General features: G+C 51.2%; 69 protein-coding genes, 1 pseudogene, 1 CRISPR repeat array and 1 other annotated feature. Of the genes and pseudogenes, 62 read left to right on the forward strand and 8 right to left on the reverse strand.

The features are described 5' to 3' along the window. Positions 1–211: 211 nt before the first annotated feature. Positions 212–442 (forward strand) — a binding site (T-box leader). A 178-nt stretch (positions 443–620) separates the two neighbouring features. From EKM83_RS08720 to trxA, 29 genes are all read left to right on the forward strand, one after another. After that, positions 621–1,262 carry an amino acid ABC transporter permease gene (locus EKM83_RS08720; RefSeq protein WP_125576516.1) on the forward strand — a complete coding sequence of 214 codons (642 nt, stop codon included), beginning with the start codon at positions 621–623 and terminating at the stop codon, positions 1,260–1,262. Between the two features lie 18 nt (positions 1,263–1,280). Beyond that, positions 1,281–1,916 (forward strand): amino acid ABC transporter ATP-binding protein, encoded by a 636-nt coding sequence (locus tag EKM83_RS08725; protein ID WP_125576518.1) that lies wholly within the window; start codon positions 1,281–1,283, stop codon positions 1,914–1,916. Positions 1,917–1,928: 12 nt separating this feature from the next. Continuing rightward, positions 1,929–2,777, forward strand: a complete 849-nt coding sequence (locus EKM83_RS08730) for an amino acid ABC transporter substrate-binding protein (protein WP_125576520.1) — start codon at positions 1,929–1,931, stop codon at positions 2,775–2,777. A gap of 857 nt (positions 2,778–3,634) precedes the next feature. Continuing rightward, positions 3,635–4,915, forward strand: a complete 1,281-nt coding sequence (yfmF, locus tag EKM83_RS08735) for an EF-P 5-aminopentanol modification-associated protein YfmF (protein WP_125576522.1) — start codon at positions 3,635–3,637, stop codon at positions 4,913–4,915. Then, a complete protein-coding gene (gene yfmH / locus EKM83_RS08740; protein ID WP_125576524.1) occupies positions 4,905–6,194 on the forward strand; it encodes an EF-P 5-aminopentanol modification-associated protein YfmH in 1,290 nt (429 codons plus the stop codon). Before yfmF ends, yfmH begins: the two co-directional genes overlap by 11 nt. A gap of 112 nt (positions 6,195–6,306) precedes the next feature. Further along, positions 6,307–7,245 carry a helix-turn-helix domain-containing protein gene (locus EKM83_RS08745; RefSeq protein WP_125576527.1) on the forward strand — a complete coding sequence of 313 codons (939 nt, stop codon included), beginning with the start codon at positions 6,307–6,309 and terminating at the stop codon, positions 7,243–7,245. A 70-nt stretch (positions 7,246–7,315) separates the two neighbouring features. Next, positions 7,316–7,903: a CDP-diacylglycerol--glycerol-3-phosphate 3-phosphatidyltransferase gene (gene pgsA, locus EKM83_RS08750; RefSeq protein WP_125576529.1), complete on the forward strand. Its 588-nt coding sequence runs from the start codon at positions 7,316–7,318 to the stop codon at positions 7,901–7,903. Positions 7,904–7,987: 84 nt separating this feature from the next. Beyond that, positions 7,988–8,319: a CRISPR direct-repeat array (repeat unit 27 nt; unit sequence TATTCCCCACAGGTGTGGGGGTGATCC). Positions 8,320–8,588: 269 nt separating this feature from the next. Further along, positions 8,589–9,839 (forward strand): competence/damage-inducible protein A, encoded by a 1,251-nt coding sequence (locus EKM83_RS08755; RefSeq protein WP_125576531.1) that lies wholly within the window; start codon positions 8,589–8,591, stop codon positions 9,837–9,839. Between the two features lie 90 nt (positions 9,840–9,929). After that, positions 9,930–11,063: a recombinase RecA gene (recA, locus tag EKM83_RS08760; RefSeq protein ID WP_125576533.1), complete on the forward strand. Its 1,134-nt coding sequence runs from the start codon at positions 9,930–9,932 to the stop codon at positions 11,061–11,063. 259 nt (positions 11,064–11,322) lie between these two features. Continuing rightward, entirely contained in the window at positions 11,323–12,882 is a 1,560-nt protein-coding gene (gene rny, locus EKM83_RS08765) for a ribonuclease Y (protein ID WP_125576535.1), read from the forward strand. A 275-nt stretch (positions 12,883–13,157) separates the two neighbouring features. Beyond that, positions 13,158–13,952 (forward strand): TIGR00282 family metallophosphoesterase, encoded by a 795-nt coding sequence (locus tag EKM83_RS08770; RefSeq protein ID WP_125576537.1) that lies wholly within the window; start codon positions 13,158–13,160, stop codon positions 13,950–13,952. A gap of 28 nt (positions 13,953–13,980) precedes the next feature. Then, positions 13,981–16,668, forward strand: coding sequence for a DNA mismatch repair protein MutS (mutS, locus tag EKM83_RS08775; protein WP_125576539.1), 2,688 nt, complete (start codon positions 13,981–13,983; stop codon positions 16,666–16,668). Positions 16,669–17,220: 552 nt separating this feature from the next. After that, on the forward strand, positions 17,221–19,230 hold the full coding sequence (mutL, locus tag EKM83_RS08780) for a DNA mismatch repair endonuclease MutL (protein ID WP_125576541.1): 2,010 nt from the start codon (positions 17,221–17,223) through the stop codon (positions 19,228–19,230). Positions 19,231–19,310: 80 nt separating this feature from the next. Beyond that, a complete protein-coding gene (gene ruvA, locus EKM83_RS08785; RefSeq protein WP_125576543.1) occupies positions 19,311–19,916 on the forward strand; it encodes a Holliday junction branch migration protein RuvA in 606 nt (201 codons plus the stop codon). Between the two features lie 19 nt (positions 19,917–19,935). Beyond that, complete coding sequence (ruvB, locus tag EKM83_RS08790) at positions 19,936–20,958, forward strand: Holliday junction branch migration DNA helicase RuvB (RefSeq protein WP_125576545.1); 1,023 nt, start codon at positions 19,936–19,938, stop codon at positions 20,956–20,958. Between the two features lie 15 nt (positions 20,959–20,973). Continuing rightward, positions 20,974–22,008 carry a tRNA preQ1(34) S-adenosylmethionine ribosyltransferase-isomerase QueA gene (queA, locus tag EKM83_RS08795; protein WP_125576547.1) on the forward strand — a complete coding sequence of 345 codons (1,035 nt, stop codon included), beginning with the start codon at positions 20,974–20,976 and terminating at the stop codon, positions 22,006–22,008. Between the two features lie 293 nt (positions 22,009–22,301). Further along, positions 22,302–23,447 carry a tRNA guanosine(34) transglycosylase Tgt gene (gene tgt, locus EKM83_RS08800; RefSeq protein ID WP_125576548.1) on the forward strand — a complete coding sequence of 382 codons (1,146 nt, stop codon included), beginning with the start codon at positions 22,302–22,304 and terminating at the stop codon, positions 23,445–23,447. A 71-nt stretch (positions 23,448–23,518) separates the two neighbouring features. Next, entirely contained in the window at positions 23,519–23,968 is a 450-nt protein-coding gene (yajC, locus tag EKM83_RS08805) for a preprotein translocase subunit YajC (RefSeq protein ID WP_125576550.1), read from the forward strand. Positions 23,969–24,506: 538 nt separating this feature from the next. After that, on the forward strand, positions 24,507–25,619 hold the full coding sequence (gene dinB / locus EKM83_RS08810) for a DNA polymerase IV (protein ID WP_382337648.1): 1,113 nt from the start codon (positions 24,507–24,509) through the stop codon (positions 25,617–25,619). Between the two features lie 122 nt (positions 25,620–25,741). Further along, the gene (locus EKM83_RS08815; RefSeq protein ID WP_125576556.1) at positions 25,742–26,707 is read left to right on the forward strand and encodes a DHH family phosphoesterase; all 966 of its coding nucleotides are present in this window, start codon (positions 25,742–25,744) and stop codon (positions 26,705–26,707) included. Further along, the gene (locus tag EKM83_RS08820) at positions 26,704–28,062 is read left to right on the forward strand and encodes a DEAD/DEAH box helicase (protein ID WP_125576558.1); all 1,359 of its coding nucleotides are present in this window, start codon (positions 26,704–26,706) and stop codon (positions 28,060–28,062) included. Before EKM83_RS08815 ends, EKM83_RS08820 begins: the two co-directional genes overlap by 4 nt. Before the next feature lie 708 nt (positions 28,063–28,770). Then, on the forward strand, positions 28,771–31,410 hold the full coding sequence (gene alaS / locus EKM83_RS08825) for an alanine--tRNA ligase (RefSeq protein WP_125576560.1): 2,640 nt from the start codon (positions 28,771–28,773) through the stop codon (positions 31,408–31,410). 265 nt (positions 31,411–31,675) lie between these two features. Continuing rightward, a complete protein-coding gene (locus tag EKM83_RS08830) occupies positions 31,676–31,948 on the forward strand; it encodes an IreB family regulatory phosphoprotein (RefSeq protein ID WP_020088343.1) in 273 nt (90 codons plus the stop codon). After that, positions 31,945–32,382, forward strand: coding sequence for a Holliday junction resolvase RuvX (gene ruvX / locus EKM83_RS08835; protein WP_125576562.1), 438 nt, complete (start codon positions 31,945–31,947; stop codon positions 32,380–32,382). The genes EKM83_RS08830 and ruvX overlap by 4 nt, the downstream gene beginning before the upstream one ends. 8 nt (positions 32,383–32,390) lie before the next feature. Next, positions 32,391–32,702 (forward strand): DUF1292 domain-containing protein, encoded by a 312-nt coding sequence (locus tag EKM83_RS08840; protein WP_125576564.1) that lies wholly within the window; start codon positions 32,391–32,393, stop codon positions 32,700–32,702. A gap of 456 nt (positions 32,703–33,158) precedes the next feature. Further along, positions 33,159–33,425: a cell division protein ZapA gene (locus tag EKM83_RS08845; RefSeq protein WP_125576566.1), complete on the forward strand. Its 267-nt coding sequence runs from the start codon at positions 33,159–33,161 to the stop codon at positions 33,423–33,425. Position 33,426: 1 nt separating this feature from the next. Next, complete coding sequence (locus EKM83_RS08850; protein WP_125576568.1) at positions 33,427–33,966, forward strand: CvpA family protein; 540 nt, start codon at positions 33,427–33,429, stop codon at positions 33,964–33,966. A 21-nt stretch (positions 33,967–33,987) separates the two neighbouring features. Beyond that, a complete protein-coding gene (locus EKM83_RS08855; RefSeq protein WP_125576570.1) occupies positions 33,988–36,351 on the forward strand; it encodes an endonuclease MutS2 in 2,364 nt (787 codons plus the stop codon). A gap of 337 nt (positions 36,352–36,688) precedes the next feature. Then, on the forward strand, positions 36,689–37,006 hold the full coding sequence (gene trxA, locus EKM83_RS08860) for a thioredoxin (protein WP_125576572.1): 318 nt from the start codon (positions 36,689–36,691) through the stop codon (positions 37,004–37,006). Positions 37,007–37,086: 80 nt separating this feature from the next. Here trxA and EKM83_RS08865 read toward each other — a convergent pair whose 3' ends face one another. Then, positions 37,087–37,596: a DUF2507 domain-containing protein gene (locus EKM83_RS08865; RefSeq protein WP_125576574.1), complete on the reverse strand. Its 510-nt coding sequence runs from the start codon at positions 37,594–37,596 to the stop codon at positions 37,087–37,089. A gap of 191 nt (positions 37,597–37,787) precedes the next feature. Between EKM83_RS08865 and murI the strand changes: the two genes are divergently transcribed. Genes murI through EKM83_RS13345 form a run of 5 tightly spaced genes read left to right on the forward strand, consistent with a single transcriptional unit; the run spans position 37,788 to position 40,445 of the window. Next, positions 37,788–38,618 carry a glutamate racemase gene (gene murI, locus EKM83_RS08870; protein WP_125576576.1) on the forward strand — a complete coding sequence of 277 codons (831 nt, stop codon included), beginning with the start codon at positions 37,788–37,790 and terminating at the stop codon, positions 38,616–38,618. Between the two features lie 3 nt (positions 38,619–38,621). Then, entirely contained in the window at positions 38,622–39,224 is a 603-nt protein-coding gene (locus EKM83_RS08875) for an XTP/dITP diphosphatase (protein WP_125576578.1), read from the forward strand. Then, positions 39,224–39,751 (forward strand): YfcE family phosphodiesterase, encoded by a 528-nt coding sequence (locus EKM83_RS08880; protein WP_125576580.1) that lies wholly within the window; start codon positions 39,224–39,226, stop codon positions 39,749–39,751. The genes EKM83_RS08875 and EKM83_RS08880 overlap by 1 nt, the downstream gene beginning before the upstream one ends. Positions 39,752–39,759: 8 nt before the next feature. Further along, positions 39,760–40,251 (forward strand): cyclic-di-AMP-binding protein CbpB, encoded by a 492-nt coding sequence (gene cbpB, locus EKM83_RS08885; RefSeq protein ID WP_125576582.1) that lies wholly within the window; start codon positions 39,760–39,762, stop codon positions 40,249–40,251. A 35-nt stretch (positions 40,252–40,286) separates the two neighbouring features. Beyond that, the gene (locus EKM83_RS13345) at positions 40,287–40,445 is read left to right on the forward strand and encodes a hypothetical protein (protein ID WP_164505636.1); all 159 of its coding nucleotides are present in this window, start codon (positions 40,287–40,289) and stop codon (positions 40,443–40,445) included. A 421-nt stretch (positions 40,446–40,866) separates the two neighbouring features. Here the strand turns inward: EKM83_RS13345 and EKM83_RS08890 are convergent, their stop codons facing one another. Then, the gene (locus tag EKM83_RS08890; protein WP_125576584.1) at positions 40,867–41,736 is read right to left on the reverse strand and encodes a mechanosensitive ion channel family protein; all 870 of its coding nucleotides are present in this window, start codon (positions 41,734–41,736) and stop codon (positions 40,867–40,869) included. A 167-nt stretch (positions 41,737–41,903) separates the two neighbouring features. Here EKM83_RS08890 and EKM83_RS08895 point away from each other — a divergent pair, with 167 nt between their 5' ends. Together EKM83_RS08895 and EKM83_RS08900 are read left to right on the forward strand one after the other, a co-directional pair. Beyond that, on the forward strand, positions 41,904–42,308 hold the full coding sequence (locus EKM83_RS08895) for a DUF948 domain-containing protein (RefSeq protein ID WP_125576586.1): 405 nt from the start codon (positions 41,904–41,906) through the stop codon (positions 42,306–42,308). A gap of 26 nt (positions 42,309–42,334) precedes the next feature. After that, positions 42,335–42,760, forward strand: a complete 426-nt coding sequence (locus tag EKM83_RS08900; RefSeq protein WP_125576588.1) for a hypothetical protein — start codon at positions 42,335–42,337, stop codon at positions 42,758–42,760. 235 nt (positions 42,761–42,995) lie between these two features. Here the strand turns inward: EKM83_RS08900 and EKM83_RS08905 are convergent, their stop codons facing one another. Beyond that, a complete protein-coding gene (locus EKM83_RS08905) occupies positions 42,996–44,093 on the reverse strand; it encodes an aminopeptidase P family protein (RefSeq protein ID WP_125576590.1) in 1,098 nt (365 codons plus the stop codon). Between the two features lie 355 nt (positions 44,094–44,448). Here EKM83_RS08905 and ccpA point away from each other — a divergent pair, with 355 nt between their 5' ends. The 5 genes from ccpA to EKM83_RS08930 all read left to right on the forward strand — a co-directional run bounded on the left by ccpA (position 44,449) and on the right by EKM83_RS08930 (position 53,067). Beyond that, complete coding sequence (gene ccpA, locus EKM83_RS08910; RefSeq protein ID WP_125576592.1) at positions 44,449–45,450, forward strand: catabolite control protein A; 1,002 nt, start codon at positions 44,449–44,451, stop codon at positions 45,448–45,450. 178 nt (positions 45,451–45,628) lie between these two features. Continuing rightward, positions 45,629–46,462, forward strand: a complete 834-nt coding sequence (locus EKM83_RS08915; protein ID WP_125576594.1) for a hypothetical protein — start codon at positions 45,629–45,631, stop codon at positions 46,460–46,462. Between the two features lie 585 nt (positions 46,463–47,047). Continuing rightward, positions 47,048–50,455, forward strand: a complete 3,408-nt coding sequence (locus tag EKM83_RS08920) for a MucBP domain-containing protein (protein ID WP_125576596.1) — start codon at positions 47,048–47,050, stop codon at positions 50,453–50,455. Beyond that, entirely contained in the window at positions 50,448–51,827 is a 1,380-nt protein-coding gene (locus tag EKM83_RS08925) for a hypothetical protein (RefSeq protein ID WP_125576598.1), read from the forward strand. The genes EKM83_RS08920 and EKM83_RS08925 overlap by 8 nt, the downstream gene beginning before the upstream one ends. Before the next feature lie 13 nt (positions 51,828–51,840). Continuing rightward, complete coding sequence (locus tag EKM83_RS08930; protein ID WP_125576600.1) at positions 51,841–53,067, forward strand: hypothetical protein; 1,227 nt, start codon at positions 51,841–51,843, stop codon at positions 53,065–53,067. 151 nt (positions 53,068–53,218) lie between these two features. Here EKM83_RS08930 and EKM83_RS08935 read toward each other — a convergent pair. Continuing rightward, a pseudogene (locus EKM83_RS08935) lies at positions 53,219–54,217 on the reverse strand (IS30 family transposase); the annotation flags it as partial. A gap of 420 nt (positions 54,218–54,637) precedes the next feature. Here EKM83_RS08935 and EKM83_RS08940 point away from each other — a divergent pair. The 3 genes from EKM83_RS08940 (at position 54,638) to EKM83_RS08950 (ending at position 61,714) form a co-directional block, all read left to right on the forward strand. Continuing rightward, a complete protein-coding gene (locus tag EKM83_RS08940) occupies positions 54,638–55,753 on the forward strand; it encodes a hypothetical protein (protein ID WP_125576602.1) in 1,116 nt (371 codons plus the stop codon). A 56-nt stretch (positions 55,754–55,809) separates the two neighbouring features. Then, positions 55,810–57,042, forward strand: a complete 1,233-nt coding sequence (locus EKM83_RS08945) for a hypothetical protein (protein WP_125576604.1) — start codon at positions 55,810–55,812, stop codon at positions 57,040–57,042. A gap of 649 nt (positions 57,043–57,691) precedes the next feature. Next, positions 57,692–61,714, forward strand: a complete 4,023-nt coding sequence (locus EKM83_RS08950; RefSeq protein ID WP_125576606.1) for a leucine-rich repeat protein — start codon at positions 57,692–57,694, stop codon at positions 61,712–61,714. An 86-nt stretch (positions 61,715–61,800) separates the two neighbouring features. Here the strand turns inward: EKM83_RS08950 and EKM83_RS08955 are convergent, their stop codons facing one another. Both EKM83_RS08955 and EKM83_RS08960 read right to left on the reverse strand, forming a co-directional pair. Further along, positions 61,801–62,541: an amino acid ABC transporter ATP-binding protein gene (locus EKM83_RS08955; RefSeq protein ID WP_125576608.1), complete on the reverse strand. Its 741-nt coding sequence runs from the start codon at positions 62,539–62,541 to the stop codon at positions 61,801–61,803. Further along, on the reverse strand, positions 62,534–64,012 hold the full coding sequence (locus tag EKM83_RS08960) for an ABC transporter substrate-binding protein/permease (RefSeq protein WP_125576610.1): 1,479 nt from the start codon (positions 64,010–64,012) through the stop codon (positions 62,534–62,536). The genes EKM83_RS08955 and EKM83_RS08960 overlap by 8 nt, the downstream gene beginning before the upstream one ends. Positions 64,013–64,295: 283 nt before the next feature. On the opposite strand from EKM83_RS08960, the gene EKM83_RS08965 reads away from it, so the two are divergent. The 16 genes from EKM83_RS08965 (at position 64,296) to EKM83_RS09040 (ending at position 78,664) form a co-directional block, all read left to right on the forward strand. After that, on the forward strand, positions 64,296–65,036 hold the full coding sequence (locus EKM83_RS08965) for a YebC/PmpR family DNA-binding transcriptional regulator (protein WP_125576612.1): 741 nt from the start codon (positions 64,296–64,298) through the stop codon (positions 65,034–65,036). A gap of 111 nt (positions 65,037–65,147) precedes the next feature. Next, positions 65,148–66,107: a competence type IV pilus ATPase ComGA gene (gene comGA, locus EKM83_RS08970; protein WP_125576614.1), complete on the forward strand. Its 960-nt coding sequence runs from the start codon at positions 65,148–65,150 to the stop codon at positions 66,105–66,107. Further along, a complete protein-coding gene (locus EKM83_RS08975) occupies positions 66,046–67,098 on the forward strand; it encodes a type II secretion system F family protein (RefSeq protein ID WP_225418650.1) in 1,053 nt (350 codons plus the stop codon). The genes comGA and EKM83_RS08975 overlap by 62 nt, the downstream gene beginning before the upstream one ends. Next, the gene (comGC, locus tag EKM83_RS08980) at positions 67,091–67,402 is read left to right on the forward strand and encodes a competence type IV pilus major pilin ComGC (protein ID WP_125576615.1); all 312 of its coding nucleotides are present in this window, start codon (positions 67,091–67,093) and stop codon (positions 67,400–67,402) included. Before EKM83_RS08975 ends, comGC begins: the two co-directional genes overlap by 8 nt. Further along, positions 67,392–67,829 carry a pilus assembly FimT family protein gene (locus EKM83_RS08985; protein WP_125576617.1) on the forward strand — a complete coding sequence of 146 codons (438 nt, stop codon included), beginning with the start codon at positions 67,392–67,394 and terminating at the stop codon, positions 67,827–67,829. Before comGC ends, EKM83_RS08985 begins: the two co-directional genes overlap by 11 nt. Beyond that, positions 67,807–68,013 (forward strand): hypothetical protein, encoded by a 207-nt coding sequence (locus EKM83_RS08990; RefSeq protein ID WP_125576619.1) that lies wholly within the window; start codon positions 67,807–67,809, stop codon positions 68,011–68,013. The genes EKM83_RS08985 and EKM83_RS08990 overlap by 23 nt, the downstream gene beginning before the upstream one ends. Then, positions 68,010–68,438, forward strand: a complete 429-nt coding sequence (locus EKM83_RS08995; RefSeq protein WP_125576621.1) for a prepilin-type N-terminal cleavage/methylation domain-containing protein — start codon at positions 68,010–68,012, stop codon at positions 68,436–68,438. Before EKM83_RS08990 ends, EKM83_RS08995 begins: the two co-directional genes overlap by 4 nt. 289 nt (positions 68,439–68,727) lie before the next feature. Continuing rightward, complete coding sequence (locus EKM83_RS09000; RefSeq protein WP_125576622.1) at positions 68,728–69,750, forward strand: class I SAM-dependent methyltransferase; 1,023 nt, start codon at positions 68,728–68,730, stop codon at positions 69,748–69,750. A gap of 15 nt (positions 69,751–69,765) precedes the next feature. Beyond that, a complete protein-coding gene (locus tag EKM83_RS09005) occupies positions 69,766–70,956 on the forward strand; it encodes an acetate/propionate family kinase (protein ID WP_125576624.1) in 1,191 nt (396 codons plus the stop codon). Between the two features lie 360 nt (positions 70,957–71,316). Beyond that, complete coding sequence (locus tag EKM83_RS09010) at positions 71,317–72,729, forward strand: amino acid permease (RefSeq protein WP_125576626.1); 1,413 nt, start codon at positions 71,317–71,319, stop codon at positions 72,727–72,729. Positions 72,730–73,470: 741 nt separating this feature from the next. Then, a complete protein-coding gene (locus EKM83_RS09015; RefSeq protein ID WP_125576628.1) occupies positions 73,471–74,319 on the forward strand; it encodes an aldo/keto reductase in 849 nt (282 codons plus the stop codon). Between the two features lie 14 nt (positions 74,320–74,333). Beyond that, positions 74,334–74,942: a metallophosphoesterase family protein gene (locus EKM83_RS09020; protein WP_125576630.1), complete on the forward strand. Its 609-nt coding sequence runs from the start codon at positions 74,334–74,336 to the stop codon at positions 74,940–74,942. Between the two features lie 211 nt (positions 74,943–75,153). Beyond that, positions 75,154–76,533, forward strand: a complete 1,380-nt coding sequence (locus EKM83_RS09025; RefSeq protein ID WP_125576632.1) for a bifunctional metallophosphatase/5'-nucleotidase — start codon at positions 75,154–75,156, stop codon at positions 76,531–76,533. 9 nt (positions 76,534–76,542) lie between these two features. Then, positions 76,543–77,235 (forward strand): YutD family protein, encoded by a 693-nt coding sequence (locus tag EKM83_RS09030; RefSeq protein ID WP_125576634.1) that lies wholly within the window; start codon positions 76,543–76,545, stop codon positions 77,233–77,235. Positions 77,236–77,247: 12 nt separating this feature from the next. Next, a complete protein-coding gene (locus EKM83_RS09035) occupies positions 77,248–78,042 on the forward strand; it encodes a TIGR01457 family HAD-type hydrolase (RefSeq protein ID WP_125576636.1) in 795 nt (264 codons plus the stop codon). Further along, a complete protein-coding gene (locus EKM83_RS09040) occupies positions 78,035–78,664 on the forward strand; it encodes a TIGR01906 family membrane protein (RefSeq protein WP_125576638.1) in 630 nt (209 codons plus the stop codon). The genes EKM83_RS09035 and EKM83_RS09040 overlap by 8 nt, the downstream gene beginning before the upstream one ends. Positions 78,665–78,730: 66 nt before the next feature. On the opposite strand, the gene EKM83_RS09045 is transcribed toward EKM83_RS09040, so the two are convergent. Both EKM83_RS09045 and EKM83_RS09050 read right to left on the reverse strand, forming a co-directional pair. Then, positions 78,731–79,396, reverse strand: coding sequence for a VTT domain-containing protein (locus EKM83_RS09045; protein WP_125576640.1), 666 nt, complete (start codon positions 79,394–79,396; stop codon positions 78,731–78,733). Positions 79,397–79,528: 132 nt separating this feature from the next. Then, positions 79,529–80,038, reverse strand: coding sequence for a phosphatidylglycerophosphatase A family protein (locus tag EKM83_RS09050; RefSeq protein ID WP_125576642.1), 510 nt, complete (start codon positions 80,036–80,038; stop codon positions 79,529–79,531). 128 nt (positions 80,039–80,166) lie between these two features. On the opposite strand from EKM83_RS09050, the gene EKM83_RS09055 reads away from it, so the two are divergent. Continuing rightward, a complete protein-coding gene (locus EKM83_RS09055) occupies positions 80,167–80,760 on the forward strand; it encodes a peptidylprolyl isomerase (RefSeq protein WP_125576644.1) in 594 nt (197 codons plus the stop codon). A 50-nt stretch (positions 80,761–80,810) separates the two neighbouring features. Continuing rightward, positions 80,811–81,200 carry a CvfD/Ygs/GSP13 family RNA-binding post-transcriptional regulator gene (locus tag EKM83_RS09060; protein ID WP_125576646.1) on the forward strand — a complete coding sequence of 130 codons (390 nt, stop codon included), beginning with the start codon at positions 80,811–80,813 and terminating at the stop codon, positions 81,198–81,200. Positions 81,201–81,649 lie beyond the last annotated feature (449 nt).

The following is an 81,649-nucleotide window of genomic DNA, read 5'->3' on the forward strand; positions in this document are numbered from 1 at the left end:
GTAATCAAGCGAGTCAGCTACGGATTCGGTTGTTTTAGTAGCTTTAGATTAAGGATTCATCTAGTATTCGGAATTAAAAAGGCTGCCTAATCATAATACGATTAGGCAACCTCAGACAGCCGATTACCAACAACAGTTGACAAAGAGCCCAGATTTTTTGCTTTCAGGGCTTGACACGCTTCCTGAAAAAAAGTAATATACTGTCAATGAATGAAAAACGTTGAACGGAAGAGTAGAGTTGTTCAGGTTCTCCAGAAAGCCCCGCGGATGGAAACGGGCGGACTGAACGATTCGAACCACATCTGTGAGTTGGTCGTCTGAAATGAGTAAGATGATCCGGGAAAAGCCCCGTTATCCGCTGGAGTTGCTAGCAACTCGCTGAGGTTTTCGTAGTGATATGAAAACAAACATGAGGTGGAACCACGATGTGATCGTCCTCTTAGGTCTGCGGACCTAGGAGGGCGATTTTTTTGATCCCGCCGCATCAGCGTGACGCTAGGAACTCACTGAGTCGGCGTGGCGTGAGCGCGTCGAAAATCTGAGGTGGCACAGCGTTGAGACGCCCTCTTGAGAAGTTATTTCTCAAGAGGGCTTTTTTATTTGGCGAAGGAGGAATCATTATGAATTACGTGACGCAAATTTTACCATCATTACTTTCCGGGACGGGGATGACCTTATCCATCTTCTTCTGGACCATCATTATCGCAATCCCATTAGGTATCCTGGTGGGGCTGGGGATGACGACTCGCTTCAAGCCGTTGACCTGGCTCATCAACATCTACGTCTGGTTGATGCGGGGCACGCCACTGTTATTGCAATTAATTTTCGTTTTCTATGGGCTACCCATCATCGGGGTTGTGTTCCAACGGTACGATGCGGCGCTGTTCGCGTTTATCTTAAATTACACGGCGTACTTCGCCGAAATCTTCCGGGGCGGCCTGCAAGCCATTCCGGCGGGGCAATACGAAAGCGCACGGGTGCTACGGTTGACTAACTGGCAAACGTTACGCAAAATCGTGATTCCCCAAGTGGTCAAAATTGTTTTACCGTCCATCGGTAACGAAGTCATTAACCTGGTAAAGGATTCCTCCCTGGTTTATGTCATTGGGTTAGGCGACTTACTGCGGGCCGGCAACGTAGCCATGGCGCGCGACGTGACGCTGGTACCAATGTTGTTAGTCGGTGTCATCTACTTACTGTTAACGGCGGTTTGCACGTTGGTTTTGAAGCGACTCGAACGTCACTACAGTTTCTGGCGTTAAAGAAAGGATGGTCAAAACATGTTAGAACTTAAAGGCATTACGAAAAAATTTGGTGGGAAGACCATCCTCGACGACGTTAACTTGACTGTAGAAGATGGCAAGATTCTGACGATTGTCGGGCCTTCCGGAGCTGGGAAGACGACACTGTTACGGTGTATCAGTGGGCTTGCCAGTGTCGACAGCGGGCAATTCTTGTTGGACGGTCAGCCGTTTGACCCCGCGACCAATCGGGACAACGATGCGGTCATCGGTGTGGTCTTTCAGGACTACCAGCTGTTCCCGAACCTGACCGTGCGGCAAAACGTCACGTTAGCGCCAACCATGGTGCTGAAGCAATCCACTCAAGACGCCAACGCTGAGGCTGACCGGCTATTGAAGCAATTGGACTTAGGCAGTAAGGCCGACCTGTTCCCGTACGAATTATCTGGTGGGCAAAAGCAACGGGTCGCCATCGTGCGGGCCTTGGCGATGCACCCCAAGTTGTTGTGCTACGATGAACCGACGTCGGCGTTGGATCCGGATCTACGTAAGGAAGTTGAGCAGATCATTTTGAAGCTGCGTGACGAGGGCATCACCCAAATCGTGGTGACCCACGACATGCCATTTGCTGAAGCGATTGCGGACCAAATGCTACGCGTGGAACCCAAGAACTAGGGAGGTCATTTGATGAGAAAGTATTTACGATTCTGGGCCTTACTGGCGGCTATCGTGGGGCTGGGTGGTCTCTTAGCGGGCTGCAACAACGTCACGCAGCGGGCCAATCAAGATGACACTTGGTCCAGCGTGGTGAAAAAGAAAAAAGCGGTCGTGGGCCTCGACGACAGTTTCGTGCCGATGGGCTTTCGGCAAAAGAGTGGCAAACTGGTCGGCTATGACATCGACCTCGCCCGGGCTGTGTTTAAGCTGTACGGCGTCAAAGTTGATTTTCAATCCATCGACTGGAGCATGAACGTTACGGAGCTACACAACGGGACGATTGATTTGATTTGGAACGGCTTTTCCATTACGCCGCAACGGCAAAAACAGGTCGCCTTCTCCGATACGTATCTGAATAACGACCAAGCCTTGGTCACGTTAAAGAAGAACCACATCACCTCGTATCAAGACATGACGGGTAAGGTCTTGGGCGCCCAAACCGGGTCGTCGGGGGCCAACGACATTGAAGCACACCCCAAGTTGCTGAAGGACCGCATCAAAAATCACGAGGCCGTGACGTATGATTCCTTTACCAATGCGTTCATCGACCTGAATGTGGGGCGGATTCAGGGACTATTGATCGATAGCACCTATGCCAATTACTACATCAAACACCAGGCCCACCCGGAAGATTACCGGGTCACGGTCGGCAGCTTCCCTAAGGAAAAATTCGCCGTAGGGATGCGCAAAGGGGATGTCACCATGCGGCACAAGATCAACGCGGGCCTGAAGCGGTTGGCGGCCAATGGCACCCTGGAAAAGATCAACCAGAAATGGTTCGGTAGCAACGTGGATACGCCACTGTTGCCAAAGCAGTAAAATTTGATTAGATGGGTGATTGCTGGCGGTCTTTGTCAGAGATGAACCCAGTCACAATCGTTAGGTTGAATAACTATTAGCGGCCATCCATTTGGTTTTGAATGTGGGTGGCCGCTTTTTACTGTCCACTGCAGGTTGAAAGTAGCATTTACGTGGTAGTTCCCGGAATGACAGTATCCTGTTCACTAAAATTAGTGAAACCAGGGCCTGCGTCAGCCAGGGTGATAATTGTCAGCAACACTGTGTTAGTTAAAGGCGGACTGTCAAATCAGCTGTCACCTGGGGCTGAACCAATTGTTGCTGGTACGCACTGCTGTAGCCGTGAGTCCGCCAAATATGGGTTCAGCCGTGGGAGTTGCCTTAGCGGCACGGTTCATGCCGCTTAGACAACTGGCGTCTTTAAGACGTGGGTTTCCGGCTCAAAGCGAGGCCGAGACCGTCCCTCAGGCTCGGTCCGGTCCGCCCACCGCGTTCCAACCCATAGTTGGCGGACGGTAGGCGGCCAGTTCTCACTATGAAGCTGCAAACGACAAATTTTTACGTCATGAACCGCGTAGTGAAAATGTTTCCACCTGATTTTCAATCTTCTACCTTGAGCTGTCCGCGAGAGTTGAAGGTTTTCTTAAGAAGCTGGTGTAAGGGGTAAGGAATTGCCGCTGGATTTCGTTGGTATTAGTAAGAGGAGTGGTTGTCAGTAATCACCACCGCAGCTAAGAGCTTGCTGGCGAACGACAGGCAACCAGTAGCAACAGTGTTTTGGCAAAATCAGACAATTTCAGCGCGGCTGCTTGTATTTCTGGCGCGCTTCCCTTAAAATTAGACACCGATTAGTATTTTGCTAGAGGAGGCAATTGCGCGTGCATTTTCGCATACGAGACGGGGTAACGCTCGACCTGTTACCCACTAAACAATTTAAAACAATTGGCATTAAGGTGGACTTTGTAGCGCCACTGACGGCCACGGCGATCACCGCGCGAGCACTGTTAGCGCAGGTATTAGAGACCAGTACGGCGGCGTATCCGACCCAAACGGCTTTGGCGCGACAATTATCACGCTTATACGGCGCTAGTTTTGGCATCAGCGTGGTGAAATTAGGGACCAAGCACGTGATTCGGTTAACGTGTTCGGTGGTTGATGAACAGTATTTGGATCAATTTGCTGATCAGACGCCGCTGTTTGAACAGGGGATGGCGCTCCTCAAGGCCGTCTTGTTCGAGCCACTGTTGCCAAATGGGCAATTTGACCCGGCCACCTTTACCCAACAACGCCAGAACCTCTTGACGGCAATCAAATCATTAGATGATGACAAACAATATTTAGCTAACCGGCGACTTCAGGAATTGTTGTTCACTGGTCAGCCAGCCCAGGCCATGAGCGCCTTGGGTGACACTACGACCTTGGGTGAATTGACGGCGACCGATATTTTAGGGACTTACCATGACATGTTGGCCAACGATGCGATTCACGTTGCCGTGGTGGGCGATGTCACGGCTGACCGGGTGCAAGCAGCCCTTGAATCATGGCCGTTGACGGACCGGCAGTTGACAGACGACTCCCCGTATTATCGTTGGGAAAAGCGCGCCGACGTGCAGGCCGGTGATGACGTGGCGCCCGTGGTACAAGCCAAGTTGAATTTGGCTTATCAACTGCCAATTTACCGTGACGACGCGGACTTCATGGCGGCAGTGGTCTTTAATGCGGCCTTTGGTGGCACACCACTGTCCTTGTTGTTCACCAACGTGCGTGAGAAGGCCAGTCTAGCCTATTACGCTAGCAGCAGTTACAATCCCTTCACCGGGACGCTGGGCGTTCAAAGTGGGATTCAAGCGGAAAATCAGGAGCGCGTCGTCGCCATTATTGGAGAACAACTCGCCGCGATGCAACGTGGGGAGCTGTCGCCAGAACTCTTAGCCGAGGTCAAGGCCAGTCTCTTAAATGCACGCTTGGCCGGGCTGGACAGTCCCCAACGTAAATTGGTCAGTCTGCTCAACAGTGAATTGACTCATTTGACGGAACCGCTCAAGACGTGGCAGGAAAAATTAGCGGCGGTCACCGTCGCTGACGTGCAACGCGTGGCCCAACAAGTCACGTTGCAGGCCACCTATTGCTTACACGGGGGTGCGCAACATGCTAACTAAACAAACGTATACACGGTTGGGTGAGACCGTCTTTCAAACGACTTTGGCTAACGGTTTGAAGGTTATCTTGGTCCCCAAAGCCGGTTTTCACAAGACTTTTGCCGTGATGACCACCAACTACGGGTCGACCGACAACGAATTCGTGCCGCGGGGCCAAAGTCAAGCGGTGCGGTTCCCCGATGGGATTGCCCACTTCTTGGAACACAAGTTATTTGAAAAGGAAGACCACGACGCCTTTGACCTGTTTGGCCAATACGGCGCCAGTGCCAATGCCTTTACTAGCTTCACGCAGACCAGCTACTTGTTTGCGACGACGAGCCACCTGCACGAAAACCTGGACATCTTACTAGATTTCGTTCAGCAACCGTATTTCACGGCAGCAACGGTCAACAAGGAAAAGGGCATCATCGGCCAAGAAATTGAAATGTACGACGATGACCCCGGCTGGCAGAGCTACTTTGGCATGATTGGCCAACTTTATCCGCGTGAGCCGTTGCACATCGACATCGCCGGGACCGTGGATTCTATTGATAAAATTACCGCCGATGACCTGTATGCGGCGTACAACACGTTCTATCATCCCAGCAATATGAATTTAATTGTGGTGGGGCAGCTAGATCCCGAAGAAACGTTGGCGTGGATCACGGCAAACCAAGACCAGAAGACGTTTGGACCTAGCCAGCCGATCGAACGAATCGCTTCGCCGCAGACGCCGGCCACAGAGATTGCGCCCACGACGACGCGGCACCTGACCGTCAACCGGCCTAAGGTCAGCATTGGCCTGCGCGGGTATGATGAAGTCCCAGCAGGTCAGGCGGGATTGGCCTACAACGTTGCGGTATCACTGGCCTTTGATTTACTGTTCAACGATACCAGTGACAACTACCTACGTTTGTACGATGCAAACGTCATCGACGACAGTTTCGGCTATGATTTCCAAATTCAACGGGGCGCACATTTTGCCCAATTGGCCGGCGACACCGATCATCCAGAATCTTTTGTTAGTGAACTAACTGCGATCCTGACCGATGCGCCCGCTCAACTATTGGCGGCTCAGGCACAATTTGAATTGGTCAAACGCGAAGCCATCGGGCGGACGATTGGCGCCATCAATTCGGTCGAAGCCATCGCCAATCAGTATGACGGACCGCTATTTGGCGGGGCCACCATCTTTGATGAACTGACCGTTCTTGAGGGGATGACCTTCGCCGACGTTCAAGCGGCCATGGCGCAATTTCAGGCAGCCAGCCGGCAGACCGTTTATACGATTTTGCCGTAACGGAGGTTAAGAAACCGTTAAATCCTGAATTCTGGGTGTTGTGGCTGAAAATGCGGCGATGCCTATGCTATACTGCTTATAGAGAAATTTTGAACAGGTGGAGAATTAAATCATGAGTGATAACAGCAAAATTACATTGGGAAAAACGCTGCGTGATGCGCGTATCGCGAAGGGGTTCACGCTGGACGACCTGCAACAGACGACGAAGATTCAAAAACGTTATCTGATTGCCATCGAAGACCAAAACTTCGATGAGTTGCCTGGAGACTTTTACGTGCGAGCATTTATCAAGCAGTACGCCGACATGGTCGACTTAGATGGGGCGGAGCTGTTAAAGCAATTTGACAGTGCTTTGCCGAGTACGCAGACGCAAGAATACGTCGATAAGGTCAATGAGAACAATCCGGAGACCCGGTCGCAACAGCGGCAAGTCGACGAGCGCTACGTTAAATTACGGCGGATGATTCCGGTCGTTGGGATCGTTATCGTTGTGCTGGTCATTTTGGTTGGTATCTGGGTCGCTGCGTCACACAACGGCGGCGGTACCACGAAGGATAACGTTGACAGCAGTTCGGTCAGCGTTTCCGGTAGCAGTTCGAACAAGACGAAGAGCAGCAGTAGCAGTAAGTCATCTTCCTCGAAGAAATCTTCTTCTAAGAAGGCCACTAAGACACCTAGCTTCAAGCAATTGAGCTCGACGACTTCTGGGTCCACTTGGGAAATGAAGAATGCTTCTTCTAAGCCAAAGATGAGCTTGTCAGCAACTGGAAGTGCTTGGATGTCCGTTACGGTCAGCGGTTCCACTGTTTGGCAAGGGACCTTGTCGTCTTCAACTTCACATTCTTTGACGATTCCAAGTTCAGCAACGAGTGTGACCTTGAAGTTTGGGAATGCCCCAGCTACCAAGGTTAAGGTTGACGGCAAGAGCTTTGACTTTACGTCCGCAACCAGTACGAGCAACGCCACGAGTTCCAGTTCAACGACTGGTACCACGACGAGCTCTAGCACCACGACTTCACAAGTACAAACTGTGACGTTGGAATTTAAGTAAGACTCAAGGCGGGTCGGTCCGTGGCGACCGGCGCGCTTTTTCTTTGAGAAATTTTAAGGAGGAACTTTCCGTGAACCTGCCAAATCGTTTAACAATTGTTCGTATCATCTTGATTCCTATTTTCATCCTCTTACTGGTCTTGCCATTAGACTGGGGCCAAGTGACCTGGCTCGGGACCGCGATTCCCGTCGCCCAAGTCTGGGGGGCCGTCGTGTTTGCGGCAGCGTCCATCACCGACTTCTTAGATGGCCAAATTGCCCGGCGCAATCATCTGGTCACCAATTTCGGTAAATTCGCTGACCCGCTGGCGGATAAAATGATTGTCATGACGGCGTTCATCATTCTGGTGTCAATGGGGGCTGTGCCAGCTTGGGCGGTCGCCATCATCGTGTGCCGGGAGCTGGCCGTGACCGGCTTACGGTTGATTGTCGTGGAAACTGGGGGCAAGGTCTTAGCCGCTGCCTGGCCAGGGAAAATCAAGACAACGACCCAAATGGTGGGAATCATCTTGCTATTATTGAATAACATTGGCTTTGGTGCCATCAACGTGCCAATGGCATTGATTTTCTTCTACATCTGCCTGTTCTTCACGATCTACTCCGGAATCGACTACTTCGTCCAAAATCGCCAAGTGTTTGCGGAATCTTCAGCGGAGTAACTGCGGTAAGCTGGCGAAGGCAAGTTAAAGGAAATTCGGGATTGCGTGAAATTGAAATGCCGGTTTGACGGGATTTGTTTAGTGTATTCCCCACAGGTGTGGGGGTGATCCTCCACGTTGGCGGTCTTGAATTGCTGCGTGTAAATATTCCCCACAGGTGTGGGGGTGATCCTACGTCACCATATTCTATTACCGGAAGTGCTGAGTATTCCCCACAGGTGTGGGGGTGATCCCTCGATCTACAATGATATCGGTTTTGAGCATCTGTATTCCCCACAGGTGTGGGGGTGATCCTATCACATCAGAGAAAATCAATGGTCAGCGAGTGTATTCCCCACAGGTGTGGGGGTGATCCCCGCGTACTGCGGATTAAGGAGAGATAGATATGGTATTCCCCACAGGTGTGGGGGTGATCCCTATCTAGTTTGTTTGCCGGAGTTAGCAGAACAGTGTTCCCCACAGCTATGGGCAGTTAAAGAGGTAGCAGTCAAATCCGACGGCTATCTTTTTTTGTGAAATCAACCGATTCGCGAGGTAAGATTAGCCGTGCTGACGAAATTTGTGGTACGATTTCAGTACAAGTGTTTTTCACTGACGACAGGTTTTTGAAAAATAAATCGAGAAAAATAAAAAAATCCGCGAGTTTTTACGGAGTTAACTTTAAGTCACCTCAGGAGGGGTCAGCATGCAAGCGGAAATTATTGCGGTCGGAACGGAAATTTTATTGGGGCAAATCGTGGATACCAATTCGGCGTTTATTGCCCAAGAGCTCGCCCAAGCGGGAATTGAAGTGTACTACCATTCATTGGTGGGCGACAATGCTGACCGCCTGACTGCGGTGGTGAACCAAGCCCGTTCGCGCAGTGATCTGGTGATTATCAGTGGCGGTTTGGGACCGACCAAGGATGACCTGACCAAGCAGACGGTCGCACATTTGCTGGGGGTCAAGCTGGTAGAAGATGAGCCGGCCATGGCGAAGATTCGCCAACACTTCTCCACGGCGGACCGACCAATGACGCCTAATAACCGGTTACAGGCGCTTTACCCGGAAGGCAGCCAACCACTCAAGAATCGGACTGGAATGGCTGTAGGGGCCTTTTATCAGGATCCTAATGCGGCTGACATCATGTTATTGCCAGGACCACCTAGCGAAGCGGAACCGATGTTTGCGGAGCAAGGGGTGCCGTTGTTAAAGGCGACCTACCACCGGAGCGAATTTCTGGAGTCGCGCGTCTTGCGGTTCTTTGGCATTGGCGAAGGCAAATTGGTAACGGAACTGGCTGATTTGATTGACCAGCAGACCAACCCGACGATTGCGCCCTACGCTAAGGTCAATGAGGTCACGCTCAGACTGACGGCGCGGGCCCATGAAGAGGCTACGGCGGTCAAGTTGCTGGATAAAATGACAGCGACGATTCAAGACCGGGTGGGTGACTACCTGTACGGTTTCGGCGATGACAATAGTTTGGCAGCCGTGGTCGTCAATGAAATGATCGACCGACAACTGACGATTACCGGCGCCGAAAGCCTGACCGCTGGGAAATTCCAGAGCACGCTGGGGGATGTTCCGGGCGTCTCCGCAATCTTCCCTGGCGGCTTCGTGACCTATGCCAATGCGGCCAAGCACACCTTGTTGGGCATCCCACAAGAGATCATTGACCGAGATGGCGTTGTGAGTGCTGCGACGGCCCAACAAATGGCGGAACGGTCGCGGGCGTTGCTGGACACGGACTTCTCTTTGAGCTTCACTGGCGTGGCGGGGCCAGATAGCCTGGAAGGGCATCCCGCCGGCACCGTTTGGCTAGGCTTAGCGCAACGCGGTCACGAACCCCGGGCACGGTTAGTTCACCTGACCGGTACCCGAGCAGCAATTCGCGAGCGGTCGGTCATGACCGGTTTGGACTGGTTACGGCGTGTGTTGAACGGAACAAAATAAGGGGGAACTTTTGTTCTATTTTTACTTGCATTTTGCGAACAAAACCCGTATAGTGTTACTTGAATATTGATGCACCAAAGGAGGATTTGGATGGCTGACGAACGACAAGCGGCGTTGGACAAAGCGCTGAAGAAGATTGAAAAGGATTTTGGTAAAGGGTCGATTATGCGTCTGGGTGACAACAGTAATTTGGACGTAGAAACCGTTCCATCTGGCTCGTTGGCTCTTGATGTGGCCTTAGGTGTCGGTGGCTACCCTCGTGGTCGAATCGTAGAAATTTACGGTCCAGAATCATCTGGGAAAACGACTGTGGCGCTTCACGCGGTAGCAGAAGTGCAAAAGCGTGGCGGAACAGCTGCTTATATCGATGCTGAAAACGCCTTGGACCCAGCTTACGCTACGGCGCTGGGCGTGGACATCGATCAGTTATTACTTTCCCAACCAGACACTGGCGAACAAGGTCTGCAAATTGCGGATGCCTTGATCTCTAGTGGTGCCGTGGACATCGTGGTTGTCGACTCTGTCGCTGCCTTAGTTCCGCGTGCAGAAATCGAAGGGGAAATGGGTGACGCCCACGTTGGGTTGCAAGCCCGGTTGATGTCTCAAGCTTTACGGAAATTGTCTGGGACCATCAACAAAACCAAGACGATTGCCTTGTTCATTAACCAGATTCGGGAAAAAGTTGGGGTCATGTTTGGGAACCCTGAAACCACGCCTGGTGGCCGGGCCCTGAAGTTCTACGCGACGGTCCGGCTTGAAGTCCGGCGGGCCGAACAGATCAAGGACGGGACCGATGTTATCGGGAATCGGACGCGGATCAAGGTCGTCAAGAACAAGGTGGCTGCGCCATTCAAGCGGGCCGAAGTCGATATCATGTACGGTAAGGGGATTTCTCAAACCGGTGAATTGCTCGACATGGCCGTTGAAAAGGATATCGTTGATAAGAGTGGGTCCTGGTACTCCTACGGGGATGACCGCATTGGTCAAGGCCGTGAGAATGCGAAGGGCTACTTGGCAGACCATCCAGACGTGATGGCCGAGGTCAATCAACGGGTCCGGGCAGCTTACGGTGTTGGTGAAGGCGACGATGCCGCTGACGATGGAAAGAAAGAGTCCACCGACAAAGCTGGCAAGAAGACTGATGCTAAGACCGATACCCCCAAAGGCAAAACCAAGCCTGAACAAAGCGAATTAATTCCGGACAACAAGTCTGGTCATAAATAAGCGTGAACACCAACTGGCCTCGTTGCCGGCTGGTGTTTTTTTGTTTTGGCAGGAGGAGTGCGCAGTCCCGCGGTCGAGCAGTTGGCGAAACTTTTTATAAAATTACGAATAAATCCGGCCAGACCCACCAGTTTCCAGCGAGTTTAGTTGACAGCGTTCATGGCAACCATTAAAATTGAGTTTGTGTCAGTTATCAAATCAACATCTTAAAAAAGTCTGATTTTAAATTAGTCATTTTTGATGATGCGGAGGTGGAATCATGAGTGTTCCAAGTATAATCCTCGCAATCATCGCTATCGTTGTTGGTGTTGTGGGCGGGTATTATTTGCGTAAATCTGTCCATGAAAAAAAGCTAGATGCGGCTAAGTACACTGCTGAAGGTGTGCTGGCTGAAGCTAAGAAGCAAGCTGAGACTGCGACCAAGGAATCCTTATTGGAGGCCAAGGAAGACAGTCATAAGTACCGTGCAGAGGTCGAAACCGAGCTGAAAGAACGTCGTGCCGAAGTTCAGAAGCAAGAAGACCGCTTGATTCAACGGGAAGAAACGTTAGACCGGAAAGACAATTCCTTAGAAAAACGTGAAAACTCTTTGAATCGTCGGGACAAGAAGCTGAGTGCTGAAGAGCAGAATTTAGCCAAAAAGCAGCAACAAGCAGACTCACTGATTGAAAAACGCCAGGCTGCGGTGGAAGCCGTAGCTGCTTTATCCCAGGAAGATGCACGGGGCCTGATTATTTCTGAAGCCAAGACGGCTTTGGCAGGCGAACGTGCCAAAATGATTAAAGAAAGCGAAGAGACGGCTCGCAAGACGGCCCAGGCAAATGCCAAGGACCTGATTGTCTCCGCCATCCAACGGAGTGCCGCTGATATGGTCACCGAAACCACGATTTCCGTGGTCACGTTACCTAACGACGACATGAAAGGCCGCATCATCGGTCGCGAAGGGCGGAATATTCGGACGTTAGAGACTTTGACCGGGATTGACCTGATCATTGATGATACGCCGGAAGCCGTCGTCTTGAGTGGCTTTGACCCGTTACGGCGAGAAGTTGCCAAGATTGCCTTAGAGAAGTTGATTCAAGACGGTCGGATTCACCCGGCCCGGATTGAAGAAATGGTCGCCAAAGCCAAGAAAGAACTGGACGAACACGTCCGGGAGCTTGGCGAGCAAGCTACCTTTGACCTCGGGATTCATTCCATGCATCCCGAATTGATCAAATTGGTTGGGCGCTTGAACTTCCGTATTTCTCATGGGCAAAACGCGTTGGCCCATTCAATCGAAGTTGCCAAGATCACTGGGGTCTTAGCGGCTGAACTAGGTGAGGATGTTACGTTAGCAAAACGTGCAGGATTGTTACATGATATTGGCCGCGCTGCTGAGCATGAAGATGATAGTTCTTACATCACGACGGGCATGGAACTGGCGAAGAAATACCGGGAAAGTGCTGTGGTGGTTAACGCTATCGCTGCTCAAGCAGATCAAACGGCTCCGCAATCCGTTATTGCGGAACTGGTCGGGACCGCTGATGTTATTTCAGCGACGCGACCAGGCGCACGCTCCGATTCTCTGGAAAGCTACATCCACCGGTTGGACAAGCTGGAAACCATCGCCAATTCATTTGACGGCGTGGATCACAGTTTTGCCATTCAGGCGGGTCGAGAGGTTCGAGTCATTGTGCGGCCTGAGAAGATTTCCGACACGGATGCCGTTGTCTTGGCACGTGACATTAAGAAACAAATTGAAGGCGACTTGGATTATCCAGGTCACGTCAAAGTTTCCGTTATCCGGGAAGTCCGGTCAGTTGAATATGCGAAATAAGTCAGAGAAGCTAGGCCATTGTGGTCCTAGCTTTTTTACGTCTGGTTGAGGATGGCAAAACGGTCTTGCGAGGCGATGAGACCAGCTTTGTCCGCGAACAGCGCCCCAACCCATCGCAGGCAATCAGCGTGAACAATCTCAGCGGAAGGCTCTGATTTAGCGTGGGCGAATTTGACCGGCGCAGAATCAGGCGAAGCATGGTAAAATAGAGTTTATTTAATGAACTGGTCAACAGACCAGGTGGGCCGAAAAACGGTCTAGATAGGGGAACGAAGATGCGAATTCTGTTTGTTGGTGACGTTGTGGGTAACATTGGTGTGGACATGATCCACGAGTATTTGCCACAGCTCAAGCGTGACTTGAAACCGCAAGTCACCATCGTTAACGGGGAGAACTCAACCCCGGTTGGTCGCGGTATCAGCCAAAGTATTTATAAGCAATTATTAAAGGACGGCGCCGACGTGGTCACCATGGGGAACCATACCTGGGACAACGCGGAACTGTATGATTTCATTGGCGGGGCCAATCGCTTAGTGCGACCGGCCAACTTCCCGGGGGATACGCCGGGACAAGGCTGGACCAAAGTCAAGGTCAATCAACAGGTTTTGGCGGTAGTCAACCTGCAAGGGCGGGTCTTCATGAATCCCATGGACGACCCTTTTGCTAAGATGCAAGCCCTCTTGCCCGAACTGGACACGGACTTTGTCTTCGTTGACTTTCACGCGGAAACGACCAGTGAAAAACGGGCCTTTGCCATGCGTTTTGCCGGCCAACTCTCCGCAGTCGTCGGCACCCACACCCACGTGCAGACCAGTGACGCGCAAGTCTTGAAGGGCGGCACTGCCTTTATGACGGAAGCCGGCATGACCGGTCCCGCCGACAGTGTGCTGGGAATGCAAGCCGACAGCGTGATCGAACGCTTTGAAAATCAGCGACCGACGCGTTATACCGTTCAAGCGGCCGGCCCCGGCTTGTTATCTGGTGCCGTGATTGACATCAACGACAAGACTGGGCACGCTTCGAGCATCAAGCCCATCTTGATCAGCCCACAACACCCGTACCAGAGCTAGGAAAAAACGGAAGGATGAACCATTTTTCATGACGAAAACAAAGATGACGCCCATGATGGTGCAGTACCAAAAAATCAAAGACCAGTACCCCGATGCCTTCTTGTTCTATCGGTTGGGCGACTTCTATGAAATGTTTAATGAAGACGCGGTCAAAGGCTCACAACTGCTTGAGTTGACGTTGACCACGCGTAGTCACAGCGCCAAGAACCCGATTCCGATGTGTGGGGTACCGCACAAGGCCGTCCAAAACTATATTGATATTTTAGTCGACCAAGGCTATAAGGTCGCCATTTGTGAACAGATGGAAGACCCCAAGTTGGCCAAGGGCATGGTCAAACGCGAAGTGATCCAACTGGTCACCCCAGGGACGCAGACCGATACCGGAGCCGCGGGTGCCAAGCGTAACAACTATTTAACAGCGCTGACCATGAGCACCAAGTCACACTACGGGTTGGCCTACACCGACCTGTCGACCGGGGAACTCAAGGCCGCCGAAATCACGGGGGATGACCCCGTGATGAACGAACTGATGAGCCTGCAGACCAAGGAAGTGGTGGTCGACACCACGATTGACGACGACTTGAAGGCCCGGATGAAGCAACTGGGCTTGATGATTTCTAATCAAGCGGACGTCCAGGCCAGTGCCGAGGTCAGCTACGTTGAACAAGACCTCACGAGCGACCTCTTGCAACAGGTCGTGGGGGTCTTGGTGACCTACGTTACGGTGACGCAAAAGCGTAGTCTGGCGCATCTCCAGCGCGCAGTGGCTTACCAGCCCAAGGCGTTTTTGAAGATGGACCATTCCTCACAAAGTAACTTGGAAATCACCCAAAACTTACGGACCAAAAAGAAATCGGGGACACTCCTGTGGTTGCTGGACCAAACCAAGACGGCCATGGGCGGCCGGTTACTCAAACAGTGGCTGGATCGGCCTTTGATCGACCGACACCAAATTGAAACGCGTCAAGCCAAGGTCGGGGCCTTACTCGACCACTATTTCGAACGCAACAATTTGCAAGAAGAACTGGTCAAGGTGTACGACTTGGAACGCCTTGCCGGCCGTGTGGCGTTTGGTAGCGTTAATGGCCGTGATTTGATTCAACTGCAAACGTCATTGGAACAGGTCCCGCAGATTCAGCACACCATCGAAGAACTGGGCGAACCCGTTTTTGATGACACGCTGGCCGGACTGGACCCCGTGGACGACGTGGCTGACGCGATTCGCGAAGCCATTGTGCCAGAGCCGCCCATCTCCGTTTCCGACGGTGGGGTGATTCGCGACGGATTCAATGCCCAACTGGACGAATACCGTGACGCCATGCGCAACGGGAAGACCTGGCTGGCCGAAATGGAAGCCCACGAACGCGCAGTCACGGGCATCAACAATTTAAAAATCGGCTACAACCACGTCTTTGGCTACTACATTGAAGTCACCAAGGTCAACTTGGATAAGCTACCAGCCGACCGGTACGAACGGAAACAAACACTAGCCAACGCCGAACGGTTCTCCACGCCTGAGCTCAAGGAAAAGGAACGCTTGATCTTGGAGGCCGAGGAAAAATCGGTCGCGTTAGAGTATAAGTTATTCGTCGACCTGCGCGAACAGGTCAAGGCGGCGATTACACGGCTGCAGAAGCTGGCGGCGACGATTGCGGCGTTAGACGTGCTCCAAAGCTTCGCGGTAGTCAGCGAAGACTATCATTTTGTCAAGCCAACGTTGGTCAGTGGCCATGCCTTGAAAATCGTGCAGGGCCGTCACCCCGTCGTGGAAAAGGTCTTGGGTCGGCAGTCATACGTGCCTAACGACGTCACGATGGATACCGACACCAATATCTTACTGATCACCGGGCCGAACATGTCCGGAAAGAGTACCTACATGCGGCAACTGGCCTTGACCGTCATCATGGCGCAGATGGGCTGCTTTGTGCCAGCCGAATCGGCGTCAATGCCCGTGTTTGACCAGATCTTCACGCGGATTGGGGCGGCCGATGACCTGATTTCAGGTCAAAGTACCTTCATGGTCGAAATGCAAGAGGCCAATCGCGCCTTGAGTCAGGCCACCGCCAACAGTTTGATTTTATTTGATGAAATCGGCCGGGGGACGGCCACCTATGATGGGATGGCGTTAGCCCAAGCCATCATTGAGTTCGTCCACAACCGGGTGCACGCCAAGACGCTGTTTTCGACTCACTATCACGAGCTGACGGCCTTGGACCAATCCTTAAAACAATTGCGCAACGTCCACGTGGGCGCTGTGGAACGCGATGGCGACCTGGTCTTCTTGCACCAAATGCAACCGGGACCGGCCGACAAGTCCTACGGGATTCACGTGGCCAAGTTAGCGGGGATGCCGACCAAGCTGTTAGACCGTGCTGAGGTCATCTTAGAACAATTGGAGCAAACGGCCGAAGACCAACCTGCCGTGGCACCGGAAGCGGCCCAGACAGCACCACAGGCCCCAGAACGACCGGCTGAAGCCGAGGTTGCGGCATCATCAGCCGCGCCAGCCCCAGTTCAGTCGGCGGCACCAACCGAAGAAGCGGCTGCGGCCGTTGCGACGGATCAACAGTTGTCCTTGTTCACGGATGAGCCAGAACTGAATCCAGCCCAAGCCAAGGTGCTCAGCCAGATCAGCGACTTGAACCTCATGGGCATGACCCCCATGGCCGTCATGAACCAGGTCTACCAATGGCAACAAAAGCTGGCGAAAAAGTAGGTTATCGATAAAGGTGGCGGTTAATTTGCCGCCTGCGGCTGCCAGGGTTCCGCCTGCTATGGGGAACGGCTCCAGCCTGAGAAACGGGCTTCCGCCTCGCTTCAAAGCCTCGCCCAACCCGCGAGTCTCTGAAGTCGTCCCACGCTGTAGGCTGAGACAAAACCTCAGCCAACACCGTCGACACAGCTGGCTACACCCTGGCGACCTCCGGCTAGATTGTCTGCCAATGGTTACGTGGCAATAAACCGATTTCAACTATGCTGTCGGTGGCTAACTCAGTCGTTGCTGACTATTACTATCGTAGCCGAGAGTTCGCCAAATATGGGCTCAGCCGTGGGAGTTCCCTTGGCGGTACGGTTCATGCCGCTTAGGGAACTGGCGTCTTTGAGACGCGGGCCACCGGCTCAAAGCGAGGCCGAGACCGCTTCTCAGGCTCGGTCCGGTCCGCCCACCGCGTTCCAGTCCCATATTTGGCGAACGGTAGGCGGACATTTTGGCCAATTTTGAACTAACAACACAAGTTTAAGCAGAAAAAGAGAGGAAGGGTCGTTGATGACCAAGATTCATGAACTAGCGTCGGTCTTAGCCGACCAAATTGCCGCGGGTGAAGTGGTTGAACGGCCCGCATCCGTGGTCAAGGAACTGGTTGAAAACGCCGTGGATGCCCACAGTACGCAGATCGACATCACGGTGGAAGAGGCTGGTTTAAAGCTGATTACGGTCGTCGATGACGGCGATGGCATCGCGGATGAAGATACCGAGATGGCTTTCAAACGTCATGCGACCAGTAAGATTACCGACCGCCGCGACCTGTTTCGCATCAAGTCGCTGGGGTTTCGGGGTGAAGCGTTGCCAAGTATCGCTTCCGTGGCGGACGTCACGTTGACGACTTCGACCGGTGGCGTGGGGACCTTGATCCACAATGTCGGTGGGATAATCCAAGAGCACACCGCCGCGGCCGCTCGTAAAGGGACCACGGTGACGGTGCGTGATTTATTCGGCAACGTGCCCGCCCGGCTGAAATACCTGAAGTCACCGGCAACCGAACTGGCCCGGATTACGGACATTGTGAACCGCTTGGCGTTGAGTTACCCGAACGTTGCGTTTTCACTGGTCCACAACGGTCGTGAATTGACCCGGACGACGGGACGCGGGGACTTACAACAGGTGATTGCCGGCATCTACGGTGTGCAGAGTGCCCGCAAGATGGTGGCCATCAACGGTAAGAACCCGGACTTTCAGGTCAAGGGGTATGTCAGCTTACCTGAATTGACGCGGGCCAGTCGCCAGTACATTTCGCTACTGCTAAACGGACGCTACATTCATAATTTTCAGCTGAGCAAGGCCCTGATTGCGGGGTATGGCTCCAAGCTGATGGTGGGGCGTTACCCGTTGGCCGTGCTGGATATCACCATGGACCCGTTGCTGGTCGACGTTAACGTACACCCGACCAAGCAAGAGGTCCGCATTAGCCAGGAACCCGAATTGACCCAGCTGATTCAAGACACGGTCTTCAAACGGCTCTCGCAAGAAAATTTGATTCCCGACGTGTTCGACGAAATCCCGCAAAAGAAGCGCGAGGCCCGGACGACAGACCAACTGACCATGGCCCTAAACGATGTGTCGGCTAAATACGACATGTCGGCGCACCACACGCAACCAGCGCCGCAGCCGACTGAAAGTGCGGCGCCCACACCAGCGCCGGCGCAAACAACGCCGACACCAGCTGCGGGTCCTCAGCCCCTGCAAACGCCAGAAGAGGTTCCGGTCGAGCCAGTGGTCATTCACGACAAACACGACTTTGGGTTACCCGCCGCGCAGGCGTTTGATGCCAAATACCAAGCAGAACAGGTGGCCGCACCACTCGGCCGCGCAGTGACCTCTGCCGCGACGCCGACGCCCACGCTGGCAAGTGCCCCGTTGACCGCACCAACGCCACCTGCACAACGGTTTCCTCAGTTGCGGTATCTGGGTCAGGTCCACGGCACGTATCTGTTGGCCGAGGCCGATGACGGTTTGTATTTGATCGACCAACATGCCGCTCAAGAACGGGTGAACTATGAGTTTTACCGTCAAGCCATCGGTGAGGTCAGCGACGATGAACAGAAATTATTGGTGCCCATCGTGCTGGATTACCCGACGACCGACGTCTTGGAGTTGACCAACCATTTGGCAACATTGGCGAGCGTTGGTATTCATTTGGAATCCTTTGGACCGAACAGCTTCATCGTCCACGAACATCCGACCTGGTTCAAGGCCGGCCAGGAGACGGACACGATTAAAGAAATGATCGACTGGGTGCTAAAGGACGGCAAAATCAGCGTGGCGGCCTTCCGCGAAAAGACGGCCATCATGATGAGTTGTAAACGCGCCATCAAGGCCAATCACCATTTGGACGACCAGCAGGCCCGCGCGTTGCTGAAAAAGCTGGCGACGGCCGAAAACCCGTTTAACTGTCCCCACGGGCGACCGGTGCTGGTCCATTTCACCGATCAGGACTTGGAGAAGTTGTTCAAACGCATCCAAGATCCACACCACTCGGGCGACGACTGGGGCGAGTAGCAACAAACTGCCCACACAACCGGCAAATGTGGTACAATTTAAAAAGCAAACATATGTTTTCTTAAAGGAGATTAATGGGCATGTATGAATACCTTCACGGCACGATTGCGGCGGTCTATCCAGACCACGTGGTCGTGGACGTTAACGGCGTCGGCTACTTGGTCAACACGGCCAATCCGTACCGTTACGCTGCGGGGACTAAAGCAGTGACGATTTACGTTTATCAGGCAGTGAGCGACACGGCACAGACGCTGTATGGTTTCGCAGATTTTGCGGAAAAGCAGCTCTTTTTGAAGCTGATCAACGTAAACGGCATTGGTCCCAAGAGTGCGCTGGCAATTCTGGCCAATCCCGACCATCAAGGACTCATGCTGGCCATCAAGACCAACGACGTGAGCTTCTTGACGAAGTTTCCGGGGATTGGTAAGAAGACGGCGGGGCAGATTGTCTTGGACCTGCAAAACAAGTTGGATGACCTGGCACCGGCCGACGATGGGACACTGTTTACGCCCGAAGTCGCCACGGGTGACGGGCAGAATCCAGAACTAGACGATGCCGTGGCGGCATTGACCGCGCTGGGATACAAAGCCGCGGCGGTCAAGAAGATCACGCCCAAGTTACGGCAATTTGCCGGCAAAGATACCAATGATTATTTAAGCGAAGGCTTACGTTTACTGACGGAATAAGACGAAAGGAGGCTGACCCATGGCTGATGATGACCGCATCATTTCTCCGGAACCCGCGGATGAAAATGAAGATTCAATTGAAAAATCCCTGCGTCCGCAGACCCTGGCCCAGTACATTGGTCAGGATCCCATCAAACACGAATTATCCGTGTACATTCAGGCGGCTAAACAACGCGAAGAGTCGTTGGACCACGTACTTTTGTACGGACCACCTGGCTTAGGGAAGACGACGTTAGCGATGGTGATTGCCAACGAAATGGGTGTCCACATCCGCACGACTAGTGGCCCGGCGATTGAAAAGCCCGGGGACCTGGTGGCATTGTTAAATGAGCTGCAGCCCGGCGATATTTTGTTCATTGATGAAATTCACCGCTTGCCGAAGATTGTGGAAGAAATGCTGTATTCAGCAATGGAAGACTTTTACATCGACATCGTGGTTGGCCAGGGGCCCACTGCCCATCCCGTGCATTTTCCGTTGCCGCCATTCACGTTGATTGGGGCGACGACGCGGGCTGGCCTGTTATCCTCGCCGCTGCGTGATCGGTTTGGCATCGTGGAACATATGGCCTATTACCAGACCCGCGACCTCCAAGAAATCGTCACGCGGTCAGCGGACATCTTTAACACCCAGATTGCCACTGAGGGCGCGCACGAGATTGCGTTGCGTTCCCGGGGGACGCCGCGAATCGCCAACCGGTTATTGAAACGGATTCGTGATTTCGCGGAAGTATCGCCCAACCACAGTGCCATCGACCTCGCCATCGTCGACCACGCGCTCACGTTATTGCGGGTGGATTCGGCGGGGCTGGATGCCACGGACATCAAGTTGTTGGAAACCATGATTGATTTTTACGACGGTGGGCCGGTCGGGCTAAACACCTTGGCCGCCAACGTCGGTGAGGAAACAGAAACGGTCGCGGCTATGTACGAACCGTACTTGTTGCAGCGCGGGTATTTGAAACGCACCGCGCGCGGACGGGTCGTCACCGCCGCCGGTTATGAGCACTTGGGGCGGACCATGCCCCATCAGGACAACGCGTAAAGGAGCTGAACCACCTTGGGATACACCTTAGATGATTTTGATTACGACTTACCTCATGAACTGATTGCGCAGACCCCCATCAAGCAACGGGACACCTCGCGCCTATTGGTGTTGGACCATACGGCGGGGACCCTAGCGGATAAGCATTTCTACGATATCCTCGACGAACTACACGCGGGGGATGCCCTGGTCATGAACAATTCGCGGGTCATGCCGGCACGGTTGTACGGGGTCAAACCGGAAACGGGCGGCCACGTGGAAGTGTTGTTGCTCCACAATGTGGAAGGCGACGTCTGGGAGACCTTGATGAAGCCGGCTAAACGGTTACGCGTCGGCCAACAAGTGGTCTTTGGCGATGGCCAATTGACCGCCACGGTGACTGAAGAGCGCGACGACGGCATTCGGCTGATCGAATTTCACTATGATGGCATCTTCATGGAAATCCTGGAGCGCTTGGGCGAAACGCCTTTGCCCCCATACATCAAGGAAAAACTCGACGATCCGGACCGTTACCAAACAGTCTATGCCAAGGAAAACGGCTCTGCTGCGGCACCGACGGCCGGTTTGCACTGGACGGAGGACTTGCTGGCTAAGGTAGCTGCCAAGGGCGTCAAACTGGTCTACGTGACTTTACACGTGGGACTGGGGACTTTCCGGCCGGTCGAAGAGGCCAACATCGAAGACCACACTATGCACAGCGAGTTCTATCGGTTAGATGCCGATGCCGCGGCCACACTCAACGAAGTGCGGGCTAACGGCGGTCGCATCATCGCAACGGGGACCACGTCGATTCGGACTTTGGAAACCATCGGGACGAAATTCCATGGTGATATCCAAGCCGATTCTGGTTGGACGGACATCTTCATCAAGCCCGGCTATCAGTGGCAGGTGGTCGATGTGTTCATCACCAATTTCCACTTGCCTAAGTCGACGTTGGTCATGTTGGTCGCTGCCTTTACTGGGCGTGACCAGATTTTGCACGCTTACCACCATGCCATCGCGGAGAAGTACCGCTTCTTCAGCTTCGGCGACGCCATGTTTATCAAGTAGTGCGGGCTTAGTCCGTCGTGGTCAACGTGGTAGTAGCTGGCGCCTTGCCGTTCGCCCAATCTGGGCTGGAACGCTGGGGGAGGACGCCCCAAGCCAAAGAGCGGTCTTGGGCCTTGCTTTGAGCCGGTAAGCTCACTGTCTCAAAGCGAGGGCGAGACCGTCCTTTGGCTCGACCGGTCCGCCCACCGCGCTCCAGTCCCATATTTGACGAACGGTAGGCGACCAGCGAATCTCAAATTGCCCGCGACAGAACAATAAGCCAGAAAAGATTTAGAATTAACGGAGGATGATCCATGGAACCCGCGATTAAGTATCGCCTGATTAAAACTGAAAAACACACCGGTGCACGACTGGGAGAGTTGATTACCCCTCATGGCACGTTTAAGACGCCGATGTTTATGCCGGTCGGGACCCAGGCCGCCATGAAAGGAGCCATTAGCCCCGAGGACCTGGACGAGATGGGCTCACAGGTCATTTTGGCCAACACCTATCACCTGTGGCTCCAGCCTGGTCCAGACCTGGTCCAAGAAGCCGGTGGCTTACACAAATTCATGAACTGGGACAAAGGGATTTTGACCGATTCCGGTGGCTTCCAGGTCTTCTCACTGGCTAAGCACCGGAAGTTGACCGAAGAAGGCGTCCATTTCAGAAATGAAATCAACGGGGATCGCCTCTTCTTGTCACCAGAAAAGGCCATTGATATTGAGAATAAATTAGGTCCCGACATCATGATGAGTTTGGACGAATGCCCACCATTCTTTGAAAGTTATGACTACGTGAAGCATTCCGTTGAACGGACCAGTCGTTGGGCCGAACGGGGGTTGAAAGCCCACGCCAATCCCGATACGCAGGGCCTCTTCGGGATCGTTCAAGGTGCTGGCTTTGAGGATTTGCGGCGGCAATCTGCCAAAGACCTGGTCAGCTTAGACTTCCCTGGGTATTCGATCGGTGGCTTGTCCGTCGGGGAATCCAAGGAAGAAATGAACCGCATCTTAGCGTTTACGACACCACTGTTGCCGGAAAATAAGCCGCGTTACTTGATGGGCGTGGGGACCGCGGATTCCTTGATTGACGGCGTGATGCGGGGGGTCGACATGTTTGACTGTGTCTTGCCAACGCGAATTGCGCGTAAGGGAACCTGCATGACCAGTCACGGTCGTTTGGTGGTCAAAAATGCTGCGTACGCGCACGACTTCGGCCCCATCGACGACGAGTGTGATTGCTACGTTTGCCGGCATTATACCCGGGCCTATTTGCGGCACTTGTTCAAGGCAGACGAGGATTTCGGTCGGCGGCTGACCAGTTATCACAACCTGTACTTCTTACATCACCTGATGAAACGCGTCCGCCAGGCTATCTTGGATGACAATTTATTAGACTTGCGCGCAGAAGTGTTTGAAAAGTACGGCTACAATGCCGAACATCCGAAGAATTTCTAGAAATAATTGGACGGATTCCTTGGATTCTGGTAAAGTTGTCCAATAGATAGACCATAAAGGGGTGAACAAATGTGTTAGGAAACTTAACGATTGCTGCCGGTGCTGGTGGCGGTTACTCAACGTTGATTATCTTAGTTGTGTTCTTAGCGTTGATGTACTTCTTGATGTTGCGGCCACAACAAAAGCAACAAAAGAAGCACCGTGACATGATGAGCCAACTTAAAAAGGGTGATCACGTCATCACGATTGGCCGGTTACACGGTGTGATCGATGAAATCAACCAAGCGGACCAAACGGCAACTTTGGACTGTGACGGTATCTACTTAGTCTTTGACCTGCGGGCCATTGCGCAAGTAACGTCACAAGCACCACAAGCTGTGACGGCCCCAGCCGCTGAAGAAAAGACCAGTGAGACTGCTAGTGACGACAAGCCTGCTGACAGTGCCGCTGATGATTCAGCTAGCGACGCCAAAGCAACGGACGATGCTAGCGAGTCAACTGATGATGACTCAGCTAAATAGTGCGAAAAGTACGGTCTCTCGGAGGCCGTTTTTTTTCGCGCTAAAAGGAGAATTTGGATTTTCAGAATTTGAGGTTGGGTAAACCAGTTGCCTGCACCAGTCAGGGCTAAGCCTTTACTGATACTAACGAAATGGCCAGCAAAAAAGTTACCCCTTGAGCGTAAAATTAATCAAAAAATTGATGAAAAGCCTGTCATAACGGTGTTCAGGGAAACGGCAGCCAGTTATTTTTTGAAGATTAGCCAACCATTTATGATTGAAGACAAACGTTTGTTTGGGTATAATTTAATTATTAATGAACCTAGTCACGAGTCGCCATTGTAAGTAAGCTATGGATAATCAAAGGAAGCTAGTATGCAACCACCTTGACTGCGGTTGCGGCGGACTACGCAAATCTGATTTGATAGCGTTATTGTAGCCGAGAGTGGAGCGAAAGATGAGCCCAGCCGTCCGCCACCGCGTTCCGGCTCATCTTTCGCGCAACGGCAAGGCGGTCAGTGTCCACTAGGTAAAACTTCAAGGAAAGGGGGTGGCCCGCGTGGTACCGGAGAAGTATACGCAACGCAAAATCATTCACGTCGACATGGACGCCTTCTACGCTTCCATCGAAGAGCGCGACCACCCCGAATTCAAGGGTCACGCGCTGATCATCGCCCGTGACCCACGCACGACTGGTGGCCGAGGAGTGGTGACCACCGCCAATTACGTGGCCAGAAAACTGGGCGTGCACTCAGCGATGAATGCCAATGAGGCCTTTAAGCTGGCCCCCAAGGCCACGTTTAAGACACCGGACTTTCCGCATTACCGCGAGATCTCTGATCAGATTCACGCGATTTTTCACGAGTACACGGACAAGATTGAGACCGTGGCCTTTGATGAAGCCTATCTGGACGTGACCGAAAACAAGAAGCACCTGCACTCCGCGGTTCAGGTCGCCCACGAGATTCAAGTGGAGATTTTTGACAAGACGCATTTGACCTGCTCGACCGGTATTTCCTACAGCAAGTTTCTGGCCAAGGAGGCCTCGGACTTTCGCAAGCCGGTGGGGGTGAGCGTGATTCTCCCCGAGGACGCCCACGACTTTTTAATGGCACTGCCCATTGAGCGCTACCGCGGCGTTGGTAAGAAGACGGTGCCCAAGATGCACGAGCTGGGAATCCTGACCGGCGCCGATTTGTACCAACGGTCGCAACTGGAATTGATTCACGACTTTGGCAAATTCGGGTACGTGCTCTACCAGCGGGTGCGCGGCATTGACGAGCGGCCGGTCGAGTACCAACGGGAACGCAAGTCGATCGGTAAGGAGCGGACTTACGGCCCGCCACTGGCCACGACAGGTGAAGTTGAAAGTCAACTCCAGCGGCTAGCGGAAATGGTTGCGGCGACCGTTAAACAAAAGCAACGTCACGGCAAAACACTGGTCTTGAAACTACGGGACAGCCAGTTTAACACGATTACCAAACGGGTGACGCAAACGGATTTTATCGATAACGACCCCGCGGTGTATTACGACCTGGCATTAGACCTGTATCACAGCGTGGCCAGCGACGACGAGCAAGTGCGCCTCCTAGGAATCACGCTGACCGGATTAGCCGCGCAAACGTTTGAAAACGTGCGGTTACCCTTGTTTGATGGGGATAAACCGGACTGAGTTGGCGAGAAATCGGTTGGCCGCCGCAGACTTTCTTTGAAATCAGGCGCCAAAACTTGTATACTGAAACGCGGTATCGACGCGTCTTGGTCGAAAAAATCGGATAGAAAACGGGTGAAACTATGGCTATTGAAGCTGCCATTTTAGAAGAAATCAAGAAATATCAAACGATTATGATTCACCGTCACCAACGGCCAGATCCTGACTGTATTGGGGCACAACTGGCCTTGCGGGACATTTTACGGGCGAGTTTCCCTGACAAGAAGATCTTCGCTGTGGGCAAACACTATCCTGGCTTTGATTGGATGGGGCAGGCCGACCAAGATGTGCCTGACGACGCGTATCACGGGGCGTTAGTAATCGTTGTGGACACGGCTAACCAACCACGGATCGATGATGAACGTTGGTCAACGGGTGCGGCGGTCATTAAGATCGACCACCATCCCAATGACGATGCCTTTGGCGACATCCAATGGGTCTTGGACCAAGCGTCCAGCACCTCAGAAATCATGTACGATTGGTACGCCGCTAACCAAGCGGAATTGACCTTGCCTGATGATGCGGCCCGGCTACTGTATGCCGGCATCATTGGTGACACGGGACGGTTCATGTACCCGGCCACTTCCGCCAACACGTTTGCCGTTGCCAGCAAGCTGTTGACTTACAACTTCTCGATGACCGATGTCAACCAGGCAGAAGATGAAATCTCTCCGGCCATGGCGCGGTTATCCGCTTACGTTTACCAGAACTTAGAAATTTTGCCAAGTGGGGCGGCTTACTTGAAGCTGACCGACGAAATCGTGGAGTCCTTTGGTTTATCGGCTAAGGATTCGACGTCCGCCGTCGTACCGCTACCCGGAAAGATCACCACGGTGGTCGCTTGGGCCATTTTTGTGGAATCCAAGGACAAGACGTTCCGGATTCGGCTGCGTTCCAAGGGCCCATCCATCAACGAACTAGCAAAGAACCACGGTGGGGGCGGACACGCCCTGGCCAGTGGCGCCACGGCCCACGATCAGGCAGAAATTGACCAGGTTGTCCACGAGCTCGATGAGTTGGTGGCTAACACTAAAGGAGAAAATGAATGACCGCAGATTTTAATGAATTCAAGCTACAGCCGTACATCATGACGGCGTTGCACAAGATTGGCTTCACCAAGCCGACCAAGGTCCAAGAAAAGTTGATCCCCGTGATTGCGGCGGGTAAAGACGTTGTGGGCCAATCACAAACCGGGAGCGGGAAGACGCACACGTTCCTGTTGCCAATTTTTAATCAATTGACCTCAGATAACCAGGTTCAAGCCGTAATCACCACGCCTAGCCGGGAACTGGCTTATCAGATTCACACGGCCGCTGAACAGCTGGCGGCAGAAGCCCCATTTGAAATTCGCATTGGCAATTACGTCGGCGGGACCGACAAGAAGCGCCAGGTGGACAAGCTCCATCACTACCAACCACAACTGGTCATCGGGACGCCCGGGCGGGTCATGGATTTGATTCAGTCCGACGCCTTAGACGTGCACACCGCGCGCCAATTTGTCGTCGATGAAGCCGATATGACCTTGGACCTCGGGTTCTTGGATCAAGTGGACCGGATTGCTGGTCGGATGCCGAAGGACTTACAAATGATGGTCTTCTCCGCGACGATTCCGCAACGGTTGAACCCATTTTTACAAAAGTACATGAACCATCCGGTCAAAGAAGAGATTCCGACCGACACGATTATTTCTGATACCATCGACAACTGGTTGATCTCGACTAAGGGGCAAAACCGGAATCAGTTGATCTACCAGCTGATTACGATGGGTGAACCTTATTTGGTCTTGATCTTTGCCAACACCAAGACCCGAGTTGAACAGATCCATGACTTCTTGCAGGCCCAGGGCATGAAGGTCGCCATGATTCACGGAGGCATCAAGCCGCGGGAACGGAAGCGGGTCATGCGTGAAGTGAAGAACCTACAATACCAATTCGTCGTGGCAACTGATTTAGCTGCCCGGGGGATTGATATCGAAGGGGTCTCCCACGTCATCAACGACGATATCCCAGAAGACCTGGACTTCTTTGTCCACCGGGTCGGCCGGACGGGTCGGCAAGGGATGCACGGGACGGCCATCACGCTGTACTCACCAGATGAGGAAGCCAAGGTCGCTGAGATCGAAGCTATGGGCATCAAGTTCCAACCCAAGCGCATCAGTAACAACGAAATCGTGGATTCTTACGACCGCAACCGCCGGACGAAGCGGAACAAGAGTACGGAAAAGCTGGATCCGGGTTTGATTGGCTACGTCAAGAAAAAGAAGAAGAAAATCAAGCCAGGTTACAAGCACCAAATCAAGCAAGAAATTCACCGCAGAAAAGACCAAGAACGCCGAATCGCCCAACGTCAAAGCGCAAGAAACGAACGCAAGCGGCGCAAGCGCGAATCGGACCGGTACCAGTAAAGAGTGTGGAGCGAACCGCTTAGACTCTGAGCATTAGAGGAATAAGGCATTTCTGTTCGGCAAAGCCGAGCAGGGATGCCTTATTTTTCTAAGCGCAGGAGTCTGGTTCGCGGAGCACGTTTCGGAAGCCGCCAGGACCAGGATAGTATGGCGTAAATATCTCAAACGAACCGAGCCAATCCAATTGCCCAAGCCCCCCAATGCGAGCAGGGATACCTTATTTTTCTAAGCGCAGGAGTCTGGTTCGCGGAGCACGTTTCGGAAGTGAGTTTAACTAGCCGCCAACAGTACCTCGGCTCGGTCTTGCCAGGCTTCAAAGTAAACCGAAAGCCCGTCTTTCAGGCTGGAGGGGTCCACCATAGCAGATGGCCCCCCTGTCAGTCGCAAGCACTGTTTTCCAAAAAAGACCAGATACTGATAAAAACCGGGCAACCCTAATTGACAAGGAGCCGCGCCACCCCTATAATTTCAAGTGGACATTTAAATATCATTACGAGGATATACCCCGAATCGGTGACTTTCAGAAACGTTTTGGTAGCTGTGAAAAACGACTCATGGATTCGGTGGCGCTCCCTCAGTTTCATCGCGACTCAGCGTTATGAGTTTAAGAGGTTAACGATTAAAACATCGTTGCAAGTAGAGTGGTACCGCGCTTCGGCGTCTCTACGGGCAACGGTGTTTTTGACATTTTGGGAGGTTATTTAAGAGATGAAAGAGCTTACAAGTAGTCAAATTCGTCAAATGTACCTCGACTTTTTCAAGTCGAAGGGGCACACGATTGAACCAAGTGCATCCCTGGTCCCTAAGGATGATCCGTCATTACTGTGGATCAACTCCGGGGTTGCCACGATGAAGAAATATTTCTCCGGCCAAGTTGTGCCAGAGAATCCGCGGTTAACAAGTTCACAGAAGAGTATTCGGACCAACGATATCGAAAACGTGGGGAAGACCGCACGGCACCACACGCTGTTTGAAATGCTGGGGAACTTTTCTGTGGGGGATTACTTCAAGAAAGAAGCCATCACGTGGGCTTGGGAATTATTGACGTCGCCTGACTGGTTTGGCTGGGATCCAGACAAACTGTACATGACCGTCTACCCCAAGGACACGGATGCCAAAGCAGACTGGGAAGCTGCTGGTGTGGCGCCTGATCACATCATCCCGGTAGAAGACAACTTCTGGGATATTGGTGAAGGTCCTTCTGGTCCCGATTCCGAAATTTTCTACGACCGTGGGGAAGCCTTCAATAACTTAGCTGCCGACGACCCAGAAAATTATCCTGGTGGCGAAAATGAACGTTACCTGGAAGTTTGGAACATCGTGTTCTCCCAGTTCAACCATGAGCCGGACGGTAGCTACAAGCCACTGCCACGGAAAAACATTGATACGGGGATGGGCCTTGAACGGGTCGTTTCCATCTTCCAAAATGCCCGGACGAACTTTGAAACCGACTTGTTCTTGCCAATCATTGAAAAAACGGCAGAACTCAGCGACGGCAAGAAGTACGGGGCTAACGCCGAAGACGACGTGTCCTTTAAGGTGATTGCCGACCACGCGCGGGCGATTACGTTTGCGATTGGTGACGGGGCCTTACCTGGAAACGAAGGCCGCGGTTACGTTATCCGGCGCTTGATCCGGCGGGCCATCGTCAATGGCCAAAAGCTGGGCATCCAAGGGGCCTTCTTGGACCAATTGGTGCCAGTCGTGGGTAAGATTATGCAATCCTACTACCCAGACGTCTTACAGCAAGCCGATTATATTGCCAAGGTCGTTCGTTCCGAAGAAGACCGGTTTGGCGAAACGCTGGATGGTGGGCTGACGTTATTGAACAGCTTGATTGCTGACTTGAAGAAGCAAGGCGGCAGTCAAATCGCTGGTCCAGACGCCTTCAAGTTGTACGATACGTATGGCTTCCCAGTTGAACTGACTGAAGAATATGCCGATGACCAAAACATCACGGTCGACGTCGACGGTTTCAAAGCCGAAATGCAAAAGCAAAAGGACCGGGCCCGGAACGCACGGGGGAAGCAAACAGCCATGGGCTTACAGCATGACCTGTTGATCAACGTCAAGACGCCTAGCAAGTACGTGGGTTACACCCAACTGGCAACGACCAGCAAGCTGACGGAATTGGTCGTTGATGATCAATTGGCTGATGAAGCCACGTCTGGTACGGTCGAAGCCATGTTTGACACCACGCCGTTCTACGCTGAAATGGGTGGCCAGGTCGCTGACAAAGGGGATATCCTGGATGAAGCCGGTCACGTGGTTGCTCACGTGGCAGACGTCCAACACGCTCCCAACGGCCAAAACCTGCATACGTTAACGGTCGTGGCCCCGTTGAAGAAGGGCGCCACTTACCAACTGAAGGTCGACACGGTCTTCCACAGCAAGGTCGAAAAGAACCATACGGCGACCCACTTGCTGGACAAGGCGTTGCGTGAAGTCTTTGGCGAACACACCCAACAAGCCGGCTCATTAGTTGAAGGCGACTACTTGCGGTTTGACTTCACCCACTTTGGTCAAGTCGACCCCGCTGATTTGGCCAAGGCCGAAGCTATCGTCAACGAGAAAATCTTCGCGGAACTTCCCGTCACGACGGTGGAAACGGATATCGAATCCGCTAAGAAGATGGGCGCCATTGCCTTATTTAGCGAAAAGTACGGCAAGGTCGTCCGCGTCGTGAGTGCTGGCGATTTCGTCACCGAATTCTGTGGAGGGAACCACGTCAAGAACACCAATGAGATTGGCTTGTTCAAGATTACCTCTGAATCCGGGGTCGGTGCCGGTGTTCGGCGGATCGAAGCCGTCACGTCTGCGGCCGCTTACAAGTACCTGCATGACCATGATGAAATCTTAAGCGCCGTAGCTGGCGATTTAAAGGTCACTCAGGTCAATGAAGTTGAACAGAAGGTCCAAGCCTTACAAGTCCAAGTCAAGAGCTTAGAACAGAAGCAAGCCACCTTAGAAGGCAAATTAGCGAGCCAACAAGCCAGCGCTGTCTTTGACAACGTGACGACTGCTGGTAGCTATAAGCTGATCAGCGGGACCGTGCAAGTCTCCAAGATGGATCAGCTACGGGCTTTAGCGGACACTTGGCGTGACCAAGCCCTCTCTGATGTGTTAGTATTAGGAGCTGAGGTCAACGGTAAGGCTAACCTGATCGTCGCGGTTAGTGCCGACAAGCAAAAGCAAGTCAAGGCGGGCGATTTGATCAAGGCCATTTCACCGAAAATCAACGGTGGTGGTGGCGGTCGGCCAAACCTGGCTCAAGCCGGTGGGAAGAACCCAGCGGGCTTGCCAGATGCGATGGCCGCTGCGGCAGAATGGTTATCGGCCCAAAACTAGGGTGTTGATCGTGTAACGAGTTACTTGCAACTGCGAGCAGTTCTGTTACACTGGTAATATATTTAACTGGGTTAACCTGGTGAGGACAGTTGTCCCATCAGCAATTGAAACTAAAGAATGGCTTAGTGGAGGGGAGCAGCTCAATTGGGCGGCTCCCTTCGTACCAGTCGTATTACGAATAGATTACATTGTGCTAGTCCGTTGTAGTTTGACCGGTAATCGAGTAAAATTGAGGCTAAGTGAGGAAGTGCGGGGGTGTTTTATAGTGAGTTCATTAGACAAAACGATGTATTTTGACTTTGGCGCTAACCAACCAAAGGACGTCCACGATACACTGGTAACGGTTTATCAGGCACTAGAGGAAAAGGGTTACAACCCAATTAATCAGATTGTCGGTTACCTCCTATCGGGCGATCCTGCATACATTCCGCGGATCAATGATGCCCGGAACTTGATTCGTAAACACGAGCGTGACGAGATCATTGAAGAACTCGTGCGGGTTTACTTGAATCAGAATGGACCGGTGAAGCCTTCATGAAATTAATGGGGTTAGACGTCGGGTCCCGGACCGTGGGCATTGCGATTAGCGACGCCCTCGGGTGGACGGCACAAGGTATCGAGATCATTCCAATCAAAGAAGAAGAACAAATCTTTGGTTTGGACCGGGTCGCGGAACTGGTGCAGACCCATGAAGTCCAAGGCTTTGTGGTCGGGTTACCCAAGAACATGAACAATTCGTTAGGACCACGGGCGGCAGCGTCCAAGCACTACGGTGAAATGCTAACGGAGAAGTTCGGCTTGCCCGTCGACTTTGAAGACGAGCGGTTGACAACCGTTGAGGCGGAGCGTATGTTAGTGGAACAAGCGGATACGTCTCGTCGTAAACGTAAAAAAGTTATTGACAAATTAGCTGCCGGGCTGATTCTCCAGAACTATCTGGACCGCCACGGCAAGCTGACTAAAGAAAAGTGAGGTTTCCCATGAACGAAGACCAAGAACAAATCACATTAGTTGACGAAAATGGTAATGAAGAACTGTACGATGTCCTGTTTACCTTTGAATCTGACGATTTTGGTAAGTCATACATCTTGATTTACCCATCCGGCAAGAGCGATGACGAGGAAGTTGATATCCAAGCCTACGCCTTACCAGAAGACGATGATCCAGCTAACCCATCTGGTGGCGACTTACAATTAATTGAGTCCGACGAAGAATGGGACATGGTTGAATCCGTACTGAACACCTTCTTAGCTGACGGGACGATCGATCCTAACGCCGGCAAAAAAGACTAGTCAGTTTCAACGCGGGGACGGAAGAAATTCCGTCCTTTTTGCTACGACAAAATTTTGGTGGTACAACCTGGTTCTTTCTGATGATATTAGCGTGTGTCTGTTTTTCACTAGCGGCTGTGACATGGACCATTCCAGATGCCTGCGGCTACCAGGGTCAATCAAACAGACGGTTTCGACGCCTCATTTTGAACAACCATTCACGTCTTGAAGTGGCCTCATAGACGACATGTACGTCAACAGAAAACAGGTTTGTCCCCTGACAGCCGCAGGCATCTGGTTTGCGTAATATCGCTGCTAACAGCAAACAGTAAGACAGTAACTAGGACCAACGTACTGGCAAAAAGCAAGTTTCAGGCGGAACTGACAATCTTACTAGCAATTTAAGCGGCAAAACGTGCGGCCGCCTACCATTTAATGGTAAAATAAGGCGTTGTGCCAAACAGGGGGAATTTTAAAATGACTGAAGAAACACACCGCTTTAAAGCCGTTATCGCGGGTAAGAGTTACACGATCGTCGGCCAAGCAACGGATGAACACATGCGTGCAGTGACCGAGGTGTTGAACCAACAGTTCTCACAACTCAAGGAACTGTCACCCAATATCAGCAAGGAAGACGCCGCCATCCTCATGGCATTCAACGCCGTTTCGGACCAATTGAAGATGGCCGCGGCCAATGACCACGACGCTGATACCCAACCGGATTCGACGGAAACGGGGGAATAGTTTGGTTTTAAGCTTAATTATTCTGGCCGTTTTGATTTTTGGCTTTCGGCGGGGATATCGTCGCGGGCTGGTCTTGCAGATTTTAAACACGATTGGCTACATCGTCGTGTGGATTGCCGCGCGCATCGGGGCCAAGCCGTTAGCGAGTGGGATTGGCCAATTTGTCGGCAACCTTTCGCTCAATAGCTCCGTCAGTGCCGTCACGGCTGGTGAGAGCAGTAGCTTTTTTCTAAACGGGTTGGCGTTTTCGGCAATCCTCACGGTGGGCTTTTTCATCGTGCACCGGCTCGCTTACAGCCTGAACAAGGTCACCTGGCTGCCAGTGATCCATCAAGTGAATTCGCTGGCTGGGGGCCTGATCAATCTGGCCATCCGTTATGTGGTTATTTTTTTAACATTAAATTTATTGATTCTGGTCCCCATTTCGGGATTTCAGAGCAGTTATCAAGCGTCACCAGTGGCTCAGTGGATCGTGAAGCAAACGCCGATTCTGTCCAAACGAGTCTTTAGCTGGTGGCTAACGGAACACGCATCGAACTAAGCAATTCGGGAGGAGACTCGAATGAATTCAAAAACTTTAAATATTATGGAGTACGACCGCATCAAGCAGGCCTTGCGCGGCTATTTGGTCTCCGCAGCTGGTCAGCATGAACTGGCCAATTTAGCGCCCACGGCCGATGCCAAGCAACTCCAAATCTGGTTGGATGAAACCAGAGATGGCGCGGATATTTACCGCCTAGAAAGCGGGATTCCACTGCCTAAGTTGGACGATATTCGGCCACATTTACACCGGTTGGCCATGGAGGCCGCCTTAAACGGGCTTGAGCTGGCGCAAATCAGTCGCGTGCTGTGGACCACGGGTTCCGTCGCTAAATTTTTCCGCGACCTGGCCGAAAAAGAAGTCGCACTGCGGCGATTAGACCGCGAAGTCAAGGAACTGGTGACCTTACCCGACGTGACGCGCCGGTTGCGGGTCTCACTGGAAGGCGACGGCCGGTTAACGGATGAAGCCTCACCCGCCTTGAAACAGATTCGCCAGCACATCACCCAAACGGAAGCCGCTATTCGGACGTCGATGGATCAATACACACGGGGCAAGGATGCCAAATACCTGAGTGAGACCATCGTCACGATTCGCGATGACCGCTACGTGATTCCGGTCCGCGCCGAATACAAGCAACGCTTCGGCGGCATTGTCCACGACCAAAGCGCCAGTGGGCAAACGCTGTTCATTGAACCGCAAGCTGTCGTTGGGTTGAACAACCGCTTGCGGCAAAATCAAATCGACGAACGCCATGAAGAACAACGCATTTTGGCAGAGCTGACGGCATTGTTGGCACCGTATCAAGATGAGATTCTGCGGAACTCAGAAATTCTGGGGCATTTTGACTTCATCAACGCCAAGGCCAAGTACGCCCACGCGTTGAAAGCTACGGAACCGAAACTGTCATTAGATGACCAGGTCAATCTCCGCCAAGCACGGCACCCGTTGATCGACCAGAAGAAGGTCGTCGCCAACGATATTACGATTGGCAAGGATTATAAAGCCATCATCGTGACCGGGCCGAACACCGGTGGGAAAACCATTACCTTGAAGACGTTGGCCTTGGTTCAACTGATGGGGCAATCCGGTCTGTTCATTCCTGCCAATGAAAACAGTGTGATTGGTGTCTTCCACGATATCTTTGCGGATATTGGGGATGAACAATCCATTGAACAGAGCCTGAGTACCTTCTCCGGGCACATGGAAAATATCGTGGCTATTTTAAAGCAAGCGGATGAACACAGTTTGATCGTGGTCGATGAACTGGGTGCCGGGACCGATCCCCAAGAAGGGGCGGCACTGGCCATTGCCATTTTGGATGAAATCGGCACGCTGGGCAGTTATGTCATGGCGTCGACCCACTATCCGGAATTAAAGGCTTACGGCTACAATCGACCGGATACCATTAACGCCAGCATGGAGTTCAACGGTGAGACCTTACAGCCGACCTATCACCTGTTGATTGGGATCCCTGGGCGAAGTAATGCGTTAGACATTGCGGCGCGGCTAGGGATGCCATCGCAGGTCGTGGATGCGGCGCGTGGGTTGACCGATCAAGACAGTCAAGACTTGAATGCCATGATTTCTGATTTGACCGAGCAGAAACGCCGGGTCGATCAGGATGCCGAAAACTTGCGGACGCAGCTGGCTGAAGCCGACGAGGTTCACGACCAGTTGCAAAAGCAATTTGACGCTTACCAACATCAAAAGGATCAATTGATGTTGGATGCCAAACGAGAAGCCAACCGCCTGGTCGATGAGTCGCGCAAGCGGGCCAACCAAATCATCTCTGACCTGCGGAAGAAGCAGTTAGCGGCCGGCAAGAGTGTTGTTAAGGAAGACGAGTTGATTGCGGCACAAGGCGCTTTGAACGCCTTACAACAGGATACCAAGTTGAAGAAAAACCGGGTACTGCGCCGGGAGAAGGCCAAGTTGGACTTCCACAAGGGCGACAGCGTGTTGGTCAAGTCCTATGGTCAAATCGGGGTCTTGATGCAGCAGTTGGATGACAGTCATTGGGAAGTGCAATTGGGTATCTTGAAGATGAAGATTGCCAACAACGACTTGGAAAAGGCCAAGGACCCAGCCAAGTCAGCCAAGCAACCGCGAGCCAGTGTTAAGCGTAGCGGCTCCAGTGGGATGTCACCGACCCTCGACTTGCGGGGCCACCGCTACGAAGAGGCCATGGCTGAGGTGGATCGCTACATTGATTCTGCCTTACTAGCCGGTTACCCGTCCGTGACGATTATCCACGGGAAAGGGACGGGGGCCTTGCGTAAAGGCGTTACGGAATACCTGAAGCGCAACAACCGAATCAAGAGCTTCGGCTTCTCGCCAGCCAATGCCGGTGGGGATGGCTCAACGGTGGTGCGGTTTAAGTAACTAAAAGTTGAAAGATGAAAATCAGCCTATCGCCGTTAATGCTCGCCAGTTAACTGCCTATTGCCACACTCTTTTTCAGCGGTCCATATTTGGCGGGCTCTCGGCTACAAAAGTGCGTACCAGTAACAAGCGGCCTAGCCCCAGGTAGCGGCTGTTTTGGCAACTAGTCTTTGGCTGACGCAGGCCCTGGTTTCACTAGTTCTGGTGCACGTTTCGGCTATGAGGCCAGAGACGTGATCTTCAGGTACTAATAAATTGTAAGCAATTTAGTTGTGATTTTAGAATATTCTGTTAGACTTAGAAATATAGTTGATAATTTGAGAGGGAGGCAATATGTATGGCAGTAGTAGAAACAACTGATAAGACCTTTGAACAAGATACGTCAAAGGGCGTCACTCTGACTGATTTTTGGGCAACTTGGTGTGGTCCTTGCCGGATGCAATCACCAGTCGTTGAACAACTCTCTGATGAGATGGACAACGTCACCTTCAACAAGATGGACGTTGACGCTAACCCGAACACGCCCCAATCCTTTGGCATCATGAGCATCCCTACCTTGTTAGTCAAGAAGGATGGCCAAGTGGTCGACTCCATCGTGGGTTACCACTCCAAAGACCAATTGAAAAAGATCTTAGACCAATACGTTGAAGCCTAACGAAACGTCAAAAAACGGTTGTCACATTTTTTGTGACAGCCGTTTTTTTAATTTTAGGGCTATGAAAATAATGTTATCAACTATTCAACGTCCGGCGTATCCGGGCGGACGATAGTCAAAGGTTCTGGCGCGTCGTAGTCGGGGATGACATCATCGGGATCCGTGTAAACGTCAAAGGTGACAGTGGTTGCCTGGAGTTTGCGGGGGGAATCCACCAGTTCAGCTTCGGCTTCGACGCCGAGTTGTTGGGCCATCATTTCGGCCAAGAAACCGGCCTCTAGGGTAAAGTCATCTTCACCGGCAACTTGTTTGCGTAGCTTAACGGGCGTGCCGCTTAACTGCCAGCGCGTCATTTGGGCGGTCTGCTTGACCAGGGTCAGCGTGCCAAAGCCGGCTTGGGCAAAGAAGGCAGCGGCATCTTTGGGGTTGCCCAAAGGAAAACGCCGGGCCAGCGATTTGCCAGCCCAGTAGCTGATTGCGCCTTGGTCGTCACCCAGTAATTCGGGGAGTAAGGCTTCACGAATCAACATTTGCGGGAAATTAGCGGCTCCGTCGGCATCGGCCATGACGGTTTGATATAAGTTTTTCACGATGGTTGGCTCCTTCATTCCGTTTCAGTTCTGTGACCATTATACCGTAGTTCCTTGACAAATATGACAATCTGATAAATTTTAGGCATTTTTTATGACGAACCTGCCATATTGACTAGCATGAAACTTGAAACCGGTTCATAAAAAGGCGATAATGGAGATTCAAGAACATCGAGAAGGAGCGTTGATTCATGCAAACAGATCCGATTGGCCTTATGGATTCAGGAGTCGGCGGTTTAACGGTTTTAAAGGAAGTTCAGCGGGTCTTGCCTGCTGAAAATACGGTATTTTTGGGCGACCAGGCCCGCTTGCCGTATGGTCCCCGGTCGGCAGAAGAAGTCACGACCTTTACCCGGCAGATTGCCACTTACTTACGGCAACATGCCAACATGAAATTATTTATCATCGCTTGTAATACGGCAACGGCAGCGGCCCTGAGCCAAATGCAAGCGGAGTTGCCAGTGCCAGTGGTGGGCGTCATTGCACCTGGCGCAGAAATGGCGGTGCAGACCACGAAGAACCATCAAATCGGGGTCATTGCTACCGAAGGGACCGTGAATAGCGGTCAGTATCAGCGCGATATTTCAGCGGCTGACGTTAACAGTCAGGTCATCAGTGTGGCGTGCCCACAAATGGTGACCCTGGCGGAACAAAACGATTTGGATTCAGACCACGCCCGACAAATCGTTGCCCAGAACTTGGCACCACTGCAAGGTACTGGCATTGATACGTTGGTCATGGGGTGCACCCATTTTCCGCTCTTACGCGACGCCATTCAAGCGGCCGTGGGACCGGATGTGACGTTGGTGGACCCCGGCGTGGCCGCTGCTGAAAAGGCGGCAGCTATTTTAAAACAGCAACACGCGTTGAACACGAGTGGTGAACCGGTCACGGCGACCTACTACACGACGGGTGACGTTGAACAGTTTAATCAATTGGCGAGTGAATGGTTGGACATGGCACCTAAAGCCGTGCACCATTTGCCCGAGTCCGTTTTAGACACTTCCGTGGAGGCAGAATAACTCATGGCAAACACCTTAGTCATTGCGACCAACAACCCCGGTAAGGCGCGCGAATTCCGGGCGATTTTTGAGCCCAAGGGCCTGCAAGTCAAAACATTGGCCGATTTCCCCGATTTAAAACAAGTGGCGGAGACCGGTAAGACGTTTACGGAAAACGCAACGTTGAAGGCGACCGCGGTCGCTCAACAGACCCAATTACCGGTTTTAGCCGATGATTCTGGCCTGATGGTCGACGCCCTGAACGGTGAACCTGGCATTTATTCCGCCCGTTACGCTGGCGACCACGATGATGCTAAGAACAATGCGAAGCTACTGGCGAACCTCGAGGGCGTCCCCGCGGAAAAACGGGGGGCAGCCTTCCACACGTCACTGGTGCTGATCAAGCCTAATGGCAAGAAGTTAGTCGCTACCGGTGAGGTCCGCGGTGAGATTTTAACGGCACCGCGCGGCCACGATGGCTTTGGCTATGATCCGTTGTTTTACGTGGCGGAAGACGGTCAGACGTTTGCCGAAATGGGTCTGGCGTTGAAGAATAAGCACAGCCACCGCGCCAAAGCCACGGCGGCGATGTTACCGCAATTCGATGAATGGTGGGAGGAAAAATAATGACACGTTGGCTGGTAATCAGTGATAATCACGGTGACCGCGATATTTTAGTGAGTCTGAAGGCGGCTTTGAAGCCGGATACCATTTTTCACTGTGGCGATTCGGAAATGACGGCCGATGACCCTTGGTTCAAGGACGCGTACGTGGTGCAGGGCAACATGGATTTTGATAGTCAGCTACCGTTGGTCCAAACGCCCACGGTGGACGGCTGCAAGGTTCTGTTGACCCACGGCCACTACGATGAAGTCCACTGGGACCTGACCAAGCTCAAGCTCCACGCGGACCAAGAACAGGCCGACCTGGTCTTCTTCGGTCACACCCACGAACTGGCGGCTGAAGAGGCTGGGGGCCACGTTTTCGTGAATCCGGGCAGCATCAGCCAGCCGCGCGGGGAATATCGGCAATTAGGTGGGACCTGTGCGCTGATCACCGTGACCCCTGAGTCGTGGGTCGTGCAGTATTACACCCGCGATGCCCAGCCCGTGCCTGAATTAAAATTTACCTTTACCCGGAACCAGAAAGGATGACGTAACGCATGATTGACGCTGCTGTGGAGCAGTTATTGCTAGACGACCCCAAGAGTTACGTGATTCCGGCGGACGTCGTGGCCAACGTGACGGCGACCAATACGCTGGAGCATGCGCTAATGGTGCTCTCAAAAGTGGGGTACAGTCGAATTCCCGTGCTCGACGCTGACGACCACCTGCAGGGGATGATCTCATTAGCCGCGATTACCGACAAATTGTTGCACGTTCCCGGTGCCGCGGTCGAACAGCTCAGCAACTATACGGTGGCCGATGCCATGATTCCCGTGGAGCACTGGGTGGACGACCCCAAGAAACTGGAAACAATTTTAAACTATATGATTGACGAGCCTTTTATCCCCTTGTTAAATGACCAAAATGTTTTTCAAGGAATTATCACGCGACGAGAAATTTTAAAACGCGTGAATTACTTAGCCCACAACCTGGATAACCATTATACCGTGACGGCCTTGGCCGACATGGTAAATAGTTCTGAAAGCTAGCGTGGTCTTGGCCCGTAATAATGAGGAGGACCACTGTGAAAGTAGTTTTAGGTATTTTAATCGGCATCCTGTGGCTGTTTACGATTGGCTTGGCCATCATGGCAGCCACGGGCGCGGGGAGCTACTGGTCATTTTTGATTTTATTCGTGCTGGTCATGTTCAGCACCATCGACTGGTGGCGGCTCGACCGTTAACTGATCCGCAATTCTTAGGGAATCAATGGAAAGTTAGTGAAACTAGTTGCCTGCAGTTGTTGGCAGCAGCCAATTTTAAACGTGAACCAAAAAAAGTGATCACCACCCGCGTTGGGCAGTGATCACTTTTTAATTAATTATTTACCGAAGGTTGAAAGATGAATTAATGTCTTGACTCCCGGAGCGACAGCGTTTTGTTCACCAGAACTAGTGAAACCAGGGCCTGCGTCAGCCAGGGTTCCGCCTGCTATGGGGAACACCTCCAGCCAAAGAGCGGTCTTCCGGTCCGCCCACCGCGTTCCAACCCATAGTTGGCGGACGGTAGGCGGCCAGTTCTCACTACGAAGCTGTAAACGACTAATTCTTCCATGAGTCGCGTGGTGACAATGTTTCTAGCTGATTTTCATCTTTCAACCTTCAGTTATTTATTGGTCAAGGGCGCGTGGGTCGGTAGGGTGATGCCGGCCTCGCGGATGGCCTTGAGGTAGGCCGTCAGGAAGGTCGCTTGTAATTTATACTGGCTCCCGTTCTTGGCGACGAGGTTGACTTGATAGACCAGCTCGCCCGTTGGCAAGGTCACAACGCCGGTAATGATTGGCTCACTGATAACGCTGGGATGTTCCGGCAACAGGCGTGCGTTAGTGGCGTGGATGATTTCGGGTAGCTGTTCGACTGGTGTGGTGGAAGCGATGGGGATGTTGATGGTCGCGTGCATGTCGTTACGCGAGCGGTTGGCCACGATGGTGATGTTGCGGTTGGGAATGAAATTCACCGTTCCATCGGCCGAGGTGACCTGAGTCGTGCGTAGCCCCATGGCGGACACCGTACCTTCAATCAAACCAATCTTGACAGTATCGCCGACGTCAAATTGTTGCTCCAGGAGAATCGAGATCCCCGTGACCAGGTCGCTAACGAAGCCTTGGGCACCCAGCCCTAATGCCAGACTGAAGATTCCGGCCCCAGCGACCAACGTCCCAATCGGTACACCTAAGGTCGACAGCATGGCGTAGGCCCAAAAGAAGATAATGGTGTAGTGGAAGAGGTTCATCGTCAGCATGCTGATGGTCTGCAGACGATTATTGGCGCCGTCCTTGGGGGCTAAGTAACGTTTGAAACTGCGATTCAAGATCCAGCGCCCCACGACGTTGATGACGAAAAATAAAATCGTTAAGAAGAGCAAACTCAAAAAACGACTGGTAATCAGGTGGAGCACTTTTTCCCAGTCAAAAGTATTTAAATAATGTTGCAGCCACTTGGAAGAGGTGGCCGAAGTGGTGATTAGGTCCGTCACGAGACGAGCCTCCTTTGCTAAATGTCAGAATCCGGCAACCAGCGGCGCCGTAATCCTTATTTTACTAGTCTTGACAAAGAAAACCAATTAGAATCGGGGTATTAATTGCGTGTAAGCGCTGAGAATGCTATTCTATTGGTAAGTAACGAGCACAAGGAGGGGTTGTCATGACCGGTGGACAAGTAGCGGGCCTGATTGCAGCAATTGCGTTTCTAATCTTGGTTCTCTTCATTGGCATGTTCTTAGTAAAAATGAATAAAACGTTGAGTGAGGTCAATCGCTCAATGAAGACGATGACGTCAGATGTGGACATCATCAGTCACCAGGCCGAGGATATCATGGCCAATGCCAACGAGCTGTTGGAGGATGTTAACAAGAAGGTTGCGACCATTGATCCAGTATTTCAAGCCGCCGCTGATTTGGGCGAGAGTGTTTCTGATTTGAACACCGCAACCCGCAAGCTGACCGACCGTGTGGGTGAGACCGCTAAGACCACAGCCAAGACATCGCTGGCTGCTCGCGTCGGCAAGACCGCATTTGATTTATACAAGAACCGTAAGAACAAAGACTAGTCGTTTACGGAAAGGAAGTCATGAAGATGGCAAAACACAAATTATTAGCAGGATTGGTATTAGGTGGCGTGGCCTACGCGGCTTATCACACGCTAGATTTGGAACAACGTGAAGCGTTGAAAGATGCCGCTCGTGACCGGTATAACGCATTCAAAGACCGGGCAGTCGACTATGCATTCTACGCTGCAGATGCAGCTGACGACTTCAAGGCCGCTTTAGACGACCGGCTAGCCGGCAAGACGGATGCACCAGCTTGGCAAGATGCCAGTACTGATGACACGGCGGAAGACGCCGACGATGACATCGTATTGAGTAGCAATGACGTCAGTGACCTGCCTAATGAAGACACGGACACAGACGACACGACAGATGCCGCTGCGGATGCCACTGACGAGGCAGCCAACGACGAAAAGCCCGCAGCTGACGAACCAACCGCGGACAAGCCAGTTTAGATAAGTTCTCATAAGTCACGGCTTAGGCCGCGGCTTTTTTTCTGCCTGCGATTGGGGATTCGTTTCCGGCTCAAAGTTGCGGACCGAGATTGCGCTTTGACTTGACCCGGTGTTCTCAGCGGTCCAACCTAGTGAATGGTCAGGCGGCCGGTTCGAACCATGAGGCAGCTACAGGCGATGAAGACAATAAAAAAGTCCACAACCAGAATCGTTGTGGACCAGGTGAAATTAGGTGTTAACCCACGTAAGTCAGTTCCTTTGAAGTGTGGGTGAATGGTAAGCTGCCGTCCTCAGTGACGTGGACACAGTCTTCGATCCGCACACCAGCAACGCCGGGGATGTAGATACCCGGTTCGATGGAGAAGCACATGCCTGGTTCTAAGACCAAGTCGTTGCCTGCCATGATGGATGGGAATTCGTGATCGCTCATGCCCATACCGTGGCCGAGGCGGTGAATGAAGTATTCGCCGTAGCCGGCCTTGGTGATGATGTCACGGGCAATCTTGTCGAGTTCAGCGGCGGTCAATCCGGGTTTAACCGCGGCTTGGGCCGTCAGTTGAGCTTCCAGACAAACGTCGTAGATTTCCTTTTCTTTGGCCGTTGGGGTTCCCAAGGCCACCGTCCGGGAAGCGTCGGAAATGTAACCGTCGTATACGGTCCCGAGGTCAAATAAGACTAATTCGTTATTTTCAAATTTGGTGGCGTTCGTTGCGCCGTGGGGTTCAGCCGCATGGGCGCCGGCTTGGACCAGACTACCGAAGGACATTTCCATAATGCCCTCCTTCATCAAGGCGTATTGTAATTCGGCCACGGCGGATTGTTCCGTCTTGCCAGCCTTAACCGCAGCGAAGCCGTGTTCAAAGGCGAAATCGTCCCATTTGCCGGCGATTTCCAGCTTCTTGATTTCTTCGGCTGACTTGATCAGCCGCATGTGTTCAATGAAACTGGTGATGTCCAGGTCAAAGTGTGGTGCGCTGAACTGTGCGGCCAAGGCTTCCATCCGGGCAACTTGGAGTTGGCCCTTTTCCAAAGCGATGTGGTCGGGGTTCACGTGCCGTTGCTTGACTTGGTCCGCAATCATGGCCCAAGGGTTTTCATGGTCTAGGTAGCCAATGACTGGGAACTGCCAGCCAGTTGCTTTAATAACTTCGACTTCCAAGGCGGGCGCAAAAATAAACGGGTCTTGGTCCGGGAAGATGACGAGTGCCAGTACCCGCTCGATCGGGTCGCTCCCAAAGCCAGTTAAGTACTGGATCGTTTTGGGATTGCTGAGATAAGTCATGCTGGCGTGGTGCTGTGCTGTCCATTGCTGAATCTGTTCGAGTTTAGTCATTCAATCACCCCTTTAAAAGATGTGTTAATTATAGCATAGCGCTACCAAGATTCCGAATGGGGGTGAGCAACGGGAGATTCGAAAATTTTCGGATTTTTAATTTTATCACTTGACCAGCCAACTGATTTTCTGTAAACGGCTTAACAACGCGGATGAAATGGCCTATAGTAAACCATGTCTACCGCGAAGGTTGTACCGTATGGAGAGTTGTGCCTTGAAAATTGGATGAAATTAAGGTATTCTTTGATATGAAAGCGTTTTCAATGTTGCGTCCCTGATTGACTTTCTGTATACTGGTCAAGTTGCTTGAAAACGAATGAAAACAAATTAAAACAAGAAAGAAAGGGCTATCGCTATGGAAAAACAAACAGTTACAATTTACGATGTGGCACGCGAAGCGGCGGTCTCCATGGCCACCGTCTCGCGGGTGGTTAATGGCAATCCCAATGTTAAGCCAGCTACACGGAAGAAAGTTTTAGAAGTTATTGACCGGCTCGACTATCGGCCAAACGCTGTTGCTCGGGGACTGGCAAGTAAGAAGACAACGACTGTGGGGGTTATCATCCCCGACGTCACCAACATCTACTTCTCCTCACTAGCACGGGGGATCGATGATATTGCGATGATGTACAAGTACAACATTATCCTGACCAACTCCGATGAAAACGGGGGCAAGGAAGTTCAAGTCCTGAACACCTTGATGGCTAAGCAAGTCGACGGAATCATTTTCATGGGGAACCAAGTGACCGACGAATTGCGCGAAGAGTTCAAGCGGTCCAAGGCGCCCGTCGTTTTAGCCGGGTCAGTGGATTCTGAAAAGGCCCAACCGAGCGTCAACATCGACTATGTGGCGGCGGTTGCGGAAGCTGTGAAGAACCTGATCGACCATGGCAACCAAAAGATTGCGTTCGTTTCTGGCTCAATGGATGAAGCCATCAACCATGATTACCGGTTGAAAGGGTACAAGAAGGCCTTGAAGGACGCCGGTATTGCCTATGATGATAAGTTGGTCTTTGAAACGGACTACACTTACAAGGCTGGCCAATCACTGGAACCAGCACTGAGCGCTGCCGGTGCGACCGCCGCCTTCGTGGGTGACGATGAATTAGCCGCTGGGGTCATGAACGGCTTGACCGACGCTGGTGTGGACGTTCCTGGCGAATTTGAAGTGATCACCAGCAACGACACCAAGCTGACTGAGCTGGTTCGGCCAAAGATGAGCTCTATCACGCAACCCCTCTATGATATTGGGGCCGTGGCTATGCGTCTGTTGACCAAGCTCATGAACAACGAAACGGTTGAAGAGAACACCGTCATCTTGCCTTACGGGTTAATGAAGCGGAGTTCGACGAAATAAGTAACTCATGAAAAGGTTTTGGAGCGCTGTTTCCAGAACCTTTTCGTATGTCTACGGAACATCAACACAAGACGTCGATTTGTAAGTTTCGGTATGATTAAGCCAGTGTTAATCAAACTGAAATCTAGATGTGCTACAATGATAAGCAAATCATATTGGGTATTGGGAGGTGGTTCTAATGAGTGAAAATAGTCGCATGGCACGCTACCATGCCAATGAGGAGCAGGAACCACAACAACAGCCAGCGCCACCAACTGCGTATCAACGCCGACCAGCGCTGGCACGGTGGGTCGCTTTCTTACTGCTTTTGTTAACGATCACGGTGGGATTGCGATTGACGGTTTTTAACGCGAATTACACGGCGGGGGTCGTGTCCAGATCCAGTTATGGGGAAAAGGTCATCAATCGTCTGAACGATGACTTGGAGAACCTGGGAATTTCTGGAGCACCCATCACGTCAGGTGTGGCGCAACCATATTTGGCAATCGGGGTGGCAGAATTGTACGGTGACACGACCACCACAACGGTTGACGGAACTGACCTGTCGGCGGCGGTCAGCAGTCAGGCCCAGGCCATGGGGGTCACTGCGTCTAGCAAATTGCTGCGTCAAATTAGCCAGGAGGCCCAGAAACGGGCGAAGGCGGCGTTTAACACCACCGCTATGCAACAAGCTGCGATTCAGGTTCAGCGGGCTAAAAAGCTGAATTTTTGGCTCATGCTGGCTGCGGTCATGCTGCTGGTCGTGACGTTCTTCTATGCACTAAGTGTGCACCATGTATTTGCCAGTCTGGGGCCGGGTTTGGCTTTGGGCGGCTTACTGAGTGGTTTAGTTGGCCTAGGCGGCTACTTCTTCTTGCCATTCGTGTTGACGGGAACTAGTCAAACGGTCAATAACTTATTGACGGCGATTGGCCGTAGTGGCTTGGGCGTCATCATGTTCGCTGGTGCGGCGGAAATTATCGTCGGCGGCCTTGTCTTATTAGGGCACCGGACGTTCCGGCGTGAGAATTAAATACTAATGAGTTCGGGACATGGGTCTCGAACTTTTTGTTTAAAGAGAAATATTATCTTTTTCTTAAGTATGTTCAATCAGAGTTATAAAACTCGATTGGATTTCGTTAGTTAGAGTATAGGGGAAATGGCCAGCCAAATAACCGGCCATTAAAACAGTCGACTTTTGAAATGTTTTTGTTATATTATCTTGCAATTAGTTTAAGGGAGGCGCAATATAAGAAATGTAATAATTCGACTTTATTGGGATGCTGCTGATTAAGAACAGTCGGCAACGAGACTGATGTATTCGGGGATATTCGTGAATCGGGGATGTCACGGATGAATTCATGTGAATGGAAGAGCAATCTTGATTGACCCCATCCAGGCAAATCCGTGAGGGTGATCGTGTCAGTAAATTCAGTGAACTATCAGTCAATTGTCGATTACCAGGGGGTCGAAACACTATTTTAGTAGGGGGCTCAACAGATGAGCAACGGGAGAACAAAGGTAAACAGCCAGAATAGTCTTCACGTAAAAAAAATGTACAAAGTCGCTAAACTACGGACTACTAACGGGAACGGTCTTACTGAGCGTTAGTCTAGGGATGACGTCGGCCAAGGCCGCCACGGGGGATGAATCTAATCCCATACCGGCGCAAGACACGATACCTCTTGCCCAACAGGCCGCTGCTCAACCAGTGAACAGCGTGGTTTTGGGCAAAAACAAGCCAGCAGCCACTACCCCGGTGAGTCAGCCGAAGACACCAGCACAACCAGACAACGCGGACCAGCAACCGGCCGATTCAGAACCGGATGCGGCTCCTGAAACGAAGCAACCTGGGACACCCCAGCAGAACACCGATGAAGCACAGAACGCAACGCACGGTGATGAGCCAACCGACGCCACAGCTCCGGTCACTACTGACGAAAAGTCGACTGAATCCCCGGCTAACGATCCGACCACGCAGACCGACTATGCCAGTGCGACGCCAATTGCGAAGAATCCTAAGGCGGTGACGCCCGATGGCACTCAGAAATTGGCAGGTAAGTACGCGTTCATTCCGAAGTTCAACGGGAGTGGCACGACGACGGTGTCAGTGATTGGAACGGAGAAACCCGTGACCAAGAAACATACGATTGCCGCAGACTTGACCACGGCGACTAAGGGCGCGGTAGGCTTTAAGTACACGAACGTCGGTTTTGATGCCGCGGGGCACAGCCTGGACATGAATATTCTCTATACGGATTGGGGTCGGCTATCGGAAACAGATCCCGCGTACGTGGAGACATACACCACGATGATCTATTCCAACTTTCGGGGTGCCGGTTGGGGCGATGTAAAATACCAATTCGTCCGGAGTGATTCCGGAGCCGCCGAGAACGTGACGGGGCTCTTGACGCTGACCGATATCGACGGTAACCAAACCGTCAGTATCACGGATAGTCAGTGGGCCAACATTGATAATGTCTACATTCCCGAGGGGCCGGACCCACTGAGTGGGCAGACGGACAACTGGCTCCGCTATACGGAAAACAATGGCTACTTGACGCTGGTGTCACCAGACTCGGGTAATACGCCGTCTGATGGCCAGTATTCCATGTTGACATTTACATATACGAATCAGAGTGCCTTGACCTTTCGTTACAGCGATGGCTTAGACGGCTCTGTTCCCACCAAAATGACGGCGTGGGGCGTCAACTATATTCCACAAAAGCCATTGGCCACGGCTACGGTCACGCCTACTTTGACCGTGAGTGACAGTGATGAGACGGCTGTCTTACGGGATACCGTCAAGGATGGTGAATCGACCTACACGTACAATCTGAACCAGATCATTCCAGACGAATGGGCGCAGTTCTACTACGGCAGTGTGGCCCTAACGGGTAAATTGCCACAGAATGCGACGATTACTGGCTTCAAGGTCGTCGATGAGGTGGGTAATGACGTCACCCAGTTCTTCACCAACGCTAATAGTGGTCAGGCCTTCAAAGTGACGGCTACTACGGACGCCTTGCAGAACAGCGATTTTTACGGTCACCGGTACACCTTGCAATTGACCATGAACGCGCCCCAGACGGATCAGGTTCAGCGGCTAAACTTTCACGCGGTAACCACGATCGATGGGGATACGCAGGCGTCCAACGCGGTCACGACGCTGGTCGACAAGAAGCATTACTTAGTGACGCATTATTACATTCAAGGCACCACCACGTCAGTCGCCCCTGACCAGCGACAACGACTGATCTACGGGACGCCCTATGCGACCAGTGCGCTCACGCTTGATAATTACCGATTGGTCGGTCAGGTTCGCACCAATGGAACCTTCACCGATGAGAATCAACCAGCAATCTATGAATATGCGCCGCTGACGGTCACCATTCCGGTCAAATTCGTGGATCAACGGGGCAAAGAGATTTCGCTTGCCACCAGTCTAACGGGACGGTTAGCCACTCCATATGATGCCAATCGCCTGCAGCGCACGTTGACCGGGTACGACTTGAAGTCAGTGGAACACGTCACTGGTACGTATGCGACTAATCCGACAGCCATCATTTTCCACTACCAGGCTAAGACAATCACCATCAAGATTCGCGATATTGACAACTATGACAATGATTTAGACAAGGAATTGGGCTTGAAGCGGACGATTCAAGGATTGTACAACGATTCTTACCAGCTGTCCGTGTTAGACGTTCCACAATGGAGTGAGATCTACTCGGGGGCTAAGTCACTGTTGACGGGAACCTATGCGGAGAACCGGACAATCACGTTGCGGTATAAGCAGGCCTGGAACCAGCCGTATTTGAGCTACGATGGTTCAGAGACAATCCCAGTTTTTAATGGCTTAGATAAGTTGATTGGGGTCATGCAAATTCATCCAGATGTTAATGAAGACACTACTGTGGTGTTGATTAAACCTAATGGAAAGTATCTAGTGGGCACCCTAGACGATGATATTGATGTCGATACTTTTCATCAACAAGCGACGGTGTTAAAGGGAAAATCTGTGACTATCACCAGCAATACAGGCGAGAAGATCAAGGTATCTATCTCTAAGACCGGTGCAATTACCATTTCACACTTGTATAGCAAGACCTTGCCAGTGGCGGATCGTGCAACAGTTAGTGCCAATGGGCGTGAAATCAAGCAATATATTGATACTAAGAGCGCAGTGACTGGCTTGAGGAGTTCATCATTGTCAGTAAATGGTGAATATGGCTTTCGCCAGGCAATTCAAAAGTGGCCTAATGGCTACACCACGATTTATGACAGCAGTAATCCTAACCAGGTTAAAATTACCGTCAAGAATGCCCGTGGTAAGCAGGTCTACAGCCAGCACAACTTCAAGCTGACCAAGAATGCAACGGTCAAGATCGGCCATCACCAGTGGATTTTCAAGAGCAACGTTTACGGTGCTTTGAATGCGCAATTGATGACGACCAACCAGGCGGGGAGCGGCAAGGTATACGTTCAACAGCTAACCTTCGGTGGAACGTTAAAGTGGACTAGCCTAGGCACAATTAAACACCACAAGCTCATTAGCCTAACGACGAAGACTTATGGACAGTATCGGGAACAGAACTTTAGTGATGACAAGATAGGTAGTTCGAAAAAAAGTGGAGAAGTATTAGGTCGTCAATTATCGATACGGATTTCAGGCTCGTATTGGTTGAAAGCTACTTTTGATAAAGAGGGGCACTTAATCAGTGAGACTAAGTATAAATTGAAGCCTAAAGTTGCACTAGCGTCTAGTTTTTGGGAGTTATCAGGAAGAGACCAAACTAATTGGTTAAATAAAGTTAGTGTTCAGGTTACTCGCACCAGTAAAGATACATCTCTTTCTTCTGGTGTGGTCAGAAATAATTTCACCAGGCGTATGTCGGAAAAGCGGCTTCCTCAAACTGGAGAATATAGTAGTGTTTATCTACCATTTTTGGGAATTTTGGGAGTTCTGGTAAACGCATTGGCAGTTGCGATGAGGGTATTCAAACGAGGAGAGTACGATGATTAATAAAAGATGGTTAAAATTTGCAGTAATCATTATGATAACGGTAACGCTATTGCCACTGGACGTGAATGCAGCAACTGTCAATGTGGTTGATGTGAAATCACCGAAGTCAGTTAACACATTGAAAATTACCAAAAGATGGTTTAGGCCTAGAGCCAATAAGTACGAGAGACAGAAGGTTAGCCCGGTAAGCAAAAATTATCGAGCTGTTAGAGTTTTCCCTGGGAAAGGAATACATTATAATTTTTCACGATATGCTTTTTTAGTGGATGGAAAGCCAGTAAATAAGTATATCAAAAAGTATAATAAGATTAAGTATATCGGCAGGTATGGGGAACCGCAAGCGGTCGCAATTGTCGGACACTATATGTATGTGCAAATGAGTTTCCGACACCATGGAAATAAGAGAAAGGGGAGAATAGTTAAGTATAATTTAGCCACGATGGATAAATTAATTAATAGGGATGGAAAACACGACAAGATTGTAAGGGCTTTGCAAAAAGCAAGAAAGTATATATATCCGATGTCAAGTAAGAGCAAGGAAAAAGCAAAGCGGGGAAAGTTGAAGAGATCGGCAAAAAAACATTTGAGTAAGTTCAATTACAAAGTCTACACAGCTGTTACTTTTGGACCTAAGTTTTACACAGGGCATGGACAAAGCTTTTCATATAACCCACATGATAAGCATCTTTATAACGTTGCCTATAGTCTTACACGGGATACTGGAAAAAGAGCACATCCTTTCAAATTTCAAAAGATAAGTTTGAAGAAGCTCAAACCTGTTAAGACTTGGAAACTTAATGTTCGATTGAGAAAAACAAAAAAGATTCTTTGGTTTTTCCCAATAACGTGGACAACGGCGTACTTGCAGATACATGATTTAACTTTTGATAGTAAAGGCAATTTTTACTTTACGCGGGCCTATTCTGATAGGAAACTAAAAAAAAATGCAAAAAAAGCACGTCTTCGGGAATATGCCAAAGGGTATAGACCGGGATCTAAGTACAGTAAAACAAGAAATTCTAGAGGGCGAGGATTGGTAATTTATCGTGGAAAATTTAAAAGGAATCGGAAGACTAAGAAAACCAGTATCTCGATTACAATGGTTGAACATGTAAGTAATGCAATTGGTTATCAAAATCAAGGTCTGGCTTATAGTGGAAGTGTAAAGAGACTATTCTTAGTCTATGATAATGCATTTATGTCGATTCCAATTAGTAAGTTGAATCATAAGATGAGTGCAAAATCTTTGAACTTTACAGTTTTAAAAAACCATCGTGAGTCTGAGGGAATGGGAATTCGGAGCAACGGGAAGGGGTACTTAGTTTTGAATAGATATGCCGAAGCTACAATTTCAAAAGTAAAAGTGAAGTAAAGGGGATTACGTTATGTCAAAAAGGTTATATTTAAGTATCGCAATGGTATTGAGTGTCATGATGGTTGGCTGTGCTGAAAACGGTCATGAGGACGATGTACATGCCAGTTCTAGTCAACTGCAGTCCAATAAAATCGAAGACAAGTCAAGTGCAATGGTCGCTGTTGGTAAGATCCTGAGTGATAAAGAAATGAATCCGGATGTCGCCTACAAAGTAGGTAAGAAGTCGGTTCTTGCTTATCATAGTTTGACAAAATTTGGTAAAAAATCAGATAAACTGGCTACTTACAAGGCATCGTCGGGAGAGGTATTTGGAATTACGAAAAGGTATCAGACAACAACGGGAATTTATTACCATTTGATTCAATTTCAGTCAAACGGTTTTAGCAATAAAAAACATCCAGCAAACTCGTCATACATTAAGTTCTGGGGGGAAGGAGGGTATGTTAAAGCAAACGACATGCGGCGCTTTCACCCAGTGACCTCAGAGTGGAACTATCACAAGAAAGTACCATACTATGTAGCCAATCCGTATAGTCATCGTATTTGGAATAATCCCGTTGATACCAAACACTACACGTATATTAGTCATGTTTTCGATCGGTTGACCACGGTGCAACTGTATGCGACTAAAGAATTGGTTAAAAGTACGGGCAAGCATTATGTCTACTTGCAAACGGCAGGCGGGAAAAAGCTTGGATGGGTTGTTAAGAAAAGAAGTGTCTTGATTGCTGGAAAATATCGAGACGTCGGTAAACAATTATTGAAGCCTAAAACGCATGAGACGTTAATTAAAAAGGTGCAAAGCAAGGCATCCACTCATAATCGGGTTACGACGAATGATAGTATGGCAACACAACAACGAGTTTATTTAGTTAAAAATCGTTATCATAAGATTGTTCGTATTCTTGTAGTAGGAATGGATAATCGGCCAACGAAGCTCTATCTAAGAGGCGGTCGAGTGACTAAATTGATTAGTTATACTTATCGTCGAGTGCCTTGGAAAACAGTAACAGGTCTCAAAAAGTTAAAGAAACACTATCTCGCTGAACATCTGTACACGAACTCTGCAGCAACTAAAACATCTTTTTATTCAAAAAAGAATAAAAAACTTGTGAAGGCTGTGACTATGGGGAACGATGGCACAGCTATGGCTACTGTTTATCGTAATGGAAGGGTGAGATTTTCGACAGAAATACCGAAAGATTTGAATACTTTTCCGATTGCAGATTTTGACTAGGGTAGGAGTAAGCTGTTGAAGTCCATTACGGATGTTGACGAGGGTAGTATTACTTACTCAATCAATGACTATAAATAGATCCCGAATTGTCAAATCAAGTGCAACACCAGCTGGAGTAGGTTGACCATGGGAAAATACTTTTAGCGTAGCTTTAGTTGGACGGTGATAAGAGCTCAAAAACTTCACTAGCACTGAGGTAGCCCAGAGACTTGCGTAGCCGATGGTTAAGCACGTACTGGACGTTGGTGATGTAGCTTTCATCAAAGACGCGCATGGACATGCCTTTAGGTATGAACTCACGGATCAAGCCGTTTTGGTTCTCGTTACTACCACGTTCCCAGGGTGCATAAGGATGAGCGAAGTAGACCTGGGTCCCCGCGACCTGGTCCAGTAGTGCGAACTCACTGCCGTTGTCAAAAGTGACCGAGTGGAACTTCTCTAGTACGTAAGCATTGATGATTGTTTGAAGTGCATCACGACAGGTGTCGGCGTGGTAATTGGGAATTTTAACGATAATTTCGTAGCGACTCGAGCGGTCAGTGAGTGTCATCAGAGCCGGTTCGTTCACGGTACGTTTGCCTTTGATGAGGTTGCCTTCCCAATCACCGACTGTTGTTCGTTTATCGACAATCTCCGGCCGTTCCTCAATGGAAGTGCCTAGGACCTTCTTATTCATCCGTTGGTGGGCATTACGCCAGCTCTTGACTCGTCTGCGTAGCTTTACTGGTAAGTCGGCATTCCGTAGTGCGATGTAGCGGTAGACCGTGGGGGTCGAAGGACAGGGCTTACCAGGGTGTTCCCGCCGGAAGCGATGAACGAAACTGTCGACACTGTCGACGCGGAAGTGCTTTTTTAATTCGGTACAAAACATCTTGAAGAACAACCAACAACGCTTCAATAGGCCCTTAGAATGGCAATGAAGCCGGTTCTTAGCGTAGATCAGCTGACCGGTGGCAGCGTAGTATTTGAAGTAAGGCAGGTAGTTTGAGTCCAGCTGACGGACGGTACCTCGCTTGAGCTCACGACTGATGGTACTAGGATTACGATTGAGCCGTTTAGCAATCCGACGAACAGAATAATCCTCTTCGTGAAGTGCTTGGATTTGACTACTTTCTTCGGCTGAGAGTTGTTGGTAGTAGCGAGCAGTGCTAAGATTTTAGTGGGTCATGGAGAGTCCTCTTTCTTTTTGGTTTCGACGCTTAAAAGTAGGTCTCCATGGCCTATTTGTTTACCTAAAATTATCTTACCGGGTGTTGCACTTCAATTTTAAATTCGGGTTTCATTTTTGGCTGACGGAAAACCAGTAAAAAAACAAATCCTTTAATCGCATAGCCTTATTAGGTAAACATGCGGAGCCCCAAGGTGTAGCAATCGTTAAGTTTAAGGCACCAGGAACGAAGAGTAAACATACGTACATGTTTATTCAAATGTCGTTTAACAAGGGGAATAACAATCGTATGGGACAGATTGTGCGGTACGACCTTGGAGTGTTGGATAAGTATGTTAATAAGAAAGGTAAGCACAATAAGGTTGTTAAGCATTACAAAAATCCAAGAAGTATCTGGCACCTTTGTCGAGTAAGAAAAAAGGGAAGAAAAAGTGGGCATCCAAGAGAAGAAAAGCTAAGAAGCATTTGAGTAAGGCCAATTACAAAATATTTTCTGCAGTTGTAATTGGGAAGAAATTCAAGATGGGTCATGGGCAGAGCTTCTCATATAACCCCAAAGATGGTCGGTTATACAATGCGGCGCTCACGGCCAAACATGATAGTGGAAATTATCGTGAGTTTAATTTTCAAAAGATCAGTATGCACACCTTAGCACCGTCCAAGACATGGCGCATGTTGGTCCGAGTGACCCATACTGTGAAGTCTGTAGGGCTCAAGTCCCGTCGAGTGAAAACATATTTGCAGTTACACGACTTAACCTTTGATAAGGGAGGACATTTCTACTTCACAGAGACGGCCAAGCGAATGCAGACCATGAAGAACAGATTATCGAAGTATACGGAAGCGTATACTTACATCACTCACGTCTTCGATCGGTTGACCACCCAGCAGTTGTATGCAACCAAGGAACTGATTACGCATAAGAATCTACATTATGTGTACTTAGAAACTGCAAAAGGACGTAAGTTAGGCTGGGTCTATAAGGCTCGGCATACACTTATTGCGGGAAAATACCGTGATCCGGGGAAACAATTATTGAAATTGAAAAGACACGAGCATCTTGTCACCAAGGTTCAAAGTAAGAAATCAACGAAAAATCGGGTTGGTGTCAATGATAGCTTATCGTTACAGCAACGCGCTTATCTGGTTAAGAATCGGAAAAATCAGATTGTTAGAGTGCTGATTATCAGTATGGACAATCGCCCCACCAAGATATACTTCCGCAACGGACGAGCGGTTAAGGTAAAGACGTACAAGTATCGGCGAACGCCCTGGAAATCGACAACCAACAAGAAAAAATTGCGAACGAAGTATCTTGTGCAGCATGAATATGATTACGCAAGCGTTGATGCAACTCAAAACCGTTTTTACTCAACTAAGAATAAGAAATTAGTTAGATTGGAGACGCTAGGCTTTGATGGCGGTGGGTACGTTGATGTTTATCGGAATGGTCATGTGAAGTTCTTTACGGATGTTGACGAGAAAAGTATTACTTATTCGATTAATGATTATAAGTAGATAGACTTGTTTTCGATTGACGGTCTATTTCTTGATTGGAACGAGGGGATGGTAGGATGCAGAAGAAAGCAATTGTGGCTTTGGTAGCATTAGGCATCATTGTTGGTGGCTGTGCCAATAGTGCGTCACAAGGGAAAAGGGTGTCTGCTAGTAGCTCAAAAAGCACGCCAAGTAAGCAGCGTTCAGTAGCTAAGACTTCGGTTAAGGCATCACCGGTTGGCAAAATTATTTCAGTCGAAAAAATGAATCCCGACGTTGGGTATAAGGTTGCCAATAAAAAGACAGTGTTTTATCGAAGTTTAAAGGAATATGGCACGAAGGATGGGATTATTTCTGACAATATCACCGCACGGGGCAGTATTTTTGGAGCAATCAAAGAGTATGAAACCACAACTGGTGTGTACTATCGCGTTGTCATGTTTTATCCTAATGGCTTTGAGAATAGAAATAGTCCGGAAAATTCAGGTGATACAACTGAAATCACAAATTATGGCTTTGTGAAAGCAGATGGGTTAAAGCCTTTTTCAACGGTAAAATCTGAATGGCATTATTCGCAGAAGCAACCATACTACGTGGGCAATCCCTATGAGCATCGTATCTGGTCGGCACCGGCCAATACTAAGCATTACACCTACGTGACGCACGTATTCGATCGTTTGGCAAGAACGCAGCTGTATGCTACCAAAGAATTGGTTAAATATAATGGCAGTCATTACGTTTACTTAAGTACGGCTAAGCGGCCATTAGGCTGGGTATACAAGTCACCCAAGACGCTGATTGCCGGCTATTATCGTGATCCTGGACAGCAACTCCTTAAGCCCAAGGCTCATGAAAAAATGGTGGTGAAAAAGCAAAGTCGTAAATCGGCAGGGACACGGGTGGACGTGAGCGATAGTACGGCACTGCCACAACGGGTTTATCAGATTCGGAATAAGCGGAAGCATACTTTGCGAGTGCTGACGATGGGAATGGATAATCGGCCAATTCGCATCGATTTCAAGCGTGGCAAGGCGGTCAAGGTACGGACCTTTGAGTATTGGCGCAAGCCTTGGAAGACCATCACCAATAAGAAAAAATTACGGACCCATTTTACCGTTTCACATGAATTTGATGAAGGTGCATGGTCAACCGTGCACTTTTACAAGCATAAGAGTAAGAAGCTGGTTCGTGTGCGGACTTATGGAACTGACAGTTACGCGACCATTTGGATTTATCGGAATGGTAAGGTTGGGTTTAAAACCCGTATACCGAAAGACATTATGAGTTATCCATTGGCGGATTTTAAGTAGTCAGCTTATGACGTGTCGTTGATGGGGAAAACTCAGAAATAAAGGATCTTGTTAACGAAAAGTACGCGCCACTCCGGAGGCTAGGCGGGACTGATTAACGGTCCAAATTAGATTTCTGGATTCGTTGCAGTCTCGGTTACATAAGATTATAGATTTGAAGAAAGGAAGACTTAAAAATAAAAAAAGGACAATTATAGTTTTGGCAACGCTAGGCATTGTTATTGGTGGATGTACCAAATGAAACCAAATTTGTGAGCTCGCAACGATTCTGGTTGCGGGCTTTTTTGTGGCAACTTTCCTTGTAAAATGCAATGATTGACCCCCTAGACAATTAGTTCATTCCAAAATTCTTTGAAATAGTTAACCTTTTTTCGATTTAGTGATTGACCCTGGAGAATTTGCGGTATAAAATAATTTGTAATTAATTTTATCGTGTAAATATCTAGCTGGTGTAAATAAAGTGAGATAACAAATGGTTGGTGAATTGGTAAGGATTAGGTTCTAACTTGGTATCATAAATAGTAGTTAGTTGCACTGATAATTCAAGTAGCTAAAATGCAAGTTGAGGCATTAGCAACCCAATCATTTGTTAAATGAGAACTAGGCTTTGGGGGACAAACGACTCCAATTGTGAGAGGGGTAAGCAGCGATGCAAATGAAGCAGCATTACAAGATGTACAAGGATGGCAAGCACTGGGTTTTCGCTGCCATTACGGTGGTTGCCGTGGGTTTGGGTACCGCGGTAGGTCAAGATACGTTAGCACATGCGGACACAACATCTGGCAGTGATGATACGAGTCAGACCGCGAAAACGACTAATGTCGCGAGTGGCTCGGCGGTAACGTTGAAGTCTTCACAAAATAATGGTAACGATTCCACGGGAGTGACAGACTCGTCAACGACAGCGACTGGGGATGCGGGCTCATCGACTGATAGCGATACGAATACTGATACGAATACTGATACGGATACCAATACGAATACTGATACGAATACCAATACGAATACCGATACGAATACTGATACGAATACTGACACTAATACTAATACCAACACTGATACCAATACTACGACTGGTGAACCAGCGACTGACACGGATGAAGACGCCCCGGAGTCACCAGCTGCTGATCAGAAGGCAGCACCAACAACACCGGCTACTCAATCACCGGTGGCGCCAGTGACTGAAGATGAACTGCTGGATGAAGCACCAGCCGAGGGGGCAGACACCAATGGTGAAGAGCAGTCAGCAGCGAGCGGTAATTTAGCGAAGTCAGCCGTTGCGCCAATGATGGCGAGGGTGGCGGTCGCTCCGGTCACGGACCAGAGTAATTTTGACATTACTTATGATGACTCGACTGAAACGGCAACAATCAATGGTCTGTTGAGTCAAACGACTAGTGATACCATCGTGATTCCGTCGACCGTTACCAATGGGGACAAGACGTACCGGGTGACGACGATTGCTGACGGGGCGTTTGCCTCTTCTATGAATCGTAATGACAACGTCACGACCTTTGTGATTGGCGATGGGATTACCACGATTGGCGCTAACGCCTTTGCTTATCTGGGGAACTTACAGGTCGTCGATCTCAGTGAAAATCACACGCTGACGACGATCGGTGAGCAGGCCTTTGTTGGCGACAACTTGACTTCCCTGACGTTACCGGCGTCGGTCACCACCATTGGGAATGGTGCGTTTGAATACAATAGCAATCTGGCTGCGGTGAACCTTGGGGATACGCAAGTGCAGAGCATTGGGAACGTGGCGTTTTTGGGGACTGACCTGCAGGCCGTCGTTTTACCAGCAACCATTCAAACGATTGGCGATGGCGCGTTTAAATATAACAGTCATTTAGCAAGCGTTGACTTCAGTCAGGCCACACAGTTACAGAGCATTGGGGACCTGGCTTTTGCCAATGATGCCAGCCTGACGTCCTTGTCGATTCCAACGTTAACGACCATGGGCACGGCGGCCTTTGCTGGGCTGACCAGCTTGACCTCGCTGACCTTGGGTGACGGGGTACAACAGATTGGTGACTACGCCTTTTCCACATACAAAGATGGCGATAGCCTGATTGCGGGGGACACCGCCCTGACCAACGTGACGTTTGGCAACGGTCTGAAGCAGATTGGCAACTACGCGTTTACCTATGATGGCCAAATTACCACGTTGAATTTGCCGGCGAGCTTGCAAAGCATTGGCGACTACGCCTTTGGGGCGATGACCAGCAAGGACGCGAATGGTAACACGGTGACCGGCCTGTCGACAGTGACCTTCGCTGATGGCAGTCAGCTCCAGACCATCGGGAACGCGGCATTTATTTACGACTCCTATCTGACCAGCATCACGTTACCGGCCAGCTTAGTCACGATTGGCGACCAGGCATTTTTGGCCAATACGTCTTTGATGACGATTAACCTGCCCGCCAGTCTGACGACCGTGGGCGCGAATGCGTTTACCTATGATGCATTGTTAAATAAGATTGATACCACGCAGGCGACGGCGCTAACGACCATTAAGAGTGGTGCCTTTGAATATGCGGGGTTGATGGGGACCTTGGATTTGCCGACGAATCTGACGACGATTGGCGATTTAGCCTTTGCCGGGAACCATCTGAGCACGTTGAATTTGAACGCTAACCTGACCAGCGTTGGGGCCAATGCCTTTTCTTACAACGCCTTAGCGGGTCAGCTGGACTTCACGTCGACCGCCATTCAAACGATTGGCAGCCAGGCGTTCTTCGGTAATCAGCTAATGGGTGTGGTGGTTCCGACGACCGTCACTCTAGGCAAAGGGGCCTTTGACTACAACCGCTTGACGACCGTGTCTCTGCCAGGCAACCAGGCTACCTTGGCGCAAAACCAAACGGCCACGCGGTTCACCTCCACGGCCAAGCTGACGTCGATCGATGACTTGTTTGACGTGCACCTGGGCCAGCTGACTAACCAGGATTTGGTCTTAACGCAGCTTTCAAACGGCGTGACCTACAGTAATGGTAAATTTACGATTCCAACCGGCCTCGCCGGGTTTACGTTTACCTGGAGTCTGAAGGATAGCAGTGGGACCACCTACACGGGAAATTACCAAGTCGTTTTGAACGACCCGAACATTCAGGTGGTCAATTCCACCGTTTGGTACGGCGATAACTGGCAGCCGACCGATAATGTGATGAGTGCCACGATGACGGACGGCACGGTGATTGCGCCTGATAAATTAGGGGTGACGGTCACCGACGCTAGTGGTAAGGCCGTCGCGGTCAATGCAGTCACGCAAAATGCGGGCGTTTACACCGTCACTTACAGTTATCAGGGCGTGGCCTCGGCAACAGCTCAGTTGACAGTGATCAAACGAGTCGCCACTTACAGCTTAACTGGCAACTCGACGGTGACTTATGACGGGGCAACGCCGACCATTGACCCCGCCGATTACCAGGTCACGCTGTCTGACGGTTTCGTTTACACGCTGAAGGCGGGCGACTTGCTGATTGAACCGTTAGACACGAACCAGACGACTAGAAGTGCAGCGTCGGCAGTGCTGCCTAACGTGGGGGTCTACCAGGTCGTTTTGAATCCAGATACGATTGACCGGGTCCAAAGCGAAGTGCCGGCCAGCAACTACTTTGATTGGACAAATTTGGGCTCGAAAGCAACATTGACGATTACGGCAGCACCCATCACCGTGAGTGTTCCCAATGCCAGCAAGGTCGCTGGCGAGGCTGATCCAGTCGTGACGCCGGTCATTACCTTAGCGGGGAGTGACCAAGCCGTGACCGATAGTGGGATAACCATCACCCGGGTTGCAGGAGAAACTGTCGGGACCTACGCTTATCAGCTGGACCAAACGAATTTGAATGCCAACTATACCGTGAGTGACCCTGAACTGGGCCAACTGACGATTACGGCCGCGACCCCAACCTTAACGGGGAGCGACTACACCATGACGGTCGGCGGCAAAACGCCAACTGCTGCGGACTTTCAGGCGGCGGCTACGGATACGAACGCCTTGCCAGTCGCCACGGCTGATATCACCGTGGACCTGAGCCAGGCGGATACCACTAAGGCGGGGGACTACCCCGTTACGCTGCATTATGGTGACCTGAGCCAAGCGGTCGTCTTGCACGTGACGGCGCCAAGTACCGGGGATGGTGGCAACACCACGGGACCGACCGATCCAACCGACCCGACTGATCCAACGACCCCGGATGGGCCAGATCCAACTGATCCGGAAACCCCAACTAAGCCGACAACACCGACGAAGCCTACGCAGCCAAGTAAACCAGCGACACCAGATGCTCCAGCCAATGAGGTGCACCGAATCATCAGTGACCAAGGCTTACATCAAGGCGGTGTGGGGGCCACGATTGACATTCGGGCTAAGCGGAGTGCCTACAACACGGTGACTCGGCACACCACGGGCATTGCCGCTACGATTCAAGGCGACCCAGTCGGACAATCCCGACGGACTGCGGGCACGGTGGCTCAAGTAACGCCAACGTCAGTTACCAAGCGGGCAGCTACGGAGACGACGTTGCGGACCAAGCCAGTAATCACGCCAACGACGCAGACCAAATTGCCACAGACTAATGACCAGAAATCCGCTGGCTGGACGGTCTTAGGTCTCCTGTTGGGGAGCCTGGGATTGGTTGGCTTCCGGAAGCGGCGGCATGAGTAATTAGCCGATTTCTTTAGATGCTTACGTGCTAAAAAGGGCGCCATCACCAACCGTTGCGGTTGTGATGGCGCCCTTTAATCGTCAGGTTACATTAAAATCTTAGAGAGAAAATCTTTGGCCCGGTCAGTCTGGGGATTGCTGAAGAATTCATCCGGCGTATTGTTTTCCTGGATGTAACCGTCAGCCATGAACCAGACCCGGTCGGCCACGGACTTGGCAAAGCCCATTTCGTGGGTGACGACGACCATCGTCATCCCTTGTTTGGCCAGTTCTTGCATAACGTTGAGCACTTCGCCAACCATTTCAGGGTCCAACGCAGACGTTGGTTCGTCAAACAGCATGACCTTGGGATCCATGGCAAGGGCCCGGGCGATGGCGACCCGTTGTGCCTGCCCACCGGAAAGGCTGGTGGGGAAGGCGTCGGCATGGTCGTCCAAGTTGACTTGCTTTAAGAGCTCGTGAGCTTGTTTCGTTGCCGTGGCGTCATCGACGTGCTTGACCTTCATGGGGGCCAGCTTGATGTTTTCTAGCACCGTCATGTTGGGGAAGAGGTTGAAGCCTTGAAAGACCATCCCCATTTGTTCCCGTAGTTCGTTGACCCGCTTGTCATCCAAGGTCGTCAGGTCCTCACCAGCGAAATCTACTTCACCAGAAGATGGGTGTTCCAAGAGGTTCAGACACCGCAGAAAAGTGGATTTCCCACCACCAGAAGGGCCAATGACGACAATGACTTGTCCGGGATTGACTTGTTCCGTGATGTCCTTTAAAACTTGGTTGTCGCCGAAATGCTTGGCGAGATTTTTAACCTCGATAATCGGTTTAGTCATGTTGCATTCTCCTTTCGAAGTAGTTCAGTAGACGAGATGCCGTGAAGGTCAGAACAAAGTAGATGACCATGATGACGGCGATTGGCGCAACGCCCCGGTAAGTGTCGGACCGCACGATGTTGCTTTGGAAGATCAGTTCGGAGACCCCGATGATAGACACGATGGAACTATCCTTGATCAAGGTAATAAATTCGTTACCTAAGGAAGGCCAGATGTTCTTCAAGGCTTGGGGCAAGACCACGTAACGCATGGTAGCGCCACTGGACATCCCCAGGCTCCGGGCAGCTTCAGTTTGGCCGTCGTCCACGGAGTTGATCCCACCCCGGATGTATTCGGCAATGTAGGCACCGGAGTTCAAGGAGATGGCGATAATCCCGGAGGTCAGGGCGGGCAGGTTGACGATGAGGCCTAAGCCAAAGTAGACGAACATGACTTGGACCATCATTGGCGTGCCCCGGATGAATTCAACGTAGGCCGTGGCTAACCACCGCAGGGCAGTCTTGAAGACGCCACCGCGAGCCATCCGTGCCAAGGATAAGAGCACCCCTAAGATGAACCCGAAGAATACTGAGCAGACCGTGATGATCAAGGTGTATTCCACCCCGGTCAGAAAGGCTTTCCAGTAGTGAAGCATGCTGGTGTTGACGGTGTTGGTCTTTAAATATTTCCCGGCAGCGGGCAGATAATCTTTGTTGACCAGGTCTTGCTTCTTGATTTGGTCAACGGACTTGTTAGCGGCCTTGACCAAAGACGTGGAGCCCTTGGCGAACGCGGCCGAAGCGCTGGTGTCAGAAGCACTTAGATCAAAATGACTAGGGATGGCAGCCAGTTCCTTGTTGTTGGCCACGTAGGCTTGAGCGGACGGCTTTTCCATGGCGACCCCTTGAATCTTGTGGCTTTGCAGCGCTAAGATCAGGTCGGACACGGAGGTCATCCCTTTAACAGTGGTCCCACTGGTTTGTTTCTTGGATTCGTTGTACATGGTCGACCCGGTCTGAGCGCCGATGGTCTTGCCCACGAAGGAATCCTTATCTTTATAAATCCCCTTGTCACTCTTGTTGATGACGATGCTGTAGCCACCTTGATAGTAGGTGTGCGTGAAGTCGACATTTTTCCGCCGCGCTGGCGTGGGGTTCATCCCGGAGATGACCATGTCGACCTTACCCGTTTGTAAGGCGACTAATAAGGAATCAAAGGACATGGACTTGACCACGAGCTTGACGCCTAAGTCCTTGGCAATCTTTTGGCCAACGGCGACATCCATGCCGACGATCTTGGTCTTGCCGTGAACCGTGGCTTGAAATTCATACGGCGGGTAATCGGGCGAGGTCCCCATGACCAGCGTCCCCTTCTTTTGGACCTTGGCAAGTGAGTTGTCGCTAGCGGCACTAGCCGTCGTGGTGGTCAAAGCACTCACGCCCGTGACCAGCGTCAACATCAGAGCAAGGAATAATACCAATCTCTTTTTCATATAAAAGCTCCTCAATATTTTTGTTGTTGCCCTTGATTATAGCTGGTTTCGTTTATTTATACAAGATTTATTTTGAAAAATCAGTTTTTATGCATTAATTATTCGATTATTCAGGGGCAATTGCCCGTTTTAAAGCAAAGTGAGGCGTATTTTATACATTTTTTGTTGAATAAAGAATAAATGAGCCAGGCAATTGAACCCAGCGGGAGTAAGTGCTAATATGTACAGTGTCTGTTTTATACGGAACGGATATCTAATAAAATTTTAGAAAAGAGGAGTTACGATGTCAGGACATTCTAAATGGCATAACATCCAGGGCCGGAAAAATGCTCAGGATGCAAAACGTGGAAAAATCTTCCAAAAAATCTCACGTGATTTGTACCAAGCTGCAAAAGCAGGTGGTCCTGATCCCGACGGTAACCCTCAACTTCGTTTGGAAATGGACAAGGCGCGGGCAGCTAACATGCCTAAGGAAAACATCAAGCGGGCTTTAGACAAAGCCTCTGGTGTTGGTGGCGCCAAGTTCGAAGAAATCACCTACGAAGGCTACGGTCCAGCCGGGACAGCGATCATGGTTGCTGCCTTAACGGATAACAAGAACCGGACGGCTGCGGCTGTGCGTTCTGCCTTCACGCACCACGGTGGCTCACTCGGTGCAGCGGGTTCCGTTTCATACATGTTTGATCGTAAGGGTTACATTGTCATCTTGCGTGACGGCTTGGATACGGATGAAGATACGATGTTGATGGATGCTTTAGACGCCGGGGCGGACGACATGGAAACCACGGACGAAGAATTCAAGATCTACACGGATCCTTCGAATGAAGTTGCAGTACGGGACGCCTTACAAGATAAGGGCTACAAGCTCGACACTGCCGAAGTTCGGATGTTCCCACAAAACACGACTGAAGTACCAGAAGCCAAGGCTTCCCAATACCAAGGTCTGATCGACGAACTGGAAAACAACGACGACGTTTCCGATATTTACGAAGCAGCCGTTTTACCAGAAGACGTTGAAAATTAAGTTTTCAAAGGAGATTCCTGCGGGAGTCTTCTTTTTTTTTTGCAAAAAAATAAAAAAATCGCCCAGTTTTATCGTAGTTAACTTAAAGCGACTAAATGAGGAGGGCGACTCTTGCAAACGATTATCAATGACTTACTGGCCGCGGCCATTGCGCAACGGGCTAGTGATGTTTATCTCTTGCCTCAAGGCGATACGTATCAGATTCGGTTGCGCCACGCGACGGGGTTAAGGGCTTGGCGAACCTTGCCGGTAGAACGCGGTCGGCAGGTCATCAGCTATTTTAAATTTCACGCCAACATGACGGTCAGTGAAAACCGGCGGCCCCAAGTCGGCGCCATGACCTGGCCCGGGGAGGTCCCCATCGAGCTACGATTCTCAACGGTCGGCGACTTTGCTAACCGAGAATCACTGGTGATGCGGTTGATCTATCCAGCCACGCTCCTGACGAATGCGTACCTGGTTCCCGCGCAGCAGACCCACCTGCAGCAAATCGCCAGTCGACGAGGACTGGTCTTGTTAGCGGGGCCCACGGGATCAGGGAAGACCACGACGCTTTACCACGTGGCCAGTCAGCTGAGTGCCACGGCGGTCGTCTTGACCGTGGAGGACCCCGTGGAAATCAAAGAGCCGCGGTTCATGCAGTTACAGGTGAATCCCGCCGCGGGGATGACCTATGACGCGTTGATCAAGGTTGGGTTGCGCCACCGGCCCGACGTCTTCATCATTGGTGAGATTCGCGATGCCGCCACGGCGCAAGCGGCGGTGCGGGCGGCGCTGAGTGGCCATTTGGTCTTGAGTACGGTTCACGCCCAACACGCGGCGGGGGCCATCAGTCGGCTACAGGACCTGGGTGTAGCGACTAATCAGTTGCGTCAGGTCTTAACGGCCAGTTGCTATCAACGCCTGGTTCCCCGTTTAGCTGAGGGGCCGGCAGTTTTATTAGACCTGTTGCACGGTGAGCAGTTGTGGACGACCACGACGATGACGGAAGGGTGGCGGAACAATCTTGATGAAGCAGTTCGGACAAATCAGATTTCAGTGGCGACAGCGCGGCAATTTCAATTCGGGTAGGTGGTCACTGGCGACACAGGCCCGGTTTTGTCAGTTGCTGGCGGACCAGTTAGCTAGTGGCTTTTCGCTACAACAGGCCGTGACCTTCTTGCAGACGGTGGATGGGCGGTTTCCCGCGGACCTGCAAGCTGTGGCGGCCGGCCTGCAAAATGGCGAAGCGTTGGTCGACCTGTTGGCCCCATACCTACAGGCTAACGTGTGTTTTCAGTTGCGGTTGACCACGACCTACGGCGACTTGGGTCCCGCCTTAGCGGAGGCGGCCAACTTCTTACGCTTGTTAGCGACACAGCGCCAAAAATTCCGGCAATTGTTGGCCTATCCGGTCGGCTTATTTCTGGGGATGATTGGGTTATTTGCGACACTCCAACTGGGCATTTTACCCCAGCTACATCAGGGACTGGCCCCTAGTGCTCCGGTGACGGAAGTCTGGCAACAGTATCTCTGGCTCGGTGGCAGTGGCTTCGGCGGGGTGGGACTCGTTATCTTGGGCAAATGGTGGCGACGGCAACCCAGTTTACGGTTAGCCAGTCTCTATCTGCGATTGCCGCTGGTGGGACCGATTTTTCGCGCCTACTACGGGTACTACTTGACAGCGAATCTGAGCCAGTTGATTCAAAGCGGGCTGAGCGTCAAGCAAATGCTAGCCGTCTTGCGTCAATTACCGGAGCGGGCACTATTGTACCAGTTGGCGGGCGTCCTCACGCAACAGCTCACGGTGGGGCAATCACCGGTCGGGTGGTTACGCCGCCAAGACTTCATCCCCAGCCAGGTGGTGGTCTTTCTCAGCAAAGGGAGCACGCCACCCCAACTGGCGCGGGAGTTGCACGCCTTCAGTCAACTGCAATACCGCGAATTGGTGCGGCGATTGGAACGGGGACTGGCACTGGTGCAGCCGGTGCTGTTGGGCATCGTAGCGCTGTTGATCGTGGGGGCCTATCTCAGCTTATTGTTGCCAATGTACCAAGACTTACAGGGGGTCTATCATGATTAAACGCCGACAGGGCTTTACTTTAGTGGAAATGACCATCGTGCTCTTTATTATTTCATTGCTGATTCTGATCATCTTACCCAACCTAAACAATCAACGAAAACGGGCCAATCAGATTCACGGCCACGCAATGGTCACGGTGGTTCAAGGTCAGGTGACGGCCTATTTGGAAGACCATCCTGGCCACCATTACGTGGATTACGCCGCGTTGACCCAGGAGAAATACCTCACGGCAGACCAGGCCAAACGCGCACAAGAAGAACACATCAAGATCGTGGAAGACCGGGCAGTGGCCGATGCCAAGTAAGGGGTTCACACTAGTCGAGACGCTGTTGGTCTTGGTCATCGTGACGGGCTTGACCACACTGGTGAGCTTTCAAGGAACGCCGCACCGCGCCTTGATGGCCGAACGGGCTTTCTGGCCAGCCTGGCAACGCATGTGGACGGCGGGCCGTCAGCAAGCCAGACAACAACGGACCCCGTTACTGGCTGAAGTCCAGTCACAACGGGGGCAGGTAGTCTTGATGACGGCCCAATCCCAGCAGATCATTGGGCGGTTACGGATTCCACCGACGCTCCACCTGCAAGGCGACAGTGGCCGCTGGCCGATTTACCTGTCCGGGGCGGCTAAGGCCCAAACGCTCAAATGGTACAGTTCTGCTAACCAACGATATCTAAAACAAACTTTTCAATTGGGAGGCGCTATCTTTTATGTGGAAACGGAGCAACCATAGTCGCCGGCAGGGGTGGCTCTTGCCTGATGCGCTATTGGCGCTAAGCGTAGTGGCCACCAGTGTGGTCTTGGCGCAGGGCTTCTTACAGACGACCCATCGCTTGGAGCAACAGCGGCAAGTCCATTTGCAGCGAGTCCGCCAGCAACACGATGATGCCCTGAAACGCTGGTTAACGGCGCAATGAAATCACGACAAGGCTTTACGCTAGTGGAGGCGGTGCTGGCGTTGGTGATTGCTACGGGGATGTTTTTGCTGGTCAGTGGCGTCAGTCATGCTTTTTTACGGCCGATTCAGCGTGATCCCATTGCCTGGTATCAAGTCGTCCAGGCACTCGAACAAGATGGGCGGTATCGACTAGTGCGGACCAGTGAGGATGTCTTGGTGGTGCGTGACCAACAGGAGAACCATGAGGTCGCGCTCAGGGTCGATAAAAACCAGACGCTAAAAATGACCAATACGAAGCAGCACGGCTATTATCCGCTATTACGCGAGGTGACGACGATTCATTGGCAGACGCTTAAATTAGGAGTGGTTAGATTAGAACTCAAACAGGCCGGATTACCGGCGCAAACAACGTTAGTCGATCTGCGCGGCATCAGGGGTTCTTGACCTTGTGGGCGTTGTTCTTTTTAGTGAGTGTGAGCTTGTTCATTAGTGTGGTGGGAGTGGGCCTGACGGCGAGACGTGAGACGACCCACCAACTTGAACAGGATTTTCAAGCGAGCACCCGGATGATTCACAAGCAGACGCGCCAACATGTGAAAAAGCGGCATGGATTGCGGCGTATCAGGCCGGTAAAACCGGATTCCCCACAAAGATTGCTTGAATAACGGCTGAAAAATCGGTAGTATAGATAGCGGATACAATGTGTTATGGAATATTCACAAGGAGGCGAAGCGTGCTGTCACAAGAACAGACTGAAGCGCTCTTTAAGGTCCTCGATGAGTCGACGACGACCCTACAAGCAGCACTAAGCACATCTTATTTAGATGCGTTCGTTGAGACGGGGGATAACCTCTTAAACGGACAAGTTCAAGTTGAAGACGGTCGCCCTGATCAGGAGACCGTGGCAAAACTGACCGACCTCTATCAACAGGCCGATTGGCAAAGCTTTGATAGCGAAACGGTTCGGCGAGCGGTGCAATTGGCTATGTTAAAGGCCATTCGCATCGATGAAATCCAAGCCAATCATCAGTTAACGCCTGATACGATTGCATACATCATGGGGTACTTGGTGACCCGCCTGGAAAAGGGCAAGACGCACTTGACCTTACTGGACCTCACGGTAGGGACGGGGAACTTGTTAACTGCCGTGATTTCGCAGCTAAAGCGTGTGGTGACTGGTAAGATTGACGCGTACGGGGTGGATAATGACGACTCCATGTTAGCCATCGCGCAAACGTCCAGTGACCTGCAACGGGTACCGGTGGAATTGATTCACCAGGATGCCTTGGAGCGGTTGCTAGTGCCAGCTAGTGACCTGATCGTGGCTGATTTGCCGATTGGGTACTATCCGGTCGACGACAATGCGGTCAATTTCCACACCGCGGCGAAGTCTGGCCACACCTACGTGCACCATTTACTCTTGGAACAAGCGATGAATCAGCTGACGCCAGGCGGCATTGGGGTCTTCTTGGTCCCATCACAGCTGTTCCAGAGTGAACAAGCCCCTAACTTACTGAAATGGCTGCCCAATAACGCCTATTTACAAGGGTTATTGAACCTGCCAAGTGAGCTATTTGCTAACGCTAACGCCCAAAAGGCTATTCTGATTTTACAGAAGCCAGGGGCCGGCGCCAAGCAAGTTGAACAAGTCATGTTGGGAGAATTCCCATCATTTAAGAATCAATCAGCGTTCCAAAAGTTTGTTGCGGAAATCGTCCAGTGGGAAGAACAAAATCTACTGCCCGACCGCACATAAAAGGAGAAATACCACATGGGAAAATCATTAGCAATTAACGCCGGCAGCTCAACTTTGAAGTTCAAGTTGTTCCAAATGCCTGAAGAAACGGTCATTGCCGAAGGTGCCATTGATCGGATTGGCCTGGGTAACTCATTAGTCGAAATCAAATATGGTGACGGCCAAAAGTACGAAACGCATGAAGACATTGACGACCACAGTGCCGCTATCCAATTGATGTTGGACCAACTGACGGCCTTAAACATCATCACTGACTTCAATGAAATCACTGGGATCGGCCACCGGGTCGTTGCTGGTGGGCAAGAATTCAAGGATTCTGCTGTGATTGATGACGACGTTTTGCAAAAGATCAAGGACTTGTCTGAATATGCCCCATTGCACAACCCAGCCGCTGTTTTGGGCATCGAAGCCTTCAAGAAGATTTTACCTAACGTCTTGAGTGTGGCGGTCTTTGATACGTCATTCCATACGTCCATGCCCCAAGAAAACTACATGTACGCGATTCCTTACGAATACTACGAAAAGTTTGGGGCCCGGAAGTACGGCGCCCACGGAACTAGCCACCGTTATGTTGCTGGCCGCGCCGCTGCGATGTTAGGCAAGCCGTTGAAGGACTTGAAGCTGATCACGATGCACCTGGGTGCCGGTGGGTCCATCACCGCTATCAAGGATGGCAAGTCATATGATACGTCCATGGGCTTCACGCCACTGGCCGGGATCGAAATGGCGACCCGTTCTGGGGACATCGATGCTTCCTTGGTTGCTTACCTGATGGAAAAGCTGAACATTGACAAGCCTAACGATATGATCAACATCTTGAACAAGAAGTCCGGGTTGATCGGGGTTTCTGGTGTTTCCGCTGATATGCGTGACTTGGAAAAGGTTCAAGCCAAGAACCCACGGGCTAAGTTGGCGCGTGACATGTTCATCAACCGGATCGTCCGCTACGTGGGGGCTTACCTCGCTGAATTAGGTGGCGCTGACGCTATCGTCTTCACGGCCGGTGTTGGTGAAAATGATATTATGATTCGCCAAGAAGTCGCTGACAAGTTGGCTTACTTCGGTATCGCCGTTGACCCTGAAAAGAATGATATTCGTGGGGTTGAACGTGACTTGAGTAAGGCTGGGTCTAAGATCAAGACCTTATTGATCCCAACTGATGAAGAGTTAATGATCGTTCGTGACATCGAACGCTTACGTAAATAATTTGAAATGAGGCTGCTGTCCGCAATGGGCGGTGGCCTTTTTTGTTTAGTCTTGAAGAGGGAAGGGACATGAACACGTTGCGTCTGGGAGCGACCGGGTTCTGACCACCAAAATTAGTGCAACCAGGAGCCGGCAACAGCCAGTTGACCACCTGTTGGTACACGCTTTTTTTGCTCCCAAAATGCCGTAACAAGCACCGTTCACTGATAGTTGAACAACTTTCACTTAAAACGGATAAAGTTGACGTAAAGTGGTTTACGCCGGGACGCAAAGCTATTTAATTTACCGAACCAACCAGTGCTGGTACTAGTATTCCCCCTATGGCAGTGTATAATGAATTTCAACAAAGGGGCGATTAAGATGAAAAAAAGTCAAGTGAATGACAACCAAGAGTTCTCACGTGGCCTTCAGAGTCGTCACGTCCAACTGATTGCGCTGGGGGGCACAATCGGGACGGGGCTATTCTTGGGGGCCGGCCAATCGATTCATCTGGCGGGGCCATCCATCGTGTTGGCTTACCTGGTGACTGGGATTATGTGTTTCCTACTGATGCGGGCGTTAGGAGAGTTACTGCTCTCAGACTTAAACGCCCACTCCTACATTGATTTTATCCAACGCTATTTAGGCGATAACATGAGCTTCGTGGCTGGCTGGACCTACTGGGTCTGCTGGATCACGATTGCCATGGCTGAAATTACGGCGGCCGGACAGTACATGCAGTTTTGGTTCCCACATTTACCACAGTGGGTGACCGGGCTAGTCTTACTGGCCATCTTGCTGACGCTGAATTCCGTGACCGTCAGTGCGTTTGGCGAAACGGAATTCTGGTTTGCCATTATTAAAATTGTGGCGATCGTTGCCTTGATCCTAGCCGGCGTCTACATGGTCGTGGTACACTACCCGACGCCAGCGGGGCACGCTAGCGTGGCCAACTTGGCGACGGGCGGCTTCTTCGCTCATGGGGCCAAGGGCTTCTTCCTCTCATTTCAAATGGTTCTCTTCAGTTTTGTCGGGATTGAAATGGTGGGGATGACGGCTTCGGAAACGGCCAATCCTAAGAAGGTTTTACCCAAGGCCATCAACGAAATTCCCATGCGAATCATTCTGTTTTACCTGGGGTCCTTGTTAGCCTTGATGTGCATCTACCCTTGGCAAGCCGTTTCACCAACCAGCAGTCCGTTCGTTCAAGTCTTCAAGAACGTGGGGATTCAGTCGGCAGCGGCTGTCATCAACTTCGTGGTCTTGACCGCGGCGGCTTCGGCCTGCAACAGCTCGCTGTTCACGACCGGGCGGATGTTATTCTCATTGACGTACCAGGGCAAGAGTCGGTTTGCGAAACGAATGGGGACGTTGTCACGGGCACAAGTTCCCGTCCCCGCACTGCGGTTTTCAACGGTGATCATTGCGGTGTCGGTCTTCTTGAACTTCATCATGCCAGGACACGTCTTCGCGTTTGTCTCCAGTGTGGCGACGACCTGCTTCCTGTTCATCTGGGGCGCCATCGTGGTCGCTCACCTGAAGTACAAGCGCCAACAGCTGGCGGCGGGAGTGACCAACAAGTTCCACATGCCACTGTTCCCATGGAGTGATTACTTCATTTTGGCATTCCTGGCGATGGTCGCTATCGTCTTGTTCTTCAGAACAGATACACTGGTGGCCTTGATTGGCTCCGTGGTCTGGTTAGCCGCTTTGAGTGTCGGCAAATACCTGAAGGATCGGCGGACGGCGGAACACACGGTTTCGGTGGGTTCTGACGATTCAGATGTAAAATAAAACAAGTTGTGAAGGCCAGGACGAGAGCTGTTCTGGTCTTTTTGTGTGGTCAGTTAAGGGTTGATAAAATTAGTGCGTTGAGCCCCGGAATGATGGTAGACTGTTCGCTAAAATTAGTGAAAACACGAGCCTGCGTCAACCAGGGTGCCGCCTGCTCTGGGGATACCTCCAGCCTGAGAAACGGTCTTCCGGTTCGCTTGAAAGCCTGGCAAGGCCCGTCAGTTAATCCTTGGCTGCCTCTGGCGAGGTGGGACTTATCAGCACACTGTGGTAGTCAAAGACTAGTTGCCAAATCAGCTGCCACCTGGGGCTAAGCCGATTGATACCGATATACACTTTTGTAGCCGAGAGTCCGCCAAATATGGGTTCAGTCGTGGGAGTTACCTTAGCGGCGCGGTTCATGCCGCTTAGGCAACTGGCGCCTTTGAGACGTGATTTCCGGCTCAAAGCGAGGTGTCGAGACCGCTCTTTGGCTCGGCCCGTCCGCCCCAGCGTTCCAACCCATAGTTGGACGGTAGGCGGCCAGTCCTCACTACGAAGCTGTAAACGACTAGTTTTAACGCGAGAAGTCGCGTGGTGACAATTTTTCTAGTTGATTTTCCTCTTCAGATGGAAGGAGCCTAAGCCAGCGAAAAAACAGCGGAAGTGCTAGGATAGAACGTGTAGTGAAACAAATTTGAAACGGCTGAATCTGACGCCGTTGTTGCATTAAAAAGCTAATGAAACAGAGGGTGTAAATCAATGAAACAAGTCATGATTGATGGGCAAAAGGTCCCCGCAATTGGTATCGGGACGTGGCACATGGGCGATCGCCCGGCCCAACGCGAAACGGAGATTGCCGCAATTCAAGCAGGTATCGCTGCTGGGGCACGGGTTATCGACACGGCCGAAATGTACGGTTCTGGCCGCGCCGAGAACTTAGTCGGTGAGGCCTTAGCGCCAGTCGATCGGCACCAGCTCTATCTGATTTCGAAGGTGCTTCCTGAAAATGCGTCACGCCAACGGATGGCGGCCAGCTTAGATGCCAGCTTGCAACGGTTACGGACGGATTATTTGGACCTGTACCTGTACCATTGGCGCGGTAATGTGCCGTTAGCCGAGACCGTCGCTGAACTCCAGCGCTTGCAACAGTCCGGCAAGATTCGGGCGTGGGGCGTGTCTAACTTTGACATTGCTGACCTGCAGGAACTGTGGCGCCTACCGGGTGGCGACCAAGCCGTCGTCAACGAAGACCTGTACCATTTAGGCAGTCGTGGGGTCGAATACGCCGTGTTGCCGTGGCAACGGGAACATCAGCTGCCATTTATTGCCTATTCGCCGATTGCCCAGGGGGATTCTTGGGGGCATCACCTGGCCACCAACGCGGTAGTCAAGCAGATTGCGGCCCAGCATCACGTGACGGTTTATCAAATCTTATTGGCCTGGGTCATTCGGCAGGGGGATGTCTTGGCGATTCCCCAAACCAGTTCCGTCGCGCACATGAATGAAAATGTGGCGGCAGGCGACCTCACGTTGAGCACAGATGAGCTGGCCTTATTGGATCAGCAATTTCCAGCGCCAACCAGCAAGCAGCCGCTCGATATTCTCTAGAAGGGGGAGCACTCATGGAATTTTTTATGTCAGACACGCATTTCTTTCACGAAGACTTGTTGGGGAACAGTGATTTTGCCCCACGGCCCTTTGCAAACGTCACGGAAATGAATCAGACCATCATTGATAACTGGAACGCGCGGGTGGCCCCTACGGATACCGTTTACCACCTGGGTGACATTGCGTTGTATTTCACCAAGCCGGCGGTCAAATCCGACGAGGCCGTGTGCGACGTCTTGAGTCAGTTGAATGGTCACTTGGAATTGATCAAGGGCAATCACGACAGTCGGGCGCTGTTCAAGTATTTGGCCGCGCACAATCCGATTGACCACGGTCAGCCGAAATTTGCCTTCCATGATGTCGGGGTGCTGATCAAGTACGACCACCGGCAATACTACATGACGCATTACCCGATGATGCTGGGCATCGTCAAGCAAATCATCAACTTGCACGGGCACATCCACCATTACGCGGTCCCCATCAAGGAAAACATCAACGTCGGCGTCGATACGCCGGAGCAGCAGTATCTGGACCAGCCATTGCCATTCGGCACGCCGTTTTCGACCAGTGAGATTGAACAAATGGTGACGCGCAAGGCCCAAGAATTTCAGGATAAACAGTAAACGTGGCGCGTGGGCCAAGTGGCGGTGATCGGTTTCCAACGAAACCGGCTGCCGCTTGGCCCACGTTTCTGAATGATCGTCTTGCTGCCGTCAATCGCTGGCGGCAAGCTGCGGCCCCGTCTACGAAATTTGACTGGGAATCGCGCTGACGCTTGACCGTTTTCCCCCAATGCCGTACGATTAAATTCAGTGTTAAGAGGAGATTGAGAGAATGGAACGGATTACCATCTTGCATACCAACGACCTGCATTCGCACTTTGAAAATTGGCCGCGAATTCGGCGTTATTTGGCGACCACGCGGCAAACCGCCGAGCAGGCCGGCGATACCGTGTATACGTTTGATCTGGGCGACAACATCGACCGGGTGCATCCGGTCAGCGAGGCCACGGTGGGGCAAAAGAACATTGAATTGATGAATCAAATCGGCTATGATGCCGCGACGATTGGCAATAATGAGGGGCTGGGCTTCATGCGGCCGCAATTGGACCACCTGTACGACCACGCCAACTTTCCGGTCATCTTAGGCAATATCTTAACGGGCGACACCCACGAACAACCGAGCTGGGCGTTGGACCACAAGATATTCTCCACGACGGCGGGAACGCGCGTGTTGGTGTTGGGCTTAACGGCGCCGTATCATTTGACGTATCCGCTGGCGGGGTGGCAACCGATTGGGGTCCAGCCGGCCTTGACGAAGCTCTTGCAGACGTATGCCGGGCAATTCGACGTGTGTGTCTTGTTGTCGCATCTCGGATTAGACGTGGACCGCAAGATTGCTAAACGTTTTCCACAGGTGACCGTCATCATTGGCAGTCACACGCACCATCTCTTGCCTCACGGGGAACAGGACCAGCACAGCCTGTTGGCCGCGGCCGGTAAATGGGGCCGTTACGTGGGCCGCATCACGCTGAATCTGACGGATCATCAGGTCACCCGGGCCCAAGCAGGGGTGGTGGAGACCGCCAAGTTGCCGGAAAAGCCGGGAGATGCCGCTGAAATTGCCGGGCTGACAGAATTGGGCGAGTCCATTTTGTCAGAACAACGCGTCGCCAAGTTGCCGGTCGACCTGGAGGCCAATCCGGTGGGTGATTCACAGTTGATTCGTGAAGGCCTGCACGCTATTGCGGAATACGCTGGTACCGATGCGGCCGTGCTCAATGCCGGGCTCTTTTTACGGGACTTGCCTCGCGGCGTCGTTAATCAAAAACAACTGCATGACCTGTTGCCTCACAACATGCACGTGATGACCATCACGCTGAGTGGTTACGACCTGTGGCGGTTGGTTCAAGAATTTGAGTTGGCCCGGTTATTTTTACGGTATTTTCCGCAAAAAGGCATGGGCTTTCGTGGTAAAATCTTTGGTGAGCTCAATTATTTGGGCATCGCCTATGATGCGCAGACGCACGCGGTCACTTGGCGAGGAGAACCCTTGTCACCAACCAAGCAGTACACGATTGCGGGCTTGGACCATTACCTGTTTATTCCGTTCTTCCCGACGATTTCGATCGTGGGCAAAAATCAAATTTTATATCAAGACTTATTACGGGAAGTGTTCGCCAAATACTTGGGCAAGCACTATCCCTTATCGTAACTAGAAAGGATGACGACGGTGGATCGCAAAGATTTAGAGGCACTCGTTGCCGAGCAAAAAGAAAACCGGGAGCCAGCCGCCGAAGTGGTGCGGGTGGACGAAACGCACATTGCTATCAATAACCATCCTTATGAATTGGTGACTGACGTGCGGAACGGCTTTGACTTCACGGAGTTTGCCCAGCGTTTCAGTACGATTCTGAGTAAATATGACTACATTGTGGGTGACTGGGGGTTCGAACAGCTCCGGTTGAAGGGCTTTTACGCGGAGGACCGTGCGGGCGCCAAGCAAAATCAACTCGACGCGGTGCAGGACTACTTGTATGAGTCCTGTAACTTCGGGTGTGCCTACTTCATCTTGCACAACCTAGACGTAAAGTCAGCGCCGAAGCCGCGGCGTCCGCGCCGGCGCCGCAATTCGCGCAACCAGTCTAATGGCTCGCAACATGAGAAGGCCACCCAGCAGAAGACTGAAAACAGCCGGACGGCCAAGCCAGAAACCAAGCAACATCCAGGCAATAACGGCAATGGCAACGGGTCGCATCGCCGGCGTTCACGCAGACGACATCGCAACACGAACCATCCGTACACCGAAGAGCGGCGGCCAGTCGCTAAGCCAACGCCGAACAGTCAAAAAACGGTGACGGTGGCCTCTGGTGGCCAGGGACGGCGGCATTTTACCATTCGCAAAAAAGAAGATTAGGGAGAGTTGGCAGTGAAAAAGTATCAGGCATATTTGATTGATCTCGACGGGACCGTTTACGCGGGGACCAAGCGTTACCCCAAGGCCAAACAGTTTGTGGAACGCCTACAGGCCGCTCAGGTGCCGTTCAAGTTTGTGACCAACAACACCACCAAGCTCCCGATCGACGTGGTGGCCAATTTGGCCGACAACCACGATATTCACGTGACCACGGATAATGTTTACACCGCTGGATTGGCGACCGCCGACTTCTTAGATAAGCGGGCCGGTGACCAGGGCAAGCGGACGGTCTACGTGGTCGGGGAGATTGGCCTGCGCCAAGCATTGGCGGCTAAGGGCTTTACGGTCGACGAAGACCATCCGGAATACGTTGTGGTCGGGCTGGACAGTGACGTGACCTACGAGAAATTTGCCAAGGCAATCCTGGCGATTCGCAGTGGCTCGACGTTTATCGGTACCAATTCGGATTCGAACATTCCTAAGTCACGCGGCTTGATGCCAGGGGCCGGGGCGTTGGTCGACCTGGTGCGCTATGCTACCCAGACCGAACCGATTTTCGTGGGTAAACCGGAACCAATCATTTTAGAGAACTCCTTGCGGCAAATGGGCGTGGCCCCCGCAGACGCGATCATGGTCGGCGACAATTACCAAACAGACATCTTGGCCGGCATCCATGCCGGGGTGGACACGCTATTGACGTACACCGGCGTCTCCACACCTGAGCAGGTGGCCCAACAGGCGATTCAGCCGACTTACACGGTGCCCGACTTGGCGCACTGGAACCTGGAGGCGGGGCCGATTGACTAGCGCACAACGATGGGGCGGGTTGACCGCTTTGTTTTTAGCGGTGATCACGCTCAGTATCTTTTTGACGATCAATGCCGTGTGGCTCTATCGCTTGGATATTCATTGGTTGAATATTGCTCAGGAGGTCCAGATGTCCCCGGCCAAGATTATGCACAATTATCATCAGATGCTGGGGTACCTGGAACTGCCGTGGGTGACGGATCTGAAGATGACGGACTTCCCGACGTCGTTTACGGGGATGATCCATTTTCATGATGTGAAGAACCTGTTCTTACTGAATAACGTGGTGTTGGTGCTGAGCTTAGCACCGGCCATGTTGTACCTGCGTCAACTGAAACGGCGAGCCGAACAATGGCGGTTGTTACGCCCAGTTCAGGTCGCAGCGGTCGTCCCCGTGGTCTTGGGGGCGATGTTAGCGGTGAATTTTGATGGTTTCTTCATTGCCTTTCATGAGGTATTGTTCCGTAACAACGACTGGATCTTTGACCCAGACTTGGATCCCATCATCAACGCGCTACCAGACACCTTCTTTCTCCACTGTTTTATCCTGGCTTTCGTCTTATTTGAAGCCGGACTGGTGGGGGTGTACTGGTGGGGCCGAGTGGCAATTAAACGCGCTTGAATTTGGCAACTAAAAAAGAGTTTGACCGACGAAAATTGTCAGGTCAAACTCTTTTTGCGTTAATGTTTAGTCGTCTTCCGGGAGGCTACTCGGGGTAGCGGAGTGCCGACCCTTGAGCCAACCCACGATGGCTGGAATCAAGGAAATGACGATGATGCCGAGTACGACCGCGGAGAAGTGCGCCTTGACGAAGGGGATGTTGCCGAAGAAATAGCCACCGCCACAGCAGATGGCGACCCAGGTCAATGCAGCACTCACGTTGTATTTTAGAAAACGCCGGTAGGGGAATTGGGACCCCGCCGCGGTAAAGGGTACGAAGGTCCGGATGATTGGCATGAAGCGGCCTAAGAAGATGGCCAACGGACCGTGTTTGCGGAAGAATTTCTCCGACTGAGCCAGCTTATCCTTGTTGATCAGGCGACCAAACCAGGAATGACTGGACAGTGCGGCGCCGGCCTTACCACCGAGGTAGAAGTTCAGTGAATCACCGCCGATAGCTGCCAGTAAGAACAAGGCCACGAAGAACCAAATGTTTAAGCCATATGCGGGATTCGCAGCCAAAGCCGCCGCGGCGAACAACAGCGAGTCGCCGGGAAGAAATGGGAGAATGACCGCGCCAGTCTCAACAAAAACGATGGCGAACAAGATGAAATAAGTGGAACCGCCAAATGTATTGACGATATTGACCAGGTGGTCGTCGATGTGTAAGACAAAATCGATTAAATATCCCATTAAGGTACTCCTTATGCATTAATTTTAAATTCAAACACTATTGTAGAAGGTTTTGATCTCACCGTCAGCAGGGTCGGCAAAACTTAACCAAATTGTCAGGTTTAGCGGGCACAGGTCAGGCCAGTCAGCCAACTATTTAAAGGGCGTGTCTTCCTCGCCAGTGTCGTCATGAGCCAGTCGGGCAGCCGCCGCGGCCGCGATAGCCCCCACCAAGTCGTCTAAGAAGGTGTGGATGATACCTGGCTCGTGGGCGTTGAGCTTAGCCAAGATGCCTGGCTTGACCCGGTCGATATAACCATAATTGGTGAAGCCGATGGAGCCGTAGATGTCAACGATGGATAACGCCATGGTCTCGTCGACCCCGTAGAGTCCTTCGTCACGTTCGACGATCGTTTGCAACGGTTCGAGTAGGCTGTGTTGTTCGGCGGCAATGTCCAGTTGGATACCAGTGATCACCGCGTTTTGGACTTCGCGTTTGTGGAGAACGGTCTGAACACTGGCTAAAGCATCGGCGGGGGTCAGGTCAGCGATATAATCTTTTTGCAAGAAAATCACGAGGGCTGCGATGTCTGTCAATTGCACGCCCCGCTGGTTCAGCAGGTCAATGGTCCGTTGCCTTAACGCCGTCATTGGTTTTGTCATTTAGTAGAGACTTCCTTTCATTGTTTCGTGTTCTCCTAGTATACCACCGATGCTGTCAGTTGCATTTTTAACGGTTGGCGGTGATAATAGATAAGCAGAAAGTGTTTTAAAAGATATGGAGGATAATTATGACAAAGTTTCCACAAATTGATTTGGCTAACGCCAGGGGTCCACAAGTAACGATTGAAACGTCCATGGGGACCATTCAGCTGCAACTCTTCCCCGAACAAGCACCAAAGACAGTTGAAAACTTTGTGACCCATGCCAAGGCAGGCTACTATGATGGCTTGACGTTCCACCGGGTCATTCCTAACTTTATGATTCAAGGTGGCGACCCAACCGGAACGGGGATGGGTGGCGAAAGTATCTGGGGCCAACCATTCGAAGATGAGTTCTCTCAAGAACTTTACAACCTGCGCGGGGCCGTTTCCATGGCCAATGCCGGTCCGAATACCAACGGCAGTCAGTTCTTCATCGTTCAAGATAAGGACATGACGGAACAAATGCAAGGCCAAATGAAGGATGCCGGGTTCCCAGACGAAATCGTTGATGCTTACAAAGATGGTGGGACGCCTTGGCTGGACTTCCGGCACACGGTCTTCGGTCAAGTGACTGAGGGGATGGATGTTGTCGATGCCATTGCGCAGGTCAAGACGGATGCCAGCGACCAACCAGCAACGCCCGTCACGATGGACAAAGTCACTGTTAAGGAAGCCGAATAAAAACTAGCGGTGGTCGAGAGTGCTTACCATATAGTAAGGAGGGCGAGACGATGCCGTTTCAAATTGGCCAACGGGTCTCCGGCCACATTACGGGGATCCAGCCCTATGGGGCATTTGTCAGCCTAGGCGGTCATCGTCAAGGTCTGATTCATATTTCAGAGTGTCATTGTGGCTACGTCAAGGATATTCATGACTATTTAAAGGTCAATCAAGAAGTGAACGTGGTGATTTTAGATATTGATGAGTTCACGGGTAAAATCAGTTTGTCTTTACGGTGTTTAGAACACGTGAAGTATACGCAAGAGCCCCCGGAGCATCAACATCGTCATTACTGGACAAATCATCGGGTAAATATCGGTTTCAAGCCAATCGCAGATCGTTTGGCGGGGTGGAAAACCGAGGCACTGCAACGATTAGACCAAGATCAAGCTTCCTCTTAGGAGGGGGCTTTTTGTTTTTTTGGGATTTTCTCTTGACCTCTGTGGTGATGATTGGTAAGATATTACCTGTTGCTGTTTGAGGCAGCCGATGCATAAATAATAGATTATTGAATAGTCATTCAAATTTAAAATTTGTGCTTGACGAGCTAAACAACAACTGATACAATGATTTATGTTGTCACGAAGCGTCACGGAAAATTCATTTCAGTTTTGAATGTTGAATAAATATTCAAATAAAATTGAAAAAGATGTTGACACGCTTCAAACGACATGATATACTTTAAAAGTTGTCACGGAGCAATTGCTTCTCTGATAACTTGGTAGACCTTTGAAAACTGAACATTGTTTCGACAAACCAAATATGTGTAGGGCGGTTTGATACTTGGTATCAAACCCAAACAATATTTGCGAAGTCAATTCGCTTTTAAAAATGTAACAACAATCGATGA

This window comes from Levilactobacillus angrenensis, assembly GCF_003946085.1.
Lineage (GTDB): Bacteria > Bacillota > Bacilli > Lactobacillales > Lactobacillaceae > Levilactobacillus > Levilactobacillus angrenensis.

Coding starts and splice junctions, on each gene's coding strand:
- EKM83_RS08985 (WP_125576617.1), top strand. CDS start 67,392: ATGCCAAGTAAGGGGTTCACACTAGTCGAGACGCTGTTGGTCTTGGTC.
- EKM83_RS08995 (WP_125576621.1), top strand. CDS start 68,010: ATGAAATCACGACAAGGCTTTACGCTAGTGGAGGCGGTGCTGGCGTTG.
- trxA (WP_125576572.1), top strand. CDS start 36,689: ATGGCAGTAGTAGAAACAACTGATAAGACCTTTGAACAAGATACGTCA.
- EKM83_RS08880 (WP_125576580.1), top strand. CDS start 39,224: ATGACACGTTGGCTGGTAATCAGTGATAATCACGGTGACCGCGATATT.
- EKM83_RS09050 (WP_125576642.1), bottom strand. CDS start 80,038: ATGACAAAACCAATGACGGCGTTAAGGCAACGGACCATTGACCTGCTG.
- EKM83_RS08845 (WP_125576566.1), top strand. CDS start 33,159: ATGACTGAAGAAACACACCGCTTTAAAGCCGTTATCGCGGGTAAGAGT.
- EKM83_RS08815 (WP_125576556.1), top strand. CDS start 25,742: ATGGCTATTGAAGCTGCCATTTTAGAAGAAATCAAGAAATATCAAACG.
- tgt (WP_125576548.1), top strand. CDS start 22,302: ATGGAACCCGCGATTAAGTATCGCCTGATTAAAACTGAAAAACACACC.
- EKM83_RS09020 (WP_125576630.1), top strand. CDS start 74,334: ATGGAATTTTTTATGTCAGACACGCATTTCTTTCACGAAGACTTGTTG.
- EKM83_RS09030 (WP_125576634.1), top strand. CDS start 76,543: ATGACGACGGTGGATCGCAAAGATTTAGAGGCACTCGTTGCCGAGCAA.
- EKM83_RS08945 (WP_125576604.1), top strand. CDS start 55,810: ATGCAGAAGAAAGCAATTGTGGCTTTGGTAGCATTAGGCATCATTGTT.
- EKM83_RS09005 (WP_125576624.1), top strand. CDS start 69,766: ATGGGAAAATCATTAGCAATTAACGCCGGCAGCTCAACTTTGAAGTTC.
- EKM83_RS08905 (WP_125576590.1), bottom strand. CDS start 44,093: ATGACTAAACTCGAACAGATTCAGCAATGGACAGCACAGCACCACGCC.
- EKM83_RS08720 (WP_125576516.1), top strand. CDS start 621: ATGAATTACGTGACGCAAATTTTACCATCATTACTTTCCGGGACGGGG.
- EKM83_RS08965 (WP_125576612.1), top strand. CDS start 64,296: ATGTCAGGACATTCTAAATGGCATAACATCCAGGGCCGGAAAAATGCT.
- EKM83_RS08725 (WP_125576518.1), top strand. CDS start 1,281: ATGTTAGAACTTAAAGGCATTACGAAAAAATTTGGTGGGAAGACCATC.
- ccpA (WP_125576592.1), top strand. CDS start 44,449: ATGGAAAAACAAACAGTTACAATTTACGATGTGGCACGCGAAGCGGCG.
- EKM83_RS08925 (WP_125576598.1), top strand. CDS start 50,448: ATGATTAATAAAAGATGGTTAAAATTTGCAGTAATCATTATGATAACG.
- EKM83_RS08930 (WP_125576600.1), top strand. CDS start 51,841: ATGTCAAAAAGGTTATATTTAAGTATCGCAATGGTATTGAGTGTCATG.
- EKM83_RS08975 (WP_225418650.1), top strand. CDS start 66,046: ATGAAGCAGTTCGGACAAATCAGATTTCAGTGGCGACAGCGCGGCAAT.
- EKM83_RS08730 (WP_125576520.1), top strand. CDS start 1,929: ATGAGAAAGTATTTACGATTCTGGGCCTTACTGGCGGCTATCGTGGGG.
- EKM83_RS08955 (WP_125576608.1), bottom strand. CDS start 62,541: ATGACTAAACCGATTATCGAGGTTAAAAATCTCGCCAAGCATTTCGGC.
- EKM83_RS08895 (WP_125576586.1), top strand. CDS start 41,904: ATGACCGGTGGACAAGTAGCGGGCCTGATTGCAGCAATTGCGTTTCTA.
- EKM83_RS08875 (WP_125576578.1), top strand. CDS start 38,622: ATGGCAAACACCTTAGTCATTGCGACCAACAACCCCGGTAAGGCGCGC.
- EKM83_RS08745 (WP_125576527.1), top strand. CDS start 6,307: ATGAGTGATAACAGCAAAATTACATTGGGAAAAACGCTGCGTGATGCG.
- EKM83_RS08820 (WP_125576558.1), top strand. CDS start 26,704: ATGACCGCAGATTTTAATGAATTCAAGCTACAGCCGTACATCATGACG.
- ruvB (WP_125576545.1), top strand. CDS start 19,936: ATGGCTGATGATGACCGCATCATTTCTCCGGAACCCGCGGATGAAAAT.
- EKM83_RS09060 (WP_125576646.1), top strand. CDS start 80,811: ATGCCGTTTCAAATTGGCCAACGGGTCTCCGGCCACATTACGGGGATC.
- EKM83_RS08770 (WP_125576537.1), top strand. CDS start 13,158: ATGCGAATTCTGTTTGTTGGTGACGTTGTGGGTAACATTGGTGTGGAC.
- comGC (WP_125576615.1), top strand. CDS start 67,091: ATGATTAAACGCCGACAGGGCTTTACTTTAGTGGAAATGACCATCGTG.
- EKM83_RS09010 (WP_125576626.1), top strand. CDS start 71,317: ATGAAAAAAAGTCAAGTGAATGACAACCAAGAGTTCTCACGTGGCCTT.
- EKM83_RS08900 (WP_125576588.1), top strand. CDS start 42,335: ATGGCAAAACACAAATTATTAGCAGGATTGGTATTAGGTGGCGTGGCC.
- ruvX (WP_125576562.1), top strand. CDS start 31,945: ATGAAATTAATGGGGTTAGACGTCGGGTCCCGGACCGTGGGCATTGCG.
- cbpB (WP_125576582.1), top strand. CDS start 39,760: ATGATTGACGCTGCTGTGGAGCAGTTATTGCTAGACGACCCCAAGAGT.
- murI (WP_125576576.1), top strand. CDS start 37,788: ATGCAAACAGATCCGATTGGCCTTATGGATTCAGGAGTCGGCGGTTTA.
- EKM83_RS08915 (WP_125576594.1), top strand. CDS start 45,629: ATGAGTGAAAATAGTCGCATGGCACGCTACCATGCCAATGAGGAGCAG.
- EKM83_RS08855 (WP_125576570.1), top strand. CDS start 33,988: ATGAATTCAAAAACTTTAAATATTATGGAGTACGACCGCATCAAGCAG.
- EKM83_RS08840 (WP_125576564.1), top strand. CDS start 32,391: ATGAACGAAGACCAAGAACAAATCACATTAGTTGACGAAAATGGTAAT.
- yfmH (WP_125576524.1), top strand. CDS start 4,905: ATGCTAACTAAACAAACGTATACACGGTTGGGTGAGACCGTCTTTCAA.
- EKM83_RS08960 (WP_125576610.1), bottom strand. CDS start 64,012: ATGAAAAAGAGATTGGTATTATTCCTTGCTCTGATGTTGACGCTGGTC.
- ruvA (WP_125576543.1), top strand. CDS start 19,311: ATGTATGAATACCTTCACGGCACGATTGCGGCGGTCTATCCAGACCAC.
- EKM83_RS08920 (WP_125576596.1), top strand. CDS start 47,048: ATGACGTCGGCCAAGGCCGCCACGGGGGATGAATCTAATCCCATACCG.
- EKM83_RS09055 (WP_125576644.1), top strand. CDS start 80,167: ATGACAAAGTTTCCACAAATTGATTTGGCTAACGCCAGGGGTCCACAA.
- recA (WP_125576533.1), top strand. CDS start 9,930: ATGGCTGACGAACGACAAGCGGCGTTGGACAAAGCGCTGAAGAAGATT.
- mutS (WP_125576539.1), top strand. CDS start 13,981: ATGACGAAAACAAAGATGACGCCCATGATGGTGCAGTACCAAAAAATC.
- EKM83_RS08755 (WP_125576531.1), top strand. CDS start 8,589: ATGCAAGCGGAAATTATTGCGGTCGGAACGGAAATTTTATTGGGGCAA.
- alaS (WP_125576560.1), top strand. CDS start 28,771: ATGAAAGAGCTTACAAGTAGTCAAATTCGTCAAATGTACCTCGACTTT.
- EKM83_RS09045 (WP_125576640.1), bottom strand. CDS start 79,396: ATGGGATATTTAATCGATTTTGTCTTACACATCGACGACCACCTGGTC.
- mutL (WP_125576541.1), top strand. CDS start 17,221: ATGACCAAGATTCATGAACTAGCGTCGGTCTTAGCCGACCAAATTGCC.
- rny (WP_125576535.1), top strand. CDS start 11,323: ATGAGTGTTCCAAGTATAATCCTCGCAATCATCGCTATCGTTGTTGGT.
- EKM83_RS09015 (WP_125576628.1), top strand. CDS start 73,471: ATGAAACAAGTCATGATTGATGGGCAAAAGGTCCCCGCAATTGGTATC.
- EKM83_RS08990 (WP_125576619.1), top strand. CDS start 67,807: ATGTGGAAACGGAGCAACCATAGTCGCCGGCAGGGGTGGCTCTTGCCT.
- EKM83_RS08950 (WP_125576606.1), top strand. CDS start 57,692: ATGCAAATGAAGCAGCATTACAAGATGTACAAGGATGGCAAGCACTGG.
- EKM83_RS09025 (WP_125576632.1), top strand. CDS start 75,154: ATGGAACGGATTACCATCTTGCATACCAACGACCTGCATTCGCACTTT.